This is a genomic window from bacterium, from assembly GCA_036504735.1.
GTDB lineage: Bacteria > Electryoneota > RPQS01 > RPQS01 > RPQS01 > DASXUQ01.
On record DASXUQ010000019.1, the window covers coordinates 57,672 to 173,014 of the forward strand.

Genomic DNA, 115,343 nt, shown 5'->3' on the forward strand with positions numbered 1-115,343 from the left:
TGCCTTCTACGACGGCACACTCCGGGTGATGGACAGCGAAGGCAAAATTCAAACAGAGTTTGAAGCCGCTGAATACGACCGGCACCTCGCCGAAGCCGCGTTGGACTGGTCCTATATGAAACCGGTTTATCTGCGCCGGGGAACTGAACGTGTGGCATACAGGGTGAACACGCTGGGCCGCATCAACTGCGCCGACCGCATGGCCACTCCGCTGGCCGACCAGGAACTGCAGAACTTCTGTCAGCAGTTCGGCAGACCGTGCCACAACACCCTGATGCACATTTATGCCCGCGTCATTGAGCTGGTATCTGCGTGTGAACGGGCGAAGATGATCGTGGACGACAGGGCGATCTGGGGCGAAACGCGCGTGCCCATTCGCTTCAAGGGAGGACGGGGTGTAGGTCACATTGAAGCTGCCCGCGGTTCGCTGTTCCATGACTATGAGATCGATGAGCAGGGGATCGTGCGGCGGGCAAACCTTATTGTGGCCACGCAGCAGAATTACCACGCCATTAACCGCTCCATCGCCCAGGCCGCCGAGAGCCACGTGCTCCATAGGAATGGCGATGCCCTGCTGAACGCGGTGGAATTTGCGATTCGCTGCTACGATCCGTGCCTGTCCTGTGCGACGCATGCGGTCGGTCATATGCCGCTGGATATCGAGATCCGGCGGAACGGCGACATCGTGCGCAACATAAGGAGGTAACGGAATGGTTCAAATCGCTATTCATGACACCGCCTGCCGGGGCTGCCGCGAGTGCGTGGACCTCTGTCCTACGGACGTGCTGGTGTTTGACGAACAGACGCGCCGCGCCCGAGTCGGTGAGGCGGACGACTGCATCGCCTGTCTGAGCTGCGCGTACGCCTGCCCATCCGGCGCGTTCAGCCACGCCGATTATCACGTGGTCAAGAATTTCTACCGGGATCTCGACTTCTGCCGCACGATGGAGAAATACCTATGACCGGCCCCGCTCCCGCCGCCCCCAGTGCTGAAGATCATGAAAAGGCCATGGCCGAAGTCTCGTTTCTCCTTGGCATGTTCGCGGCTACAATCGACGATTTGATGGGAGGCGCCACCAGCTCGGTGAGCCGCATCGCGGGACGGCACATGGCCCGCAAGCTCCCGATTCATCTGGAGGCTCATGATCTCGAAAGCGTGCTTCAGGCCGTCACCCATCATTTCCGGGGTGGCTTTGACATTACGTGCGCTTGCCGTGAAGGATCGGCGGACCTGACCATTGCCCAGTGCGCCATTCGCGACGTATGCCATAACCGCGGTCTTAAGCCGGGCGGCCCCTTGTGTACATTATTCCACAGCTATTTCGACGGAGTGATCAACGAACTCCACTACCGTCCGACAAAGTCCGAAATCCGCTCGGCCGGCGATGTGTGCACAGCGCATATGGTGCATCGATGAGTGAAACGGGCGGCGGTTTGATTGTGTGCGTGGGAAACAGTCTGGCCGGCGATGACCGCGCCGGATGCGCGGTCCACGATATGCTTTCGCGTGCAAACCTGCCCGGCAGTGTCACCCTGCTTCGGCTGGATTTGGCCGGGTTGGGGCTCCTGGACCATTTGAAAGGCCAGCACCTCCTCTTGATCGTGGACGCCGTTCAGCTGGGAAAACCGCCCGGTACGGTTCATGTGCTGGATTGGGATGAGATTCCCCCCTCTTCCGGAGCGGTATCGATTCACGGCATTGGAATCCGTGAGGCCATGGGAATTGCCGGAGAACTATTCGCCGATCAGTTGCCGCAATGCACGCGACTGATCGGAATTGAAGGACGCAGCTTCAGCGAATTGGGGGCGGAGATGACTGCGCCGGTCGCAGCGGCCATTCCGCGAGCCGTCGAGGAAATTGAGAAGCAACTTAAGCTGGCTGGCTTACACGACGAGGCCTTATGAGCAAACCCGAACATCCCAAAGACTCCGAGCGCAATTCCTCCAAATGTCCGCCACGGCCGCCAAAGGAGGGAGCTACACATCCTGCCCCGAGTGGTGAGTTGGACCCGCGCATGCTGGCTTCGCTGCCGGTGGCGCTGTGCGGCACGAATCGCGCGGGCACGATTGTGTTCTGGAGTACAGCCATGCGCGCCCTCACGGCACAGGACACCCACGATGTTCTCGGGCAGCCCTTGTGCTCTGTGGTCAACAACGCAGATGCGCTGGAGGTTCTCGAACAGGCTCTGGACAGCGGGCAGGTGGCGACCACCGAGACCTTTGCGCTTTCCAACCGGGAATCGGGGCAGTCGACCGATGTAAAAGTCACGGTAACACCCGTCGTTGCCGAGGACGGCGGTACGCTGGGCTGCTGGCTGGAAGTGCGCCGCCATCAGACAGGGCTCTCCAGTTCCGACACGCGCGAGGCTGCGGCGGAGATTCTGCGGCTGGCCGAGGAGATGATGAACGGCGAACTCTCCGCACGGGGGCGGGAAGCCGACTTCAGCGGCGCCGCCGCCGAAGTGATTTGCGCGGTGAACCAGATGCTGGACGCGCTAATCACTCCGCTGCGGGTTGCGGCCGAATCGATCCGCCAGATGGCTCACGGCTCTATTCCGGACTTCATCATCACCGAATACAAGGGTGAGTTTAACGAAATCAAGCGCAACCTGAACACGTTTCTGGCGGTGCTCTACGGGATGCACCACGAAACCCAGAATTTGATCCGTGCGATCAAAGAGGGCAAGCTGGACACGCGCGGCAACGATTGGGACTTCGAAGGGAACTGGAAGGCACTGATCGCGGGGGTCAACGACGTGCTTGACGCCACCATCAATCCGGTGCAGGAAGCCAGCGGTGTCCTGAGCAAGCTGTCGACCTACGATTTAACGGCCCGTATGAGCGGCAAGTATCGCGGCGATCACGCTCGCATCAAGAAGGTGCTGAACACGTCGCTGCACTCCCTGTGTGAAGCCTTCCTGCAGGTTTCCGGAGCGGTCTCCAAGGTGTCCGCCGCCGCGCAAGAGATTTCCCGCAGCAGCGACGCCGTGGCGGCGGGCGCCTCCGAACAGGCATCATCGCTCCGCGAGATTTCGGGCAGCATGACCCAGATTGCGCAACACTCCAAGCAGACCGCCGAGAATACGAAGCAGGCGCGGGAAATCACCGTGACGGCTCAGCAATCAGTGGAGGACGGGCGGTCGGGCATGATGGAACTGCTTGACGCCGTCGGACAGATCCGCGCCGCAGCGGAGAATACACAGACGATTCTGCAGGAGATCAACGCCATTTCATCGCAGACGGACGAGCTGGCCAAGAATGCCGCCCGCGAGGCCGCGCGGGTCGGAGCCTCGGCACGGGGTTTTGCAGTGGTGGCGGAGGAAGTGCGGAAGTTGTCGAAACGATCCAAAGATGTTGCCGTGAATATTGAACAGATTGCGGAGGTCACTGTCGGCGCGGGAGACGGCGAGGCCGGTGCGGAATTGTCTCAAGACGGCATGGAGAAGGTGGTGAAGGAACTCCACACCATGGCGCTGCAAACGAATTACCTTGCGCTGAACGCGGCGGTGGAGGCGGCCTATGTAGACCAGGCAGGCGCGGGGTTTGAAGCCGTCACGGCCAAAGTGCAGGATCTTGCCGGGCGGTCCAAGGAGTCGGCGGTGAAAACCGAAGGGCTCTTAAATGACTCCGTCGCGCTCTCCCGCAACGGCGAGGAACTGTCGCGCAGCGTCAATTCCGAACTGGTCTCGATCATTGACTCGGTGGGGCGCGTGACGGAACTGGTGAACAAGATTTCCGGAGCCAGTGACCGGCAGGCCGCGGAAGTAGACGGCGTGAACCAGATGATCGCCCAGATCAACCGGGTGACGCAGGAAAACAGCGAGAGTGCCAACCGCAGCACACAGGCTGCCGCCGAGCTGACCAGCCAAACCGAGACGCTCTCCGAGTCGGTGCACCGGTTCAAACTGCCAACGGGGTGCGTGGCGCCATAGCAGAATCACGGTACGCGTTCAGGCATGGAAAATCCGATGATGATCTCATCGGCTTTTCTGATTTTCGGAGACGCGGCAAGTATCGCCGTCCTGTTGGCCGGAGACACGCGATGGAGCGGAGACGCCCGTGACGGCCCTTTTGGGGATCGGCGATCCTGTTCCACAGGTTAGAGAAGCGGAGATGTCTTGGAATTGCTATATTGCGGGAAAGTGGTTATTCCTACTCAAAGACTGAACAAATGATCATGACGGAATGCCTGCAACCTCGCCGACGTCTAATGGGCGGAGGGAGGAACGAAGCGGTCAGTGATCACATTGGGCGCATCGGCCGTGTCATCCGAGATCCTTACGTACGTTGTTGGAGAGTCCTCTGCTACGGGTAGAACAGACAAGCGATTATGGCTCCAAGCCCGGCAGTCAGAGTGATGCGGGATCGGATGCAGACCTCATCGGACGCACCCTAAGCGGCGATGAGTCGGCCTTTCGCGTGCTTGTTGAACGCTATCAGGCGCAAGTGGCGGCGACCGTGATTGGAATATTGGGGTCCGGAACAGAGGCGGAGGACGCAGGCCAGGAGACGTTTATCCGCCTGTTCCGGTCACTCAGCAGGATTCGCGGCGAATCGTCACTGGGGACGTATGTGACGCGGATTGCCATTAATCTGAGTCTGGATGCGGCGCGGAGGCGGCACAGGCGACGATTCTGGCTGCGAATCGATGACGAAGATGAAGCGCTGCCGGAAGCGTTAATCGTGGAAAGCGGTCAGAATGCCGAGAGCAACGAACGGCGGGAGCGAGTGCAGCGGGCGGTGCGGGCACTCGATCCCAAGCACCGCGCGGTGGTGGTGCTGCGCATGATTCGCGGCTTCTCGACGAAAGAGACAGCGGTGTTGCTGGGAATTCCCGCAGGGACAGTATTGTCACGACTGCCCGGGCACAAGAGAAGCTGCGGCCTATGCTGCAGTCCCTGATGGACGATGAACGGATTGACGGAGGAGAGCGGATTGAAATCAAAGGTTAACATTTCGGAGAAGGCGCGGAACGCCGGCGAGGAGCGCAGGCTTTGGATGCTGCTGGCCGGGAGTGCGGGAACGTTTGATACGTACTTTCCGGCGCGGGTGATGGCACGGCTCCACTCCCGGCAACCGGAGGACGAATGGATTGCCGGGCTGCTTGTCGCCTTCCGCCGGGTGGCGCTGGTGGCAACGATTCTCACAGGTTTGCTGGTCAGCTACAATATCGTCACGCAATGGGAAGCACGGCGGGATTTGAATGCGGTGGAAATTACTCTGGCGATACCTCCGGCCACGATTCAAAGCTCCCTTGACCACATGGACTTCGGCTTATGAAACTGGAACCCAAACCTGCGCTAGTGGTGATCGGTACGCTGTTGATCGGCATGGCACTCGGCGCGCTGCTGCTTTCGGTGGTGATGCGGTTCCGGATGGAGCGTCTGCACCACATGATGGGGCATGGCGGCTTTCAGCAGAGTTTAATCGAAGCCATCGGGCCGATGAACGATACGCAGCGCACGGCGGTTGAAGAAGAAATCCGGCAGTCTTCGGTGCGGATCGACTCCACGATGAACGCAAGCCGCGGGCAAATCGACGCGATGATCGATTCGATGAATGTGCGCCTCGATTCGCTGCTGACGCCGGAGCAAAGAACGCGGCTGCACCAGGAGATAGGCCGCCGCCCGCACGGGCGTGGTGGTCCCCCTTTCGGCGGGCCCCGTTTCGGAGGTCTTCCCCCACCCGATGGCCGCCACAACGGTTCGCCGCATGAGCATGACGAACGATAGCGTTGTCAGGTTGAAATGATCATAGAATTTCCAGCGTGAAAATGAACCGAAACATGAGAGTCCCGGTAGCAGCCGCACTGGCGCTGCTGGCGATACTGAGTATTATGGTATTGACCGGCTGCAAAGGCGAACGCATTGCGGCCACGTGGCGGAGCGATAGTATTCGGGTTGACGGACGGTCCGGCGACTGGGACAAGTACCCGCGCACCGTGTTCAAGAATCCCCACCTCGCCCTGGCGGCATGCAACGATTCGCAACGCGTCTTCCTGCTGTTCCACGTCAATGATCCGGATCTGGTGCTGGCTGCCCAGCGCCGTGGAGCGACCGTGTGGTTCTCCACCGGCGGCCAGAAGAAGACGTTCGGCGTCACCCTCAGGGGAAACGGTCCCGACTGGCGCGGTGAACGGCCACCGAATAGAGGAAACGACGATGCGATGCCGCCGGACTCCGAGCCAACAGATTTCGCGCCGCCGGCGCTGCCGGGTCTGGCTGTGCTGTACGGAACAGAGCGGAAGCGAATTCCCGTTCGTGATCAGGACGTGGGAATGCCCGCGGGAGAATCATCTCAGGAAGGCGGTGGAATCACCTTCGAATTCTCGGTGCCTTTGGCCGGCGCGGAGGCCCAATACGGCATTGACGCTTTCCCGGGATCGGTGATCATGGTAGGCGTGGAGATGAGCGGCAGAGGCGCCGGTAACATGGGGCGGCACATGCGGGACAGGCAGAACGGTGGTGAAGGCCGTGGTCCCGGCGGCATGGGCGGACCGGAAGGCGAACCGCCAGGGGAAGGCATGGGCGGCGAAATGCCCGCCAGAGGTCAAGGCGGCAGGCCGGGAATGCGCGGTCAACATAAGGGCGGCAACGAACAGGAATCTGCGTCTCCCCAGGAGATCTGGTTCGAACTGTCACTGGCCAAGCCAGCCGTGGCAATGCAATAAGTGAACATAGTGTCACGACCCTATTCAAACAACGGAATTCAAGCCATGGGATATTTCAGGCGAGACGAGTTGGACGCCTATGCGGACACAGCGCAGCGTAGCGACCGTATGGGTCCACCCAAGGCTGAGGATCTTTGTCCCGGAGTCACAGCCTATGTGTCACATCACCGCGCGGATCACGTCGCGGCGGCCGGTCTGAGGGCGCTCCTGATGGCACAGGGAGTGACGGTGCGCACGGAGGCGGTGCCGGATGGACTCGATCCCACGGCGACCGACCAGTGCAAGCAGGGAATTCGGGACTGCACGGTTTTCCTGCTGCTGGTTTCACATCACTCGCTCCAGTCGTTGTGGCTGCCGTGGGAACTGGGTCTGGCCGAGAGCCTGAAGCCGGCGATGGCCATTGCGCTTGTGCCCTTGGAGGAGGTCACCGGAACGGCGGCCTGCGAAGCTTTGCTCCGGCGTTACCACACCTTGCGCCCGGACGAACATCAGGCCGCCGTACTTTTTTCTCCTATGGGCTTTGTGGCGGAACTCTCGGACTGGTTGCGCGGCAGGCAAAGAGATTTTGGAGCCAGTGCATCCCGGCTCAGCACCGTCCAGACTGCCCAGCGCGAGGTTCATCCCTTCCACCAGCGCGGGTGCGGGGGATTGTGAGGCAAGTTAATACTCTGGAATTTAATTGAAGCCCGTGAGTCCGTAGCTTACGGGCTTCTATTTAGGCCGACATTGAACAGATGGGCCGATCCCGCCTGCTGCGGGATGAGATTTTGTCCGGCAAAATTCGTATCTTATTGCTCTTCATTTTCCGCCACGCCAATCCGGTCAAGAGCAACCCAACACGATAGACTCATGCATCTCATTAGACGAGTTCTTTTCCTTCTCAGCTTCGCCTCCGCAGTCAGCGCACTGTGGGCGGAAGACAGTTCGCTGGGCAATATTCAGGGAGTGGTGATTGACGAAGCCACACGGCTTCCCCTGCAATTTGTGAATGTCACACTGCGAAAGAGCGGGGACAGCACCGCCGTTACGGGACAGATCACCGACTCGGCAGGGGTCTTTGCCATGCATGGAGTTCCGGCAGGGGAATACTATGTGACTCAGCAGATGATCGGTTACCGGCCACGCAAGAGCCCTGCCTTCCGGATCAGTCCGGATCGATTGACCGTGAACTTGGGAAAGATTGCCCTTGCTACCAGCGAAATTCAGATGGATGAGGTGCAAATTTCGGCGGAGAAGATGCTGTTCACGACGTCGATCGACCGCAAGATCTACAATGTGGAGCGGGATTTGACGGGGAAGTCGGGATCGGTCAGTGAACTGCTGCAGCATGTGCCGTCGGTGCAGGTGGATATTGACGGAAATGTGAGTCTGCGCGGCTCGTCGAATGTCATGTTTATGGTGAACGGACGCCCGTCGCCGCTGGTCAACCGGAACAGTTCAACCGTGCTGGAGCAGATGCCTGCCAATTCCATCGAGCGCATCGAGGTGCTCACCAATCCCAGCGCGGAGTTCAAACCGGATGCCGCCGCAGGAATCATCAATATTGTGATGAAGAAGAACACGACCGCCGGCATGAACGGCAGCGTGGCGGGCAATATGGGAGACAGCGAACGGTACAATTCGAATCTCAGTTTGAACTACAATCCCGGAAAGTACAATCTGTACGGGAGCTATGGGATTCGCCGCAACAACCGGAATCGCACCACCACGGATGACCGCCAGCAGGCGGACACGAGCTTTGCCTTCTTGAGCCAGAGGACCAGCGGACATGCCCGGCCCTTAATGCAGACGGCGTCGGGCGGATGGGATTATCAGGCCGGCAAGCACGACCAGTTCGGACTCTCCGGCAGTTACTTCGGGAGCGGCGTTGACCGTACGGAGAATGCCGACAACATCTTATCTGACGCGAACCGGACCTTGACCAGCAGCTATGTCCGCAACCGGAATCAGGATCAGTCGTACAAGGAAGCCGAGGTGACCGGGTTCTACGAGCACGGTTTTGCCAAGGAAGAGCACAGCCTGCGGTTCGAATTCACGTCATCCTATGCACCGGAGCGGGAAGACAACCAGTTCACCAATATCTATCGCACGCCGGCCATATCGAACACCTTCGACAAGTCCCGCCTGAAGGAGACCGAAAGCAATCACCAGGTGTCGGTAGACTATGCGAATCCCCTTTCGGAAACAACCTCGCTGAAGGCCGGATATTCGGCGGAAATTCAAACCGGTGATTTCGACAACCACATCGAGAACTTCGACGCAGCGCAGCAGGTCTACGTCGTGGATACCGCCAAAACCAACCGGTTTCGCAGCCACCAGATAACGCATGCGCTTTACAGCACGTGGCGGCAGTCTTTCGGAAAGCTCGGCGTACTGGCGGGATTGCGCGGAGAATACGTGGATCTCACGTCCAATCTGGTAACGCTGGATTCTTCAATCTCCCAGTCTTATGCCAACGTCTACCCTTCTCTGCATCTGTCCTATGGAGTGAGCAAACCCGTCGAACTGCAATTGAGCTACAGCAAGCGGACCCGCAGGCCGGACATTGACGATCTGAATCCGTTTCCCGAATATTCCGATCCGCGCAACGTGCGCTCGGGCAATCCGAAACTGCGGCCCGAGTATGTCCATTCCTTGGAACTGGGCTGCCAATACCGTCAAGGGGAAATCAGCGTGACACCGGCCCTGTTCTACCGTTACACCTACAACCGCTTCACGTGGGTGACAAGAGCGCTGAACGACAGCGTGCTGCTGACGACCCACGACAACCTCTCGAATGATCAGGCCGGCGGCCTTGAGGTGAATGTAACCGCCGGCGTGGCGAAGGTGGTGTCGTTGCATGGCACGGCGAGCGTGTACGAAAATCAGATTGACGCCTCCAACCTGACGGGCGGGCGAAGAACCGTGAACACATGGAGCAGCAATCTGACCATGGACATTAATGCAACGGAGACCACTCGGCTGCAGTTAAGTTCCAACTACCGCTCCTCGATGCTGACCGCGCAGGGGCACATGTCTCCAAGCTACACACTGAACGCGGGCTTCAGACAGCAGTTTTACAACGGCAAGCTATCGTTACTGGTTACCGTCACGGATATTTTCCATACCATGAAGCGCGAGTTTACCGTGGACACGGCAACGCTGCACGAGACCGCCGTCACAACCTTCGACTCCCGCGTCATCTATGCGGGTTTGACCTTCCGGTTCGGAAAGGCACCGAAGAAGTCGCGTGACGAGCAGATCAGGTACGACTCGGGAGAATAGAAGAACTTCAGGCGCGGGAGAAAGGACACCTTGCGCAGCGCGAGAGCGCACAGAATAAAAGGCAGGGGGCCGACCCAGTACTTCTGAGTCGGCCCCCTGTTTCATTTTCCACCGGACCGTTGTACATAGCAGACGCCCATGCCTCCCTTCTCTATATGCCGCCCGTTGAACACATGAGCCGGGCGATTGATGTGTCTTTATAGTTTTCAATAGGATATGTTAATCAGACTCTTTTAGGAGTGGAAAGGAAATCGTTGACATACTCTCGGTAATGCTGTAACTTAATAACTTAAGCGTGGGCTGCCGACAATTTTGATCGGCCCGTAAGTTGTAAAATACAGGAAATGTTGCCACCAACATTGAGGAGTCAGCTATGAGACGACTTGTTAAGGTTTGGGTGTGGGCACTGGCATTGTTGACGCTGGCCGGCGCGGTAGTGGTGATGGGCGCCACCGGAAGTCGAAGCGTTACCCACCAGACCGAGACCGGGAGGCCGGTTAATCCTGCGCTGAGCGAAGCTTTCGCCAGGATGCAGGAGAAAGTTCACCGTGGAATCCCGCTGAATGATCAGGACAAGCAATTGACGGCCGAGATGATGGCCGCAACATCCGGGCGCGAGTCACGGCGTCCGCTGGATAACCAGGGCGGGCCGGATGCGTTCGGTTACATGTTTGTGGATAATCAGGGCGGCGACACGGCGACATACTCCTGGATCGAATTACGGGGAGACGATAACGCAACGTGGCTGAACGCCGCGGATTTCACCAGCGTCGACGACGGCATGACGAATGCCCCTGTGGAAATCGGCTTCAACTTCCCCTTCTACGGCCAGACCTATTCGCAGTGCTCTTTCGGAACGAACGGCGATGTGCAGTTCGCCACGAGCTATGCGTATGAATACACCCAGTGCCTGCCCCGCATGCAGTCGGGTGCAATGGTAACGGCCTTCGCCACGGACTTGCATTTGTTGAATGGCGGCATCCCGACCGGCGACGGTGTGGTAGGTTACAAGAATTTCGGCACCTATTTCGTCGTGGAATGGGATTCGGTTGGGTTCTACAATACGGGCATCTGCCCGAATGGCTCTTTGAAGTTTCAGGCCATTCTGTACAACTCGGGGCGGATCAAATTCCAGTATAATCAGTTGATCGTCCCGACGGGATGTTTCGGCACGTACGCTCCGAATATCGGTATCCAGCAGAACGGCACAACGGGCACCAGCCTGGTGTACGCCTGCGGTCAGGCCGGGATCTTCCCGGTGGACGGCCAAGCCACGTGGTTTGTGCTGCCCAACGGTGTGCCACGGCCTGTGACCAATTTGCAAAGCGCCGTGAATGGACATGACGTCACGCTGACGTGGGTGGATCCGACGCAGGACACCAACGGCAACCCGATGGCCGTAGACAGCGTGCAGATCTGGATGGGCGCTCCCGGACAGGGTACTCGCGTCGGCGTGGTCAGCCCCGGTGTTCAGACGTTTGTACACTCCAACGCGCCGGACGGCAACCTCGTGTATTATGTTCGCGCCGCCAACGAAGGCTGGTTCAGCCCCTCGGTCACAGCGAACGCCATGGTGGGGACTCCGACGTACAGTCAGGATTTTGAAATCGACAACGGCGCATGGGTTGCGGACAACGGCTGGGCCTGGGGAACGCCGACGTTTGCTCAGGCTCCCGCGCCGCACAGTGGCACCAATGTGTGGGGTACCGTCCTGGATGGACCGGTTCCTGCCAATGCATGCTACCATCTCGACTTGGATCTCGGTTTGGAAGTGATCAGTCCCGCAGCTACGTTGGAATTTTGGGGATGGTGGAGCATGTATCCGGCCAACGGGTATGACGCCTGCCATTTCGAAGTCAGCGTGGATGGCGGCACAACGTGGGAGCTGATCACCCCGGTGGACGGCTATACGGGAATGATATGGAATAATCAGACCTGTATTCCGAATCAGAATGCGTGGAGCAACACCAGCAACGGCTGGCGGCATATCGTTCTGCCTATCGGTGCCTACCTCGGCCAGACTCCGATGTACCGTTTCACCTTCGGGTCCGTGTCCTGGAGCAGCACCTATGCCGGTTTCTACATCGACGACATGATGATCTGGGGACTTCACCCGGCGCAGCAGGCCAACATTGCAGGAACCATTACCCTGAATGGCGGCACAGGCAACGTGACTCAGGCGCTGGTAGCGACCGACGGATTGGGAAGCCCGACGGCTCACCCCGCGGCGAACGGAACCTACACACTGACCAACGCTCAGGTCGGACACCGCCGCATTGTGGCCAGCCTGGCCGGTTATGTTCCCGATACCCTGCTGGTCCTGCTGGACAGCACGGGCTACACCGGCGCGAACATCACGCTGCGCCGCGTGGCTCCGCCTGCTCCGACAGGTTTGACAGGCACCGTCCGTACCACCGCTCGCATAGACAGCCTGCATTGGGACGTGTCTCCCGATGTGCTGGTGGACGGCTACAAACTCTATCGCCGCCCGGACGGGACCCCGACGTGGCAATATCGCCGTACTGTCACTGGACGCGCGACGCAGTGGGTACTGGATACGCTGGAAACGGAGGGCGTTTATCAGTACGTGATTACCGCGATTGACAACGACGTTACCGATCCTCCCGTAGAATCGGACTATTCGAACACGATCACCAAGGCTTTCGGACATCAGCCGCCGGCCCTGCTGACGGCCAATGGCAATTTCGATAACCGGATTCACCTCTCATGGGTTGCGCCCGGTGCGCCGCTCGAGCGGGAAGTGTATTACGACAACGGCGTCAACTCGCCGGCCGTGTTCGATATCCGCTGGCTCGGTCAGGTGTCTTTCGGCTACTTCGTGTCCCACTTCCAGACGAACAATGGACCGGCCACGATTACCCGGATCAAGATCTACTACACCCACAATGCGACCCTCGGAGATCCCATCGAAGTGGCGGTGTTTGCCGACACCGGCGATGGAACACCGACCTTCACTCCGCTGGGTCTGATCTCCACTCAGCAGGAAGAGCCGTTCGACTCTTTCCGCACCTTTATCGTGGATCCTCCGGTGACGATTCCCAGTGGATCGTTCTTTGTGGGAACACGCCAGGTTACGGCCAATGGCATCTGTATTGGCGGTGATCAGGTCGATCCCATGATCAACAACACGTTCTTCTGCGCGCCGGATGTGTTCAGTTGGTATACCTTCGAGTGGGAAGGGTTGATGGCCATTCCGATGATTCGAGCGCTGGTCGTTGGTGATATCGGCGATGGCTTGGCGTCGGAGACCGAGCTGGCACCGTCGCCTTCGCGGATCACGGCGCCGGTTCCCGCGTTCCTCGCGCATCCTTCCAAGACCATGCAGGCGCTCAGCGGTTCGGTCCCGGGCAAGAAGTCGATGACGCAACCGGCGGTCGCCCTGTGCGGTGCGCCCGGTTATCGCGGCATGCAGATGGGTGACATGGCCGACCGCCGGCGCACGAGCTTGCCTTATCGCGCACCCTACATGGAAGCCGCGGGAAGCGTCAATCCGGGACGCCACGGTCACTCGCTGGACGACGTGGTGCGATTCGTAATCTACCGGGACAATGCCGTGCGCGATTCGGTTGGGCCGAACGTGACTCAATATGACGACGCGACCCCGCCGCTGCAGGAGAACGTTCCGCATACCTACTGGGTCAAAGCCCGCTGGGATGACAACGCCTTGTCGGTGAACTCGGACACGGTTACGGCGCGATGCAACATGGCGCCGGGCGCACCGACCAATGTCACGGTGACGCCGGTCGGTCTGTCTCAGATGCATGTGACGTGGACGGATCCAACGATAAACGCCGACGGAACACCCTGCACCGATTTGGACAGCCTGCGTGTTTATCGCGACGGAACGTATATCGGACACGTCCTGCATGGTGTACAGACCTACACCGATACTCCGCCTGATCCCATGATGATCTACTCATGGACGGTCAAGGCGATTGACGAAGTACCCAATGAAGGAGCCGGCGCGAGCGCCAGCGGTTCGGTGGTCAGCCCGTGGCATACGGTGGAACTGCAGTGGGTGGACATCACCACGAACGGCACCGTGGCCGCGCAGAGTGACGACATCGTGACCGGTCCGTACGATCTGGGATTCAATTTCCCCTATTACGGCCAGACCTACACATCGGTGATGGTGGGTTCCAATGGCTACATCACCTTCGGTGACCAAACGGTGACGCTCGGGGCTCCGTGCCCGCCCAATGTCGGCGTGCCCAACGGTGTGGTGTTTGCTTTTGCAGCGGATCTTTGGCCGACCGCAGGCCAGTGCAAGTACTATGCGGACGCCGCCAACCAACGGTTCATCGTGAGTTGGGACCATTGCCCGCCGTGCTGTTCCGACAACAGTCCGTACCGTACTTTCCAGATTATTCTCGATTCGAACGGTGGCGTCACGCTGCAATATGGTCAGATGGATAACAACAGCGGCGTGGTGGGTTTGGAAAACGCGGATGGATCCGATGGTGTCAGCCTGTGGTGCAATAATACCGGGCCGTTTACGCCGGGCAATAATGCCGTTCAGTTCTGGGGCGGTCCGCGCCAGGCGATTGACGGCACGATCCGCCATCTGGGCGGTTCCAATCCGTTCCTCGAAAATGCCCACGTGTGGGTGACCGGTTTGCCCGATACGATGCTGACCGATGCCAATGGCCATTATCAGATGCCGGTGGATCCGGGCACGTACACGGTGCATTTCCAGCACGCGACGCATTGTGATTCGGTGCGGGCTAACGTGGTGGTGGAACCCAATGTGAACTCTACCATCAATATGTCGCTGCGTTCGCCGAATGCCACGCTCTCGGCCAGTTCGCTGACGTTTGTGGTGCGCCGCTTCCAGACGGTCCCGCAATCGTTCACGATCACAAATACTGCGGGCAACTGTCCGTTGAGCTATGAGGTACTCGATAGCGTGGCATGGCTGACGAGCGATCCGGCAAGTGGCACGGTGAATCCGAATGAGACAACCACCATTACGGTCACTGCCGCTCCGGGAACCTTGCAGCCGAACGAGTACCACACCACCATGCGGGTGCTGTGCAACGCGCCGGGCAGTCCGTTCCTGCTTCAGGTGGATATGAACGTGCTGTCGGTGGACCAGATCCCCGGCCTGCTGCCGACGGAGTTTGCCCTGCACGCCAACTATCCGAATCCCTTCAACCCGACGACGCTGCTGCCCTTCGACGTGCCGCAGAACAGTCAGGTGGCTATCATCGTCTACAATGTGATGGGGCAGGAAGTGGCCACGCTGGTCAACGGCAAGTACGCCGCGGGCCGCTATCAGGTCAGCTTCGATGCCGGAAACCTTCCCTCGGGTCTTTACCTTGTGAAGATGACCGCCGGAAACTACACCGCCATGAACAAGATGATGATGCTGAAGTAAGAACGCTACCCCCATCTAACTTCCCCCACCCAGTGGGGGAAGGACTGGGTTAGTAGTGTAGGTGAAGGAAGACGAAAAAGAAGAGGGCGATCCACGAGGGTCGCCCTCTTCTTTTTTTAGTTTTGGAAAGGAGGTACGGAACCGAATGCTTACCTTTCGAGTCTTATAGGGGCTGTTGATATGCATCGCTAATCCTCCGGCAAATACGGCATAATTAAGTCACATAGAGTAGTAGCCCGTGTTAATCGGCATCTTAAAAGAAACCGCTATCCATGAGCGCCGGGTGAGCATCGTGCCCGACGGAGCCGCTGCGCTGATTGCGAAGGGAATAGAGGTTGTTATCGAATCCGGCGCGGGGGAAAGTGCGTACTACCCCGACCGGGCTTATCAGGACAAAGGCGCACGTATCGCCGCCACTCGGGAAACGGTGCTGGCGGCGGATGTGCTGGCCACGGTAAATTTGCCGGGAGTGCCACTTGCAGATCGGCGCGCAATTATTGAACGGCTTCACCCGCAGCAGATTATGATGGGGCTCTTGAATCCGCTGGGTGATCCAAAGCTGATGGATGCACTGGCGGCGCGCAACGTCACCGCCTTTGCCCTTGAACTGGTGCCACGGATTACGCGCGCACAGAGTATGGATGCGCTCTCGTCGATGGCTACGGTAGCCGGATATTCGGCGGTGCTGATTGCCGCGCGGACTCTGCCGCGATTCTTCCCGATGCTGATGACCGCCGCGGGCACGGTGACTCCGGCGCGGGTGTTCGTCATCGGCGCGGGCGTCGCCGGATTGCAGGCGATTGCCACGGCACGGCGGCTGGGCGCGGTCGTACATGCCTATGACGTGCGGCCTGCCGTCAAGCAGGAAGTGCAAAGCCTCGGCGCGAAGTTCGTCGAACTGGACCTGGAAACGCGCGCCGCGGCGGACAGCGGCGGCTATGCCCGTGCGATGGATGAACGTTTCTATGCCAGACAGCGGGAACTGATGAGCCGAGTATTGGCCCATAGCGACGTAGTGATCTCCACGGCGGCTGTTCCGGGAAAGAAGGCTCCGGTGCTGATCACGCGGCAGATGGTGAGCCTTATGCCGCCGGGTTCGGTGATTGTGGATCTGGCCGCGGAGCAGGGCGGCAACTGCGAAGCTACGAAGCCGGGGGGCACGGTCGTCGAGCGGGACGTGACGATTCTTGGGCCGCAGAATCTGCCCTCTTCCCTTCCCTACCACGCCAGCCAGATGTACTCGAAGAACATCACGTCCTTTCTGCTGTATGTACAGAAGGAACTGCCTGAGGAAGGCACTGGCGAGCGTCTGGTCTTGGCGGAGGATGAGATTATCCACGACACACTGGTGATGCACGGCGGTCGGATAGTGAACGCGAGAGTCCGCGAGGCGTTGGGCAATTCCGCCCTGCCTGCAGAAGAAAGGCAAACGGTGTAATGGAAACTCTGGTTACGGCGATTACGGTGTTTGTACTCGCGACGTTTGTAGGTTTTGAAATCATCCACCGGGTACCGCCACTGCTGCATACGCCACTGGTCTCGGGCACGAATGCGATTTCCGGCATCACTGTCGTCGGAGCAATCGTGACGGCGGGGACAGGACACGACACGATCACGGCGGTTCTGGGGTTTGTGGCCGTGGCTTTCGCGACGATTAATGTGGTCGGTGGGTACGTGGTGACGCACCGCATGCTGAAATCCTTCAAGAAGAGCCGTGAACGGTGAATCTCAGTATTGTCAACTTCGCCTACCTGGTGTCCGCCGTACTCTTTATCCTCGGACTGAAGATGATGGCGCATCCCAGCACAGCGGCGCGTGGAAACCTCTACAGCGCCGTGGGCATGCTCATCGCCATTGTGTTTACCCTGTGGGGCTGGGAGATCCTCAGTTATGAGCTGATCCTGATTGGAATTCTGATCGGGTCCACCATCGGGGTCGTCCTTGCGCTGCGGATCAAGATGACGGCGATGCCGCAGATGGTCGCGTTCCTGCACGGTTTTGGCGGTGCGGCGTCCACACTTGTGGCCGGAAGCGAACTGATTCGGACACAAGGCGATCCGGTGGCGCTCAGTAATCAATTTACCATATCTGTCGCGGCTACCGGTCTGATCGGCACGGTAACGTTCTGGGGCAGCCTTGTGGCTTTCGGGAAACTCCAGGAGTTTGTTCTGCGAGGCGATCCCATTCACTTCCCCGGGCAACAGCCGCTGAATGTGGCCTTGCTGATGGTATGCGTCGCCATTGGCGCCATGCTCGTTCTGAATCCTCAGCCCAATCTGTATTGGCTGCTGGTAGCCGTGGCCTCCGTGCTGGGGATCCTCGTGGTGCTTCCGGTGGGGGGCGCGGATATGCCCGTTGCCATCTGCGTCTTGAACTCTTCGTCCGGTCTGGCAGGCTGCGCCACTGGTTTTGCGATCCACAACAATGCCTTGATTATATCGGGAGCGCTGGTGGGCTCATCCGGCATGATCCTGGCGGACATCATGTGCAAGGCGATGAACCGCTCTCTGATAAGCGTGCTGTTGGGGACTTTGGGGCCAACGGCAGGATCCCCCACGGCGGATGCGGTGTATGACGGGAAGATCAAGAGCGCTTCCCCCGACGAGATCGCCATGCTCTTCGAAGCGGCGCAGCGCGTGGTGATTGTCCCCGGCTACGGTATGGCCGTCTCGCAGGCACAGCATGCGGTGAAGGAACTCGAGCAATTGCTCGAATCCCACGGCGTAGAGGTGGAGTACGCGATTCATCCCGTGGCCGGAAGAATGCCCGGCCACATGAACGTGCTGCTGGCGGAAGCGAATGTTCCCTATGACAAGCTGCGTGAGATGGACGATATCAATCCCACGATGGGAACGGCGGACATCGCGCTGATTATCGGAGCCAACGATGTGGTCAATCCCATGGCGCGCACCGATCCGAAAAGCGTGATCGGCGGAATGCCGATTATCGACGCGGATAAGGCACACACGGTGGTGGTAATTAAGCGCAGTCTCAGCCCGGGCTTCGCTGGGATTCCCAATCCGCTGTTTGCCGCACCGAATACGCTGATGTTTTTCGCCGACGGCAAGAAGGCTATTTCCGATCTGATTCACGCCATCAAGGAAAGCCAATAGGCATCCTCTGACGTTCTGCAAGCGAGTGCAGTGAAACCCTGACACACATAGTGTGGTCAGGGTTTTTCTTTAGGGCAGATCGGAATCTTTGCCGGCAGACCCCTTTGGCGCGAGGGCGATTACCTCTTTGGAAGTCCGCTAACGCAGGATCATTTAGAGAAACAGCTTTTCCGGATTTGAACACGCTGTTTTTACTATGTTATGCAATCTTATCTATAATTTTATGTTTATTAAGGCATTATTAAGAAGCACCTTGCTTTTCGCCGAAGGCACATTAAATTGATATTGTAGATATGCAAGTCGACAAGTCGTGACTGGAGTTCAATCGAAAGGGACCCTCTATGCAAAGATCTTTAGTTGTTTTGCTACTGGGAGCGTTGAGCTTGCAGCTTAGTTTTGCCACACCGTCTCAGAGCCAGAGTGCTGGCGACAATGAAACGCAACGATTACAGGCGCAGATTACTTCTCTGCGTCAGCAAATGCAGATCGCATCATCTGCCTGCCGCGGCGAACAGGTCATCCGGGAATTGCAGAGCCGGATTGACAGGCTGACCGCGCAATGGACGGCAGCACGCGGACGCGGTGGCGAAGGGCTCGATCAGGGCGGTCAAACGTGCACCGATGCGCGTGTGATCAGTGTCATTCCATTCTGCGACACCGGTTCAACCACCACCGCTCTCAACGTGTTCTCGCCGCCATCGTCCTGCGGTGGCAGCAACGCTCCGGACGCAGTCTACAGTTACACGCCGGAGGCTACTACGTCGGCGTCGGTGTCCCTGTGCGGCTCGGATTTCAATACAATCCTCCATATCTGGAACGGCTGCCCGGGGCAACCGGGATCCCAGCCCGTCGCCTGCAACGATGACGGCGCCGCCTGTCCGCCTGCGAGCTGTTTGCCCGCGGTGGATTTTCTGGCGGGCAATACCTACTACATCGTCGTCGACGGCAGCGGAACAGAGCACGGCAACTACCGCTTGAGCATTGGCGGATCGGGCACATGCCCGGTGAATCCGTGTCCCTGTCCCTGGACCTGTCCGCCGAATGCGCTGCTCGAGCCGGAGCCTTGCCCCAACACCGGTCCGGACGTCAATGCCGGATGCCATGGCTATCCGGTGCTGTTCACACCGATCTCCTGCGGACAGACCTACTGCGGTACCGCGCCGTGGACGCCCTCGCGGCAGGACTTCGACGCCTATTCCGTGACATTGACGCAGCGCGACAGTTTACGCTGGTGCGTGTATTCCAAATTCGCGCCGAGCATCAGCGTCTACCAGTATTTCGCCGCCGGTTGAAGCCCCACACTGATCCAGACCGTAGGTCTGGCTTGTGACACGACCTGCGTCGCCGGTTGCTTCGACGCCGGTACGTATTACATTTTGATTACCCCCTCCGGCCCTGCGGCCGGTGTGCCCTGCAGCGACGCGAACTACAGCGTCTCCCTGCAATGCCAGCCTTGCCTTCCCTGCCCCGAGTGTCCACCGACCGCCATTCGCGAAAACGAACCCTGCCCCAACTATCCGGACAACTTCAATAGTGGCTGCGCCAGCGACGGTTCGGTACACGTGACGCCGATCCAGTGCAACGAGGATATCTGCGGCACGCTCTGGACCGTAGCTGCACAGAGCGCCTACGACCGGGATGTGTACCAGATTACGACTACAGCGTACGACAGCATCACATGGAATGTGGTGTCGAACGTGATGACCGAGGTGCAGATTCTGGAACCGCTGGGGTGCTCCGGAGTGATTACCCACGCGCAGTTGTATACGGCCAAGTGTGTCCCGCTGTTTGTCGGCAAGTGCCTGCCGCCGGGAACATACTGGCTGACGGTATCCACACTACAGCAGATTAACGTCCCGTGCGAACCCTATACGGCCAGCGTGCGCTGCATTCCCTGTCAGCCGGCGTGTGCGATCTGCCCGCCAACGGCGATCCACGAGAATGAACCGTGTCCCGGGTACAATTTGAATTTCAACGACGGCTGCAATCATTCGCCGGTGCATGTGTCGCACATTGCCTGCGGAGACACCATTTGCGGCACGTCCAATTTCTATGATCTCCCCGATCCTGATTTCTTTGAATTCACCATCACACAGCGGGATACCGTCCGCTGGTGCGTGACGGCGATGTTCGATGTGGCCGCGGCGATCTACACGCCCGATCCGGTTTGCGCCAACATGATCAGCCATGCCAGCGGAAATGCCCCGCCGTGTACGCCGCTCTGCGTGGCGGCTTGTCTTCCGCCGGGCACCTACTGGGCGGTTGTGCGGCCAACCGTTTCCATGGGAAGTCCGGTCTGTCAGCCCTATGTAGCATCCTTGCACTGCGCTCCGTGTCCATCGGGCAATGTGTGCAATTATGCCAGCTTCGACTTTGATCCGACCAATGACAGTTGCCGGTACAACAACATTCAGCTTTCTTGCGGCGACACTGTCTGTGGCAACATCATCACACCGAACGACCGCGACTGGTATGTGCTCGACATTCCCAATGGCACACCCTGCTCGCAGGTTACCATAAACGTCTTCGGGAATGATACGCCCGGCATGTTCCCCTATGGGCAAGGACTCGATCCGGGGGTTGGCCTGTACAGCGGCGACTGCATCACGCAGTTTGGAGTGGACAATAATGGCGGCGTGGGCAATGACGCCCAACTGGTGTCGGCCTGTCTGCGTCCCGGAATGTACCATATTCAGGTCGGAGGCTTTGGAGGAACACATGGGCCGTACATTCTTGCGCTGACCTGCACGCCGTGTCCGTGTCCTCCGCCTTGCCCGTATCCTGATCGCGAGTCGGAGCCGTTGAATAACACCTGCCACTCGGGTAACCCGCAGCTCTCGTGCCCGGATACCGTGTGCGGTGACATTCACCAGAGCAATGGCGTGGCAGATGTGGACTGGTACAACCTGACCATTCCCTCCCCGGGATGCACCCGGGTGACCATTAATGTGTTCGGCAACGACACCCCGGGACAGTACCCGTATTTGCAGGGGCTGAATCCGGCAGTGGCGCTGTTCGACGCGAGCTGCGGCATACAACTGGCCTTCGATGACTCCTCCGGCGTGGGCAACGATGCCCGGCTGGTGTCGGCCTGCCTGAATCCGGGCGTGTACAACATCCGGGTCACCGGCGTCGGCACCGAAGGACCGTATGTGTTGGCCACATCGTGTGCGCCATGCATCTGTCCCAATATCTGCCCGTTCCCCAATCTGGACTTCGATCCGGCCAATGATGTGTGCGCTCAGGCCAACGTCACGTTAGCCTGTGGCGATACGCTCTGCGGCGATATTCTGCCGCCGAATGCGGCGGGTCTGTCCGACGTCGACTGGTACATTGTGCAGATTCCGGGGCACGACTGCGGGATCATTCAAGTGGATGTCTATGGCAATGACACTCCGGGATGGTATCCGTTCGGCGGCGGTCTGAATCCGAAGGTCTGGCTCTATGCGGCAGACTGCACGACACTGCTGGCGTTCGATGACAGTTCCGGTGTGGGCAATGATGCCAGTCTGACTACTTCCTGCCTGCCGGCCGGTTCATACCGGATCAAGGTGGAAGGAGTCAGCGGCAGCCACGGGCCGTATGTGCTGGCAACACTCTGCGCGAGCTGCATCTGCGGGTGCAGCGTGACGTGTCCGACCGGCTATGTGGCGGAAGGTGAAGCCTGTCCGAATTTGGGACCGGACACCTACAACGGCGGCTGCTCGATGATTCCGCCTTCCTTCAGCACCATCACCTGCGGCAGCCGCATCTGCGGCACGTCGTTCGCGATGGGCGGCATCAAAGACAGTGATTGGTACCGGTTCAACCTGACGACACCGCGCCGCATTCTATGGGTTGTGCGGGCAGGCTTCCCGTTCGAGATGGGCATCTACAGCCCGGTGAATGTGTGCGACAGTCTGCTTACGGTGCGCTACAATACCGGACAGAGTTGCCAGACGCGCTTCATCTTCACTCCATGTCTGCCCATCGGCACATACTACTTCAAGATTGCGCCCACGGTGACCAACGGAGTACCGTGTTCCAATTATTACACGTCGCTTTCCTGCGGCCACTGTATAGTCCACGCGGTCACGATTGATCTGTTCAACCAGAATGTGCGCTTGACCTGGGCCGCCGACGAAACTATGCCCGTCTACAACATTTACCGCAGCAGTTCACTGTTGGCCGATCCAAGCCCCGCAAACCTGATTGGCTCCACCTCAGACAGCACATTCCTCGATCCCGTGCGGTTGCCGGACGGCGGTCCGAAGGCCTTCTATACGGTCACCATGCAGGATCCACCGGATAGCTTAGGCACTACCCCCTAAGCGATACCACGTTTGAAAGACATGTACAGGCTCTTCAGTGATGGGGAGCCTGTGCTCTATTGGGGGGTACTATGGGTACTTTGCCTCCCGAAAAAGCCTTGGGCCGCTTTTTTTGGCACAACCACCGGACGACTGTGAAAGCGTATGTGCATTCTTACGTATGCATTTAGCTCATCCTGCGGATCGGGGCCTGTATGGCTAAAGAAATCCGCGATTGTGCCGATAATCTCAGTAATACATTAATATTCAAGTGATAAAACGCTACTTTGTTCTCATGTGAACTGTAATAAATTGGCAGGCCGATTTATAACTGGCCTCTCATCGATCTTTTGATCGAGGTCTTGCTTTTCGAAGCAAGCTTGGCTACATTGGGACGTGGGGGTGAACGTCTGATGTTTGGACGGGGAGGTACGACGGTCGGACCATTGCAGGAGGTCGTGTGTCTCATTCAATCTCGGAAATTTTGTACCAGTGGATGAACAAGAGGCGGATCGAATCGGAAGTAGCCCGCGAGATGGATGTTCCGGTTGCAACCCTATCCGCCAAGCTCTCTCCAAAGCGGCCTCAGGCAAAATTGGCGGCAGATGAACTGCTCCCCCTGTTTGAAGCTATTCGCCGCATCGGGTACGGAAGTGAGTTGCGGGGAGTTGTCTATCGCTTTCTGCGTGATTTGCGCGGCGATGAGCAGGAAGCAGTAGCAGAGGAGAAGAATCTTGTTCCGCAAATTCTGACCCTTGTGAAGTGCCTGGGGATGATGAGCGAGTGCGCCAACGGGATTCACAGCAGCACCAATGTGGCGGAATTGGACAAGATGCGGATCATGCTGCGCACGGAAGTTCTTCCGGTAGTGCTGCAAATGGAGAGCATCCTCGCTTCGCGCGTTGAAACATTGCGTCCACCGCATAAGCTCCCGCTGCCACAACGTAAACCGGATTTGGCGCCGTCCGTCAATCGGTCTTAGGTGGAATAGCCGGCCAAGGAATCATCCATCGACTTGTGGAGACTCAGAACATGTGTCTGGGGCAGGAGTTCACATGGCAAAAGTTTTCTTTCGGATCGCACCCAAAAGCCCTCAGGAGTCTGAGGGCTTTTTCTTTGGAACTCCTTGCGATAAATTACGCGAGCAATTATGAAGATAGAGTTAACACTGTGTTTGAATTCCTTATGGCAGTCACACTGAATAACCTGAGGATATGTTTTGCCTGACCTCAGTCCTGCAGACCTGGCCGAGCGGATGCTGAAAGCCGCCGAGGAAGTGCTCAATGATAAGCATCCCGACGCTCATGTGTATGCTCAAGGCGCTTTCCAGATGCTGGCCGAAGCCATATTCGATATTCATACGAAGACGATGCTGGGGCGGATCACCCCCGAGCACGCGCGGGTTATGCTGCGCATTGGCCGGAACACAGCTCTGGCGGTCCTGCTGGCCGTAAAAGGGCTGTCGCACGGGGCAGCCGAAGCCACCGTGAGCGCTGCCCTGGCGACTGTGCGTGCCGATGTAAATGAAGCCATCGGCTGGCGGCTCCTGTAATCTGCCGCCGTGTTTATTTATCAAATTATGAATATCGAGTCACGCAAGAGAGGCATTGGGCCTCTTTTTTTGCATAAAAGCCGACCTCGAGCATCAACTGTGGAATGGGGATTATAGAGATTACGGCCCGGACGGCAACTTAGGCTCAGGATATTCGCTACACGGCGGACTGTTTTTGTTGCGCTTGTCGGCGCACACACCCTACTGTACCCCCGTTTCTCGTCGATGGCTATTCCCCTCGAGCGGTCAGAGTGTTCGTGAACGAAATCGCGGCTTGCGCGTAAAAAGCATCTGTGGGCAGGATTCCCACGCAACTCCGCTCCGAATCTGGAGCATAGAATATCACCCAGAACAGGCGAGCCCCTACGTATGTCCAAAATCGCGCACGAACCGTATTTTGTCGTCAGCCGCTCAGGAATCCATGGCAAGGGAGCATTTGCCATGCGGCGCATCCGCAAAGGCACCCGCATTGTCGAATATGTCGGAGAGCGCGTTCCGCACTCTGTGGGCGACCAGCGCTATCCTGATGTCGGACAAAGGCACTATCACACCTTTCTGTTTGCCGTGGATGACGAGATCTGTATTGATGCCGGACGACAGGGCAATGATGCCCGATTCATCAACCATTCCTGCGATCCAAACTGTCAGGCCGTGGATGATGGCGGCAGGATCTTTATCGAGGCCCTGCGCAATATCCAGCCGGGAGCGGAATTGACCTATGACTATTCCCTCGTTGGCCCGAGGCCTCGCACCAAGGCTGATAAGGCCCGCTACGCATGCTTCTGCGGTTCAGAGAACTGCCGGGGCACCATGCTGGCCCCTTTCCCAGCGAGGAATGGCCACGTGCCGCGCTGAAAGCAGCTGCTACAATCAGGTAAGCTCCTCAAATTTCTGAGGAGCTTTTCTTTTTGAACGTTTGCGCAATTGAAGTTTGCGACTTTACTTCTTCAACGAAAGGAACTAAATTACCGTCACAAGTTTAAAGAGATGAACGGTTTCAACCGCATTCTCCAAGCCACCTACTCAAATTTTATCTTAGTTTCCTGCAATCGCCGCGGATGGAGCGCATAATGACCAGACTGCACGCACTTCTCCTGACTGTCTTCGTAGCCGCTGCGGCGGCTTTCGGCCAGTTCGGACAGAACAAAGTTCAGTACGAGTCCTTTCACTGGCGGTACATATCGTCGGAGCATTTCGATGTGTACTTCCCCGAAGGCAACGACCGCATCGCGGAGTTCACGGCAGAGACCGCCGAGAACTCTCTCAAGCTGATCGAGCACAGTTTCAACTACCAACTCGAAGGGCGCGTGACGATTGTAACCTATCAATCGCACAACGCCTTTGAGCAGACCAATGTCTCGGGGGAGATCCCTGAAGAGTCGGTGGGCGGCTTCACCGAGTTCCTGAAGAATCGCATGGTGTTTCCCTTCACCGGAAATTATGAAGACTTCCGGCACGTCATCCATCATGAGTTGACTCACGCCGTGAATATGCGCATGTTCTACGGCACGGGATTTCAGTCGATTCTGATGGGGGCCATTACCTCGGATATCCCACTGTGGTTCACGGAAGGCCTGGCGGAATATGAATCCCGCTTCGGATGGGATATCGAAGCGGACATGTTTTTGCGCGACGCCACCATCACCGGCTATCTGCCGCCGATGAATGGGCTGGGCGGCTACATGGCCTATAAAGGCGGCCAGTCCGTCTTCTACTATGTCGACCGCAAATACGGCTGGCAGAAGGTCAGCGAATTCATCCGCGAGGTCAAGAAGTCCCGCAGTGTAGAGCGAGCGGTCAAGGCGACGCTGTCGCTGGACATGAAGGACTTCAACCGCGAATGGCAAAACTGGCTTAAGCAGACTTACTGGCCGCAAGTGGCGGACCTGCGCGCTCCGGCGGATTTTTCCGAACGGCTGACCAATCATGAGGATTGGGGCAACTTCGTCAACACCGGCGCGGGGATCTCGCCCGATGGAACGCAGATTGCTTTTGTGTCGGACCGCACGGATTACTTCGATGTGTGGAGCCTGGACATCGAGTCGGGCAAGCTGAAGCGGCTGCTCAGCGGCGCGCGCAGCCCCGGGTTTGAAGAGTTGAAATGGCTGGACACGCGGGTCTCCTGGTCGCCGGACGGCAAGCTGGTGACCTTCGCCTCCAAATCCGGCGCGCGCGACGCGATCAATATTCTGGACGTGCGCAAACGCAAGATCAAGCGGCGCTTGCGTCTCGATTTCGACGGCATTTTCAATCCCACCTTCTCGCCCGACGGAACCAAGATCGCTTTCAGCGGCATGCGTCAGGGAGAGTCCGACGTCTATTACTATGATCTGGTCACCGGCAAGGTGGTGCAGGTCACGGCGGATATTTTCTCGGATGATGACCCTGTCTGGAGTCCCGATGGCAAGCGGATTGTCTTCTCTTCGGATCGCGGGGATTCGCTGCGGGTCAGCGGGTATCCGGCCACGATGAACATGTGGAAAGAGGATTACCATCTGAGTCATCTGTACGGCGTCACCCTTGGCAGCGACGTTGCGACGAAGATCACGTCATCTCCTTACAACGAGCGCACGGCCACGTTTACATCCGATGGGAAGTTCCTGATTTACGTTTCGGACGCAAACGGCATCGACAATCTCTACCGTCTGAACCTGGCCACCGATTCGGCGGAGGCGATTACCAACTGCCTGACCGGATGCCTGCGGCCGAGCTGCTCGATGCAGACTCAGCGGCTGGTGTTCACCTCCCTGAGCAAGGGCGGCTACGACATCTTCATGATCAAGAATCCGCAGGACCTGGCGGCGCAGAAGCTGAAGCCTACCAACTTCCGCGCGACGGGAACTCCGGAACTCCCGCAGGCCGACACGACGCACACGCAGGGCGACTCGGCGCGGGTCAGCGAGTCCCGCTATGGCGGCAACTACCAGCACTATGTGTTCGGCCAGTCGATGCCTGCGGAGACGACCGCCGTCAGGGTGGACACGGCCACGACGCGCAGCTCCGGCGGCGGCTTCTACAGCAAGAAATACAAAACGAAATTCACGCCGGACTTTTTCTTCGCCAATGCGGGTTACAGCTCGTTCTTCGGCGCGCAGGGTTCCGGGCAGTTGCTGTTCTCGGATGTGCTGGGCAATCATATGATCGGCGTTACCACCGATCTGTACTATGATTTCCAGAATCTCAAGAATACCAATTTTTCGGTGATCTACCTGTATCTGCCGCACCGCATCAATTACGCCGCGGGGATTTTCCGCAACGTCTACTATCTGAACAGCGGCAACTGGCAGGACCAGGTCAATGTGATGCAGCTTGCCGCGGCGTATCCGTTCTCGAGGTTTACGCGGGCGGAACTCAATCTGAACGGATTTATCATCGATCGCGGTCTCTGGACAGACGCCGCCCAGGACTGGCTGGGCTTTGAGCATAAACGCGTGCTGCTCCCCGAGCTGGCCTATGTGCACGACACGGCGCTCTGGGGTTACACCGGTCCGGTCAACGGCTCACGGTACCGGGTCTCCATTTCCTACAGTCCGCCGCTGGGAAAGAATACCCCGGATAATCAGCGGTACGCCGACTTCTATGTGGCGATGGCCGATTTTCGCAACTATCTGCGTGTCGCGCGGGACTTCAGCCTTGCGTCCCGCGTGACGGCGGGTCTGACGGGCGGTCCGGACGCGCCGAACTTTTACGTCGGCGGCACCGACAACTGGATCAACCGCCGTTATCTGAACGACCGGATTCCATCCGGCATCAACAACTTCTATTTCTCGGATATCATTACTCCCTTCCGCGGCGCGGACTTCTTCGAAGCGCGCGGCACCGGCAAGCGGTTCTTCCTCACCAATCAGGAATTCCGCTTCCCGCTCATCCAAACGCTGCAAATGCGTTTTCCGCTGCAGATCGGGCTCTATGACATCCGGGGCGCGATGTTTACGGATATCGGCGCCGCATGGAACGACAACGAGTTCAAGCTCACGAAAGTGGACAGTGCCGGAAAGCGGCGGCTGTTCGATCCCCGCGTGGCATTCGGTTTCGGCGTGCGGGCCAACCTCGGCATCTTCGTGCTGAGCTGGGATACCGGCTGGCTGACGGACTTCGTGAATACCGGGAAACCGCGCTACTATGTTTCCATCGGACCGGAATTCTAAACCGCATCCTGTTTTTGCAAACGAAAGCGGGCCCTTCACAATGAAGAGCCCGCTTTTGGTTTTGGATGACGTTTCATCCGTCTGGGTCAGGGACTACTTGTGCAGAGATTCCACAATGGACGCAATCCAGTCGAGCTGGTCTTCGGTCAGAGCGGTACCGCTGGGCAGACAAAGCCCTTGGTCAAACAACTGCTCGGACACGGCGCCGCCCACGCTGCGGCAACCGGCGAATACCGGCTGTAAATGGAGCGGTTTCCAAAGGGGCCGGGATTCGATATTGTACGTTTCGAGCGCGAGCCGGATCTCTTCGGCGCTGACGCCAAACCGGTGCGGATCGACCTGAATGCAGGTCAACCAGTGGTTGCTCGCGCCAAAGTCCGCTTCAGGCATAAACCGGACTCCGGGCAGCGACTCCAGCCGCGCGCGGTACCATGCGAAAATCTCTCGCTTACGCGCCAGTCGCTGGGGCAGCACGCGCAGTTGCCCGCGCACGATGCCGGCCACAACGTTGCTCATGCGGTAGTTGTAACCGATCTCTTCATGCTGATAATACGGCGCGGGCATGCGTGCCTGTGTGGACAGGTTGCGCACTTTGGTGATCAGCTCCTCATTGGCCGACACCAGCAGGCCGCCGCCCGAGCCGGTGATAATCTTATTGCCGTTGAAGGAGAAGACTCCCGCGTAGCCGAAATTGCCCGTCCGGACGCCACGATACGTCGCCCCCAACGCCTCGGCGGCATCTTCCAGCACAGGAACCGCATAGCTGTTGCACACGTCGAGGATCGGATCCCAGTCGGCGCTTTGCCCATAGAGATCCACCACAATCACGGCCCTCGGCAGGCGGTTGATCCGGGCGCAACGCTTCAACTCAGCGGCAAGCAGATTCGCGTCCATGTTCCACGTGCGCGCATCGGCGTCGATGAAAACCGGCGCGGCTCCTTCATAGATGATCGGATTGGCGCTGGCGCAAAAGGTCAGCGAGGAGCAGAACACTTCTTCGCCCGGCTTCAGATCGAGCATTCGCAGCGCAAGATGCAGGGCGGCGGTTCCCGTGCTCAGCGCCGCGGCGTGGAGCGAGCCGTTCTGGCGCGCGAATTCCTTCTCCAGTTCATTGACATGCGGACCGATGGGCGCAATCCAGTTGCTGTCGAAGGCCTCCTGTACGAATGCACGTTCAAAGCCTTCCTCCGACATGTGCGGTGGCGACAGATAGATGCGCTCGTGCGACTCTTGTGCCGCAGCAGGCATTGGGCGGCTTACCTTTCGGGCCATAACTTCACTCACAATCCGTCTCCTCTATTCCGAGTTCAATCTGTTTCAAGCACTATTGGTCTGATGGGAAGTGCCGTTTCCGGCGCGGGCCGAGCTATCGATTCGAGGTACGGTCCGGACAGGAATTCCCGAGGCTTCAAGGATACCTCTCCCAGAATGTGGCGATAAATTTCGAAAACCTCACGACCCGTGCGCTGGACGTTGAACATGGCGCGCACGAGGTTTCTGCCGCGTGCCGCCAACGTTTGTCCTGTCAGCGGATCGGCAATAGCGCGTGAAATGGCAGCGGCGAGTGCCTGTGGATCACGCGGCGGAACAAGCCAGCCAGTCTTCTCGTTGACGATGACTTCCGGCAGACCGCCGACCCGGCTGGCAATGACCGGAATTCCGGCCAGCAGAGGTTCGATGACCCCACCGCAATTCTCTGAAATGGGCACGTGTACCGCCAGATCGAACCCGCGCCATGCGTCGTGCGCAATGCCGTAGGGCAATTCGCCAAGGAAGCGAATACGGTCTCCAGCAACCTCGTGCGCCAGTTTGCGCAGTCGGTGTTCATAGCGCGCCGCGCCGCCCCACGCCCCGCCGGCAAACACTCCCAGCACACGCGGATGCCTTTTGATCACCAGCCCCAGCGCAGCGATAATATCCTCGTGCGCCTTCAGACCGATCCGCTGCCCCAGAAAGCGCTTGGGCGGATACATCCAACTGATGTTGCCGACAATAAAATCTTCGGGCCTGGCGCACGCCAGATCCCGCACCGTTATGCCGCACGGCGGAGTGTTTGACGGCAACTCGTCGCCGTAATAGGACAGATAGACGCGGTCCGCAGGAACTCCCGCGCGGCGGTAATGCTCGCCGATGCAGCGGCTGGAACCAATCCAGTAATCGGCGGCGCCCGCCGAACGAATTTCGAGATTGCGGTACAGCGCGTGTTCAAGATGCAGCGGCCCGGCCACGTGGTAAAGGCGGGGAATGAAATGCTGCTTGCCAAGCGCCCAACGCAAAGCGAGCGTCGTGCCCACGAAATGACTGTGAATCAGGTCGGGCTGCACAGCGGCAACAAGGTCTCTGACGCGCGCGAGTGTTTTAGGCAACTGCAAAGGATCGCGCACTGGCAGATTAAGATCGGCCTCATGCACGATGGCGCCTGAATCCTGCCAGTAGGGAGCGCAGCGGCCACTCAGGCGCGGCAGGGCGGCGTGAACCTCGACGCCGAAGTTGCACAGAACCCGCGCCAGCTTTGCTGCCCAAGCGGCGCCGTCCGAAGTTTTGACCACATGCAGAACTTTCACTATACACCCGCTTTCGCAGCGGCGCTACCGCGCCGGATTGCCCGAGCAGGAACTCCCACCGCCGTAGTGTCATCCGCCACGTCGTCGATCACCACCGCGCCGCCGCCGATCATACAACGGCAACCGATGGTCCGCCCTTCAATAATACTGCTGCCGATGCCCACCCAGCTTCCTTCCCCGACCGAAACATTTCCTGCAAGGCGCGCGCCGGGAGATACGTGCACGGCTTCGCCGATGCGGCCATCATGATCCACGGAACAGCAGGTATTCAGAATGCACAGCGATCCGATGACCGTAGCCGGATTGACCACTACGCCGGCCATGATCACGGTACCCTGTCCTATCATCACCTCGCGCCCGATGACTGCCGCAGGATGAACCAGAGCAGGCAGCGCGAAGCCGGCGGCAATCAGCCGCCGGCCAATGCGTTGCCGAACGGTGTTGGAACCGATGGCCACAAAGATACGATCACGCTTTGGGTCAAGCGATGTGAGAATCTCCGCACCGCCCAGCACCGGATAGCCCATTACGCATGAGCCCGTTGCCACGGGGTTGTCGTCGAGCATACCGCGAATGTCGAAGCCACCCATCTTCTCGGCGACATCGATGACGACCTTCGCATGGCCGCTGCTTCCATAGATGAACAAGGGTGTGCTCATGCGGCGCTGATCCTTCGGTCGTCGCCGTTGCCTCGAAACTCCGGCATGGTGGCCGCGCCTTCTGCATGAATGCCCCGGCGGAACAGCACCGCGCCAAACGTGCGGACCAGAATGGTCAGATCGAGCCTCAAGGACAGATGGTCCACATACCAGACATCGAGCGCGAACTTGCCCTGCCATGATAGTGCGTTCCGGCCATGAATCTGCGCCCAGCCGGTGATACCCGGAAGCACCTCGTGGCGCCGCTTCTGGTCATGGTCATAACGGGACAAATAGGCCATCAGCAAGGGCCTCGGACCGATCAGGCTCATGGATCCGGCGATGACATTCAGCAATTCCGGCAACTCATCGAGGCTGGTACTGCGCAGAAACGTGCCCCAGCGCGACAGACGCCGGTCATCCGGCAACAGATTGCCGGCCGCATCGCGCGCAATCGACATCGTGCGGAACTTGATAAGACGGAAGGCTCGCCCGCCTCTTCCGGGGCGTTCCTGAGTGAACAACACGGGCGCGCCCAGCGCTGCCCACGTGCCCAGAGCAATCAGGACAAGCAATGGGAAAAGCAGAACCAGCGCAGGTACCGCCACGCACAGATCCAGCAGCCGTTTTCCAAAGGCACGGTACATGGCTTAGGCCGTCACCTCTGTTGGACGCGCCTGTCGGATGCTCTGGACAAGGCTCATATCATAAATATAGCGGCAGAAGCTCACTTTCCGTTCCATCATGATCTCCGTGCGGAAATCGGCAGCCCGTTTCAGGTTGCGCGCGGACATGCGGTTGCGGCGGGCTGAATCGGCGGACACCTCTATGATCTTATCCGCCAGAGCCTTCGGATCATTAGGCGGCACCAGATCCTCCGGCGCAAGCAATTCGGGAATCCCATCCACATCCGAGCCAATGCACGGCAGAGCCCGGGCCATCGCCTCCATCATCGCTCGCGGCAGTCCTTCGGCGCGGGAAGGCAGCACGAACACGTCGGCCTCATCGAGCAGACGCGTCAACGCCGCCGGATCACCGACGTGTCCCAGAAAGCGAATGTGACCGGACAATCCATACCGCGCGGCCTGAGCCTCGAGTGCCGGGCGGCAGGCGCCGTCTCCGGCAAAAGCAAGGGATACGTTCAGACCGCGCTGATGACAGAGGTGAACGGCATCGATCAACACATCCGGAGCTTTATAGAGTTGCGCCAGAGTGCCGATGAAGATCAATTTGAACGTGTCACCTCTTTGGATCCCGTTGCGCGGGGCGGATGCATACGCCTGCGCCGGCAATTCCACATCCGAATAGTGAGTCGTAAAGACCTGCGGCGAGGGCGGATAGCGCCGCTGCAAGGCTGCCGCCGTAACATACATCGTCGCCGATGCGTTCTGACAGCACGACCGCAGACTCCGCGCGTGCCATTGGCGGAAGAAAGCGCGCATGGGATGCTTCACCGATCCCGCCGTAAATACGTCATACGGATCGCCGACCACCTCCAGCGCATACGGCTTGCCCTGTTTCTGCAACTCTTTTGCACCCAGGTAGCCCATAGTGCCGGGCACGCGGAACAGGTAGGCGTCGCATTTGGAAATCGCTTCCTTCATGATACGCTGCACGGCATGCGATTTCCGGAGATAATCTTCCGGGCCGCGAAAATCGGGCAGCGGTTCAAACCGGACGCCGGGACCTTCCGCCAGACTTTCCGCCGGGTACATCTCCGCGACCTGCTTCATGCGGGCCACGACCAGCACTTCATCGAAGACGGCAAGGTAATCCACCCACCACGCGTAGTTCGCAACCGCCGTCGCATAGACGCGGCCATCGGGGCAGCGGACAAAGTGCATTTCATTTCCGTGCAGCAGTCTCATGATTTGCCAGTCCTCGAAGATGATGGAATGTAGAAGTAAGAGAGTCCGCGCCGTCCGGTGGCGCGATGCGGCGCCAGACGGACCAGATAGTCGACGACATACGCTGCGATCAGCGGCTGCAGGATCAGCATCGCTTCGCCGGGAAAGTAGAAGATGGTCGCGCGTGTGGCAAAAATGAACAGCGGCGCGCTGATGACGTAGATCACAAGCCGCAGGCCGCTGCGAGTACGGCCATTGTACAGCCAGACCACTATGCCCGCCATGATGGCGTACCACAGTGCGACCCCCGGCAATCCGAAGTTGATGTAGCCGTCGCCGGCAAGAGTGAAACCGTATCCGCCGACCATCGCCTGCCAGTCGGGCAGGAACTGCTGGTGAAACCATGTCAGCGAATTGCGGGCTTCCACCAGCACGCCGGGAAAAAACTTGTGCTCGAACACCCACCACACGGTGTGGCCGTAAAAGTAGTGCCACCACTGCTGATTACTGAGCAAAATGTCGATGTTGCGTCCCGCCGCGATGAACTCCCCATACAGAAAGGAGAGCATCATTCCCTGCTCGCCAAAGGCACTGAAATCCGACATATCCCGCGAAAACACGTTGCGCAGGTTGTGCAGGACCGAAATCATCGGACCGACAATCACCACTCCCGCGCCATAAAGCAACAGTTTGCCGGGACGGTAGTAATGGTAAACCAGGAACAGCGACACCGCGCAAAAATTGAGAAAGATGTCCCGCTCGCCAAGGGCAAGGGTTGCAAACAGCGTGAAGGCTCCCGTCAGAGTGAACAGTGGCCAATGAAACGGTCCGCCCGCGTCCTGCCGCTTGACCATCCAGAACCCGTAAAACATCAGCAGCCACATCGGCACATAATCCAGGCCGGGCAGCGCACCGGTGACGTAGAAGTCAATCTTGTTTGAGAATCCGGATCCAAAATAGGCGACACACAGTTTGAGCAGCCAGAGCAGCATCACCGTATAGCCAAGGCAGATCGTGACCAGCGTCAGATCCAGCGGTCTGGGCGGTGCGCCGCCATCCCGTACTGTTTTGGTGCGGCACATGCCGAGGAACATCAGTTCGCTCACCGCAAGGCAGATCCACCCGATCCACACGATCATCAGCGGATGCTCGATGTGCTCGTAACCCGTCAGGTGCAGCACAATGACGTTGTAATGATAGACATAAATGAACGGCGGGAGCCAGACGGCAGGGTGCGTGATATCGAACCGCACCGCCTTCATCGCGGCAATAACAAAGAGCCCCACCAGCACCAGATCCAGCGTCATGCTGGGGCTGACCGCCAGGACAATGGTGATCCCCGCTGCCGCCAGAACCATTCTGGGAAAGGGACGCACGCGCGGTTTCATGTCCGCACCGGAACGCGACGCGATGTGACCTGTGCGGTTCGCAGCGGGCCCAACGCGGAAAGGTATACCCGGGCCAGATTCACCTTCGCATTCTCCAGATGGAAAGGGCTCGCCGCAATTTCGGCCAGCGCCTGCGCCGGTTCCGGTTTGTCCCGCCGCCGCCACGAAAGCATTTCAGCGGCCCATTCGGCGGCGCTCTGCGAAAGCGACAGCCTGCTCACCAGCGGCTTCACCACTCCCGCCTCCGGGGTGATCACATCGGAAATGATTACCGGCAACCCGGCCGCTTGCGCTTCTACCAGCACAAGGGGCAGCCCCTCGTGCAGCGACGGCAGCGCGAACACGTCCATCGCACCCAGCATCAGGCGCGGAACATCGGAACGCGATCCGGCGAAAACGATTCGGTGCCGATAGGGCGAATGCGCCGCCTTCTGTTGAATCTCCGTCCGCCGCGGTCCGTCGCCCACCAGCAGAAACCACGCGTTCTCATCTTGCCGCAGAGTCTCCTCGGCCATCGCGATCACAAAGGGATGGTTTTTTTGATGGTCAAAGCGGCCCACATGTCCAATCACAAAGGCATCTTCCGGGATTCCAAACTCAACGCGCACCGACGCTCTGTCTACGCTCTGCCGGAACGGGCTCAAATCCGTGCTGGGATAATGCACACGCCAGCGCGGGTCGGCCAGCCAATTCTCTCCAAATAGCGCCGCCGCGGCAGGGGATGAGCAGGCCAGGCCTGCCGTGGCATATTTTCGGACCCAATGCTCCATCACGCCGAAATACAATCGCCGCGTCAGGCGGTTCGGCGTGTCCATGCCGGACGAGCTGTTGTGGCTGTGGGCGATCCGCCCGGGAATGCCGCAGTGAGCGGCCAGCCGCAGTACGTAGCCGCTGAAGTGATGGACGGCGCTGTGCACAATGTCATACGGTCCATGTTCGGCGGCAATGCGGCGGAAGTTGGCGGCGTACACCAGCGGCTGATGCGGGTGCATGCAGGGAATCACCTGCGAGCCCAGTGCGCGAATCTCTTCGTCAAAGGCGCAGGGCTTTTCGGTATGAACCAGAAAATCCATCCGGAAGTGCGAGCGGTCCATGCCGCGCAGCATGTGCATCAGCCACATTTCCGCGCCGCCCCGGCCCATGCCGCCCACCACATGCAGGATGCGCAGCGGTCTACGCATATCAGGCATGAGAGGCCTCCTCACCGGCGCCAGTCAACCCGGCGACACTCTTCACCGCATGCCGCAGGGCAAGTGCGCTAAACACAATCAGGCATCCTTTCGCAATCACATAGGCGATGGCCGCACCCATCAGGCCCGACACAGGAACCAGCAAAAAACAGGCGGCCGTCAGCACCAGAGACTCTCCAATCAAGAGCGGCATCTGCACTCGAAAGCACTTGGCCGCGGTTAGTCCGTAACCGATGAATCCCGCCACGTTGGAAAGCGCCGCGCCCGCCATCAGCCAGACGAACACCGAGGAGTATTCGGCATACTCGGGCCGGTAGATCAGCGTCAGGATGAAGTGGCCGCAGCCAAGAGCCACGGCGACTCCAGCGGCGCCCATTCCAATGCCCATCAGCAGCAAACGGCGATTCAGAAGGTTGAATAACGGCATTTGCCGCTGCATGAAATACGCCGCCAGCCGTGGCGTTGCCGATTGACCGAGAGCATTGATTACGGTGCTTTCGGCAATCTGCAAATACGCCAGCGCCGCAAAAATACCCAACTCCCATTGCCCAAGACGCTGCTCGACGGCATAACGCGGTATGTTGGCATTCAGCGAATTGAGCATCATCACCACGCCGAGCGGCAAAGCCAGCCACGCAAGCCGGCGCAGGACCGCCCCATTCCAGAGCGGTTTGCCGTCTACTCGCGCGCCATTCGCTTTCAGAATCATCCTGCCGCTGCGCATATCATACAGGACAAGCACGCCAAGCCATACGACGGCCATGGCCGCAACGCCGATTGCGACGCTGCGGGTAACATAGGTGCCGGCCGCCAGCGCCGCGAGGGACAGCGGACCCTTGATCATCATCGATTTGGCAATGCGGTCCATGCGCTCGTGCTTCTGCATCAAGCCATAGTAGACGTCACTGATGGACTCGAAACTCTTAGCCAGCCCTACCGCCGCCACAACCAGCGCGGCTTGTCTGCCGAAACCGCTGATCAGAATCACACCGGCGATGCATAGGACCGCCAGACCGAGCATCAGCAACCGCAACGCAAGGAAATGGCCGAAGCGGTACTGATCTTCGACGTCGGTGGCCTGCACGGAACGCAGTTGCAGATTTGCAAAGAGCAGAACAGGAGCCGTGACCGCCAGACCCAGCGCGAACTGCCCTACCCATTCGGGAGTTCCCAATTTGGCCAGTGCCACCAGCATTCCCCACTGGCACCCGGCGTAGACGACATTCCCGGAAAGCGTCCACGCAAAATTCGCGCGGAGGCTTAAGCGCGCAGCCGGACGCTCCAGCGGCAGCGCGGCATTCCCTGTAAGCGGTGCGGCCATCGCGTCACCCGTGAACGGCAGCGGACTTCACACCCGCCAGGCGGTCCATCACCGCACGCAGCGGACGCGGCATATGGTTCAGAAACCGCAAATAGACAAACGTAAGGCCAAAGCCTATGGCCAGCGCGGAAAGCACAATCATCGCTCGCGAGGGCCCGGAGCGCTTTTCGGGCGGTGCCGCATAGTCCAGCACATTGAGCACCGGCTGGTTTTCGGCTTCGCTGATCTTCGCCAGCTCGAGTTGCTTGGTCAGTTCCACATAAATGGCATTGTCGATTTCCACCTGACGCATCAGCCGGCCCTCATCCAGCATCAGCCGGGGCGCAATCATCGTGTTACGGTTGCTTTCCTTGAACTGACGGAGCTGATCTTCCGCCATGTGCAGGGAATCGGAAACCTCGCCGATGCGGGTCTCGATCATCTTCCGCTGCATATTCTGGCTGGTGGCCATGCGATAGCGGAAGAAGCTGTCCATCTCCTTCAGCATCTGATTCAACACCGCGGCCGCGAGATCCCGGTCATGCAGGGTCAATTCAAACATCACCAACTGCGTGCGCGGATGCTTGGAACCTGCAAAGGACAGGCGCAGATCCTCAAGGATCTTCCAATCCGGAGTGCCCGAAGAAGTGCGCAGGGCATCCCGAATCGTTTCATCCTTGTAGACGGCATTCAAGACGTGGCCGAGCACACTCTCGCTTTTGGCAATGTCCACATAGAGTTCAATCATCTTCGAATCGCCCGAAGATCCGAGCATCTGCGCGGCGGCCATGGGCAACGCCGACAACAGGCTTGACAGGCCGGTACGGGAATTCTCCGGCGGCAGAATTGTGGCTCGCGCCGTATAATGAGCAGGCATCAGCAGTGCCGCCGCAATGCCCAGAACCAGAAACAAGCTGAGCATCCGCGCGAAGGCCTTACGCCAGTCCCAAAGGAACCGGAACCAGGACGCCACGACATCGGCGACGGTCAACTCGGCGGGATTGTCCCCTGCGGTTACTGCTTTCAGCGCCTGCTGCGCCGCGCTCAGACGTGAGAGCGCATCATTGAGTTCGGATTGGTCGTTCATTTGATTTGCTTGACAAGCACCATGACGGTGGCGGCGCTGGCGGTGATGGCAAAGGAATCCTTGATAATGGCAGCCCAGTCGGTCGGCGTGCCCTTGATTTCCGGCGGTTTGTCATAGATCGTGATCACCGCCCCATCCAAAGGCTTAGGATGACTCCAGAAGGTGCATTCGTAGGTGCGCCCCGATGGCTGCTGCACGAGCATCTTGCCCGCGGCCTCGGTTTTTCCGCCCGCCATTTGAACATAATCCGTAGCTTTCCATCCCGGCACATACTTGAAATAGCCCGGGTTCATCACGGCCCCTTTTACTTCCACCACGTTGGGACGTGTGGGAATATAGATGCTGTCTCCGGGCTGGAGAATGACGTTTTCGCGCTTCCGGCCATGAATAAGGAGATCCTCGAAATTGAGGAACAGCCGCTGGCCGTTGCGGATGAGTTGCCCGCCGCCGGCGTAGCCATTGGGTTTCAGGCCATTGGCCCGCTTTATGATGTCCCGCAAAGTTTCATTGCGATTGCGCAGGGTATACGAACCCGGCAACTGCACCTCACCGGCGACGCACACATTCCCCAAGGGCGCACAATCCGGATTGCTGCGCACAAAAATGCGGTCTCCCGGTTCGAGCAGGAAGCGGTTGGCGCCGGTCTCTCCCCGTAGAATCGCCGATGACGCGCTCTCCAGGTCGTCCGGGTCGATCGCGGTATCCACCAGCGGAACCCGCAGGATATTGGCCAGCGAATCCCCCTTGAGTCCCATAGGTGGCGTCCGGGCAACTTCCGCTTCCAACAGCATGGCATCCTCGCGGAACCCGCCGCTTTCCCGCAGCAGGTCGCTCAAGGACATCCCCTTCTTCCATTCGTACAGACCCGGATTGTTGACGGCGCCGTATGCCCATACTTCGCGACGCAGCACTTCGGTCACCGCCGCGTCATAGATGACGATCTCATCCTTCGTCTGCAGCTTGACATTCACGGCGGCCTTGCGCTGCCAGACATCCCGCACGCTGAAGGGAACCAGCTTGCGAGTGCGGCCATCCGGCTCAAGGCGCACAATGTCGCCGCGCTGCATGAACGTCTGCGCCTGCCACAGACTGTCCTGCAATCCCGCATAGTTGAACAGCAGGGAATACAGATCAAGGCTGTCGGACATGGAGTACACGCCCGGCTTCTTGACATGGCCGCGCAGCGTCACCGTCGCGGAATCCACAAGGTCGTGCATCGAGAAGATGTGGACCTGATCCCGCTTCTGCAGCGTCAGATCGAAGGCCGGATCTCCGGACAGCGCGGCCTTGGGATTGACCTCCAGATGCTCGCTGGTCAAATTGTCGTAGGTGCGGGTAATTTCCGCCCGGTCCGTTACGGCCCACGGAGTCAGTCCGTCCGCCGCCGCAATGAGCTGCGAGAGGGTTTTGATGTGGCTGAGTTCGAAGCGTCCGGGCCGGTAGACGCCCCCGCCGGTAATCTCGACAAAATTTTCCACCTTGTCGAGAATCGGGAAAATCATCACGAGGTCGCCATCCGCGAGCAGTTGCGCGCTGACGTCGGCGGTGAGATCTATGTCCACCAATTTCTTATCGGACTCTCCCCGCACGCGCTGGGACATCGGCACAATCCGCTGAATCTGCGCGCGAAAGGTGTAGGCGGTCGGCTTCAGTTTCCCGGCAAAGGACACCAGATCCTGAATCGTCTCACCTTCCTTCAGCTCGTAAACTCCCGGGCGGTTGACTTCACCGCTGATGCCGACCGTCTTGCCGCGCGGCGGCACAAACACGATATCGTTGTGCAGCAGGTGGCGGTCATCGGTCGAGAGTCCCTTGACCAGATAATCATAGAGGTCGATATTCGCCGTTACATGTCCGTCGCGCAGGATGCGTACGTCGCGCAGGCTGCCCGTAAGCTTGGGGCCGCCAATCGTGTACATGGCGTTGAAGGCCGTTGCATAGCTCGACAAGGTGTAGGAGCCGGGCCGCTCGATTTCGCCCATGATGTAGATCTGACTGCCGCGCAGATTCGACATCGTCACATCAAGAAAAACCGTGGGCGGATTGCCCGCCAGACCGGCGTAAAATTTCGAGAGATAGTTGCGAAGCTGATCCTTGAGATCCTTCAGCTCGGTTCCGGCGACGAAGACCTGCCCCACGCTGGGGATCAGAATATCGCCTTCCTTGCTGACTTCGAGCTGGTACTGGTACTCGACTTCACCCCAGAGCGTGAGCATCAACGCATCGCCTGAACTCACCAGATAGCCGGGATCCACGGGGCCGACTTCCGCGGGAGTTGCAAGATCCTTGCCCGCGCGGAAAATGTCGTAACCGAAATAGTTCAGGCCCTCCCATTGGGCATCGGCAGGCTGTGGCACGGGCACGGCTGGGACCTTGGCGACCGTATCAGCCGGAGTCGCGCCGGATTTTGTCGAAACGGATGGCACTGTCTCCAAACCTGTCCGCTGGGCGCGGTTTTCCGGATATCCGGTGGGAGTCACGGGAGTGCCGGTGGTTCGCACCGAGTCATGCCGTGCCAGCGCCTTCTGAATATCTTCTTCGGAAACCCCCATGGCGCGAGCGCGGCCAATGGCTGCCGCGGTATCGGACGGATCAATCCCGTAGGCGCGCAGCAAGTCGGGCGACAGATTGCCATTCTTGGCCATCTCGCGAATCTGTGCCACTCGCGGATCGCCGGTCTGCGCTCCGGCCTGAATGGTGAAAAGTGCCATGCTGAAAAACAAGAGCATCGTGAGCGGGGTCTTGCCTCGCCCCAGCGGCCATGCTGAAATCATGTGAGAGTTCCTTCGGTCCTGATACATCGGAGTGCGGTTGCGACGTGTGACATCGCATTCGTCACAGCAACTTTTTGCAAACCCCGTGCCCATCCGGCCTCACTGCGGCACAGCAGCGGCAACGGACGAACGCGGGGTCTTTAGCACTAAGGTTCGTATTGATTTAGCAGGTCACTTGCCACAGCAAGTTATGAGACTTTGTGATCTATTACGCAGGAAGGGGATAGGTCAGGCAGGTCAGTTTTCGCAGGTAGGCAAAAGTGGCTATGAGGAGCTACCGCAGGCTCTGTTATACTCGATGCTATAACAGAGTGTAGAACAGGCGGGGATCTTACCAGGGGTTCCAGCGCAACTCTGCCATGCCAAGGCTGCGGGTCTCGCTGCGTTTTCCACCTGCCATGAAACGGGTGTCGGACGACGTAACGCTGGCCGAAGCGGCGACGTACAGATCGTGGATCATTTCTACGCGGCCTTGCAGCCCCACGGTACGGAAGGTCTCTTTATCGCCATCGAGGAAATGCACGTGCTGTGCGTCTCCCGGCCCCCAGGGTCGGCGGGGATCGCCACCTACGTTGGTGCCGGAGGCCGGATTGGCTCCGTGACGCCGCCATTGTGTCCAGACTTCCAATTGCACAGGCCGCGATACGGTCCACGCCAGTGATGCGGTCAGCACGTCGGAGTTGGGACCGGTGGATGCGCCCAGCACGGATCCGTAATGCTGGTAGGAGTTGATGGCAAATTTGTGGGAGTAGACATAGGGCTCGATGCGGGTATACTCGCACACCAGCCGCGTGTTGGATAGACCTGCCGGATCATACCACTCTGCCCCGCCCTGAAAGCCGAGTTTATTGCCGAAGAAGCCCTCGCCGAGGTGTGTCGTACTGACATCATCGATCAGCAAATCCCCGTGCAGCAGGACGTCACGCAGGGGACGCCACTTCAGATCAAAACCCATCAACGCGTTGTCGCGGTCATCGGCGTAATGCTCCGCCGAACGCAGGAACATCATCGGATTCACGTAGTCCAGATCGAAGCTGCGTTCGCCATAGACCACGGCTTCGTAAATGCCCACCTGCAGCCATCGGGAAACGTTGACCTGCAGCCGGTGGGCCGCCAGAAACTTTTCCGCATAGTCGCGGCGTACAATTCCCTCTGCGGTGGTATCGGTGCCCACCACCACCGGCGGCCGTTGCTGCAGTTTTGCCTGCAAAGCGGTCAGCTCCACCGGACCGAGTGTGAACCTGCCGCGGAACTGGGTGTATGACGTCGGCTGGTCGGAGAGGATCAACGACTCAAAACGGCCGGATCCCCAGTGATTGCGGGCCTTGCCGAAGAACAGCGCGGCGTGTGGCACTTCGTAACTTATGCCCGCGTCGGCTTCATCGTAGTCAAAACCGCTGGGGCGCACATCATAGCGATAAGGAAAATCCGTCCGGTCGGCGAGTTTTGCGTCACCCCGCACATGAGCGTCCGTGGCGCGCACGGAAAAACCGAAATGGCGCAGCACACCGTGCACTTCAAAGCCGCTGGCCCATACCGACATCGCTCCGTTCGAATCCGCGCTGAGACGGTGGAACTCCTGCCGCGCTTCGAATACTGGATTGCCCGCGACCCGCCATGCCGGCCCGCGCAGCTCCGCCAGATCATGGCCGTTGCGGTAGAACGCCAGAGGCCCGGAGCCGTTCCCATCGGCATCGTCTCCGGTACTGTCCGCCAGTTGAGACAAATACTCCCCGGCCTCCCGCTTTTCAAGTCCGTTCAAAGCCTCCCAGTGCCCGCGCAGCAGCGTCAGGCGGCGCACCACATCCTCACGCGTGTAAGGCATGGTTTGCGGCAGCGGGCTCTCAAACAGGCCGCGTGCTTCCATGCGCAGCAGGAAATCGTAGACCGGATGCTTGGGCGGCACATCCACGGCGGTTGCCGTCTGCCAGAGCACCGGACACAAAAAGAGCGCGAGCACGATTGCGCGCGTCCACGCTCTTGAGTCATTCGGGTTCAACATGTTCACAGTGATGGCCTATACTTGCAGCGGTGCCGCGGCAACGGGTGTCTCCGAGACCACTCGAAGAGAAGTCTCCAAAACCCGTGCGGGACTGTTTTCCGGAAACTGCGGCTGGTATTCCGGCGCAAACTGTTTGATGGAGAGCATGAGCTGGGTCTGATCCAGATCGCAGGCTCGCTCCACAAAACCGTTCACCCGCGACAGAAAGGCCGCGTCCCCTACGTTCTTCGGCTGAATCACAAACAGGTTCGGAATCTGCGTTGCCGATTCATCCCCTTCGAAGTACAGGCTTTCATGCAGCTTTTCGCCGGGTCGCAGCCCCGTGTAGACAATCTTGATATCCTTCTCCTTGTCGGCACAGGCAAGGTTGATCATCGATTGTGCCAACTCGGCGATGCGGATGGGCTTGCCCATGTCCAGCACGTACAAATTGCCGCGCTGGCCGATGGCCGACACTTGCAGCACCAACTCCACGGCTTCGGGAATCAGCATGAAATAGCGCGTAATGTCCGGATGAGTGACTGTTACGGGACCCCCGTGGGCGATCTGCTCGGCGAATTTGGGAATGACACTCCCCGAACTGCCCAGCACGTTGCCGAAGCGCACAGCCGTGAAACTCGTGGAGCTGATGCGATTGTGTGCCAGCACCATCAGTTCACAGATGCGTTTGGTCGCGCCCATGACGTTGGTCGGACGCACGGCCTTGTCCGAAGAAATCAGGATAAAGCGCTGCACGCCGAACTGCCCGGCCAGCTCGGCCAGGGTCTGGGTGCACCGCAGATTATTCACCACCGCCGCCCAGGGATGCGCTTCCATCAGGGGCACGTGTTTGTAGGCCGCCGCGTGAAAGACAAAATCGGGCCGGTACTGCGAGAAGATCCGGCGCATCATCGCCTTGTTGCCGCCGTCCGCCACAAGACACGTGAGTTGCAGATTCGGGAAATCCTTGCGCAGTTCGTCGTCAATCAAGTAGGTGTTGAACTCGCAACTGTCCACCACCACCAGTTGCTTTGGCTTGTGTCGCGCAATCTGTTTGCACAGTTCGCGTCCGATGCTGCCGCCGCCGCCGACCACCATCACCGGATGGTCCTGCAGCATATCACGCACGATGGTTTCATCGAGCTGCACGCGCTCGCGGCGCAGCAGGTCGCTGATCTCTACCTTGCGGATCTGATCTATGGACACAAGGCCATTGGCCACTCGGGTGACTCCCGGCAGCGTGCGGATCTGAACTCGATGCCCCGCCTGACTGCGAACTTTGTCGAGAAGGGTTCGAAAGCTCACGCCCGACAGCGAAGGAATCGCGACAAAGATCGAGTTGATCTGGTGCTCTTCAACCAGCCGCCCGATATCGTCGCCTGTCCCCAGCACTCGCCGTCCGTGAATGGTCAGCCCCTGCTTGGCCATGCGGTCGTCCACAAAGCCCACCACCTCGATATGAATGTCCGCCGCCTGATTAATGCTGCGCAGCATAAGTTCGCCGGCGTTTCCGGCGCCATAGATCAAAATCTTCTGATCCGGTTCCTCGGAACGCTGACGCAAAGCCCTCAGCACGTGAATGCGCCGCGCCAATAGCCGCGCTCCGGCGCACAGAAAGTTGGCCAGAAACCAGTCCAGCACAATCACCGAACGCGGCAGGTGGGGCAGATCGAGAAGCTGCTGCGCTAAGGACGTCACAATCAAACTGACGGTCGTCACCGAGGCCAGCTTGAAGATGGTATGCAGGCTGGTATAGCGCCACATCGCCGAATACAATCCGAGGAGCGTCAGACCGATGACTTGCAGTCCAACCGCCATCAGGATGATTTCGTATTCCCGGGTAACATAGAAGAGAACGGTACTCGTGGAAAAGCGGAGCGCAAAGCTGGCGACAATGGCAGCGGTGCAGGCCGTCACATCCACAAGAACCTTGCCCAATCGCGTCAAAGACGTGTCCATAAAGTCGTGCGGGAGAGAGGAGTTCATCGCGAATTCTTGGCTAACTTTGGAAATAGGAGGACGGGTTCGATCCATCAGTTGCTCGTGTAAAACACCTTCGGATATGTATCGGCAATCCAAGTGTCGCAGGTCAATGCAACGTATTCGCAAAATGCGTTCCGTTCAACTTCGCCTGTTTCTATTGCATATTGCCTGCAATTCGACGGAATATCTTTCCGCCTTCGCGGGCAGGGAGCGCAATCTGCCGGACGAAATGCCACATGAGATGCCGCAGAATTCGCGGCGGCGGTTTCGGACATGTGTTCGAACGGCCACCTCCCCGCAAAGCATTGCATGACGTCGCACATCGGCGTGGAGGCATCGCGTTTTAATCCTGCAACTTCGCCGGATCGTGTGTCCCGCATGTCCGGCAGCGCGTGTCCCGAAGGGACAGCTTCACGCCTGACGATTTCCGGCAGGTTGGGATCCGAGTTGTATTTATCTCCGTAAACGGAATGTGCTCTGCTATGGTGTCTGTCACGTCGAGTTGGACAGTGATTCTGATTTGCAGAAGCCGCACTACAGTTAGTATATTGAGGCTGTGTTTCAAAGCGGCCCGAAGTAATGACACGGAGGAATTCATGATCGGTCAGATGCTATTAATTGTCGGCCTGCTGGGTGCGTGGTCAAGTGACGGTGTGCGCGACGGTTTTCATGTTGCACAAGCAGGACAACGTACCTTCTGGCCCAAGACCCACGGACACATCGTCAATTACGCCAATTATCATGATTTCGTGACCTATGAAACCGTCGGCGTCGCGATGGCCGGAGCCGGTGCATATCTTTGGGGAAAGGAAAACCCGGAATGGTGGCGCGTGGCGGGGGTGACCGTCGGCACCAGCCTCGTCGGGTGGATGGGCCGCGAGTGGCTGATCAAGTATGTGCCTACGGGGAGACCCTTTCTCAAGAGCGTCCCCTGGCACTCATCAATTTTTGGAAATGTCCATGACAGGTCTACTGCGTTTCAAATCGGAGGGGGGGTGCTGGGAGCGGGATTAACCACCGCGGCCCTCGTCTGGCCAAAGCACAAAGGCAAATGGGACGTCAAAGTCATACCCACAACCAATGGAGTAGATCTCGCCCTGAACTTCTAAAGATTTGTTCCGCGACAATCCGCGCCTGCCTCACAAATCATCGAAGCTTGAACCCAATCAACAGAGCCACCCGCAAGGTGGCTCCTCTTTTGTTGTCCCCGCCCCTGCGCCATGCTATGCTCAGTGAATCTCTATTTATCAACAATGCCCATCTTCTGTTGGTGATGATCGGCGATGAACCGCTATAAGTTTTCCACAATTGTGATCCTTTCCGGCGCTGCCGAGTTAAATCAAGTGAAGAGAAACGCGTTGTTCACGCTGCATCGCGGCGAAACTTGCCGGAACCCTGCCAATGACAATTTCCCTGCCCGCCTTTCGCACATGGAAACCGGATCTGCACAGGCTATGTGCCTTTGCCGTTTTTGTAATCGCGCTGATTGTGTATCGAATCACCATGGCGCCCAGCGTCTCCTTCTGGGATGTGGGCGAGTTCGTGACCGTGTCCACCATTTTGGGAGTATCACATCCGCCCGGCGCGCCGCTCTTCATTCTATGGATGCACCTTCTCTCCCTGCTGCCACTCTCCACAGACATTGCGGTGCGCTGCTCCTATCTGGCCACAGTAACGGGCGCGTTTGTGGTAACGTTCGCCTATCTGATTATCGTCCGCCTGCTTCACCACCTCCACGGGCCGGATGAGTCCATACCGCATCGCATTGCCCTCTGTGCCGGCGGCGTCATTGGGGCGTTGTCTCTGGCATGGTCTTACTCTATGTGGTTCAACTCGGTGGAAGCGATTCTCTTTACGCCGAGCCTGTTTTGCACGACGCTCTGTGTCTGGCTGGCATTGGTGTGGTATGAGAAGGCCGATGAACCGGACAGCGCTCGTTATCTGCTGTTGATTGCCCTGATTGTCGGTCTGGCCATTGGCGTACATTTACTGTCCGTGCTGTCCATTCCCGCCATGGTGCTGATTATCTACTTTCGACTGCGCCGGCCAACGGCGGGGTCTTTCATCGGCTGGCTGATCCTCGCCATGCTGATCACCCTTGTGGTCTACCCGGGTGTGGTCAAGTACCTGCCGGCCCTTGCCAGCCGCATCAGCCTGGTCATGCCGCTGGTAGTCCTCGCCGCACTGGCCTACGGTTTCAACTGGGCCCGGCGAAAGGGACACGGATTGACCGGCGTCGTCATGGCCGCCGCCCTTCTGATTCTGGTCGGCTGCTCCACGTACGCCTATGTTTTTATCCGCGCCGAAAGAAATCCGGCAGTGAACGAAAACAATCCCAGCAATCCCGCCCGTTTCTTTTCCTATATGAACCGCGAGCAGTACGGCAGCCGCCCCATCTTTCCGCGCATCTGGAACAACGACCCGGCCTATCACAGCGCCGGCGATTTTTTCTGGCGCTATCAGGTCAACAAGATGTACTTTCGGTATCTCTGGTGGCAGTTCATTGGCCGGGAAGGCGCGCCCGAACGCGAGTATCAGGATGCGGGGGTGTCTCCCCAATACTCGGTGCTGGGACTATTGGCAGACCAACCCAGCGGCGTTCTGCGGCTGCTGGCCCTGCTGACCTGCGCGCCCTTCATGCTGGGACTGCTGGGCTTTGTCCACCAGTACATGAAGGACAAACCCGGCTGGGTGATTGTCTTCACCCTATTCTTTATGACCGGGCTGGCGATTGTGCTCTATTTGAATCAGGAGGACCCCCAGCCCCGCGAACGGGACTACTCGTATGTCGGCTCCTTCTTTGCGTTTGCCCTCTGGATCGGCATCGGCTCCATGGCCGCGATTGAATGGTTCGTCCGCAAGACGCAGGCGGCGAACCGTCCCGTGCTTTCCGCCGCGCTCTTCTCCGTTCTGCTGCTGATGCTCAGCCCGGTCATGCTGCTGGGGAAAAATTATCACATGGATTCCCGCCGCGGCAATTACGTAGCCGAAGATTACACCTACAACATGCTGAACTCCTGTGCGCCCAACGCGATTCTGATCACCAATGGCGATAATGACACGTTTCCGGTATGGTACATGCAGGAGGTCAAACAGGTGCGGCGCGACGTGCGGATTGTCAATTTGAGTCTGGTCAACACAGGCTGGTACATCAAGCAGCTTCGGGACAATCAGCCGCGCGTACCCATCTCCTTCAGCGACAACTACATTGACCGTTATTTCGACGCCGAGGACGTCCAGGCCCTGTTATCCCGCTACTGGCCGCCCGACAAGCAGAAAGTGGAACTGACAACTCCGCAGGGAAAGATGCAATGGGTGATGCCCGCCACCATGTATGTTCCCATCCGGGATCAACCCTCCGAAGAGCGAACGTCCAATTTCCTGCGCGTACAGGACATCATGATGCTGGACATCCTGCGGAGCAATTTCGATCCTGCCAAGACACCCGTGCCCAAACCGTTCTACTTTGCGGTAACGGTGCCCTCCTCCAGCATGATCGGTCTGAAAGACTTTCTCAGTATGGATGGACTGGTGTTCCGGCTGGATCCCAAAGGGGATTCCCCTCTCGATCCTGATATGCTGAAGCGGAACGTGCTGGAGGTCTATGACCGGCACATGCGAGGCATCAATGACCCGCGCGTACACTACGACGATAATGTGGACCGCCTGCTGTCCAACTACCGCTCTGCCTTTCTCCAACTGGCATATTACTACATGACTCAGCCTGACAGCATGGTTGTACCTGCCGTTGATAGAGGCTCGAACCTTGAAGGGCGCTTAACTGGCTTCGACAGGCTCGGCAATTCGCAAAAGGCGCTCACATTGCTCGAAGAGATGGAGCGCCGGATCCCCGAAGATGTCCGCCCCAGCTACAGTCCTGAATTGGAAGTCCAAATCGGGAAAATGTATGAGGAACTGGGCCGAACCGGAGAATTGCGCCTGCGGCTGGACCGCCTTGTCCGTCAGAAAGACCTGCCGCCTGAGACCCAGGCGTTAGTGGCCGCGACCTATTACACCGTGCTGAACGATACCGCGCGGGGCACAGCTATGCTGGACAGTATTGTCAGCCGAAATCCTACGCGGGATGTGCTGTATGCTGTCGGTGTGCAGTTGGCTTCTGCTCGCGCCTATGAGCCCGCCACGCGCTATCTGGAGCGTGCCTTGGAGTACAATGCGGATGACGGCGAAGTTGTGGGCGCTCTGCTGCAGGTCTATGCGGCGTCCGGAGCGCTGCCGAAGGCTCGCACATTCTTGGAAAGCTGGATGTCGCGTCACCCTTCCGACAAGGGCGCGAAATCGCGTCTCGATGCCCTGTTAGCGGATAGCGCCAGCCATCCCGTTCCTGCCAAGTAGCCCATTGAAAGGGCTGATAATCAAAAGGGAGGCTTAAGACGACTTTCAGGTCATAATTCGCCTCCCCGCAGGAACTTGGGAATTCGCTTGCAAAACTGAAAGGGCCATTTCCCTTCTTAACTGACACTCATAACAGGAAGTTTTATAAGATCCTAATATATAGGACTTTTTGTGTCTGTTTTGTAACATCGTGATGTTTTTAACTTTCATGATGTTATTCTAAACTCTTGACACTAAGATCCCGAATTCGTATATATTCCACGAGCCGTCACGTGAATGGTTTTTACCCTCGAGGTAGTGCCGTGGACGAAGTTCGGTGGCTATACTGCTCATGGCGCTTGCACGCCGGAGAGGTTTTGAAGCGGGAAGACTGAAGCCTTGCCAGATCGTAAATGGCGAGGTTTTTTTGTGCTCCCAATTTCACCTCGCAACTCTTGTGTTTAACGTACATTAACCATAAAAAATCGAATCTGCCGCAATCTTTTTTAAGGTAGTCCATGCCTCCACAGCTTTCGCGTTTGATGATTGCCTTTGGACTCCTTGTTGTGCTGTTCATTGTGGTTCGATGGGTAGCACAGCCGGACTCCTTTTACCAGTACGGGCATTACCGCGGTAAGGCCCTGTCCGAGTTGGCATCGGCTCCCGTGAAATTCATTCCCCGTGCAACCTGCGCGGAATGCCACGAGGACCAGGCCAAGCAAAATGCCGCCGGCCCGCATGTGCACATCTCGTGTCAGAGTTGCCATGGTCCGGGAAGTGATCACGTGGACAACCCCACAGCGGAGAACATTATCCTCCCGGTTGTCGGTCAGACGTGTGTGCGTTGTCACGCTCAAAATGCGGCGCGCCCCGCCAGCTTTCCGCAAATCGATGTTAAGGACCATGCGGGAAAGAAACAGTGCACCGATTGTCATGTTACTCACAACCCGCAGGAATTCCGGGAAGAAGATAAGAAGGCTGACCATGCCGAATAATGATCATCAGGACCTCATCCTTCCCGAAGGCTGCGATACCTGTGCCGCCAAGACCGGGAGTGGCAAAACGCGGCGTGACTTCCTGAAGCTCCTCGGCCAGGCCACCGTTGTGCTTACCGCCGCTCGCTTCGGCGCAAGCGCCGCCGGGGCCACCGAGACGCCACCCGCCGAGGCGCACGTGGCAGAACAATGGGACCTGCATAAATGGGGCATGGCCGTCGATGTGGAGAAATGCATCGGCTGTGGCCGCTGCGTCGTCGCCTGCAAAGCGGAGAATAGCGTACCTAAGGAGCCCACCTATTTCCGCACGTGGGTGGAGCGATACCGGGAGTATGAGGACGACGTCGTGGTGGATTCTCCCAACGGCGGCTATGACGGCTTCCCCGCAGATGACGGTGGCCGCACACCGGATCGTGCGTTCTTCGTGCCCAAGCTCTGCAACCATTGCGACAAGGCGCCGTGTGTGCAAGTATGCCCGGTGGGCGCAACCTTTAAGACACCGGACGGCGCGGTGCTGGTGGATGCGTCGTATTGCATTGGCTGCCGCTACTGCATTCAAGCCTGCCCTTACGGCGCGCGCTATCTGAATCCGGTCACCCAGACCGCGGACAAGTGCACGCTCTGTTATCACCGCATTCATAAAGGATTGAAACCTGCCTGTGTGGAGAACTGCCCGACCGGCGCCCGCATCTTCGGCGACCTGAAAGATCCGAACGACCCGTTGCGCAAGTACCTGCATGACCACAAGGTGTTCGTCCTCAAGCAGCAGCTCAACACGTATCCCAAGGTGTTTTATTACGGCATCGACAAGGAGGTGCGCTGATGACGGAGACACTTGCCGTAATTCAACATGCCGCTGAAGGTGTGGTCGGCTACATCTATCCCAATGAGTCCGAACTCCACTGGAGCATTCTCATTGTCCTCTACCCCTATCTGACCGGACTTGTAGCCGGTGCCTTCATCCTTGCGTCTCTCGAGCGGGTCTTCAGTGTCAGCGCGGTGCGGCCCACGTACCGCCTGGCCCTGATCACCGCGCTCTCCTTTCTGATTGCCGCGCCCTTGCCGCTGCTGGCGCATCTCTCCAAGCCGTGGCGCTTCTGGGAGGTGTTGGTCACACCCCATGTCACCTCCGCGATGGCGATGTTCGGCTTCGTGTATATGTGGTATCTGCTGGTGGTGCTGATCCTCGAGATCTGGTTTGAGTACCGGCGGGACTTTGTGGTGTGGTCCAATGCCGGGTCGGGGGGCAAACGCAGACTCTACGGGTGGCTGACGCTGGGAGTGCGCGATGTCTCCGAGCCGGTCGTTCGCTTCGATGAGACCGCGATTCGCGTCATCTCCGTCATCGGCATCCCCTCCGCCTTCCTGCTGCATGGCTATGTGGGGTTCATCTTTGGGTCCATCAAGGCCAACCCGTGGTGGTCCAGCGTGCTCATGCCGGTCATCTTCCTCTTCTCCGCCATCGTCTCGGGCATTGCGCTGGTGATGCTGATCTTCCTCGTCTCGAATGTTTTGCGCAAAATAACACCCGACATGGAGTGCATTGACACTCTGGGCCGCTATCTGTTCTATGCCTTCATTGTAGACTTTGCGCTGGAAGGGCTCGACGTGATTCAGCGCACGTATGCATCTGAAGAGTCCTTCGATGTACTTTATGCGCTGGTCCACGGCCGCCTATTCGAAACCCACATCATCTTCCAGATATTGCTGGGCACACTGATACCGATTGCCTTGCTGGGCATCATTCAGGTCACGCGGGTTTCGAAGCCCATTCGTCTCGCAATCTATTGGTTCGTGGGCTTTCTCGTGCAAGTCGGTATCTTCTTCATGCGCTGGAACGTGGTGATCGGCGGCCAGCTTTTCTCCAAAAGCTTCCGCGGCTTTACAATTTACAAACTCGGGCTCATCGGACGGGAAGGCGGACTGGCCGCTCTTCTGCTGTTCCTGCTTCCCTTTGCAATCTTGATGTTTCTGATTTGGCTCCTGCCCCCTTGGCAGGAAACTCACCGGCCAACAACAAATATTCCCTCAAGTGTAAGAGACGCTCAAGCGATTATCGAGAGCTGACTTCCCACTTGCGCGGAAAAGGAGGTGGCTATGGAAGAACCTTTTTCCTGGCAGCGATTTGACAGTATTGCCAAAGTCCTCGGGTCTCTGGGCTACCTGGCGGCGGTGTTCGGTCCACTGACCGGCATTGCCATGCTGGTCCTGGGGTCAACCGCCGTCCGCCTCGCTGGTATCGTGGTGATCGGAGCCAGTGTTCTGATCGCGGCATATCACATCAGCTTCTCTCTGCTTATGAACGCCGTTCACGACATTACCCGGCATCTTGAACTGCACGAGCATGAGCAGGTCGAAACTCCGACTGCGGGTCACGTCGTGCACTGAGCGCTGACGGCCCGCCAAAACAGGCGCGCTTCTCCTCGTCCAACACAGGAGGATCTCCCGGCCACAAGCAGGCTTCCCACCGCAGGAGAGCCTGCTCTTTTTTGCTCCCACCTGTGCCGCAGAGCTTGCGCGGAGAAAATAACGGTTCAGCAAGTTACACTGATGTGTAACCACTTCTCCCAACTCCAGCAGGACGTCATGCTATCCCATGCCTTATGGTTTGAGGACCGCCACACCGGAAAGATCATGGAAGAGACGGTCCCGCCTCTGGCAGCGGACATGTGTCTCGTAAAGGCACAGTTTTCCGCCATCAGCAGCGGCACCGAACGCACGGTCTTTTCCGGGGATGTGCCTCCGGTGCTGCATGAGGAGATGCGTTGCCCCTATATGGGCGGCAGTTTTTCTTTTCCCGTCAAGTACGGTTACTCGCTGGTAGGAGAGGTCGTAGCCGGGCCGGAATCCCTCCTCTACAAACGCGTGCATGTGTTGCATCCGCATCAGACGCTGGCTGCGGTGCGTTGCGAGGATCTGCTGGTGCTTCCGGAAAATCTCCCTCCTGCCCGGGCGACCTTGATCAGCAATCTGGAAACGGCGATCACCGCGGTATGGGATTCGGGCGTGCATGTCGGAGACCGCGCGCTTGTGGCAGGATTCGGCATCATCGGGTCACTGGTGGCGCGGCTGCTCTCTGGCATCCCCGGCACGGAAGTTTACGTCACCGACAGCGATCCGCACAAGACCGGTCTGGCAACCCGTATGGGTTTCGCGCTCTATGAACCCCTTCAGCATCCCGATCTGGATGTGGCCTTCAACGCCAGCGCCACTGCCGAAGGCCTTCAGTCTGCCATCGACAGCCTCGGTACAGAAGGGCGGGTGATCGAACTCAGTTGGTACGGCACACACGATGTGCACCTGTGGCTGGGCGACACCTTCCACAGCCGCCGCAAGGCTATTCTGTGCTCGCAGGTCTCCACCATTCCCGCTGCCATGAGAACCCGCTGGAGCCGCCAGCGCCGCCGGGAACTGGCCGCGCGGTTGCTTTGTGATCCGGTTTTCGATCAGCACATCAGCCATGTGGTGCGTTTCGAAGAACTGCCTGAAGTCTTCGACCGTCTCCTGACCATGCCGTCGGACTGCTTGTCTATCCTCGTGGAATATCCCCAGAGAGGTGACTGATGTACAGTGTCTGTGTCCGCGACCGGATGTTCATCGCGCACTCACTCAAAGGTGACGTCTTCGGACCCGCAAGCAATCTGCACGGCGCAACCTACGTGGTGGACGCCGAATTCTTCAGTCCGCAGCTTAATGAAGATAATGTGGTAGTCGAAATCGGCCATGCCGGCCAGGCGCTGCGTGATGTATTGGCCCGCATGAACTATCACTGCCTCGATGATCTGCCTGAATTCAAGGGAATAAATACCACAACGGAATGTCTGGCCCGCTATGTCCACGACGAACTGCTCCGACGGGTGTCCGTGAAGTTCAAGGGCTCTTGCAAGATTACCCTGCATGAATCCGACCTCGGCTCTGCCAGTTACACCGCGCCCGTTGCCTGAGAGCGGCTTGGCCTTTGTGCTGCCCGGGCACAATGACCTGCCGACCGGCGGCAATCTGTTCAACCGGCATCTCCTCGCGGCGTTGCGTGCGCGCGGGCTGAGCATCCGGGAAGTGGATTCGGCTGCGTTCGCCGCTCATCCACCGTCCAAAACCGCGTTTGTAGACAGTTTGCTGCTCGATGCGCTGCATGACTATCTTCCTGTGGCTCCCCCCTCCCCATCGCTGTTCCTGATTCTCCACCTTCTGCCCAGTATGCTGCACGACTTGCCCAAGCCCGTGCGGCTCAGGCTTCTGGATCGTGAGCGGTTTGTCCTTACGCGGCTCAATGGTGTGCTCGTGACCAGCGACTTCAGCAGAGACTACTTGACTCGCGTTCACCATTTTACGAAACCCATTCTCGTCGTTCGGCCTGCATTGGTCATAACCCCCGGCGGTGCACGGGCAAGCCGGGAGGGCTTTCACGGCTTGATAGTTTCCAATCTCGTTCGCAGCAAAGGATTGCGGGAGTTCCTCGGGGCATTTGGAGAAGAGCTGTTGCCGCGTGATAAACTGGAGTTGGTCATTGCCGGACGCGCCGACATGGAGCCGGACTACGCACAGTCGTGCCTGAGGCTGATCCGTGAACGGCCATCACTGAGCAGTCGCGTACGCCACGCTGGTGCTATGCAGCCAGAGCAATTGCAGATGCTCTATTCGCAAAGCACCGTGTTCATCTCCGCTGCCCCAATGGAGACCTACGGCATGGCCCTTGCCGAGGCGCGCGCATTTGGCCTGCCCATCCTGGCCTGCAACGGCGGCAATGTTCGCGCACATGTAGACCACGGCATAAACGGCTGGCTATGGGATTCCCCTCAGGAATTGGCGCAAGCCTGCGTGCGGTTATCGCGCCGGCAAGAAGAGCTGCAATGGCTTGCCGCGGGCGCACTGTCAAGGATTCCGCAGGACCACTACACATGGGATAATGCGGCCACGTCCTTTATCACCCAACTGCGCGCTGCGCAAACATAAGAGAGGCGAACGTCACCGTTCGCCTCCGCTGCTTTTATCTCTCACTGTGTGCCGCTATTTCAGCGCGTCCATCATGTTGTCTACAATAGTGTCGTAGTCGCGGTTGAAGTGATGCCCGCCCTTGAGAATTACCGCCTGCGCCGCGTCCGGAGGCAGGTCATTGCACAACGAATCCGAATCCTTTTCATCGCAAATGGCCAGCACGCGCATGCCTTTAAGCTTTTGCACCTCCGGCAGCGTGAGCCAGCGCGTTTTGCCTTCCACGTGCATCCAGTAGGTGACATGGAACTCAAAGTCCGCATTATGGGATGGGCCGATCAGCGACACCAGTGCCACGCGGCTGCGTAAATCCTCCGGCAGGCGGCTGACCATGAACGGCATCACGTCCGCGCCGAAGGAGTAGCCGGCCGTCACCACCCGGGTCTTGTGCCATGTGGCCATGTAGTAGCGCATGATCCGCGCCAGATCCGTCGAGGACTCTTCGGGGCTGCGCTTCTTCCAGAAGTATTTCAGCGCATTCACACCCACCACCGGAATTCCGCGCTTGGCAAACTCATCCGATACTCCCTGATCGAATCCCGACCAGCCGCCATCACCCGACAGCATAATAGCCATCGTGCTGCCGCTGGTATCGGTTGCCAGAGTCTCCACCAGCGGCAGATTCTTCAGGCTGTCACTGCTGACCGCCGCGGGAATGGCCGGTGCCGTACTCGCCTGCGCGGCGCTCAAGTCTCTGAAAGCCTGAAGGTACTGCGGCATCCAATTCTTCTCTACGGAAAAGCCGTGCCCGACGTGCTCCAAGGTAACGATCTTCGAGTGCGGCACCGAATTGACAAACTTTTGCGTGGCCGGATAATCGCACACCTGGTCAATCACACCCTCCAGCACGTACCACGGGTGCGAGAGTTTGGGAGCCGGAAGCAAATTGTAACCGTTGCCCTTGGGCAACGGCTCCCATTCAAGGCCTTCGCCCTTGCACAGCGGTTTGTTGATTTCGATATCCGGGCAAAATCCGAGACTAAGCGCACCGCCGAATGTGTTCGCCGGCGCCTGAGCCAGCAGCCCATACACCAGCGTTGCTCCCGAAGAATAGCCGATGAGCAGCGGCGTGCGATAGGTTTCCAGTCCGTAATTCTTCTGCACAAATTGGCTGAGCGCTTCGAAGTCTGCGGCGGGATACAGGCATGGGGCATCGGAGGCCTGAAGCTGCTTGAAGTAGTGCCGGATGTCGATGCCGATGACCATCGCCCCTTCCAGCTTGACAAGTTGCGCCGCCATGTCCACGACGCCAAGATTCCATCCGCCGTCACCCGAGACAAACAGCACCACGTCCTTCGGCGGATTGTCTTCGCGATAAATATGCACCGTTCCGAAGCGGCCAAAACTCAAGGTGTCGGTAGTCATGGCCTGAACGGCACCCAGACACAGCAACAGCAGAACCGCGCACGCAGACAGGTATTTCATTTTGAAACGACTCCTTTAATGCCCCCTGAAATCAGGGATGCCAGATTGGTGACCACGATGGGCAGAGCCAATCCGCCCGGCGAGGCCAGGTAGCGTGGCCGCCAGACCGGCCTGAACTTTTCTTTGTAGCGGCGCAGACCCTTGAAGTTGTAGAAATTCTCGCCGTGCCGGAACACAAACGCTCCCGCTTTGGCCCACAACGGCGTCAACGCATGGTCCCCCAGGCCGGAAAGCGGCGCCATGCCCAGATTGAACCAGCGATACCCTTCGTTCTTGCCCCACAGCATCAGGGAGATCAGCAGAAAGTCCATGGCACTGGGCGGCGCCTCCAGGGTCTGGCGCATCAGGTCAACCGAAATCTCGTCGTGATCCGATCCGAGTAAAACGTTAGCAAAGGCGACAATGTTTCCCTCAACCCGCACGACGGCTACCGGAAACAGCTTGAGGTAGGTTTCATCGAAAACCCCGAGCGAAAATCCCTTTTCCCGCGTGTTCTTCGCCGCCAACCAGGAATCGGAGACCTTTTTCAGTTCCGGCAGCAAATCCGGCACCGCCGCGACTGGAAACACTTCGAATGCGCAACCCTCGTCCTGACCATTCTGGTACGTGTGCCGCAAATTCTTGTTCGTCCGTCCTTCAAGCGCAAATTCGGCCAAGGGGACGCGCGCCTCTTCGCCGAGTTTAGTAAAGGTCAGACCCAAATCAATATAGAGCGGCAGAGTGTCCTGGCTGACTTGGTAGAAAGCCGGCCAGCCGTCGTTGCGTTCGACCATCTCGCGGAATTGCCACGCCAGTTCCGCGGCTTCGTCGGTCGGTCCCACCGGATCTCCCAGCACCACCCAGCTTCGCCCTTCCACCTGATACATCAGAAATGCCGTCTTGCTCTCATTGAACAGCAGCGACTTATCTCCCATGAGGGCAAGCCATGCCGTGGTTGAAGGAGACTTCTCCGCGATCTGCCGGGCTGTCTCCAACTCCTCCGGCGTGGGCCGAGCAGGCTCACCCGGCGCGGTGCGCATCAAGCGGGCCAGAGCAAACAACACGAGGACAATCATGGCACCCACCTCAGCGCGCAAGGCTCCCTGCGCGGTCGGCCTGAGCGCAAACTGCCACCAGAGGAAGGTCGTATATCCCGAATGACGATAGGAAAAGAACGTCAGCCAGACCGATCCGATCAGAATGGCTCCCACCAGCACGAGCCAGCCCGGAGTGAATCTCTGACTGGTCAGCGATGACTTTCGATAGAAGTAACGCCGGCACGGGAGGAGAGCCAGCAGCATCACCAGCAGGATCGTCGCTTCTTCATAGTCCAAACCCTTCAGCAGGGAAAAGACAATTCCGGCGGCGAGCAGCGCAAGGGTCAGCACATAGGAGATATCCAACCGCCGCTGAATTCCCCGCGCCAGCACCAGCAAGCCTGCGCCCACAACGCTGCTGAAGAAATGCGAGAACTGAATCACGGGCAGAGGCAGAAAATCCCGCAGCCACGACAATCTCCCATGCACCGGAGGAGTGGCGCCGGAAAACAGCAGCACCGCACCGCCCACGAATGTCGCCCAGCCGAGAATCTGTGGCACAATTCCCGGAAGCCATTGACCCACCTTACGCGCAACCCACTTCACCCGCTCAACATGCACCAGAAATTCATTGACGCCCGCAAACAGCACCGCCGCCGACAAGGGAATCAGATAGTAAATCACGCGGTACAGAACAAGCGTCGCCAGCAAATTCGTGGCGGGAATAGCGGGCGAGAGTGTGTGAACCAGAATGGTCTCGAAGACGCCCAGTCCACCGGGAACATGGCTGATGACTCCCGCCGTTTGACCGATCACAAACACCGCAAAGAAGGCCGGATAGGTAATGTGAGCATCGGCGGGCAGCAAGGCATAAAGCACCGCGCCCGCACACAGCCAGTCGCAGCATCCTACGGCAACCTGTGCCAGCCCCAACCGCAACGGTGGCATGGGAATCTTCTCGCCGCGAATCCGTAGCGGCTTCACCCGCAACCCGCCGATGGTCAGATAACCACCAACCACCAGCAGTAGCAGAACGCCAATTCCCAGCACGCCCCCCACGGGAAACCCGAGAATATCGGAGACCGCAGCAGGATGCGTCAACAACGTTGCACCCGAAACCGTGAACAGACCTACCCAATAAGTCAGTACGGCAAATCCCACCAGTTTGCTGACCTCAAAGGCCGACAGTCCCCACGATGTATAGAACCGGAATCGCAGCGGCGCACCGGTCAGCAAGGTATAGCCCACTGTATTGCTGAAGGCATAGCTGACAAACCCAGCCAGACTGGTACGCGCAATCGGCAGCGGATGTCGAATGTACCGCGTACCAAGCAGGTCATAGAGCGTGAGAAAGAAGTAGCTAAGCACCATGAACAAAATGGCCAGCCACCGGGATCCGTACGGGATTTCCTGAAGCTGCGCCATGATATCATGATAATGAACCGTCTTCAGTTCATGGTCCAGCACCCAGATGGCCAGAGCAAACAGCAGGACACTGAATACGGGGCCAAGACGGCTAAGTAGTCGTCTAAGCGTCATGCCTGAAACCGTCCTTGCCACCACTTGCCATGTCGGAAGTTACCACTTTTGCACTCAATCCCTACGCAATTCACCGGCTGACCATGACAAGATAGTGTAAAACCAATAGATTGTCAACACCAAACACGGCATTGCGCGGCTGATGTGACACATCGGCTTACCTGGCAACCAAAACACCTGATCTTACCCCTTCAACGAGCGATGAAGCGCTTTAGCTCCACAGATTCTGTCTGTTGCCGACCGGAAACTTCCGCGCGGAAAACCTTGCTGAAACTCCTGCACGTGAAATCGTGTATAAAATTGATGACGGTTCCGATCAAAATGGAAGCAACCAGAGGGAGTACCTCCGCTCATGAAGGCTATAGCCATAACGCCCTCTGTCGCCGGAGTCAAGCTGGTGGAACGCGACGAGCCGCGCGTGGAGGCGGAGGATGACATCAAGATCAAGGTGCTTCGCGTAGGAATCTGTGGCACGGATCGCGAAGAAGACGCGGGAGGACGCGCCCAAGCGCCTTCCGGCCAGCAGGATCTGGTGATCGGCCACGAAATGTTCGGTTTGGTGGAAGAGACAGGCGGCGCCGTTACCAGAGTTCAGAAGGGCGACTATGCCGTCTTCACCGTGCGTCGCGGGTGTGGCAACTGCCTTCCTTGCCTCATGAACCGCCCGGACATGTGCCGCACGGGTAAATACACGGAACGCGGCATCTGGGGACAGGATGGCTATCAGACCGAACATGTCGTCGACAAGGAACAGTACATTGTGCGCGTGCCGCGAGACCTTGAGTCCGTGGGTGTGTTGCTCGAACCACTCTCGGTTTCCGAAAAGGCCATTGATGAAGCCGTGCGTGTGCAATCCGCGCGTCTTCCCGATTTTCAATCGACCCCACTCTGGCTGTTCGGCAAGCGCTGCCTTGTCGCCGGGCTCGGCCCCATCGGTCTCCTGGCGGCCATGACGCTGCGATTGCGCGGCGCGATAGTCTACGGCTTGGATGTCGTCGACAGTTCCACCACACGCCCTCAATGGCTCACCGCCATCGGCGGCCAATACGTCAATGGCAAAACGATTACCCCGGCACAGCTTGGAAATACGACCGGCGGTATGGACCTGATTCTCGAAGCTACGGGCGTGCCGCTGGTAGAATTGAATCTGCTGGATGCTCTCGGCGACAATGGAGTCTATGTGCTGACCGGAATTCCCGGCGGAGACCGGCCGCTGCAAATCGACGGCGCGGAGATTATCCGCCGCCTCGTCCTGAAGAATCAGGTGATGCTGGGCAGCGTCAATGCCGCGCGGGACCATTTCCAGATGGCCGTAGAGGATTTACAATCCGCCATGCGCTCCTGGCAGAGTCTCGTCCAGGCCCTGATCACCCACCGGTACACGCCCGGACAAAGTACGCAGGCCTTCGAGAGCCACGAGGCTGATGAAATCAAGACCGTAATCGAGTGGTCAGAAACCTCTTAGTCCCACTTCAGGAGGACATTATCCATGTCCGACGGCATTTCGCTTGCCCCCGGCTGGCCGGGCATCACGCCCCGCTGGACGTCCAGCAACAAATCGGGCGTCGGGACATCGCTCAGCCCGTTCAGCCACGTCACCTTTACCCTCAGCCACGGCATTCTGAACGAAATTTACTATCCGCAAAGCGACCTCGCCTGCACCCGCGACATGGGTCTGCTGATTGTCGACGGTCAGAACTACTTTTCCGAAGAGAAGCGCCATTGCTCCTTCACGGTGAATCTGATGCGCGAGGGAGTCCCTGCCTATCATCTGGTCAATACCAGTCTGGACGGGGAATATGTCATCGAGAAAGAATGCATCGGCGACCCTTGGCGCGACGTCGTTTTGCAACACATCCGTTTTCGCCCGCTGCGCCGCGCCATCAAGGACTTCACTCTGCTGGCCTTGCTTGCACCCCATATCGCCAACCGTGGCATGGGTAACACCGCGTGGGTTGGCGATTACAAAGGGACACCCATGCTGTTTGCCGAGCGCAATGAAATCGCGCTGGCCATGGCCTGCTCTCTGCCCTTCACCAAAAGATCCGTAGGCTTTGTCGGATATTCCGACGGCTGGCAGGACGCGGATCAGCATAAAAAAATGACGTGGGAATACCAGCGCGCCGAAGACGGTAATGTCGCCATGACCGGCGAAATCGTTCCTGATGCATGTGACGGCGAGTTTACCATTGCCATCGGTTTCGGGCGAAACCACACCGAGGCCGCCTTGCGCGCCCTGTCCTCCATCCAATCCGACTTCGACAACCTCCGCGACATTTACGTCCGCCAGTGGGAAGACTGGTTCAACTCCCATGAGCAGACCGGCAGTCGCGCCGGCAAAGAGGAGATGAGCAAACTTAGCCTCGCGGTGTCGCGTATACACTCGGATAAGATCGCCTGCGGCGCATCCATTGCCAGTCTTTCCGTTCCCTGGGGGCAGAACCGCGGCGATGACGATCTGGGCGGCTACCACCTCGTATGGGTGCGTGACCTGATTGAAACCGTGTGCGGCATGCTGGCAGCGGGCGTGCGCGAAGATGTCCGGCTGGCCCTCGAGTATCTGCGCGCAACTCAGGAAAAGGACGGTTTCTGGCCGCAGAACATGTGGCTGGATGGCCGCTCTTTTTGGACGGGCATCCAAATGGATGAGATCGGGCTGCCCATTCTGCTGTTGGAACTCGCTCGCCGGGAACACGCGATCCGCGAGGAAGATGTCGAGGCCTACCTGCAGATGGTGCACCACGCGGCATCCTTCATTGTGCGCAACGGGCCGGTGACGCAACAGGACCGCTGGGAAGAGGACGCGGGCTATTCGCCCTCCACGCTGGCCGTGGAAATTGCCGCGCTGCTGGTGGCCGCCGAGTATCTGGAAAGAATGAACCGCCCGGATGACGCGAAATATCTGCGCGAAACCGCCGATTGCTGGAACCAGAATATCGAACGCTGGTGTTACGTCAAAAACACAGGCTTTGCGCAAAAGGTCGGCGTAGACGGCTATTACGTGCGCATCGCGCCGCCGGATGTGGGGGAGGCCGCGTCGCCGCATTCGGGATACGTCCCGATCAAAAACCGCCCGCCCGGACAGAGTATGATTCCAGCAGAAGACATCGTCAGCACCGACGCGCTGGCGCTCGTACGGTTTGGATTGCGTGACGCCCATGACCCACGCATTGTCAATACGGTCAAGGTGATTGATCACCTGCTGAAAGTCAACACGCAGAACGGCCCGTGCTGGTACCGGTATAACGGAGATGGCTACGGCGAACACGAGGACGGCAGCGCCTTCGACGGCACGGGGACGGGGCGGTTGTGGCCGCTCCTGACCGGTGAGCGCGGCCACTATGAACTGGAGGCGGGCAATGTGGAGGAAGCGACCCGCTTGCTCGACGCTATGGAAAAGTTCACCAGCGATGTCGGGCTGATTCCCGAGCAGATCTGGGACACGGATGACCTTCCCGAACGGGAACTCTTCTTCGGCAGACCATCAGGGTCCGCCATGCCCCTCGTCTGGGCCCATTCCGAGCATATTCGGCTCACCCGTTCGATCAGCGACGGCACAACGTTCGACATGCCGGCACACACTGTCGACCGCTATCGCCGCCACCAGACCAAAGCGAGTTTTGCCTGCTGGCGATTCAACAACAAGTTGCGCACCATGAATCCCGGCCTCAAGCTTCGCGTCGAACTGCTGGCTTCCGCCCGCGTGCGCTGGTCTCTCGATGACTGGGCCACCACGTCCGAGACGGACACGACCGCCACATCCCTTGGCATTCACTACTGCGATCTTCCTGCCGACGCGCTCCAGGAAGGGCAAATGGTGCGCTTTACCATCTACTGGCAGGAACCCGCCAAGTGGGAGGAGCGCAATTACGATATAAAGATTGAGCAGGACGGCTGAACGCCGCCAGGCCTCCCCTTTCAAAAATAAAGCGGGCCTCCTTGAAGGTGGCCCGCTTTCGCGCATCCATCCCGCTTTCCCTGCTCATCACTTTTTCTTGTCGCGCTCGATAACCGAACGGTCATAGTCTACGTGCAGCGTGATGCCGCTCCAATCCAGCTTGCCATGACTCCCGGCGCGGACTTGCAGCGGCTCCGTTGGTTTCCCCCGCACATATCCCTTCGCCAGCGTCACAGGATCCACATCCACCACGTAATCTCCCGGCATCAAGCTGCCCAGATAGAAAGATCCATCGATATAGGTAATGGACTCCTGTTTGGTCGCGCCGGTGCTGTCCCGGGCAATAACCCGAACGCCGCCTAATCCGCGTGACTTGCTTGCATCCAGCATGTCGGTGCCATAGATGAAGCCCGAGATGGAACCCGGCTCCACAATCCCCAGCGACACGGGGGTCAGCGTTCCCGGTTCAATCGCCGCCCATTGAGCCCCATTGGTCGCGCTGTAGGTGGCAGCCAGGGCGCGGGGGTCGAGACACACACGAACGCGCCGCCGCGCGCTGGTGGCGTTGATAACAAACTCTCCGTGATCTCCGGTGGTCACATGCCGCCCGCCTTCCGCCAGCACTTGAATATCGGGAACTCCGGGCTCATCCGCGTCTTGGCGGCCATTGCCGTTGGCATCAAGAAACACAATGCCCTTCACGCCGCCGTTCCCCGGGCTTAAGCGTGAGTGCGGAATGACCCACGGGCGCCCTCCCACAAAACTGATAATCGGTTGAAGCTGCAAACCGACCGAGAACATCCACGCATTGCGCTGGTAGCGCACCATGGCCGAGACGCGGCTGAAGCCGCTGCTCTCGAAGTAATACTCCGGCTGCACCTGAAAGTAGGGCTTCCGCACGTCCCATTCATATCCGCCGTCCAATCGCCACTGCCAGTGATTCTTCCCCGCGGCGCGCAGGATATGCGTCACCGAGGAGCGCTGCCGGTAGGGCGAAGCGTCGTGGCCGATCGTCAGGCGGCCATTGTCCATCAATGGACATCCCGCGGCCACGTTCCATCCTCGTTGAAAGGCGGTCGCGGAATAGGGCAGCGCCAACCCGCGCCGCAGATCGGTGATGGAGCCTTCATCCAGTTTGTCCCCCACGGACACCTGCCCCAGCAGATCCACAAACCGCAGCAGCGTGGAACTCACACCGACCGTCGCGATGTTCCACGGCCCGCCGTCAAAGACGGTGCCTGTGGACGACACCGAAGGCCGCTGCCACGCATTCAGCCTGTCGAGGCCGATCCGCATGGTCGAGCGCGGCACAATCCGTGGCACATTGAAATCCACGTGCTGCCAGGACTCCCAGCGGGTCGCGTTGGCCCGGTGGCGAATATTGTCCTGCACCTGGCCGTGCATGGCGTTCAAGGACAACCCACCCCACAGCACGCGCCCCGCCATCACATAGCCCTGCCGGTCCTGCACGGCAGGATTGGTGCCATCGAAGAAGCCCGGATCGAAGCGGAACACCTCAGGCTGGAACTTCAGGGCATCGGAGACATGCATGTTCAGCCGGACACGCGCGCCGACAGCGGAATCCCCTGCCGCGGGATTGCGCACATCCTTGGTTCCGTAGAGCCTGTCGTAATCCGTGCGGCTGGCCGCCACATCCGCCGTCAGCAGGTGCTTTCTGAAAAGCAGCACCCGGTTTTCCACGCCGGCATGATAGCTCGAGGAAGGAAAAGGCTCCGTCAGCGTGACATGCAGCGTGTCCACACTGTTCCGCAGGTAGGGCAGGCTGAACAGGCTTTCGTAAGCCCCCGATACTCCCACACTCCAGTACGGCGTCAAGCCATACATGACGCGTCCGCCATAGAACCGCCCCTGCAACGCCCAGAAGTCCTGCGTGGTGAAGCGGCGTGACCCCACACCCAGAATCACGGCGGTCTGGCCCTTCTGCAACAGAGATCCCGCGCCGACCATCTCTTCGGTGTGCTCGGTGATCTTACCGTCGGGTTCGGTGACCACCGTGCGCGTATTGTTGAGCAGGTCGCGCGCAAGGTTGATTCCCCGGAACTGGTAAATGCCATCCCCTGCCGCGCCGCGCGGTTCTGTAACCTTCTGCTCGTCGATGAACCGGTCACCGACGTACAGTTCCACCTTGCTGCCCAGCGGAGCCGTTCCCCGGATGTCCGTCTGGGATAAATAGCGTTCCGTACGGCCAAAATTACTGCGGTCATCGTCGCGGCTCGAAGAATCCAGTCCGGCCAGACCGTTCAACTCCCATCCCGTCAGCCGCAGGTGTGGGAAGACCAGATCGCTCATTCCCAGGTCTACATCACCTACGGTGCTTTCGAAATCGCCGAGGCGATGCGTCAGCGTGAACTCATCGAGGCTGACCTGCGATTTGAAATCCGTGTTCCCTTGCCGCAGCCGCACTCCCCACCGTCCGCCGGCCAGCCGTCCGCGCCCTTCAAGGGTCTTCTGCATCAACAGATCACCGGAAGACATGCGGTTCATCACCAGGCTCGGCTGAATAAAATGGATCGACGGATCACCCAGTTTCCACGGACCCGAGGGCGGCTGGATTTCCGGCAGCTCCACGCCCACCATTTGCATCGACGTCCGGCCGCCGGTCTTGCGCCGCCGCGCCCCCGCATTGTCGCGCCAAACCGGATAGCTCCGCTGAGTCGTTCCGCTGTACTCGTAGCGCGATTCATCCCACTGCAACTGGACGTCGAAGATGCTGTCGATCGTCGCTTCAGCCAGATAGAAGTCCAATTGCCCGGTGACGTCAGACACCCCGTGCCGCACAGCCACCGCCTTGGTTTCGCCCGAGCAGCGAATGACCTTTGCCGCGGCAGTCAGCCAGCAGTCCCGCCCTTGAGCGTCGCGGAAAAACAGCGTGTCCCCGACCTCTTTGCTCCACAGGCCGGTTGCCGTTAGCAGCCGCCGCAGAGGTATTCCCCTCGTGGTGTCGTTGGCGATGACAATATCGAGATCCGTCAGCACAAGTTTTTCGTAGGGCTTCTGGCCGCGGATCTTCAGGCTGGCAATCGAGGTCTCGATCTTCTCGCTTCCTTCGCCGAACAGGCACGGTGCCCAGAGCGCAAGCGTCAGGCACAGCACGGCCAGCCCGCCGAGCGCGTTCCATTGCGCGCGCCCTGCGGCTGGCCGGTGGATCGGAAAGATCACCTTACCTCTTCTGAGGCGGGTCGGGATACGTGTCCGGGACATCGAAGTGATACGCCCCCGTGAGCTTGCTGCCATCCACTTCGGACGTATACGTCACCATGTATTCATACTGCCCGGGCGGCAGTGTGCGTGGCAGCACCGTTTTCAGAAGCCGCTCGGAGTGCGGCAATACCGACAGGCGGTCCGTATCTCCGCTGTTGACCACGGCTCCACTTGCGTCGCGCACTTCGTACTTACCCTTCTGCGCAATCCGCCCCGTTCCACTGTTCTCCACCTTTGCGACGACCATGACGCCGCTGGGCGTCACAACGCTTCGCATGGAGTCCGGATCAAGGCTCCACTGATACGTTGGCCGGCCCTTATCCGCCATGATCGGCACAACCACAATGGCAATCGCTTTGATCCTGCTCTGAGCATCCAGCGAGTCTTGATGGGAGGGCAGCGGCAGAAACTCCAATCCGCCCCAGTAGGTTCCGTCGGGAACCGTATCCGGCGCCATGATCGCATAGCGCACCTGCCGCTCGGAGTTGGGCTCCAGCGTAAATTCGCGGGGGGTGATCTTCATCCACGGGGCCAGCGACGTCGAGTCCATCGGCACCAGCGAAAGATCCCCTGCCACGGTCAATTTGAAGTGCACCGGAAAGACGCGCAAGCGCACGGAGCGGGCATCGGTGCTGCTGATCGTAAAGGATCCCGAGGCGCGGCCATTTTCGAACTTCGCTTCGATAACGGCGGGCGACACACGCAGTACGGCAAACAGCGGCGTGGCCGCAAGGCAGAACAGTACCGCGAACAGGGCGCGGCGCGGAAACATCCATCGGCTGAACGGCACGAAAAATTCCTCCAAGTATGGGACAGCCGGGAGGTGCAAACCTCTCCGGCTGACATAAAACCCTCACATTGTATCTCTATGCACCCTGGTCGGCACGGACAACTCAGCATGAGAGATTACAACCGGGGTGCGGGCCGCTGCCCGTGAACAGCGGCCCGCACGTGGGATTAAAACACGTGAACGGACGCGTACAGGCAGACAAAGCCCGAGTATTCGCCTGTGGGCATTTCGGGGTTCGCCTGGTTCCACGCGACGGTCACAAACACATCCTGCGAGAAGATGCCCATCTGGCTGGACTCGAAGGGGATGTAGTTCGTCTGCATTCCGAGGAAGCCGTCATAGTTGAACGGCGTCTCGTAGATACCGACATTGCTGCCGCCCTGAAGCGGGGAGGCATCCGTCGGCTCAATCAACGCGCCTGTGGTCAGCCACAGGGGGATCGGGGTTACGGTCGGGTCCGTGGGATCATCGCCCTTGTAAAGGGCCGTTGCCGCCGCGCTGAGGTTGACGGCTTCCGAATTCGCATCGACGCGGAAAGTAATTTCGCCCGGGAAGATACCAGTCTGGATCGAGCCCAGGTTGACATTGGCCGTCACCACCGACACTGCGATGTTGGAGACGACTGCGACATACACATGACCCCAAGCTGCACTGGTGGTGTCCGCAAAGGCGGAACCCGTGATCAGCATCAGGCCAACGGCGATAAAGGTTACGAAGCGAGCCAGCATGAGAATGCCTCCTTAAATTATCACTTCTTCAATTTTTCGATCGGATGTCCGTGCCGACCGGTGTGCATACAAACACGCCTTGCTTGAATTATCGAATGGTTACTAATCGCGGTTACTAAAGCCAGCGCCCCGCCGCATCGCCGTCCTCACCTGAAGAACCTACTTTGACGCGGGGTTATCCGCATGAAGGCGGAATTTGATGTCCTGCAAATAGTTTCCGGCAACCGTGACCCGGTCGGTCGCCACGCGAAGCTGGAAGGGAATCTCCACCTCCGCCAGCGTGAATGCCGGTGGCGCACTGCCATGGGCGGCAACCACCGCTCCCGAACGGAAAGGAACATAATCCGGCGCCATACTCTGCCAATCCTGCCCCGGCTCTACGCGCCATGTGAGCCGGTCGCGTTCGAGGCGAAAGCCGCCCCGCGTATACAAGTCCCCCCCCCATATCATTTCGAGTGCCCAGGCGCAGTTACTTCGCACGCGCAGGTACATCGGTTCGCTTTCCGCGGGCTCCCCCGGATGCTCCACCGGCACAACCCAGTCGCTGCTGATCAGTTCGATCTCCACCCGCGGCTGAACAGTGAACTCCGTCACCAGCAGAATTCCCGATCCCATCGACGTGCTGTCGCGCGCTTGCAGCTCCACCCGCACCGTAAAACAGTAGATTCCGGGAGGATCCGCTTCATCCAGATATTCGGCAATCCGCGACTGCGCAACCTGCCAGTCATAGCTGATAACCTGCTCGTCACTTTCCCCCGGACCGTAATCAAGACGGACAGGAATATAGCCGCAGAGCTGGGACAAATCCGGGAAAAGTTGCTGCACCCGTTCGAGGGGCAATTCCAAATTATCCGAGAGCCGCCGCGGCGGCTGCACCAGCGTCACGTATAAGGACCAAGGATTCGCACTGCTGATCCGTACCGTTGTCGTCCCCGGATTCAACTGGTTGCTTCCCGGGTTTTGCGCGGAAAAACTCCCCAGTGAAACCAGGCGCGGTTCGATAGTCAAGCTCCCCTGAGCCCAGCCTAATCCCGTCACGCAGAGCACGGTCAAACCGGTTGCAAGTCCGGGGAAGAAACGTGATAACCCGTTTCGAATAAGTCACCCCCGTCGTGAGCATACCGGAAAATCGTTCAATCCTTCCATCAAATCACTATGTTCCAATACCTTCGCTCCAGATTCACCCTGCCGTCCACTGCTCGACACGGCGATCTGTTCATCCTCTGTCAAACCACGCGCCGCTGGAACACCCGACAAAGACAAACATAAAGCGGAATTTATAAGAGGCGGTCTGATATTCCCTAAGCATTTTCGCTCTCGCAAATATAGCTACTGATGACAATCTTGTCAATGTAAATTACCGAATTATGCCGCTCTTCTTGTTTTCAATCTAACAAGTCTAAATTACTCCTTCATGTCCACACCGTCTTCTGTTTACCGTATTGGAGGCGGAGAACAACTCGGATCAACTCGTGCCTCCACCCCCTGTAACAATAATGACCCCCGGATGCACGGACACCCGGGGGCATTTCGCACTGGCTCGCTTCAAGTCAGCGCGTACCGGCTTCGCCGGTCTAATCCTTGTCACTTCTATATTTCCGAAAAGTTTCGGTTCATTCTCCGGGACGTTCGCCCAAAACAAAACAATAAACGTCTAAATAGTAAATACTTAGCGCGCACTCAATGCTCGCGAGTCTGGCCACCTTCGAGCCTTCTCCGGGTCAGTTGCCTTGCAAGTTTGTCTCCGCCCCATCATCTTCTGCTCCACAGCGAAAGCGGTTGCGTTGATGCCGTTTCCCGCTTATATTGCCCAAGGTTTCAATTAGAATGTTCACTTTAAGCAAATACCTTATGCAAACTATAACAAAACTAATCCAAATTTTCAAGTCGCCGCCGACAATTATTCTATTATCCTTCCTCCTTGTCGAGGTGTTCAATCATAGTGCTGCCGCCCAGCCCGGCCCATTGCAGTCCTACGATGTTCAAATTCAGGCTGGCAACCTGACGGTCCCGCGCTACACGCCGTTTGCCATGTCGTACTATCCCTATTATAACGGCCAGCGCAATGACAGCGTTACTTATAGTATCGGCAATCAAATCACATCCGGCGGTGTGGCAACAGCCGACCGCATCATTGACGTCACCGTCGGCGGAACCTACGCCTATCGGGACACTACGGGCCGTTGGGCAGGCTTTCTGGTCTCACTGCGCAATGGGCGAGGTTTCCTCTATATGAACCGCCACGAGGCGCGTACAGTGACGTTGGAAGGCTTTCCCTTCGATACCGTAACCTATATCCTCCCTATGCCCCGGGAGAATACCCGCATCGTTGCCGCACGCATGAACGGCAACCATCCTATCAACCGTGTCGGGCTGACCGCCAGCGGATTTCACTGGTCGCAGAACATGCGGCAGGGCGGCGATATCATCCTTGACCTGACCACGCGGCAAATCGCCCGCCGTGATTCGACCAGCGGCTGGATCGGCACCCTCGACAGCATGCGCGTGGGACATCCGGTGCTGATTCAGGTCAACTATCCGGCCACATTCGACTGGACCTATAACCCAACGCGGGAGTAATGATCATGAAACTCTACCGCGTCCTACTCTTCTGTCTGCCTCTTGGCTTGACAATGCCTGCTTCGGCGCAGGACACGTTCATCTACATGACGCTGCACAATCTCGGCTGCCGTCAGGCCAATGATACCTACAGCGGCTACATTCCCAACTATGGCTTTGCCGAAGGCGATCTGGTGCAGGTGATCCTCGCCGGCCCCAACGGGCACATCGATCCGCCCGATCCGACCGGACTTCCCGGCGGCGATGATCAGCTCGCGGTGAATCCCGGGCTCCCCTTTGCCATGAATCCCGCATCCTTCACCCACTCCGCCAACACCTTCTACTCGCCCGAGGCTATTCTTATCGAGAGCTTCGGCAACGGATCAGAACCTGCCTTGCACACCGGTTCCAGGTTCTATGTGCGGGTCTGGAACGGCCCTTCACCCGACGCGTCTTCCATGTACTATAATTCAGCGCAACTCACCCAGGACTTTCCCGTGGGAACCGAAAGCTGCCCGATGGACAGCGCGGTGCGGACGCTGCGCAATACGCCGATTTTGCCCGTGCTCATCAGTTATGCGGTCACGCTGGACGGCGGACACCCCTTCGACGGTGGCCCGCCCGCGCCGCAACTGCTCGCGGTCTATGATCCCGCGCAACCCCGGATCCAGTGGCGTCCTGTCCCTACGGCCACATCGTATCGCGTCGAATCGAGCATTGATTTTGCAAATTGGAACTTGGAGGTGATTACCCCCGACACCACATTCCTGACGACTGTTCCCGTGTTGCCGGGACACCGCTTTTACCGGGTCTTTGCCATACAGTAACGGCTACCGGGACATCGTTTGAATAGGGCATTGGCGAGAGGAGAGCTTGACTTTCCCTCTCCAATGCCCTATCTTGTCTCCCAACACGCCCCACCCACCACATTCCCTGCTATGCAAAACTGCCCTTGGGCCGAAAACCTGCCGGTTTCCATCACCGTCTGTGACCGGGAAGGCAAAATCCTCGACATGAACGAAAAGGCCGTCAACACCTTTGCCAAAGATGGCGGCCGCATGCTGATCGGCCAGAATGCGCTCGATTGCCATCCCGAACCGTCGCGCACGGTGTTTCAAACAATGCTCGCCGAGCATACCTCACACATCTACACTATCGAAAAAAACGGCGTCAAGAAGCTTATCTATCAGGTGCCATGGCAGGAAGAGGGAGAGTTTGCCGGCATCGTCGAGTTTGCCTTCGAGATTCCGTTCTCCATGCCCCATTTCGTCCGCCAGCCGTAATCGGTCTCCCCATGTCTCTTCTTCAAGCAACCGCGACCATTCAGGATCTGTCCACCGATGGCCGCGGCGTCGTCCGCATCGAGAACGTCGTCTACTTTGTTCCGCGCGGAATGCCGGGCGATGAACTGCTGCTCGAACTCCTGCCGCAAAGCAAACCGCCTTCCGCGAATATCGTCTCCATCATCACGCCGTCACCTCTGCGCCGGCCGCATCCCTGCCCCCATGCGGATACGTGCCAGGGGTCCGTTTGGGGATGTCTCGACGATTCCGCGCAGCTTTCCCACAAGCGCGATCTGGTCGAGCGGACTCTGCGCAAGGCGGCGGGCGGCATCACGGTGTTGCCTACAGTAGCCGGCCCTCTTCCCTGGAAATACCGTAACCGCATCTCGTTGAATGTCTGGCGGCGCGGCGATGCGCTCGAAGTCGGCTTCCGCACCGAGTCCCGTCAGGAAAGCGGCATACCAATCCGCACCTGTTACCTGCCCGTTGAAGCGGTTTCCGAATGTCTGCCCGCGCTCACCCGTTCCCTTGCCGGTCTGCCGTCACCACTGGTTCCCCTCCCGCGCCGAATCCAGATCCATCAGACCGCAGCCGGAGCCGGACTGCTGGTCATGATTCCCGGCACGGTGACTCCCGACATCACGCGTTTCTGGTCACAACAGCTCGCTCCTTGCGCGCCGGGCGGACTCTGGTTTGCCGAGTCTTCCCTCGCGGGCATCGTCCGCTACGACAAACCCATCACCCACACCGAGCAAGCGCTGCCCATGCAGACCGAATGGCTGGGGCAAACGGTTGACGTACATCCCGCCGCCTTCTGTCAGGCCAATGCCGCCGCCGCAAATCGTGTGGGAGAGCGGTTGCAACAGTTCAGCCGTGAGCAGCACTATGAGCGCGTCTGGGACCTGTACGGCGGCTTCGGCGCCCTCGGCATGGCCGCCGCCGGACCGGAGCGTCCCCTGTACGTGCTCGAACTCTCCCGCCTTTCCGAAAAGACTATGCAACAACTGGCCGGGCAGCAGGGCATCAGCCGCGTTCAATTTATCCCCGGAGACCTGCTGCGCACGTTCCCCTCGCGCGTTTCCGGAATTCGCGAACAGGACCTGATTGTTCTCGATCCTCCCCGCAGCGGCGCCCATCCGGAGATTCTCGCGCAGATCAACCGTTCTAAAGCACGGCGGCTGGCCTACCTTTCCTGCAATCCCGCCCGCCTTGGCCGTGACCTGACGCTCCTGGCGCAAGGAGGCTTTGTCCCCGTCGAAATTCAACCCTACGACTTCTTTCCCCAGACTCCCGCTACTGAAGTCCTCACCCTCCTCTCCCGTTCCTGATCTCCAAATAGAAGAAGACGGACCCTTGCCCGTCTTCTTCGTTGCCTCCCAAACGAATCTCCTCTTTATCTATTGCACCGGCTGTCCTTGCGGGCGCATGCGCCGCTCCGGTTGCCTGCGCCGCGACAGGCTCTCCGCCACGTACACGGCGGTCTTCTCCGCGGCCTTGCGCCACGTGAACCGCTGGGCCTGAGCCTTGCCTCGTTGGGACAGATCCTCGCGCAGCGCTGGATTCTGCACAATGCTCAGCATCGCCCGCGCGATCTCTTCACTGTTCTCCGCCGCGATCATCAGAGCCGCATCGCCGCAGATCTCCACCTGTGCCGAATTGTTTCCGGCGATGACCGGCAGTCCTGACTGCATCGCATCCAGCAGACTCCGCGCCGACCCTTCCCACAAACTGGGATTCAGCAAGGCCTGAGCCTCACCACGCAACGCGGCAGCATCACTCCTCGTTGTGAATGCGAGCGCCTGAGATGGCAGCGCACAATCCTGAGCCGCCGCGAGAATGGCCTTTCGGCCCATGTCGGTGATTTCTCCGGCTATGACCAGCCGCACGTCTTCGTTCGTCACGTGCCGTGCCGCAGACAGGGCGAACAACGATCCTGCCAGATTCTCTCTATAGGCCGCGTTGCCGATCGACAGAAAGAACTTCTTTCCGCCGAGCCCCAGCCGCTGCATCACCTGCTCCGAACGACTCCGCTCCGGCTGTTGCCGGTTGACCGGCGCGCCGTGCACAATCCGCAGTCTGCCGTGGGGAATCTCCAGATAAGCTTGAAGATCCTGCGCCGTGCTCTGCGACGGACAGAGGAACAGATCGCACCGCTCCTTCAGCAGCCTGAGCAGGTGCAGGTAATGTCCCTTGTAATCCGGCGCACTCTTCAGATAGGCATCCGCAAACCGCAGAGGAACCAGATCCTCGAAAGCGGCCGCAACCAGTGGCGAAGTGACCAGCAACGAGCCCAGCATTTTGTCCGCCTGCGCATCCATCGGGTCGCACAGGTACATGCAATCCAGATCCCGTGACGCCCACTGCTGGGCAGGAAGATAGCCGCCGCGCGCATGCTGTGCCAGTTGCGCAACGGCGGGCGACAGCGGCGACGCGCCGTTACCAAACACCGTGAAATTCCAGTGGAGCCGGGCCGCCATCCACTCATTCACCACATGCCACGCATACAATTGCCCGTCGGTCATGGCATGGTCTGCCGTATCGAGGGCGCTGGCATCAATGCCGACATTCAGCGATTCACGCAGGGTCAGGCGATGGGCCGCAAGCTCGACGGCGCGCGCGCGAATCACGGCGCGCGGGGCCGGCTCATCGGTGCGGATATCCAGCAGATAGAAATCATTTTCCGGCGAGGTATCCAGCTCATAGCTGGTACAACCCGCTTCCGCCAGCAGCCGGTCCACAGTCTCGCGGTTCACCAGCCAGCGGTGCTCCACGTTGTGCACCAGCGCCGGATCGTAATTTGGCTTGTCCGCATTCGGGACCGTGACCAGCACGCGCCTGCCCACCCGCGCGCACTCGCGCAGGGCGCACACCGCATCTTCGAACTCCACGTGCTCCAGAATCTCCGGCGCCAGCACCGTATCGAACTCGTGCCTGGCAAACGGCAGCCCCTTCACCACGTCGCCGTACTGAAAGTGCACCGATGGCCGCAGCGCCTGTGCCACCGCCAGCCGTCCGCGATTAATGTCCACCGCCGCACTGCCGCCCACAGACTCGCTCACATAGCCATTGGCCGGACCGATCTCCAGAATCCGCCCTTGTGCTCTGCTCTTCAGCCATTGGACACGCTCCCGCTGCAGCGGTTCGTTGTAGATGTCATCCGGATGCGAGCGGTAGTAATGCATCATGTTCACGTCGCTCTGCGGTGGCGCGTTCAAAACGGCCCGATAGACGTCGAGAACCCTGCGGCCAACCCTATCCCAGCGCGCAGTCGCTTCAAATTCGCGGACGTTGCGCAGGAGCGTACGCGCGATAAACGGATTCGTGAGCGTCTCGTGGATCGCCAGCGTCAGATGATGCAGATCCGTCGTCTTATATGTCAGAGCGGGCGCGAAATCGAAGGTGGGAACGGAGGAGCTGACCACAGGCCGGCCACTGGCCAGCGCAATCATGGCTGCTCCCGAACTCTCGAAACGCCGCGCGCGATAATTCATGACAATCACGTCCGACGCCCGCAGCCGCCGCGCAATCTCCTCATCGCTCAGATAGGTTCCCGCAAAATGCACCGCCGCCGTCAGTCCCAGGTCGGCGGCTTTCTGCTTGCAGGCATTCAAATAGTCTTGCGAGTCCGGATTGGCTGGATGGGGTCCTCCCAGCACATGCAGGTCCGCGCCCAACGTTGCATGCACCGGTTTCATCGCCTCAATCAGTTCGAGCACTCCCTTGTGCGGCTCCACAAAGCCAAAGGTGCTGACCACCTTCTTTGCCGGATCCCATTGCAGATCCAGTTTGCTTTCGAACAGATCCCGGCTTTCCACCGCGGGCATGCCATGCGGAATCACATCCATCCGTCCCGGTGTGCCGCCCGTCGCAATCAGTTCCAATTCGTTCTGGGCATGGTGTACCAGCGCGCGATCGGCCAGCCGCACTAACTCCCCCATGGCATCGACGGTGCATTCGGTGGAATGGAACGTCACGACGACGCGCACTCCCATCGCCCGCACGGCCCGTAACACGCTGGGCAGCCAGCCATCCAGCGCAAACATTCCGCCGTGGTTCACGTGCAGCAGCGTGATTCCCAGCCTGTGAATCTGCGCCACCAGTTCATCGCCGCCATTCGCCTCGCGCGTCCAGCAACGGACAACATGGCTTGCATCCGCGCCGCGCAGCGGCACGTTCTTCTCGGAAAGAATCACCGGCTCTGTGCCCTGCGCCTGCATCGCTGCCACAAGGAATTCGGCATATGTCGCCAGGCCGCAATGCTGATTGTAGGTCGTCAACAGCGCCACGCGCAGGGATTCGGCAGGTACGCTTTTCACAGGTTGATCTCCGTCTGTAACAGGCTTCGGACAGGACACACTCTCGGCTTCCTTCGCCGGGCTTTCGGATGGAGGCGGCTCCCTCAGAAAGCCGTCCTCCCGCAGATACTTTTCGTCATCCCGCACCAGCTTGCCGCCCCATCGCTTCAGAAACAGACGGTAGTTGCCGCCGCTTTTGTCGTGCCCCTTCACCGTGCGCGATTCATAGTGGTAAATGCGGCTTGCGGGGCAATAGAACACTTTTCTCCCCGCCTCCCGCACCTTCATGCACAGATCAATGTCCTCGCAGGAATTCAGATAGGCCTCGTCGAAACCACCGAGTTGCTCGAACAGGCCTTTCTCAATCAGCATGCAGCTTCCCGCCACAAACTGGAATTCACGCGGCGTGTTCACCGCCGGATGATCAGAAGGCAATTCGTTGTTGTAGATGCTGCGTACCATGTTGTCCGCGCCGCAAATGATCCCCGCCTGCTGCACCATGCCGCTTTCGGGGAAGATCTGCAAATTGCCCACCAGCCCAATGGACGGATCCTTCTTCTGGCAGTCGAGCATCGCCGAAAGCCAGTGCGGCAGCACCGTCGTGTCATTATTCAGGAACACCAGGTGTTTGCCGCGCGCCGCCTTTGCCCCCGCGTTGCAGCCCTTGGCGAACCCGAGATTTTCCCCGCAGGATACCGTGCGCACAATCGACGGCAGCTCCGCCAAATACTGAGCGGTATCATCTGTTGAGCCGTTGTCCACCACCACCACTTCAAACGGCACAGCCTCCTTCACCGTGAACAGTGACGTAATACACTGCCGCGTGTAATTCAGGTTGTTGAACACCGGAATGATCACCGACACTTCAGGCACAGGCTCGATCCGTTTCGGTGCCTGCGCAAGCGGCGCATCCTTCAGAGTTCCGGTAAAGATAAACTGCTGTGCGGTGAGTTCATTCAGATCCGCCGGTGATACGGCGCGCAGCAGCAGCGGCCCGACGCGCACGTCCGTGGCAGCCTCCGGCAGAGTTTGCATTTCCTGCTCAAAGAGCGGATCGCGCACAATCTCCACAACCTTGGCCTCAATTCCCGCCTGCTCGAACAGCGCCTGCATGTCTTTCAGCGCAAAGAACCGTAGATGGGTCTTGTCCAGAATTCCCCACTCTTCATAGCTCCACGACCCTTCCAGCACCTTCTTCATCACGCCAAGATTGCGGATGTTCGGGATGCTGGCCACGATGCTGCCGGAAGGCTTCAGATACTGCGTCAGCTTCTTGAGGGCGAGCCACGGATTGACCAGATGCTCCAGCACATCGCCGAGCAGCAGACAGTCAAAGGATGCCTTCTCCAGCGGCAACTCCATCGTCTCGAGGTCACCGACCACTACCGACGACAGATGCTGCCTTGCCACCGCCGCCGCCGCCTCGTGAATCTCGATCCCCACCACCTCGATCCCGCGTTCCGCCCGCAGCAGCCCGCCCGTCATGCCATGCCCGCACCCCACATCGAGCACCCGCTTCGCGGTTACTGGAACCAGGTCGCACAGATTCTTCCGCGCGTTGGCATAGTAGTAGTCCGGCTTGAACTCCTGCTTGGTTGCCGCATTCTGCAGCGTTCTGGCCACGGTGCTATTATCGCTTTTCGACTTTTCGCTTTTCGCTTTTCCCCACGGCCTCTCGTGCCATTCCGCAAGAACCTGATGCGGCTGGTCAAGCAGATGGTCATAGTCCCCACGGGCAAATTCCTTTGGGTCGCGCGTGCGGTAATAGTCGTAGCGCCGCGCCCGGACTTCCGGATACATATACCCAAGGTGAATGATCTTTACGTCAATGTCGGTCTCCCGGCCGCGAATCCCCGCCGGCAGCCGCGTGCAGTGTCCGTTCTCGCGGAACGTGGTCGGCTCATAGTGCAGCGCGTAGACGTCCTGCCCCTTCAGACGGAACATCCGCGCCTGGAGGAGCTGGTTGTAAACGCCATCCGTGCGATAGTGTTCCAGATCATTCCACATAAACAGGCTCTCGATCTTGAACACTCCCACATCCGGCGGGCAGGTGCGCACGGCGTCGAAGATCCGCTGCGCCGCACTCTCCTCCAGCATCTCGTCGCCGTCGAGGTTCAATATCCAGTCCGGCTGCTGCCCGATGGCCATCTGCAGCGCCAGCATCTTGTCACGGCGCTGATCCCGTGTCGCCTCGTCCAGTCGCCTGTAGTCCACCACCGCTGGGTGCGCCGCGCAGATTTCCGGCGTATGGTCGCTCGAGCCGTCATCCAGCACGACAATGCCGTCTGCCACGCGGGCAACGCTGTCAAATACTTCCTTGATCCAGCGCTCCTCATTGCGGATGCGCATCGTGCAGATAATTCGCGGGTGCCGCGTCGCCGTCCGGTTGCGGCATACCGCCTTGAGCTGCTTGCGTTCCGGCTGCAGCACAACGTCCACCTCTTCGAAGAAGTCTCCGAGCAAACTTTCCAGCGTCTCGGCATGGAAGAACCGCAAATGCATCACGTCATAGTATGCCAGCCCGTCCGGCACTTGCACCAGCAGGGCTCCGCCCGGTTTGAGGACCCGCGCCAGATCTTTCAGAATTGGGGTGGGATGAGCGATATGCTCCAGCACATGATTGCAGAACACGGAATCGAACGACTGATCTTCGAACGGCAGCCGGTTTCCGGCGCCCAGCACAAAACGCAGACGGTTCTGCACCGCCTGCGGCTCTTTTGCCAGATGATCTTTCGCAGTGTCCAGCGCTATCTGCGAAATGTCGTAGCCGACCACCTCGCGCCCGTGGCGCGCCATCAGAATATCGATCTCACCCGTGCCGCATCCGAAGTCCAGAATGCGCCCTTGCAACTCGGTGGACTCGCAGGCTTCCTTGGTGCAGAAGTGATTCTCCCAGAAGGCCAGCGTCAGAGCTTCCGGCTGTACCTTCATCCGGCGGCGGAACGCTTCATCGTTCAGTTGACGCGTCTGCTGAAAATCGCGCATCCCCTTCGTAATCGTCGTCTTGGCGCTGACCTTGATGTTTTCAAAGCAGAGCACGGTGTTCTTGAACCACGGCAGCGTGCTGGTGCTGCGCAGATACAGAGCGGTGTCCTTGTCGAACCGCCAGACTCCGTCACGCTCAATCCGCCGAATAATCTCCTCTAGCGGTCGCTCATTGTAATGTCCCAGTCCGCCCTGCCCCGGTATCGCCCAGCTCACAATCAGGTAATCGGTCGCCGTCTTCAGCAGGTTGGTGATATAGACTTCCTGGAACTCCGCCGGAATATGTTCTCCGACTTCGAGGCTGACGACGCAGGACCGCGTGCCGATGTCAATCGGCTTGGACAGATCCAGCACACCGCACAGCCCCTCGGTAATCTGCGGTGTGTTGGGGTTGCCGTCATAGCCTGAGCAATCGAGGCCGCCGTCTTTCAGGTGTTGCACATAGTAGCCCGCGCCGCAGCCCAGATCCACCACAGTCTTGAAGTTCCGCTTGCGGCAGAAATCCACGATGGATGCGGCCAGTGTCTGGTCGTAGACCCGGTGACGGTCCGCACCTTGCCATATTCCGGTCTTGGGATCAATATTCATAGTGCGTAACTCGCATAGACGGGTTCATGACGTGCCGCAGGCTCGTAGGTTAGCCTGCGAACACGCCTGTAGGTTACAAACGGCAGAAGCAGAGAAATCTGTTCCCTTTACACTCGTATGCGCCAGGAGGTCGGCGCGACAAACTCAGCGGTCGGAAGACATTCATTCACCGCCTTCACCAGTCCGGGACTGTTTTCCTTATTGTAATCGTGGCCGGCAAGAATCCCCCCGGGCTTGACCTTCGGCCGCCACGCGATGATGTCCTTCTTCACGTTCTCATAGTCATGAGCGGCGTCGATAAACACGAAGTCCAGTGAACGGTCCGGATAAAGCTTGACCGCCTCCAGCGACGGCAACTTGATCGGTGTGAGGGCATGCAGCACCGGCCACACGTTGGCCAGAAAATTCGGATACATGGTTCCATATTTGACCAGATTCGGATCTGTGCTTTCACTGCCTTGACGCGGCCACGTGCCTTCCCACGTGTCAATCGCGTCGAACGTGATGGCTTTCCCCGAATTGATAATCTCCACCGCCATAAACGCGGCGCTCCGGCCATACCAGGAGCCGATCTCCACAAAATGAGCCGGGCCGTCGAATTCGGCCACTGCTTCCAGATAGATGTTTTCGAAATCGAAAAATCCGGGAATCTGCTGGAAAATATGCGGCATGTTCACTCGAGTTTCCGGGCGACTGATAATGGCGTTGCTCGCGGTCTCCCGGACAGGCGCGGGCGGTCTCTTCAGGACCAGCATGGACGTTCTCCCGATGACAAGTGGTTGGGACTATCGCCTTGTCTTTTTGCAAGAAATACACCAGCCGCCTCAATTTTTGTAAGACTTTAATAATAATAGACTGCCATGTCCAGTTCCAGCCATCTACGGGCAAGAACTTGCCGCATCAGAGCACAAAAAAGCCGCCTTGTCCGAAGACAAGGCGGCTTTGAGTAGCCGTTCAGAAATTCTGTCAGTCTTTGCGCAGATTCTCGGGATTCAAGCCCACAAAGGCTTCGTGGACGAACTTGCCATCCTTGCGGATCAGCACGTCGTCGAACCAGATCTCGCCGCCGCCCTTCTCCGGGCGCTGGATCAGCACCAGATCCCAGTGAATTGCGCTGCGGTTGCCGTTGTCCGCTTCGTTCTCGTAGGCATTGCCCGGCGTAAAATGGAAGGAACCGGAGATCTTCTCGTCAAAGAGAATATCATCCATCGCTTCTTCCACGTAGGGATGGAAGCCCAGCGCAAATTCGCCGATGTAGCGCGCGCCTTCGTCCGTATCCAGAATATTGTTCAGCCGCTTAGAATCGTTGGCCGTCGCCTCGACAATCTTGCCCTTCTTAAAGGTGAATTTCACGTTCTCGAAGGTGAAACCACGATTGGAAGACGGCGCATTGTACTGAATCACGCCTTCAATCGAATCCCGCACCGGAGCCGTAAAGATCTCCAGATCGGGAATATTGAAATGGCCGTCGCATTTCTTGGCCGGAATACCCTTGATCGAGAACTTCAGATCCGTGCCCGGGCCCTTGATATGCACACGGTCGGTCTTCATCATGTACTCGACGACGGGATCCATCGCCTTGGAGGCTTTGGCCCAGTCCACCTTGGTGCAAACCTTGTAAAAGAAATCTTCGAAGGATTCCATCGACATCTTGGCCATCTGCGCCATCTGCGGCGACGGGAAGCGCAGCACCACCCACTTGGTGTGGGCGACGCGCTGATCGAGATGCACCGGCTGCAGCCATAGGCGCTCGTACAGGCCCATGTTGTCGCCGGGCACATCGGACAATTCCTTGGCGTTGAAAATGCCGCGCACACCGATGTACGCCTGCATCTTCTTCATGCGGTAGAGTTCGCAGTCGGCAATCAGCTTCATGCGTTCTTCGGTCGCATTCATGTACAGTTTGCGCTGCACCAGTTGCGATTTCATTTCGATCACGGGCACACCGCCCGCATCGCAGATCTCCTGCACCAGCACGGCAACAAATTCATCCGGAACATCGCTCGCTTCGACGAGGACATGATCGCCGGGCTTTACGAACGTGGAGTAACGCACTAAAACACGCGCTAAATCTGAATAACGTGGATCTGCCATGGATTATCCTTACAGTTTCCCTGACCAGTTGCAACACCTTGGCTGCGCAGCACAACCCTGAAAACGGTGCTCAATATACCACTTCTGTCTGACATTTTCAACAGTTAACGCCCGGCCCCGCATAAACCTCGCGCAGTTGATCAGCAATGCCATCAGCTTTGTGTCAAAAACTGCTGTCCTGCACCGCATTTCCGCCGCCGATAATCCGCGCAATATTCCCCGCGCGGCGGTTGACATAGCTGCCGCCGGTCCGGTAGCGCAGCGGAGAGGGAATAATCGCCGCCAGTTGACAGCATTGGTACAGGGAAAGCTGGCGCGCCGAAATGTTGAAGTAGTGCCGCGCGGCCTCCTCAATCCCGAAGACTCCCGGACCGAACTCAATGCTGTTCAAATACAGTTCGAGAATCCTGTCCTTGGGCAGCAGCAACTCCATGAACGCCGTAATCACCGCCTCGCGGCCTTTGCGCCAGTAGCTGCGGCTGGGCGACAGATACAAATTTTTAGCAAGCTGCTGGGTAATCGTGCTGCCGCCGCGTTTGATGCGTTCCTTCTTTTCATTCAGTTCGTGGGCCTTGCGCATCGCGTCCCAGTCGAAGCCGTGGTGCTGGTAAAAGCCGTCATCCTCGGCAGCCACCACTGCGGCCTTCATGGGCGGTGAGATGGCCTTGAGCGGAATCCACGTATGGTGAATCTGGAGGTCCTTGCCCTGCGCTTTTGCCTCCCGCACGCGCATCCGCATCCATGCCGTGGTTTTCGGATCATGCCAGCGCAGCAAGAGCACCTGCACAAAGGTGGTGACCAATGTGGCGATAATTACATAGACAGTCAGAAGCAGGATTTTGCGGAAAAGGGGCACGAATGGAAGTGAAATTTGTGGACGGGAGCCCGCCAATTAGACGGGGAGGATGAACTACAATTTAGTGAATCAGACGGAAATTTCAAATATCTGCCAATAGACGGTCTGCCCATGCGGTGCCGGACGCCATTCCGGTGACGTGCCAGCCCGCTGCACGGCGGCAGAGAATCTCTCACGGCAAGCTTGTATTTGGGCTGGGCAGGCATTACATTCTTGGAGTCGATATTTGAAGGAGGTCAAACGGTCGTGAAAAGGGTATTGTGTTGCACCTTACTGGTCTTGACTCTCACTATCCCGATGGAATCGGCTCGGGCGGAAGATCGGGACAGTGTCCTCGCCTTTCAGCGTATGGAGGAATCGCACGAGCATGCCTTCAGCTACCTTCTGCCTTTCGGCTGGATCTCCCATGGCGGTGTGGTGCGCAGAGATCCTCTGGCGCCGTCGGTCAATCCCATGTATGCCGCGCCGCAAATGGATTTCACCTTAGAGCGTGACAGTGTGGGCAGCGCCATGATCCGTTGGATGCCCAACATTGTCTACTACGATACGCGTCGGGCACGCATCTCCGGTTCACAGCTCTTCCCACCGGGCAGCACCTATCAGGGAATGCTGGTCTACCCCAAGATGAACGCCGCCAAGTACGTGATGGACCTCGCGCTCCGCGTCGCTCATCCAACGGCGGTGAACATCCGAATCCTTGATCGGCAATCCCTCGGAAAACTGTCCCGGGCACACAACAGGCTGGTGCGCGGCGGGCCGGAGAAGCTGACATACAGCTATGACGCGGCCACACTACTGCTCACCTATGATGAAGGCGGCGTGACCTACAAAGAGCGCTGGCTGGCCGTAATTGAAGACCGGGGAGAGATGGGCGGCGGGCAATGGGGCAACAAGGAGACCGTGTTCTATCGTGCTCCTGTTGCGGAGTTCGATGGTCTCGTTTCCGTCTTTGAAGTCGCGTTCGCTTCCATCAGCGGCAACCCGGACTGGGCGGCCACGGAGATGCAGACGGATTCGGCACAGGCGGATGTCGCATTGCAGACAAGACGGAATCTGGACGATCCGAGCCATCGCATGACCATGCACCAGCGGCAGATTTCGGATCTGGTCCACTCCGCCCTCTTCAGTGCCCCCGGCGAGCATCTGCGGTACCTTAATCCCTTTACCGGCGCTCCGGAGCGCGGGGCTTCGGCGTGGCGATACCGCTGGGTAAACCCGATGTCGGACGTGCTGTTCAGCAACGATTCCAGCTACGTGCCGGATGTCGACGTCCGCTTCGCCGGCCGTCAGTTCAAGCGCTGCGAATCGTCGCCCGACTCTGTCCACACGTCAAGGCCTGTTCCAGCCTCCTTGCAAAGCAAATAGATAGTGATTTGGGCGGAAACAGGAGAGGGCGACATGCAAATGTCGCCCTCTCGTCATTCTGTCTGTCGGAATCTACTTGACCAGCAGCAATTTCTGAGTCAGATTCACCGATCCTGCCTGAAGCTGTGCAATGTAAATTCCCGAAGGCAAACTGCCCGCATCGAAGGCGATCTGGTGCCTTCCCGCCGCATACGGCGCATCGGCCAGGGTCCGCACCAGCTTGCCGGTCAGATCAAACACCTTCACGCTCACCCGCTGTGCTTCGGGCAGGCTCAAGTCCAGCGTGGTTGTCGGGTTGAAAGGGTTGGGATATGCCGCCAAGGCATAGTCATGAATCAGTGCCGAACGGCCTGCACTGGCGCTGCGCACCAAATCCCGGTGCAGTGTGCGCTCGCCGGATATGCTGACATCGGCCAAGTAATACCAGTACGTTCGGCCCGGCTCCACCGTGTTATCCTGGTAGCTGTAGGTCTGTTCCGTCGCCGAATTCCCTTGACTGGCAAGCTGCGCAATCTTCGCATAATTGCCGTCAGCGCTTTCCGCGCGGTAGATCTCGAAATACTGGTTGCCGTGCTCCGAAGCCGTAACCAGGCGAAGCTGCACGGCTTCTTCGACAGGTTCCGCCGTGAAGGCCGTGAGTTCAACCGGCCAGGGGCCATCCACCACACCCGTGCTGTCGCCCACACGCCAATGCACTTCATCATTGCAGAGCGCATTGGTCAGGACAAAGGTCGCCAGTGAATTACCCACCATGGCAAACGGAGAAGAGAAGATGATCGAATCACCGTGCGACGTCACACTCCAGTTTGCCAGTTGCGCATCGCCCGTCACGGAGCCAACGGTTCCATGGCACACCGGCGAGAAAGAAAATCGCCGAATGATACCGCCGACATGATTCAACTGGTAGTGCCACTCATGCGGGCTGGTGGAAATCAGGGATACATAACCGCGGTTTGGTCCCTCAATCGGGGCCACGCCCGCGCGAATCAGAAAGTTGCCGCCAGCGGGAGTAAATGCTCCGTTGTGTCCGGCAGTGCCAATGGCATAGCGATCGGACTGGGGGGCAAAATTGAGGAGAAATTGCCAACCCTGATTCTGGGGACCACCCACCTGCGGCCCCATGACCACGAAGAAGTCCTCACTTGCTCCAAACGCCAGCGGTGCGGGCAGATCAAAATCATTCCATACAGGAAACTGCAGGTCGTTTCCGAAATGCACGACGCTGCCGGGCATACGGAACGCCTGCATCAGCAATCCCGGATTTCCGTTGTTGTTGGCATACACGTAAACGGAACATGGGTTGGCCACGTTGTTCGGGTTGTTGGCCACAAAATACAGGCTGCGCAGTTCCAGATTGTACGGTGCCGTAAAGCGAATGCGCGTCCACAAATTCGGGCTGGTGTAAAATGCCTGAACCTCACCGTTGTCATAAAACAAGGAGTCCGGTTGCGGACTGTCCAGAGACGGCCGTGCGTGCGATACCGTCGGTGTGGCTGTGATTCGGCACAGGCCATTATTCTCCGTGGCGGCACAGGTCAGTACTGTTAATAAAACAGCAAGTACGAGAGGCACAAAAGTGATCCATAACTTCTTCATGGTGAACCTCCGGCTAAGTTGGTGGTGCAGGAATGCTTTCAAGCTTCCCATTTTGGAAGATAACCGGAAACCTCAAGTTCGCAAGCCGGATTCGCCTTTGGCGTAATATTTCCGGGATATTTAGTGCAAGCGCTAATTATATGAAGTATACCCATAGCATACCTGATAATCCTGTAAGAGCGACCCCGGACCGGTTCACAACCGGCCCGGGGTCGAAGCAGCAAACGATAAGTACGGAGCTTAACCGACTTTTTCTACGGGGAGATAGATTTCCGTCAGCAGGTCCTCCGGCTTGGCGACACTGGGGTCCTTCTTGTAAATTTCGAAGGGCGGCAGCGAGCGCAGCCGGTAGCCGTTTTGCGGCGCCCATTGGCCGCACAGATAGGAATAGGTCTCGCCGAGGCGTTCATAAGGACCCTTGTGCATGGTAATCGCATAGTCTCCGCCGCCCAGTTCCTGTACTCCGAAATCGCCTTCCGGTTCAACTTCCTGTTGCACCACCAGACAGGCATCGTAGCGCACCTTGTCCGGCGGCGTGATCTCCGGGTCATCATGGCTGATACCGATCAGCACCGGCTGGCTGCGCATCAGGCCCTTGCGTCCTGCCCAACTGCACAGTTTGCCCCACGCCTGTCCGGCGGATTGCGTGTATGGACCATTGACGCGCACAAAGACGACTTTCATGGGCGGTACATTTCTGACGTTCACATCCATCTCAAGAACTCCTTTGCGGATAGGTTCAAAATCCTGCAACACTGTCTGAGGATGGTAACCGATTCCTGACGGCAAGCTTTGAATTTTCGCTGCACAGTCCTTGCGGAACTCCGTGGGCGGCATGCCGAAGCGCATGCGGAAAGCGCGGATGAACGCATCGAGAGTCTCATAGCCGGCCTCAAAGGCAATCGCCGTGACCTGTTCCTCGCTTTGCTTAAGCCGCTGGGCGGCGCGTTCGAGCCGTAGACGGCGGCAGTGTTCCATGACGCCTTCGCCCAGCATCCCGCGGAACACACGGTGAAAGTGGAACGGCGAGAAATTGGCGATGGACGCCAGATCATCCAGCGATACGGCTTCGTCGAGATGGTTCTGGATATGCACCAGCACGCGCAGCATGCGCTCTTTGTAATCTTGTTCGGTGTTTGTTTTCATTCGGCAGGTGTGTTGTGTGTCATCCTCGGGAGACAAGATAGCAAAGCCGCCTGCGTTTCGCCCGTCCGTTCTTGCTGATTTCTTAAGGACCATGACTAAGGATGGCTCGGCAATGAACGAGCTTCAAGGGAAAGCGGGGTAAGTGCTGCAGGCAGGATGAGTGGAGGCGGGACAGGATGAATCCCCTCCTCCCCCGGTGAAACGAAGGAAGGAAAAAGAAAGGGCTGACCCTTGCGGGGTCAGCCCTTGACGTCTAACCGTCAGAACGATTTAGTAGCGTTCGCGGCGGGCGGGACGGTCGGTCTTCGGCTTGGCTTCATTGACAACCAAGCGGCGGCCGGCGGTTTCCGTCTCATTCAAAGCGCCAATGGCGTTGCGCGCTTCGTCATCGTTCGGCATTTCGACAAAGCCGAAACCTTTGCTGCGACCACTCATGCGATCCATGACGACGCTGGCGCGGTCAACCTTGCCATGCGCTTCGAACATGTTGCGAAGATCGTCTTCGGTGGTGGAGTAGGACAAGTTGCCTACGTAAATGTTAACCATGATCCAATCCTTCTCGACTTGGGGGACAGTACCCCCGATAATGCCACCTGTTTACCTATCGCCAAGCCGAAAAAGGACCTGAAAACCAAAACCTTCTCGTGACAGAGGCCTGCGAAGAGCCCCGAGGGGGGCAACTGTTTTCAGTGAAACCGGAGCAAAATCTCCGGGTCCACATGAGAACTAAATATACTCGAAAAAAGGCCGAGATGCAATAAAAAACTTAGAGACAGAAAGGGCATGATTCGTTATGATCATGCCGCATAATTTACGTATATAACTCCAATCGAGCTATATTTCATCGAACGCAGGAGGCTGGCGCAAGATTATGCGCTACGACGCCTCCCGCCTGTGGGCCGTCCGCGTTGTGCTCCTGTTTGCCCCCACAGCCGCCAAACTACCCGCAGAGGGCGAGGAACATCCTGTCCTGATCGGGGGTGAGACGCGAGGATTGGGCGGGCGGCGTCGCCGGCGCAGCACGGCGTGATCGGTCCCGCCACTCCTCGATGATCATGCAGGGCTGGTCCAGCAGATGATCATAATAGCCCTGTGCGGCGTGGCGCGGATCCTGTTTGCAGTACCAGGCATGTTTGCGGGCACGATCCTCGCGATCCATGTAACCGAGATGCTTGATGCGGACGTCCGCCTCCACGGCGCGGCCACGAAGGTTGGGGGGCACGCTCTCGCAATGAAGATTTCCGCCATAACCCGACGGTGCGAATGACAGGGAATCGGCATTCTGTCCGGCCACGGAGAACAGCCGATGGTGGACGATACGACGGTAGATGCCGTCTGCGCGATAGTGCTGCAGATCATTCCACATGTAGAGGAAGCCGACGTCCAGCGTGGATACGCCGGGCGGACAGGAGCGGATCGCGGCGAAGATCCGCTGCGCAGCGCCATCCTCCAGAATTTCGTCGCCGTCCATGCAGAGGACCCAATCCGGATGATGACTGAGCGCCATTTTCAACAGGAGATTCTTGTCGCGGACTTCGTCGAGTTGGGGATTCCTTCCGTAACGATATTCGATGACCGCCGGATGAGCGCGACAGATGGCGGGAGTGCTGTCCGAGGAGCCGTCATCGTAGATCACGATTCCATCGGCCACGAGCGCGATCTGATCCAGCACGTCCTTCAGCCAGCGCTCTTCATTCTTGATGCGCATCTGGCAAATGATGCGGGGATAACGCCTGGCCTCCGGATTAGAGCAGCGCACGCTCAGTTGCCGGTTTCCGTCAAGAATGCTAAGTTGCAGGTCATCGAAATAGTTTGCCAGCAGCGAGGTCAGGCTGTCCTCGGAGAAATGGTGAACGTGCGTCGGATCGTCGAAGGCATGACCCAGAGGAGTCATCGCCAGCAGGGTACCGCCCGGCTTCAGCACCCGCGCGATCTCTTTTAAGAGTGGCGTGGGGTGAGCAATATGTTCCAGCACATGAGAGAGCAGCACCGAATCGAATTCCCTGTCGGCAAACGGCAGAGGACCGGGGGTGCCAAGGACGGTGCGCATCGCCCGCTGCAGGGCAGGCGATTCGTGGCGCAGATGCTCTTCGGCAATGCGCAGTCCGGCCGGAGAGAGATCGTAGGCGGTCACATCGAAACCGGAGCGGGCCAGATGAATGTCGATCTCTCCCGTACCGCAGCCGACATCCAGCACTCGCCGCCCCAGCATCCCCGGGCATCGCGCTTCGAGTGTGCAGGGATGGCGGGTCCAAAAATCGAGTGTCAGCGCCTCGGGATGCTGTAGGGCGCGCGTGCGGAACACGGTATCATACACATCGGCGACGCTGCAGCCGTCGTGCGGCGACCAAAGGTCGCGCCGGAAATCCGTGATGAATTGCGGCGCAGATTCCTGCCGGTTTTCAAATGTAAAAGCCATGTGGCCCTGCCATGTGAGATTTCTGGTAGTGATCCGGTCCTGAACCGTCCGCACCAGGAATTGGCAAGGCCTGTACCTCTACCCCGCTTCGTGTTTTAGCACAAGATGAGAAATCACACTGCCCCCTATGGTGTGGGAGAATCTCAACCGCAGGTTTCCGTTATCCCGCCGTAGGCTCCGTGCTTCCGCGCAGCGCGGCGGATACTGTCTTAACAGGAAAATGTTTTTATACCAAACGAACCCCCTTACCTCAAGAAAATGCTGAAAATCTGAAAGACTGAAAGGCTGAAATGATGAAGAAAGACGGGGTTCATAAGGCTGAATATTGCGATGAATGGTTTGTGTGCTCTGTTCCGCCGTGCGAACAGGTTTTCACAGCGGGGATGACTATGAAGATACTATGAGAATGGCCGAAAGACAACGGGAGAATGCGGAGAGTGTTGCTTCAGAATCTTTGTGGGGTTAGGCAGGGAGACAAGCGGATCGGGCAGGGCGGAATGAGTGATTCTGTTTGGCTTGGATCCGTGCGGAAAATGACGAGAGTTGAAGGAGAGTCAGCAGTGGGCGAGGCAAGCCTCTCTTTCAAACGCTGAAACGCTGAAAAGCCGAAATGCTGAAATGAAGACGAAACGCCGTGCTGCCGCCGTCTATTCCGGGTATTTGAAGCGCCAATACCACCCGTAGCTACTTCCGGCGGCCTCCGGCCGCCTCTTATTCTGAATGTTTGAAGCGCCGACGAATGGCGAAGATGAAGAGGGTTACGAGAGTGGCGGTGAGGGCGGTTTGTACAATCGCTACCGTCGAAACCACGAGCCGCGCAAAGCTCCCCGCACCGCTGGTGTCCACCTCTCGCGAGAACCATGAACGATCCAGACTTACCACGCGCATTGCTGCCACAAGGCTGTCCCATGCCGTGCGCAAGTCCCAATTGCGAGGCAAGACAAAGAAATCGCCATACATGAACCCGCCATAGACCCAAGCGCACACAACGAGTAGTACTCCAGCAATCCATGCAGGACGCCAGATGCTGCCCCCGAAGTTGGAAGCGGCTTTGTAGAGTTGTAGAAGCCACCTGGATCTCCAGAGCTTAACTACTTGCTTGGCTGCCATGAGACGGGCCTCGAAAATACCTCGTTCGAAGTCGTTGGCTCCAGGATGATCGAGGTCGCCACGGTAACGGATGGTCAATTGCTGGTAGGTGACGGCTATGTCATTCCAGTTACTTGACCGTTTATCACCCTTAGGGTGTGCTCGCTCGAGCAATTCGTCTCCGGATACGCGTCTACTCTTATAGATCGGCCATTGGACGTTACGAAACTTTATGAGCCGACAATCAGTGCCTGTCAAAAACAGACGTTGCGCTGGCCCAGCGCTATGTTCAACTGAAGTATTACATACTGTCAAGCCACATTGGTCATGAAGAGGGAGGTCGCGCAAATCAAGAATCGAATCTTCGCTCGGCACGAATTCGAGATTTTCGAACACCAGAGCGCCTTGCGTAAGACGATTTCCATCGAGATCATAAGTCTTCCCACTGCCCGGCCAAGTTAGCTTAACACTGCCGAGAATCTTGGTTCTGACAAATTTCGCATCATGACGGAACCGAGCGTGCGCAACATCAAGAAAGTTGCTCAATTGGATATCAATAAAGTGGGCATCATTCTCGAATGATACATCCTGAAACGATACTCCTTTCTCGAAAACAGTCTCTTGAAATAATGCCAGCTCTGTGAAACGTGCCTTGTCAAATTTAGCTCTTACTTGGAAATGTGTTCCTTTGAAACTTACCTTGCAAAAGAACTTTGTGCGTTCAAAATCAGCGCCATCCACAAATACAGCAGCGTCGAATTTGACGTCGCGGTAGATTTCGATTCCTCGAAACAGGACGGTCCATTCCGTGCCCACGAACACCCACCCGTTGAAGTCGAACTTGTTCTGCGTCTTGAGCCATGCTGCGATTTCGGTCTGCGCATAAGCTCGAAACTTGGACGCAGCCTTCTTCTCGCAGTGAAAGATGCACTTGTCCGTTTGCGGGAAGTTGGAGTTCTGGTAGATGGGGCGGTGGCAGCCCTCGTAGGCACAGGTTTGTTCGGGCATGGGGATATGCGTTTGATTAAGGTTCTTGGGTGATGGTTGGAAGAAGACTGTCCGGTCTGAGCCTCGAAGCTGAGGTCCTTCAGCGCTACGCGCTTCAGGATGACAAGGTGTTTTGGGGTGCGCTTGCGGTGTGTGCATTTCGGTCCCCGAGAGATCCTGCACCCCGAAGACGGGTTGCAGGATGACAATGTTTGGGGGTTTGCCGCTGGGGTTTGGCAGGCGACGCCGTCGGTCCTTACACACAATCGTTCACGCAAAGACAACGTAAAGACGAAGCTGAGGTCCTTCAGCGCTGCGCGCTTCAGGTTGAAGACTCCGGTGGAGTCCACGGACTCTAACGAGATGACAAGGTTGCGGGGTACGCGATTATCTGCAAATGTAGGTCCCCGAGAGATCCTGCAACCCGAAGACGGGTTGCAGGATGACAAGGCTTGGGTGGCGGCGCGGACATGGCGAGCCTTGGCCATGCAACCAATCATCAGCGGTATGCCGACATGAAGATGAACCCGAGGTTCTTCCGCGCGGAGACACGCGTCAGAATGACAAGGATGCGAGATTGGCGCTGGGGTTTGGGATTCCGTTCCGAAGACGGAACGGAATGACACGTGTGGGAGGGTTCGGTGTACAAACGGGGCGGCATTGCTGCCGCCCCGTTAACAGGTCAATCGTTAAAGGTCACTTCGCCGGTTGGGGGATGGGGATGGTACGGTCGATCTTGGGACCGGCGGCGCGGACTTCGGGGGGACAGCCTTCCTGGAACTTCTTGAAGTTCTCGATGAAGCGGCTGGCCAGATCGCGATAGGCGGCATCGTACTCGGCCTTGTTCGGCCAGGCCTTGGAAGGATACAGCACATCGTTCGGCACATCGGGACAGGTCTTGGGAACATGGAAGCCGAACACCGGATCGATGTAGTATTCCACGTCCTTCAACTTGCCGTCGAGGGCCGCGTTCAGCAGGTTGCGCGTGTGGCGGATGGAGATACGCTTGCCCACGCCATACTTGCCGCCTACCCAGCCGGTGTTCACCAGCCAGCAGTCGACCTCGTGCTTCAGAATCTTGTTCTTCAGCAGTTCGGCATACTTGTACGGCGGCAGCACCATGAACGGCGCACCGTAGCAGGTGGAGAAGGTGATTTCCGGCTCGTCGGACAGACCGACTTCGGTGCCGGCGATCTTGGCCGTGTAGCCGCTGATGAAGTGGTACATGGCCTGCTCCACCGTCAGCTTGGCGATGGGAGGCATCACGCCCGACGCGTCGCACGTGAGCATGATGATATTCTTCGGATGGCCGCCGAGCTTCTCGGGAACGGAATTGTCGATGTTCGACAGCGGATAGGACGCGCGCGTGTTCTCGGTGATGGCTTCATCATCGAGGTCGATGTTGCGCGTGACAGGATCATAGATCACATTTTCCAGCACCGAGCCGAACTTGCGCGTACAGGCGTAAATTTCGGGTTCGGCGGTGGCGGACAGGCCGATCACCTTGGCGTAGCAGCCGTTTTCATAGTTGAACACGCCTTCGTCGCTCCAGCCGTGCTCATCGTCGCCGATAAGGTAGCGGTTGGGATCGGCTGACAGCGTGGTCTTGCCGGTGCCGGACAGGCCGAAGAAGATCGCCGTGCTCTTGTCCTTGCCCATGTTGGCGGAGCAGTGCATGGACATGACGCCCTGCATCGGCATCAGGTAGTTCATAATGGTGAACACGGCCTTCTTGATTTCGCCCGCGTACGCCGTGTTGCCGATGATACAGATCTTCTGGTCGAAGTTGAGCAGGATGAACGTGTTGCCGGGAGTCATGTCAATCTGCGGGAACGCCTTGAAAGACGGCACGCTGATGACGGTGAACTCGGGAACGAAGCGCTGATACTCTTCGCGCGTCGGACAGGGAATGAGCATCGTGCGGGCAAACATGCTGTGCCACGCCAGCTCGGTAATCACCCGCGTGGGCAGGCGGTAGTTGGGATCGGCTCCGGCGTAGCAGTCCTGCACGAACAGATCGCGGCCCTGCAAAAAGCCCAGCAGACGGTCGTAGACTTCGTTGAACTTGTCGGGATTGAAGGGACGGTTATATTCACCCCACCAGACGTGGGAGCCGGTGGTCTCTTCCTTCACCACGAACTTGTCATTGGCGCTGCGCGCGGTGTGCTTGCCGGTGTTGACGATGATCGGACCGTTGTAGGAGATCTGCGCTTCACGGCGGAAGACGATTTCTTCATACAACGCTTCAACCGGCAGATTCCAGTACACCTGATGCAGATTCGTCAGGCCAATAGTATCGAGGCCGAGAAAGGCCTTCTGCACCAGCGCCTCTTTTTGCGCCGGCGACTTGATGTCTAAGATATTGTTCATAACCAGTCCCTCACCATCTTGCGGTCGCCGATGAAGATTTCATTGGGCGATTGCGGGTCGAGCACCCACTTGATGCGTTCGATGCCTTCCTTGATGTCCTTCACCGAGCCGCAGTAAGACAGGCGCAAATGGCCTTCCATGCCGAACTCCTTGCCGGGAACCGTGACGACGCGCGCCTTGTCGAGCAGCATCTTGCAGAGTTTCAGCGAGTCGGGCTGCCAGGCGGAAAAATCGGGCAGACAGTAATAGGTTCCATCGGGAGCGCTGAGATGCACGCCGCGGAACGCCTTCAACTCATTGACCATCACATTGCGGTTGTTCTCGAGCATCATGCGCAGGCTCTCGGTCACCGACTGCACGCCGAGGAGTGCACCTTCCGCCGCCGCCTGCTGCACAAGGGACGCCGTGGTGGTCGTCTGCCCCTGCACATTGATCATGATCTCGACCATCTTGCGCGGCGCAACCGTCCAGCCGATGCGGAAGCCGGTCATGCCGTAGAGCTTGGAGACACCGTTGATCGACACGATGTGGGTGTTCTCCAGATCCTTGGTCGTATACTGGTAGGGGTTCGCCCACTTCTTTCCGGAAAAAACCAGCTTGTGGTAGATGTCGTCCGAAATATAGAAGATCCCCTTCTCCTCACAGAACTCCACCAACTCCTGAGTGAATTTCTCGGAGTAGATCGCGCCCGAGGGATTGTTCGGGCTGTTGACGATGATGGCCTTGGTGTAGGAGGTGACGACCTTCTTGATGTCCTCCATGCGGGGATAGAAGCTGCCGTCTTCCGGGGTGACGATGACGGGGACGCCGTAGAGCATCTTGATCATTTCCGGATAGCTCACCCAGTAAGGGGCGAGGACGATGACTTCATCCTGCGGATTGAGGATGGTATACAGCAGGTTGTACAAGGCCTGCTTGGCGCCCGAGGAGACGATGACGTTCTCAGGAGCCGGCACCCGGTCATAGTTCTCTTCCGTGTAGCGGATAATGGCTTTACGGAGGGAAGGAGTGCCTTCGGTGGGAGTGTACTTAATATCGCCGGCCGTGAGTTTGGCCGCACTGGCCAAAATGGCAGCGATGGGGGCTTTGTTTTTGGGTTCTCCCGCGCCCAGATGAATGACGGCCTCGCCCTTCTCCCGCAGGATGCGCGCTTCTTCGTTCAGCGCCAGCGTGGGAGACGGGGCAATAGCCCGGGCAAGTGTGCTTAAGCTCATATGCGAACCAACTTTAGGACAGTAGGCGAATTCGGTCTTTGAGAAGAAAATAACGAATATTTACGATATAGTCAAGACGTTGCACTCTGCTGACTATAGATATTTCATTGTAAACTATAAGTTTAAGAAAGTTAGGTGAGATAAAGGCAGCCTCCCGAAGGGTTTGGAAGGACCCACAAAAGGCGCGACGAACTGTGTTCGATGAGTGGGCATGAATCGCAGCGCTCGCGAAAAGTCTGGATGCAATCTGCTCACATCATCATCAATCGCGGGGAAAGGCGCAGGAAGAGTTCAACCGAGTATGGTGCTTGTCCATAGACCGGGCGCAGATCATCGGGAACGGAAAAGATGCCGCCTTGCGCTCCGGCCATAAACGTGAGGTCGCTCCCGTGGAAGATATCCCGCGCCAGCCCGAGTGTCAAGGCACCGACACCGAATTTCTGTCCGGGAAACTGCGGCAGGCCCAGCTCGTGCGCAGACTTTTCTACCCATTCGCTGCGGCCAAAGATGGCGTAGGATGCCAGCCGCAGATCGGACTCGAGCAGAGCCGAATGCTGGGGAGTGGTGTTGTCGAGGGATGCTGCCGCCGCCGGATTGGCAATCTTGTTCATCCCCCACACCGCGGACACAGTGAAGCTGTTGACATCCTGAAAGGACACGGCATAGATGGCCGATGCGGTGGCACGATACTGATTGATGTCCGGTTCCAGCTCCTCGGGGCTTTTAAGGTAACCGCCGGAGACCTGCAATGCCCAGCGTTCGGTGGGGTTGCAGGATAGGCGCGCGCTGTAGGAATCGAAGCGCGGTTTGTCGAAATCCGCGCGGATTTCATTGGGCTCGCGGCCCGTGAAAATCGAACCGTCCAGCTTGAAGGTCCGGTAGCGGAAGCCCACCGTACCCACACCGAAGGTAATATGGGTGGCATCCTGCCAATGGTGGCCGAGGGGTGCATCTATCATGTGCTGTGCCGAGGGCCGGTGCATGAACGCCGGCGGACCGAGGGCGGGTTCTCCCGGATAGCCGACGTAGACGAAATAGCCTGTGTTTCTGTTCAGCGCGTGTCCGTAGATCACCGACAGTTCACTGAAGAGATCGTGCGGGTGCTGGCGGTCGATCAGCGGATGTCCATCCACGGATTCTCCCGTCTGAAACAGCAGCGGGTAGCCGCTCTTGCCTTCGGTCAGCGGATCCAGCGACCACATGCCGCGCAGCGTGATCTGCTTATGCAGGGCAAAGGGATGGTTGGCGGAGAACATGAACCAGTTCGGGCCGTCGAACTTGTCCGCACCGCGATGCCCCGTGCGCGCCACATCCTGATCGGTGTAGCGCGCGGTCAGCTCCCCGTGAGCCATATAGCCCCAGTTGTAGTTGCCCCACATGATCGCGTACATGGGTGTGGCATCCGGCAGCCAGCTTGTGCCGGAGCCGTCGCGCGTCATAGGCAGATCGGGCAGAACCACGCTGTTCATGTGCGCCAGGCGCAGGATTCCGGTCTTCAACATCGATCCCATGTCCATGTCCTGGGCAAAGGACGGCACGCAGACGCAGAGCAGGGCCGCGGTCAAGAATAGCTTTTTCATTTACCCTCGCAATCTTTCTACAGCCAGATCCAAATCTTCATGGGCGCCATACAGCACGACCAGATCACCGGCTTCAAGCAGCAACTCCTCGAAAGGCGGATCCGCCGGCGCACCATTCCGCAGAACGCTCAGGATGACGGGCGTGTTGCTACCGGCCAGCGCCAGATCTCCCAGCCGCCGTCCGATGACGCGGGAGCCGGTGAGAATCGGCACCGCCTCCACCAGGCGCATCAGCAGCAACTCGCGGACATGCTCCATCACCGGAGTATTTGTCCGCACGCGCATCACACTGTAGTGCTCGCCGCGCACCAGTTCGATCTGCGCGGCGATAATACGAGGCGGTACGCGGTAATGGAGCAGCAGATCGGAGAAGATGCGGAGCGACGTTTCGAAGTCCTGCGGCACCACCACGTCAGCGCCGATCTTCTCAAGCTCTTCTACATCGGCAATGGAGCGCGTACGGACGATCAGGTAACAGTCCGGGTTGAGTTCCCGGATCAGAGCCACGGCGCGGCGTGTGGCTGCCGGATCGGAGATCGCCAGCACCACGCCGTCGAATTCAACCAGCCTGATTTGGCGCAGCACTTCGGTGCGAGTGACGTCACCGTAGTGGATCAGTTCCCCTTCCGCTCGTGCGGCGCGCACCATGACGGCATTGGATTCGAGGATCTCATAATGAATACCGGCGGCGAGCAGGACACGGGACACATTGCGGCCATTGACGCCGTAGCCGACAATCAGCACGGCGGTATCGGGCCGTTTCACGCCCTCTTCGGTCTGTTCGGCCATGTCCGCATTCTTCGAGGCTCCCCGCCAGACGAAACGCGGCGCCCACTGCATGATAAGCGGTGTGGCCGTCAGGGTCAGACCTGTCGCCGCAATCAGATACTGGTAGGCGTCATCGGAGAGCAGACTCGATGCCATGGCAGTGGCCAGCAGCAGGAAGGCCAGTTCTCCGATCTGGGCAATGTAAAGTCCGCCTTGCAACGCGATGCGCGGCGAGAGCTTCAGCGGAACGGCGAGAATCACCACCACCAGTGTCTTGACAGCAAAAATCCCCACCGACAGGGCCAGCACCGACAAGGGATGCGCCACCACAAACCGAATATCCAGCAGCATGCCGACCGAGACGAAGAACAGGCTGGAAAAGAGCGTTCCGAAGGGTGCGACTTCGGCGTGGATTTGAGGATAGTATTCCGTTTCGGAGAGAATCACTCCGGCGGCAAACGCGCCGATGGCCAGCGACAATCCCGCCAGCGCGGTCAGCCACGCGGTCCCCAGCAAGACCAGCACGGTGAAAAGCAGCACCACTTCCGGGACATTGGTCGCCAGCAGGCGATGCATGGTGGCGGGCAGCAGGTAGCGCGCTGCGAGGTAAAGCACAACCCCCAGGACCATCACCTTCCCGACGATCAACGCCATCTCCGCCCCACCCACCGCGCCGCCCAGCAACCGCAACACGACGAGCATGGGCACAAGGCTGAAGTCCTGCACAAGGCAGATGGTCACCACGATTCGGCCAAGTTGGCTTTCCAACTCCCCACTGTCGGAGAGACCTTTGAGCACGATGGCTGAAGAGGATGTGGAGATGGCGAAGCCTGCCACAAGTGCCGCGGCGCTGGAGAGTCCAAGCAGCCGTCCTGCCGCAAAGCCGATGAGCACGGTGCCCGCAATCTGTCCCGCGGCGAGGGCGTACATTCGCCATGAGGTTTTGACCAGCCGCGAGAGGGAGACCTCCATGCCGATGCTGAAGAGCAGCAGGATCACACCAATCTGCGCGGCGGTGTGTACCTGCGCCGCATGCACCAAACTAAGTCCGGAAGGGCCAATCAGAATTCCGGTCAGCACGAAACCTGCAATGGGCGGCAACGAGAAACGGCGCGACAGAAACAGAATCAGCAGCGCCGCCACCAGAATCACCAGCAGGTCTGCCAGCATCGGGATGTTTTCATGCATACGCGATCTCTCCACGCCCCGATGTTGGTTAAGTGCCTTCCATTATGTTCCGGGTATCAGACGTCCTCCACCATCACGATCCGCACCACCGGCGAAAGCGCCCGGGCTTTGTGCCGGTGGGATTCGCAGACGGGAATCAGATAGGCTTCACCCGGTTGATAGGTATACGTCCTTTCGGGGAATGTCAGTTCCAGAGTGCCTTCCAGCACCATGCCGATGTGACCCTTAATACACCAATCCGCCTCAACAAAGTCCGGTGTGACCTCCATGAGGCGGATCTGCCTGTTATCCTGCGTACAACTTTCTGTCACGGCTTCCGTTGCTGAGTCAGATCCAGCGCAAAGTGATGACTGGTGATGTTCATGCCCTTCATGTGGTAAAAGCGGTGGGCGCGGTAGCGGCCCGGATTGGCTCCGGAATCGAGGTGAAGCTGCTGGCAGTTTTGCCGACGGGCAAAGTCCACCAGCCAGTCGAACAGTTGATTGGCATATCCCCCACCCTGCACTGCTTCATCGGCAACCAGATCATCCACATACAGAATCTTCCCCCATGCCAGGAATTCTCCGATACGGAATCCGGCCACGGCGCGCACAATGCCTTCGCTCTCATTAACTGCCAGCACATATCCGAACCGCTCCTGCTGCCGCATGACCTGCTGAACGAAGCCTTCCTCATCGAGGTGCGGGCGCAATTGCTGCATCACGGGAAAGGCGCGGCGGATCTGTGCTTCGGTGATGGCGATGGAGATGGGCATGAGGAATGATTGGAGGTTAATACAAAAAGGGAAGCGGGCCGGTCTTAGACCGGCCCCTACAAGCCGCCTGTGGCGCTTTTAATTATCGGCTTTGCGCAAGGGGTTAATTCGTATGTAGTCGCGTTTTGCCAGCAATTCTGCCTGATCGCGGATGATGCGATCATTCATGCCACGCTGCCATACCGGCTGATCGAGAAGCAGGTTCATCTCGTGCATTCGCCGTGACGCAAACGATTTGAAGGCTCGCACGATTTCGGACACCGAGGCGGGCGTCGGCGATTCGGCAGGGTCATCTGGTAGGGGCCGGTCTAAGACCGGCCCGCGCGAATCAAGAATGAGAATCATGTGAACATGATCCGGCATGATCACAAATTCATCCAACCTGAGATTCGGATAATGGTGTGGCAGTTCCTGCAAGCACATTCGCGCAATGAGCCCTGCAGCGCTCAACGTCACCTTTCCGTTCAGAATCGACCCGAATATCTCCGTTCGGTTCCATGTGCATATCGTGATGGAGTACATTCCGGGCAAGGCGTAATCGTAGCCTTGCAGCCGAGTGCGCTTGCGTTTGGGAAAAGGCTTGTAATCGCTCATGGTGATGCATTGTTTTGCGAAGGCGGGCCGGTCTAAGACCGGCCCCTACAAACCGAATCGCAATATGCTCTTATACCCGATTCAAAAACCTCTCAATCCTCCCGCAGGCTTCCTTGATGGCCTCTTCCGAAGTCGCAAAGGAAAGCCGGATGGCGCGGTCGTCACCGAAAACCGCGCCGGCCATGGTGGCGACGTATTCTTCCTCGAGCAGTTGCCGGGCGACGGACAGGGAGCCGGGATAGGGTTTATTGGCGGCGCGCCAGACGCCGTCGATGCGGGGGAAGACATAGAACGCGCCTTCGGGCTTGGGGCATTCCACGTGCGGCCATTTCTCGATCAGCGAGAACAGCAGATCGCGGCGTTTCTCGAAGACCCGGCGCATCTCCTCGCGGTCGGTCTGGTCGTTGGAGACGGCCTCGATGGCCGCATGCTGGGCAATGGCGCTGGGAGAAGACGTCATCTGCGATTGCAGCTTGGCCGCCGCCGCCACGATGTCCTTCGGCCCGCAGCCATAGCCCAGCCGCCAGCCGGTCATGGCATAGGTCTTGGACAGGCTGCTGACATACAGCGTGCGGTCATAGAGTTCGGGAATGTGCGCCGGGGAAGCCTGCTCGCGGCCATCATACAGCAGATGCTCATAGACCTCATCGGACAAAATCCAAGCATTGGATTTGAGCATCACCGGGGCCAGGGCCATCAATTCTTCCATCGAGTAGGCCGTGGAGCCGGGATTGGATGGCGTGATCAGCACGATCATCTTGGTGCGCGGCGTAATGGCTTTTTCAAGCTGCGCGGGGGACATCAGATAGCGGTCTTTAGGCTCGGTGGGGATGATCACGGGAATGCCATCAGCCAGCTTAATCAGTTCGGGGTAGGCCAGAAAATACGGCGCGGGCAATATCACCTCATCACCGGGATTGATGCAGGCCAGCATGAAATTGGTGATGACATGCTTGCCGCCGTTGGAGCAGAGGATCTGCTCGGGCGTGTACTCCAGCTTCTGGTCGCGGGCCAGCTTGGCGGAAATGGCCTTGCGCAGCGCCAGCGTTCCGCGCCCTTCGGTGTAACGGGTGATGCCGTGATCTATAGCAAATTTTCCGGCCACGCGGATGCGCGGCGGGGTATCGAAATCCGGCTCGCCAACCGACAGGGAGAGCACAGGCTTGCCTTCTGCTTTGAGGGCGGCGGCACGGGCGACGGTTTCGAGGGTTAGGGCGGGGGTGATTTTCTTGGTACGGGTTGCAGGCGGGTGAAGCATTTTGTTGTCTCCGATTAATAGGATCAAATTTACGGATATTGGATGAATTAGGAAAGGGCTGATCGTCTCGAGAGTGCAACTCCTTTATATCTATGACAATTATCATGATAGGTTGTTTCGAAGGACGGCGCAGCACAAGCTGTAGGATTACCAATGGTAAACCCAGAATAGTCGCAATGCTCGCCAGTAACTGAAGCAGTTCGACCACGTGGTTACTTTCTTGTGATTGAACGCCTGTCACTGTTGAGCGTAGCACATTCCATGCCTATCAAATATAGTTAACACATTTACCGTAATGGGCTATCTGCGCAACGCCCAGAATTTTGTAATCCATGCGAATCTGTAATTTGAATTGCACTAATGAATTTCAATATTTTTCGATTTTATCGAAACAACTTTTCGTGTTCGAGCCCACAAACGTATATACACTGCAATGCCAAAAAAACCGAATGGGCAATTAGTTACACTTTTCACTTCCTGTGTGTAATCTCGTGCAGTTGCTTCTCGCTGTGAAATTGCTATCATATGGTAAAACACCAGCGCAATTTCAGCATTTAACATGAAAACTATTATAATATCTTTGATTTTCATCATTACGTTAACTGCTTCTGCTCAGACGGATGCTTTGGATCAGGCGTTAGGGTTGATCGGCGAGACCCGGGCGGGCTTTCGGGTGGATGGGGAAATCATGCTCACCCGCACCGGAAGCCACGGTAAACTGCCGATTTTCGATCAGTGGTTTGCCCATCCGCTGCGGATTCCTTTTTATGAGCGGCACATCCGCAACACCCTGCTGGACTCCCAAGGCAACCTGCATCCGCTGTTCAACACATGCGCGTCGCTGATTGGCATCGGCACCCGGCGTGACCTGATTGCTCCTGCACCGCTCGGCAAGTATGCGTTACGCGCGCAGGAGACCGATGCTCTGCGGAAAGCGATTCTGGCGCTGGATGCCAATGCGAGCAACCTGGCTGTGGAGAAAATTCCAGCCCACATCCAGCAACTTGCCGCGATGCTGCTCTTTGCCACCGCCGATGCCATCGAGTGGCGCAACATGGCACTGAAGGATCTTCCCAAAGACAAACTGCCGGGGCTATATCAGGCGCTGACCGAGCCGCTGGAACGGCCCGCCAAAGATACGCTGCATCCTGCAGAGGACTTTCCGCAGGGAATCCGGGCCTTCGACGAGCAGATGGATTTGCTGGATAGAATCGACCTCAAACTGCTGGCGGCGGGGATGGATGATCTGTCGGCGGTGGTGGATTCGGCGTGTGCGGCGCTGAAGGCTGACAGCAGTCAGACCTCCTTCGAATTCCGCTGCACCACGCGCTATGGAACGATCCTGCTCGCTCGCACGGGAGATGAAGTCTACAGCGCGGACCGCTCCTATCTGCTGATTCTCGATCTGCGCGGCAACGACACCTACCGCGCGGGCGGCGCGACCACAGATGACGCCCATCCGGTAAGCATTTTGATTGACGCCACGGGCAATGACGTGTACGACGCCGCCAACGGCAAACCCGCCTTTGGAGCGGGAGTCTTGGGATATGGCATTGTGGCAGATTTGGCGGGAAATGACCGCTACACCACTTCCGGATTCTATGCCGAAGGCTGCGGCATGGCGGGAGTGGGACTGCTGCGGGATGATGGCGGCAATGATGTTTACAGCGCCCTGGGAGAAGCCCAAGGGTTCGGCGGTTGGGGTGTCGGGATTCTTACCGACAGGGCGGGAGATGATTCGCTGCTGGTGTACAATGATGCTCAGGGCTGCGGGATTCCGCGCGGCATGGGATTGCTTTTAGATCTTGCCGGAGATGATCATTACCTTGCCAATGACAGCGATATTCAGTTTCCCAGTCCGCAGTCGGACAAGCACAACTCCAGCATGGTTCAAGGGGCGGGCTACGGCCTGCGGCGGGACTATGTGGATGGGAACTCTCAGGCGGGCGGCGTGGGTATGCTGCTGGATGCGGCAGGCAATGATCAGTACTCCGGCGGCGTGTTTTCGCAAGCGGTGGGCTACTGGTATGCCATCGGGATTCTCGATGACCGCGCGGGGAATGACAGCTACAGCGATACCTGGTACGGCCAGTCGGCTACCGCGCATATGGGGATCAGCTATTTGAATGACGGCGGCGGCAATGACGTCTACACGTCCCTGATGACCATGAGCGCAGGCGCGGCGCACGACTTTTCGGCCAGCCTGTTTGTGGATGAAAGCGGCGACGACCAGTACCACCAGCAGGCGAACTGTCTTGGCCGCAGTCTCAACAACAGCGTGGCCCTGTTCGTGGATATGGCGGGCAACGACCACTACGAAGGCACAGATGCCTTCGGCACCAGCCGCAGCGATTTTGAGAAGGGCCTGCGCGCCGAAGTCAGCGCCACCGCCATCTTCCTCGACCTGGACGGCACCGACACGTATCCCGCCTCCGGCCCGAAAAATGACACCAACTGGCTGCAAAGCACTCCCACCCCCATTCCGCTGTTGCGCGGCGTAGGAGTGGACGCGAAAGGGCTGGTGGTGAAATGGGACTAATTGGGCAGCGGGTTTAGTGCAGGAGTTATGCTTGAGCAGAGAAGGCAGGCTTGCGCCTGCCTTCTCTGTCATTTCCTGAAAGGGTGAACTTACTTCAGCAGTGTAATGGGCCGGGTCTGGACCTTGTTGGCAGTCTCCAGACGGACGAAATACTGCCCGGAGGCGGCGGGCAGACCCGCAGCGGTGATGCCTTGCCAGGCAATGACATGGCTGCCCGCGGCGTAGTTTCCGTCGGCCAGTGTGGCTACCGTCCGGCCCAGCACATCATAAACCCGCAGTGTGACGCGGCTCTGTGCGGGCAAATCGAAGGGAACCTGCGTGGTCATGTTGAAGGGATTCGGGTAGTTGGGCAGCAAAGCAACATCATGCGGGAGAACGGCGGCGGTTCCCGAACCTCCGGACAGGAAGGCGCCGGAGCAGTCATAGATACCGAGATTGCTCATGCCGGCAACGAGGACGAAATTCCCGTTGGCGGCCACGCCGTTGGCCGAGCCGGGAGTGCCATAGTAACCGGTAAGCAGCGGAGTGGCGGGATCGGCGATGTCATAGGCCAGCAGTCCGCTCCCATTCGTCGTCAGCAAGACATGATTTCCGGCCACGGAGATCGCGCGGAAATTATCGCCCATCCCGCTGGGGAGCGAAACGGCGGATACCGGCTGCCACGTGTCCATCTGGGAAATGGCGAAGATCTTCAGCATGGCATCCTCCAGCTCGAAGAGATAGCCGGGGCTGGTCGTCAAGGCGCGGCTGGCTTGCGACATGGAGTAAGTGTTCGCCAGCACCGGCGCGGCAGGATCCGTAAGATCCAGCACCAACATCGAGTATTGAGCGCTGTAACCGGTCTCGACAAATGCATAATGGTCTCCGGTCGTAATCAGCGCGTTGCACATGACATGGCCGTAGAAGCCCACCTCCTGCACCGCGCGGGGATCGGCAATGTCATAAATCCGCAGACCGCCGCCTTCCAGGGCATAGAGGTAATGCTCATAGACCGCCGCTCGAGCCCCCGCGCACGCAACGGTGTCCACGCAGATGGGATGAACCGGATCCGAGAAGTCATACACGCGCATGCTTTCAGTCTCGGGGCTCAGCGTGAAACCGGCGTTGCCGCTGACGAGGAAATTGCACCACTCGCTCGGCAATTCGACATAGCCCCGCTCCACCGGCTGCTGGAAATTGGCAACGTCGAAGACCTGAACCCGCACTTCCGAACGGGCATACGCCAGGCCTGCGGAATAGATGACGTCCTTGAAATTGCCGATAGGATTGAAGCTCCTGGTTTCATGCAGGTTTGCCGGATCGGAGATGTCCGCCGTGCGCAGGCCATACCAGCCATCGGCAACATAGGCATTGTCACCGTCAAGCACAAAACCGACGATGTCGGTCGGCGGGCTGTAGATGCTGAGCACCTGTGGCGCGACCGGGTCAGACACATCAATGGCCGCGAGCGGACAGTCAATCGGTCCGTAATGCAGGTAGACCAGATTGCCGCGCAGTTCAAGATTGAATGCGTAGCTCAGTGAATCGATGTGGGCGACAAGTTGCCGTTCGGTCAGATCCAGCACGCGGAATCCGGCTTCTCCGCAGGCCAGATAGGCGTGATCATCTTTGACGCGGATGCCGACGATGTGGCCGTCTCCCAGATAGAAGTTCATAGAGTCGAGCCACTGCGGAGCGGAAAGATTGCTGATGTCGTACACCAGAACTCCGTTGGAGACGACATACAGGCGATCTCCGACCATATCGGCATCGAGGGCCCATGCATCCGCCTCCTGCTGCCAGATGATCTGCGGCTCCGTCGGTTGGCTGATATCCACGATGTGCAGACCGGACAGACTGGTGCAGACCAGCAGATAGTGGTCCACAATGCGGAACGAGTACTTCGATCCGTAAATGGGCAGGGATGCGACCTCATGCGGCTGAGCCGGGTCGGACACATCTATTACATAGACGCCGTACATGTCGTTTCCGGCGAGGTAGAGATAATTTCCGGACGCGACAATTCGGCGCGCCTGATAAATGTCCTCGCTGGACATGGTTGCGGCGACCACCGGCGCATCCGTGTCATATTCACGGAGAATGCGCAGGCCATCGCCGCCGCACAAAACAAATTCGTAGCCGTTGGTCAGGGCAACGTCGCTTACCGCGTCGTGCCAATTGGAATGATACTGGACAACCGGTTGAATGTTGAAGTTGTCCTGCGCCCTTGCTCCGCAGATAGTTAAGGCAAGCAAGGAGACCAGAATGATGAGTAGATAAGACTTCCCGTGCATGGTTGCTCCCTTCGTGATGTGAGCCGTTTTCGAAACGACTCCGGAGATAGCTAAACCGGCGGTAAGTTCACCGCCTGATGTATGTTAGGACCCAGGATTCTCGACCTAAATATCCATTATTCCTCAATAATGCTCTGGATAACTAAATATATAGTATAGTTTCTGTAAAAGCAATACCACGCGGCGAGACTGACTAAATTGTCTCGACATTCTCCAAACTGGACAACATACTCTATATCCATCGCAATTGTCCATTGGCAAGTTGGAGAGCACCAGAAGGCCAACCGGTTAGGGTTGGCCTTCTGCATATCTGACATTGCTGAAGCGAGCCTATTTCAGTTTATCGAGAATGTTTTTGGCACTCAGGCAGGCCGCGCCCTCTTCGCGCGCCACCTGTTTGTAGAAGTCGCACGCCATGCAGTTGTCCATTTTCAGGGCGAAAGAGCCTTGGACTTTGCCGCCGCACAACGTTCCGGTAAGGGCCCAGCAGGCCCTGCCACCGTTCTTGCCGCCATTCAAACCTTGTGTCCGCGCTTCGGATGCGGCGGGACAGAGACCGAGTTCGGCGACTTTCGCGCCGCCTGTTTCCCGTCCACACTTTTTGAATTCCCAACAGTTCTGTTTCGCCATAGTCACTCCTTACAGTCTCTGGCGTGTGAGTGAGGTCTACTACCTATCAAGCCGCGTCATGCGGCGCGTTCCTTTCAAAAGAGTCAAAATGGACTCGAGACTGAATTCCGCTGCCAAAACAGCGTCCAGCCGGCACCGTATGCCGGTACTTTGCATAAAGGATGCCACGGTCCACATTATCTGAGTCAGCGGAAGTGTCGTGAAATAATTCTCTTGACTTTTACGGCAAAGGTTATTAAATAGCATTATCTTGCGCGTTTATGTTCTCTGCTCGTATCCTGCCTTCCGCACAAGTCCACATCTTGAAGCGAACGTCGGATGTTCGCAACCACCCCGGCATTTTTTGTTTCTGATAATTCAGTAATTGCACTTCACCCGTGCATCCAATCCCTGGAGTCCATCCATGAACATTTTCGAAGAATCCTGCGAGTACCATCGCCGAGGGCGGCCTGGCAAGATCGAGATCGCGCTGACGAAACCGTGCCAGACTCAGCATGACCTCTCTTTGGCTTACAGCCCCGGCGTCGCCGGTCCATGCCTGGAGATCGAAAAAGATCCCTCGCTGGCGAATGTCTATACCATGAAGGGCAACCTCGTGGCCGTGGTCTCCAACGGCACTGCCGTGCTGGGCCTCGGCGACATCGGCGCACTGGCGGGCAAGCCGGTGATGGAAGGCAAAGGCGTGCTCTTCAAGAGATTCGCCGACGTCGATGTGTTCGATATCGAAGTCAATTCGCATAACCCCGACGAGATCATCAAATTCTGCCAGCTTCTCGAACCTACGGTCGGCGGCATCAACCTCGAAGATATCAAGGCCCCCGAGTGCTTCTACATTGAAGAGACGCTGAAGGCCACGATGAATATTCCCGTGTTCCACGATGACCAGCACGGCACAGCAATTATCTCCGGCGCGGCGCTGATCAATGCGATGGAACTGGTCGGCAAGGACATCAAGAAGATCCGCGTGGTTTTTTCCGGCGCGGGAGCATCGGGCATTGCCTGCGCCAAGATGTGGGAGACGCTGGGTGTGCAGCGCGAGAACTTCCTGATGATCGACACCAAGGGTGTGCTCTGGGAAGGACGCGAAGACCTTGACCCCAAGCATCCCAAGTACAACAAGTACAAGGCGCATTTCGCGCAGAAAACCAATCTGCGTACCCTCGAACAGGCGATGAAGGAAGCGGATGTGTTCTGCGGCGTGTCGGTCAAGGATCAGGTGACCAAGGACATGGTGCGCTCGATGGCCAAGGATCCGATTGTGTTCGCCATGGCCAACCCCGATCCGGAAATCACCTACCCCGATGCCAAGGATGCGCGCGGCGATGTGATTATGGCTACGGGCCGCAGCGACTATCCGAATCAGGTGAACAACGTGCTGGGCTTCCCGTTCATTTTCCGCGGCGCATTGGACGTGCAGGCCAGCCAGATCAACGAGACCATGAAGATGGCGGCGGCGCAGTCCCTCGCGCGGCTGGCCAAGGAAGACGTGCCGGACTATGTGTGCGCGGCCTACAAGATGGACCGCATCCAGTTCGGGCGGGAGTATCTGATTCCGAAACCGGTGGATCACCGCGTCCTGCTGTGGGAAGCCGTCGCCGTGGCTAAAGCCGCCTGCGAGACCGGTGTTGCCCGCAAGCCGATTACGGACTTTAACGCCTACCGCGATTCGCTCGAAGCGCGTCTCGGACAGGGCCGCGAAGTCACCCGTTTCTTCATCAACAGCGCCAAGCGCGCGCCAAAGCGTATCGTCTTCTCCGAGGGCGAGAACCAGAAGATTATGCGCGCGGCGGAGATGATCGTCGCCGAGGGCATCGGCACGCCGATCCTCATCGGGCACAAAGATTCCATCGTCAAGCGCAAGGAACAGCTCGGCCTGTCGCTGCAGGGCTGCGAGATCTTCGATCCGGAGCAGATGACGGAAGACGATGTGGCCGCATGGGCGGATGAAGTCTTCCAGCACCGCCAGCGCCACGGCATCACCCGCCACGAGGCGCGCAAACTGCTGCGCCATTACAACTATGTGGCGGCCATGATGGTCCGGCAGGGCAAGGCCGACGCCTTTGTCGCCGGCGTCAACCAGCACTATCCGGATACGATCCGCCCCGCGCTGCAACTGCTGCCCAAGAAGCCCGGCGTGAAGAATGTCTCGGCCATGTTCGCGCTGATTTTCAAAGACAAGACCGTCTTCCTCGCGGACACGGCGGTGAATGTGGATCCGATCTCAGCCGAAGGCCTGGCGGAGATTGCCATTCTCTCGGCGGACACGGTGAAGAACCGTTTCCACACCGAGCCCCGCGTGGCGATGCTCAGCTTCTCCAATTTCGGCAGTGTGAATCATCCCGAAGCCAAGAAGGTTGCTGAAGCGGTGGAGATCGTCCACAGCCTGCGGCCGGATATTGTGATCGACGGCGAAATGCAGGCGGATACCGCTGTGATGGAACCGTTCATCGCCAACACCTATCCCTTCTCCCGTCTGAAGGGCGGCGCGGCCAACACGCTCATCTTCCCCGACATGACCAGCGGCAACATTGCCTACAAACTGCTGGCGCGTCTGGGCAAAGCCGAGATGATCGGCCCGATCCTGATGGGCATGGACAAGAGCGTCCACGTCCTCCAGCGCGATTGCGACGTGCAGGACATCGTGCAGATGGCGGCCTTTGCGGCGGTGGACGCGAAGTAAGTTCAAGACCGTCACTACCTTAAGGGGCGGCGCGCGAGGGCCGCCCTTTTTTGTATGCGCGACGCCGCGGAAACTGCAGTGTCGCTGGTATTTGCTTGACTCTTCACGCAGTTGTCAATATATTTGAATCAAGTGACAGAAAACGCAATTTTGACTCGACAAGGAGGTACAAATGGGGAAAAGAGCAGCAGTTATCGCGTGGATCGCGACGATTTGGGCAGTGAGTGCCGGTGTCGCTCAGACTTGGGAGCAGCGGACGATCGGCAATGTGACCAGCTACGGAGAGATTTGCTTTGTAGACAGCCTGCATGGTTGGGCGCTGGTGAACGCGGGCACAGCGGGGATAGCACGGACGGTAGACGGCGGTGAGACTTGGACTGTCTATACCGATGACGACTTACAATTTCACACGCACTTCACCTTTGCGGACACGCTGAACGGTTGGGCAGTGGGAATCGCCGGCCAAATCGCTCACACCTCAGACGGTGGAATTACGTGGGCCGCGCAGACCAGCGGTGCGAATCAGTTCTTGAACGATCTCACATTCCTGAATCCGGATACGGGCTGGGTGGTCGGCGATTTCCAGACTATCCTGCGCACCACAAACGGTGGAGTGACCTGGCAACCTCAACATGACAGCGCCTCAGGTGCGCCATACGGGGTGGATTTTGTAGATGCCGGCACGGGATGGACAGCGGGCATGCATGGCGTCGTAATGCACACCACCAACAGCGGGGCAACGTGGGTGACTCAGTTGCAAGAGCCTCAATCCTACGCCATGTTCAGTGCGCTGTGCGCCGCGAGTAGCTCCAACGCGTGGGCCGTTGCTGGCGAAGGCAGCATCTGGCACACGAGCGATGGAGGGGCCTCATGGCAGACCCAGAGTAGTGGCACGACGGAGATTCTGATGGATGTCGCGTTCACCGACGCGAACACTGGGTGGGTTGTCGGGTGGAACGGCACACTTCTGCACACGACGGATGGCGGTGCGACATGGAGCACCCAAGACCCCGGCGTTACGGAAACGCTGCACGGGATCTCTTTCCCTGATGCGAACCACGGGTGGATTAGCGCGGGCCATTCGCTGCTACGATATTCCCCGCCGCTAACGACGCCGACCCCGACAATCCTAAGTCCGTCGAGCACGTACCTATCTCCTGCTTTTCCCAATCCCTTCAACCCTTCCACCACCCTGCGGTTTGGATTGCCGAGAGAATCTACCATATCGCTGGACGTGTTTGATCTGCTGGGCCGCAAGACCGCGTCACTTTACTCCGGAATGCTGTCGGCAGGCCAGCACGAAATGCTCTGGAATTGTCCGGCGTGTCCGTCAGGAATCTACTTGGCGCGGATGCAGGCGGGAGGACAGGTGCTGGAACAGAAATTGATGCTGCTCAAGTAACAGGGACAAGCATGAGAACATTAGGTCTCGCCGCGTTGGGGCTGCTGGTTATAGTTGCGGTGTGCGCGGCGCAGGGCTGGCAGTGGCAGAACCCACAGCCGCAGGCAAACGAACTGAAGGCGGTGGCCTTTTCCGGCGCAACGCACGGCTGGGCCGTGGGACTGCTGGGGACCATCGTCCACACCACGAACGCCGGAGTCTCGTGGACGTTGCAGTCCAGCGGAACGAACGACACGCTGAACGGCATCGCCTGCACCGATGCCCAGCACGCCTGGGTTGTGGGAAACCGCGGCTTGATTCTGCACACCACCAACGGCGGCGCAACGTGGCTGGTGCAGTCGTTCGGCGGGGATGATCTGTACGGTGTCTGCTTTACCGACGCAAACACCGGCTGGGCCGTGGGGGATGTTTCCCCCGGCGAGCAGGCAGGCATTCTGCACACGACCGACGGCGGCGAGCACTGGCTGCGACAAAGCGTGGCGGCGGGAAATCAGCTCCGCGCGGTGAGCTTTACGAACAGTACCAACGGCTGGGCGGTGGGCAGCCGCACGGATAACTCCACCGGAGCGATCCTGCACACGACCGATGGCGGCATGACCTGGACGTCGCCATCCAACGGATATCCTTCTGGTCTGCGCGGTGTGGCCTTCAGCGGACTTCTCTCGGGCTGGGTCGTCGGTGACGGCGGCACCATCCTTCACACCTCCGACGGCGGAGCATCATGGATGCCGCAAGACAGCCGGACCACCAACGATTTCTTCGGCGTGGCCTTCATAGACAGCACCACCGGCTGGGCGGTAGGTGGTTTGCGCGGAATACGCAGCACTGTCCACCGGACAACAAACGGCGGCGAACAATGGGTTCCGCAGAACAGCCAGGTGTTGTCCAATAGCCTTGCCGGTATCGTCATTACGGACCATTCAACGGGCTGGGCGGTGGGTGTCGGCGGGGTGATCGTACATACCACGGACGGCGGTGAGGTGTGGGCAAATCAGGTGCAGGGAACACCCGCGTGGTTTTCCAAAGTGGTCTTCGCCAGTCGAAACCTTGGCTGGGCCATCAGCTTTGGTGGGATCTATCGGACATCCGATGGCGGCGCCACATGGGCCAACCAGATCAGCGGCATCAGCACGTATCTCAGCGGGATCTGCTTTCTCGATGCCAGCACGGGCTGGGTGGTGGGAAATCAGGGCACGATTCTGCACACAAGCGACGGTGGAATAACATGGGTCCCGCAAAACAGTGGCACGGATCGCTGGGTCGAGGCCATTGCCTTTGCTGACCGAAATAACGGCTGGGCGGTCGGAAGCGGAATTCGACTGCGCACGACTGATGGCGGAGACCATTGGACCGAACAGACCTCTGTGGTGTTCGCGCCCGCCAACCAGATGATCTTCTCGGATGCTCAAACGGGATGGATCACTTCAGGCGTCAGTATCTATCGCACTGTCGACGGCGGAATGACTTGGACGTGCCACTATGATTATGGTTGGTATGAAGCTCAGGATATCACGTTCACCGATTCCCAAACGGGATGGGCCGTAGGCGGCAACGGTCGGATTTTGCACACGAGCGACCGGGGCGAAACGTGGCACGTGCAGGTCAGCGGTGTCACAGCCGCTCTCAATGCCGTGGCGTTCGTCGATTCCACCACCGGCTGGGCGGCGGGCGCTCACGGGACGTTGTTGTGCACCACAGATGGCGGCGAGTCCTGGGTTCGGCAAAACAGCGGAACAGCCAATAACATCACCGGGCTGGCTGCGAGTGTCGGAGAATGCTGGGCCGTGGGAGACTATGGCACGATTCTGCATTTTGCCGCGCCGTCTTCGGCCTCCGGTGCGCGGACCAGCCGGATTCCAGACGGAATCTACCTTTCCCCCGCGTACCCCAATCCCTTCAACCCTTCCACGACGCTCAGATTTGGTACTCCGCGAGCTTCACAGGTGACCCTCGATGTCTTTGACCTTCTGGGCCGCAGGACCGCGACGCTCTACTCCGGTCTGCTACCCGCAGGCGAACATGAAGTGGTGTGGGCTTGTCCGGCATGTCCATCAGGAATGTACGTTGCAAGGATGAAGGCCGGAGACTGGGTGCTGGAACGGAAGATGCTGCTCCTGAAGTAGACGGAGCGGACTTCCGTCTGGCACTACAAAACATCGGTTCCGAGGAGAGCCCGGCCAATGCCGGGCTTTCACATTTCCGGCATTTGAACATAAGATCCGAGAGTGGTTATTTGCACCGTGGAGGTTGAATACTTGGGAATAAATTGCTATGATAGTAGTTCCCTATCGAAGAATCCCGATATGCCGGTAGGAAATCACCTGCGACTCGCAGCCATAGACACCTTAGCCTTCGGAGAGTAGCCGCATGAGCGTCGTTCAAGAACCGATTCCTGTTCGTAAACAGACTGATAAAGCTCCATCCGAGCTTACCGTTCGCGCCATTCTCTCCGGACTGGTGGTCGGCTCGCTGATCGGCGCGTCCAATGTGTGCATCGGCCTCAAAATCGGCTGGACGTTTGGTGCGTCCATCACCGCCGCCGTGATTTCGTTTGCCCTCTTCCGTTCGCTGGCCGGAGTGCTGAAGACACCGTACGGGCCTCAGGAAAATCTGATTACCGCCACCACCGGAAGCGCCGCGGGAACGATGGCGTCGGCGGGTGGTTTTGTAGCCTGCATTCCGGCGCTTGAACTGTATTTCCGCAATAACCCCGGAACGGGCAACCCGCTGACGTACGGCCAGCTCGTGCTGTGGGCAATTTCCATTGCCTTTCTCGGCGTCTTCTTCGCGGTGCCGCTGCGCAAGCAGATGGTGGTCCGCGAAAAGCTGCGGTACCCTTCCGGGACCGCCGCCGCCGAGACCATCAAGGCCATGTACTCCTCCGGCGCCGAAGCGCTGAAGAAGGCCAAGGTGCTGCTCTATGCCGGAATTTTCGCCGCGGCGCTTAAGCTGCTGTTCAGCATCAAGCCGCTGGGCCTCGGGCATTTTTCGGATTTTTCCCTCGATGATATCGGCCTGGCGCACGTCGGCATCCTCGGCGTAGCCCTGGCATCGGTGAGAATGGGCATCAGCCTGTCGCCCATGATGATCGGCGCGGGCGTACTGGTGGGCCCCAAGGTCGGCTGGTCGCTGTTTGCCGGCGGCGTGCTGGCGTGGGGCATCGGAGCGCCGGTGCTGTTCGATCAGAACATCGTGGTGGTCAATGAACCGGGACTTTACAATGCGGCCTTCCGCTGGCTGCTCTGGCCCGGTGTGGCCTGCATGGTGGCGGCGGGCTTTTCCAGCCTGGCGCTGCAATACAAGGTGATCGGCAAGACCTTCACCTCCTTCAAGAAGCTGATGCAGGGACGCGGACAAGGCAGTTCCGAAGTGGACCTCGACGACGCGCCGGATCCGTTTCCCATCAAGTGGTGGGTCGTCGGCATGACGCTGGCCACAACCCTGACCACCACGTTCGCGCACCTCTATTTCGGAATTCCCATCTGGATGGGCATTCTGGCGGTCGCGCTGTCCTTCATGATTGCCAGCATTGCCGTACGGGCAACGGGCGAGACGGACATTAATCCCGTGGGGGCGATGGGCAAGATTACGCAGGTGGTGTACGGCGCGCTGGACCCGGGCAAGATTCCCACCAACCTGATGGCGGCGGGTATTACCGCGGCGGGAGCCAGCCAAGCCGGAGACCTGATGCATGACCTCAAGGCGGGTTACCTGCTGAAAGTCTCCATCCGGCGGCAGGTCATCGCACAGCTTATCGGCGTGGTGGTCGGCGTGTTCACCGCGGCGGGCGTCTATCGCCTGTTGACCGCGGCGTACCAGATTCCCGGCGACGATTTCACCGGCCCGGCGGTTATGGCCTGGCATGCCATGGCGCAGCTTCTGGCGCAAGGTCTGAAGTCCCTGCCGGCCCACGCGATGACCGCAGCGGCCATCGGCGCGGCCTTTGGCTTCGCCCTGCCGTTTCTGGCCCGCATCAAGGCCATCAGCAAGTGGCTGCCTTCGCCCATCGCGCTGGGCATCGCCTTCATGGTCACCCCTTACTCGTCCCTGTCCATGTGGCTGGGCGCGTTTCTGACATTCTTGTACAGCCGCAAGCATGCGGACCAGGTGGACCGCTACGGCGCATCTCTGGCGTCCGGTCTGATTGCCGGGGAGGGCCTGATGATGGTTGTGATTGCGATTCTGCTGATTCTGAAGGTGAGCTGGGTGTAGAACTTTTCGCCGCGGGCCATGCCGCCGCAACTTGGGAGATTTTGCTGTGATCCGCTTTTCGCGTCCCGTCCTCGTTCTGATCTGCATTGTCCTCTGCTCGACCGTCATTTTCGCCGCGCATCGCAAAGTCAGCAAGCGGGGACGGCGCGGCGGCAAAATCACACATCTGGCTCCCATTGGCCTGCTGGTTGAAGCCCAGGCCGCCCGCGACAGTCTTTCGCGCAAATCGCTGCCTCTCGTGGACAAGGTGCGCACCTCCCTGCGGATCGGGCAATTCGGCGAGTATGACAGCGCGTTCGTGCAACTCGAGCGCGCCGATTCCCTGACCGCGACGCAGCTTCGCGCGCAGTGGCTCTTGCAGCAGTACCGTTTTCCCGACGCGCGCGCCGCGCTGTCCAGGCTTGCCAAGTTCCCGCCTTCTCCCGAAACCGATTGGCTGAGCTACCGCTGGCTGTTTCTCACCGAAGACTTGCAGACTGTGGATTCCCTGACGGCA

General features: G+C 58.4%; 81 protein-coding genes (2 of these 81 cut by a window edge). 43 read left to right on the forward strand and 38 right to left on the reverse strand.

Going from position 1 to position 115,343, the window contains the following annotated elements; translation table 11 throughout:
• The 21 genes from VGL38_14820 to VGL38_14920 all read left to right on the forward strand — a co-directional run.
• Positions 1-706, forward strand: partial view of a Ni/Fe hydrogenase subunit alpha gene (locus tag VGL38_14820; GenBank protein ID HEY3296701.1) — the final stretch only. Its footprint begins 707 nt before the window's first position; 706 of the gene's 1,413 nt are visible here — the last part of the coding sequence; its start codon lies off the left edge, out of view; it ends in the stop codon at positions 704-706.
• A 4-nt stretch (positions 707-710) separates the two neighbouring features.
• A complete protein-coding gene (locus tag VGL38_14825; protein HEY3296702.1) occupies positions 711-962 on the forward strand; it encodes a 4Fe-4S dicluster domain-containing protein in 252 nt (83 codons plus the stop codon).
• Complete coding sequence (locus tag VGL38_14830; GenBank protein ID HEY3296703.1) at positions 959-1,417, forward strand: hypothetical protein; 459 nt, start codon at positions 959-961, stop codon at positions 1,415-1,417. The genes VGL38_14825 and VGL38_14830 overlap by 4 nt, the downstream gene beginning before the upstream one ends.
• Positions 1,414-1,905, forward strand: coding sequence for a hydrogenase maturation protease (locus tag VGL38_14835; protein ID HEY3296704.1), 492 nt, complete (start codon positions 1,414-1,416; stop codon positions 1,903-1,905). Before VGL38_14830 ends, VGL38_14835 begins: the two co-directional genes overlap by 4 nt.
• Positions 1,902-3,932 (forward strand): methyl-accepting chemotaxis protein, encoded by a 2,031-nt coding sequence (locus tag VGL38_14840; GenBank protein HEY3296705.1) that lies wholly within the window; start codon positions 1,902-1,904, stop codon positions 3,930-3,932. Before VGL38_14835 ends, VGL38_14840 begins: the two co-directional genes overlap by 4 nt.
• A 355-nt stretch (positions 3,933-4,287) precedes the next feature.
• The gene (locus VGL38_14845) at positions 4,288-4,902 is read left to right on the forward strand and encodes an RNA polymerase sigma factor (GenBank protein ID HEY3296706.1); all 615 of its coding nucleotides are present in this window, start codon (positions 4,288-4,290) and stop codon (positions 4,900-4,902) included.
• Between the two features lie 33 nt (positions 4,903-4,935).
• Positions 4,936-5,280, forward strand: a complete 345-nt coding sequence (locus tag VGL38_14850) for a hypothetical protein (protein HEY3296707.1) — start codon at positions 4,936-4,938, stop codon at positions 5,278-5,280.
• A complete protein-coding gene (locus tag VGL38_14855) occupies positions 5,277-5,732 on the forward strand; it encodes a hypothetical protein (GenBank protein ID HEY3296708.1) in 456 nt (151 codons plus the stop codon). Before VGL38_14850 ends, VGL38_14855 begins: the two co-directional genes overlap by 4 nt.
• 53 nt (positions 5,733-5,785) lie before the next feature.
• Entirely contained in the window at positions 5,786-6,670 is an 885-nt protein-coding gene (locus VGL38_14860) for a hypothetical protein (protein HEY3296709.1), read from the forward strand.
• Between the two features lie 45 nt (positions 6,671-6,715).
• Positions 6,716-7,324 carry a toll/interleukin-1 receptor domain-containing protein gene (locus tag VGL38_14865; protein ID HEY3296710.1) on the forward strand — a complete coding sequence of 203 codons (609 nt, stop codon included), beginning with the start codon at positions 6,716-6,718 and terminating at the stop codon, positions 7,322-7,324.
• A gap of 195 nt (positions 7,325-7,519) precedes the next feature.
• A complete protein-coding gene (locus VGL38_14870) occupies positions 7,520-9,934 on the forward strand; it encodes an outer membrane beta-barrel family protein (GenBank protein HEY3296711.1) in 2,415 nt (804 codons plus the stop codon).
• Between the two features lie 373 nt (positions 9,935-10,307).
• Complete coding sequence (locus tag VGL38_14875) at positions 10,308-15,332, forward strand: carboxypeptidase regulatory-like domain-containing protein (GenBank protein HEY3296712.1); 5,025 nt, start codon at positions 10,308-10,310, stop codon at positions 15,330-15,332.
• A gap of 238 nt (positions 15,333-15,570) precedes the next feature.
• Positions 15,571-16,770, forward strand: coding sequence for a Re/Si-specific NAD(P)(+) transhydrogenase subunit alpha (locus VGL38_14880; protein HEY3296713.1), 1,200 nt, complete (start codon positions 15,571-15,573; stop codon positions 16,768-16,770).
• Positions 16,770-17,057, forward strand: a complete 288-nt coding sequence (locus tag VGL38_14885; protein HEY3296714.1) for an NAD(P) transhydrogenase subunit alpha — start codon at positions 16,770-16,772, stop codon at positions 17,055-17,057. Before VGL38_14880 ends, VGL38_14885 begins: the two co-directional genes overlap by 1 nt.
• Complete coding sequence (locus VGL38_14890; protein ID HEY3296715.1) at positions 17,054-18,445, forward strand: NAD(P)(+) transhydrogenase (Re/Si-specific) subunit beta; 1,392 nt, start codon at positions 17,054-17,056, stop codon at positions 18,443-18,445. Before VGL38_14885 ends, VGL38_14890 begins: the two co-directional genes overlap by 4 nt.
• Positions 18,446-18,828: 383 nt before the next feature.
• Complete coding sequence (locus tag VGL38_14895) at positions 18,829-19,737, forward strand: hypothetical protein (GenBank protein ID HEY3296716.1); 909 nt, start codon at positions 18,829-18,831, stop codon at positions 19,735-19,737.
• Between the two features lie 114 nt (positions 19,738-19,851).
• Complete coding sequence (locus tag VGL38_14900; protein ID HEY3296717.1) at positions 19,852-22,755, forward strand: hypothetical protein; 2,904 nt, start codon at positions 19,852-19,854, stop codon at positions 22,753-22,755.
• A 439-nt stretch (positions 22,756-23,194) separates the two neighbouring features.
• Entirely contained in the window at positions 23,195-23,716 is a 522-nt protein-coding gene (locus tag VGL38_14905; protein HEY3296718.1) for a hypothetical protein, read from the forward strand.
• Positions 23,717-23,953: 237 nt separating this feature from the next.
• On the forward strand, positions 23,954-24,286 hold the full coding sequence (locus tag VGL38_14910) for a hypothetical protein (GenBank protein HEY3296719.1): 333 nt from the start codon (positions 23,954-23,956) through the stop codon (positions 24,284-24,286).
• 369 nt (positions 24,287-24,655) lie between these two features.
• Entirely contained in the window at positions 24,656-25,141 is a 486-nt protein-coding gene (locus tag VGL38_14915) for an SET domain-containing protein-lysine N-methyltransferase (GenBank protein ID HEY3296720.1), read from the forward strand.
• 215 nt (positions 25,142-25,356) lie between these two features.
• Positions 25,357-28,434, forward strand: coding sequence for a hypothetical protein (locus tag VGL38_14920; protein HEY3296721.1), 3,078 nt, complete (start codon positions 25,357-25,359; stop codon positions 28,432-28,434).
• A gap of 93 nt (positions 28,435-28,527) precedes the next feature.
• Here the strand turns inward: VGL38_14920 and VGL38_14925 are convergent, their stop codons facing one another.
• The 12 genes from VGL38_14925 to VGL38_14980 all read right to left on the reverse strand — a co-directional run bounded on the left by VGL38_14925 (position 28,528) and on the right by VGL38_14980 (position 45,189).
• Positions 28,528-29,718 (reverse strand): DegT/DnrJ/EryC1/StrS family aminotransferase, encoded by a 1,191-nt coding sequence (locus VGL38_14925; protein HEY3296722.1) that lies wholly within the window; start codon positions 29,716-29,718, stop codon positions 28,528-28,530.
• 23 nt (positions 29,719-29,741) lie between these two features.
• Complete coding sequence (locus VGL38_14930) at positions 29,742-30,998, reverse strand: glycosyltransferase family 4 protein (GenBank protein ID HEY3296723.1); 1,257 nt, start codon at positions 30,996-30,998, stop codon at positions 29,742-29,744.
• On the reverse strand, positions 30,998-31,657 hold the full coding sequence (locus VGL38_14935; GenBank protein HEY3296724.1) for an acetyltransferase: 660 nt from the start codon (positions 31,655-31,657) through the stop codon (positions 30,998-31,000). Before VGL38_14935 ends, VGL38_14930 begins: the two co-directional genes overlap by 1 nt.
• Positions 31,654-32,283 carry a sugar transferase gene (locus VGL38_14940; protein ID HEY3296725.1) on the reverse strand — a complete coding sequence of 210 codons (630 nt, stop codon included), beginning with the start codon at positions 32,281-32,283 and terminating at the stop codon, positions 31,654-31,656. The genes VGL38_14935 and VGL38_14940 overlap by 4 nt, the downstream gene beginning before the upstream one ends.
• Positions 32,284-32,286: 3 nt before the next feature.
• Entirely contained in the window at positions 32,287-33,504 is a 1,218-nt protein-coding gene (locus tag VGL38_14945) for a glycosyltransferase family 4 protein (protein HEY3296726.1), read from the reverse strand.
• A complete protein-coding gene (locus VGL38_14950; GenBank protein ID HEY3296727.1) occupies positions 33,501-34,871 on the reverse strand; it encodes an O-antigen polymerase in 1,371 nt (456 codons plus the stop codon). The genes VGL38_14945 and VGL38_14950 overlap by 4 nt, the downstream gene beginning before the upstream one ends.
• Positions 34,868-36,061, reverse strand: a complete 1,194-nt coding sequence (locus tag VGL38_14955) for a glycosyltransferase (protein HEY3296728.1) — start codon at positions 36,059-36,061, stop codon at positions 34,868-34,870. Before VGL38_14955 ends, VGL38_14950 begins: the two co-directional genes overlap by 4 nt.
• A complete protein-coding gene (locus VGL38_14960) occupies positions 36,054-37,382 on the reverse strand; it encodes a lipopolysaccharide biosynthesis protein (protein ID HEY3296729.1) in 1,329 nt (442 codons plus the stop codon). The genes VGL38_14955 and VGL38_14960 overlap by 8 nt, the downstream gene beginning before the upstream one ends.
• A 4-nt stretch (positions 37,383-37,386) precedes the next feature.
• The gene (locus VGL38_14965) at positions 37,387-38,448 is read right to left on the reverse strand and encodes a GNVR domain-containing protein (protein ID HEY3296730.1); all 1,062 of its coding nucleotides are present in this window, start codon (positions 38,446-38,448) and stop codon (positions 37,387-37,389) included.
• Positions 38,445-41,222, reverse strand: a complete 2,778-nt coding sequence (locus tag VGL38_14970) for an SLBB domain-containing protein (protein HEY3296731.1) — start codon at positions 41,220-41,222, stop codon at positions 38,445-38,447. Before VGL38_14970 ends, VGL38_14965 begins: the two co-directional genes overlap by 4 nt.
• 331 nt (positions 41,223-41,553) lie before the next feature.
• On the reverse strand, positions 41,554-43,182 hold the full coding sequence (locus VGL38_14975; protein HEY3296732.1) for a capsule assembly Wzi family protein: 1,629 nt from the start codon (positions 43,180-43,182) through the stop codon (positions 41,554-41,556).
• Between the two features lie 57 nt (positions 43,183-43,239).
• The gene (locus VGL38_14980; GenBank protein ID HEY3296733.1) at positions 43,240-45,189 is read right to left on the reverse strand and encodes a nucleoside-diphosphate sugar epimerase/dehydratase; all 1,950 of its coding nucleotides are present in this window, start codon (positions 45,187-45,189) and stop codon (positions 43,240-43,242) included.
• Between the two features lie 593 nt (positions 45,190-45,782).
• Here VGL38_14980 and VGL38_14985 point away from each other — a divergent pair.
• From VGL38_14985 to VGL38_15025, 9 genes are all read left to right on the forward strand, one after another.
• Positions 45,783-46,295, forward strand: a complete 513-nt coding sequence (locus VGL38_14985) for a hypothetical protein (GenBank protein HEY3296734.1) — start codon at positions 45,783-45,785, stop codon at positions 46,293-46,295.
• Between the two features lie 292 nt (positions 46,296-46,587).
• Positions 46,588-49,539 carry a DUF2723 domain-containing protein gene (locus VGL38_14990; GenBank protein HEY3296735.1) on the forward strand — a complete coding sequence of 984 codons (2,952 nt, stop codon included), beginning with the start codon at positions 46,588-46,590 and terminating at the stop codon, positions 49,537-49,539.
• Positions 49,540-50,036: 497 nt separating this feature from the next.
• Positions 50,037-50,513 (forward strand): hypothetical protein, encoded by a 477-nt coding sequence (locus VGL38_14995; GenBank protein ID HEY3296736.1) that lies wholly within the window; start codon positions 50,037-50,039, stop codon positions 50,511-50,513.
• Positions 50,503-51,336: a 4Fe-4S dicluster domain-containing protein gene (locus tag VGL38_15000; protein ID HEY3296737.1), complete on the forward strand. Its 834-nt coding sequence runs from the start codon at positions 50,503-50,505 to the stop codon at positions 51,334-51,336. Before VGL38_14995 ends, VGL38_15000 begins: the two co-directional genes overlap by 11 nt.
• Positions 51,336-52,580, forward strand: a complete 1,245-nt coding sequence (nrfD, locus tag VGL38_15005; protein ID HEY3296738.1) for an NrfD/PsrC family molybdoenzyme membrane anchor subunit — start codon at positions 51,336-51,338, stop codon at positions 52,578-52,580. Before VGL38_15000 ends, nrfD begins: the two co-directional genes overlap by 1 nt.
• A gap of 30 nt (positions 52,581-52,610) precedes the next feature.
• Positions 52,611-52,901, forward strand: coding sequence for a hypothetical protein (locus VGL38_15010; protein ID HEY3296739.1), 291 nt, complete (start codon positions 52,611-52,613; stop codon positions 52,899-52,901).
• Positions 52,902-53,063: 162 nt separating this feature from the next.
• Positions 53,064-54,077 (forward strand): zinc-binding alcohol dehydrogenase, encoded by a 1,014-nt coding sequence (locus VGL38_15015; protein ID HEY3296740.1) that lies wholly within the window; start codon positions 53,064-53,066, stop codon positions 54,075-54,077.
• Complete coding sequence (locus VGL38_15020; protein ID HEY3296741.1) at positions 54,077-54,457, forward strand: 6-carboxytetrahydropterin synthase; 381 nt, start codon at positions 54,077-54,079, stop codon at positions 54,455-54,457. The genes VGL38_15015 and VGL38_15020 overlap by 1 nt, the downstream gene beginning before the upstream one ends.
• Entirely contained in the window at positions 54,411-55,466 is a 1,056-nt protein-coding gene (locus VGL38_15025) for a glycosyltransferase family 4 protein (protein HEY3296742.1), read from the forward strand. The genes VGL38_15020 and VGL38_15025 overlap by 47 nt, the downstream gene beginning before the upstream one ends.
• Positions 55,467-55,520: 54 nt before the next feature.
• Here the strand turns inward: VGL38_15025 and VGL38_15030 are convergent, their stop codons facing one another.
• On the reverse strand, positions 55,521-56,930 hold the full coding sequence (locus VGL38_15030; GenBank protein ID HEY3296743.1) for an AcvB/VirJ family lysyl-phosphatidylglycerol hydrolase: 1,410 nt from the start codon (positions 56,928-56,930) through the stop codon (positions 55,521-55,523).
• Positions 56,927-59,485 (reverse strand): bifunctional lysylphosphatidylglycerol flippase/synthetase MprF, encoded by a 2,559-nt coding sequence (gene mprF, locus VGL38_15035; protein ID HEY3296744.1) that lies wholly within the window; start codon positions 59,483-59,485, stop codon positions 56,927-56,929. The genes VGL38_15030 and mprF overlap by 4 nt, the downstream gene beginning before the upstream one ends.
• Before the next feature lie 352 nt (positions 59,486-59,837).
• Here mprF and VGL38_15040 point away from each other — a divergent pair, with 352 nt between their 5' ends.
• Complete coding sequence (locus tag VGL38_15040; GenBank protein HEY3296745.1) at positions 59,838-60,950, forward strand: glucose 1-dehydrogenase; 1,113 nt, start codon at positions 59,838-59,840, stop codon at positions 60,948-60,950.
• Between the two features lie 24 nt (positions 60,951-60,974).
• On the forward strand, positions 60,975-63,383 hold the full coding sequence (locus VGL38_15045; GenBank protein HEY3296746.1) for a glycoside hydrolase family 15 protein: 2,409 nt from the start codon (positions 60,975-60,977) through the stop codon (positions 63,381-63,383).
• A gap of 87 nt (positions 63,384-63,470) precedes the next feature.
• Here VGL38_15045 and VGL38_15050 read toward each other — a convergent pair whose 3' ends face one another.
• The 4 genes from VGL38_15050 to VGL38_15065 form a co-directional block, all read right to left on the reverse strand.
• Positions 63,471-66,563, reverse strand: a complete 3,093-nt coding sequence (locus VGL38_15050; protein HEY3296747.1) for a hypothetical protein — start codon at positions 66,561-66,563, stop codon at positions 63,471-63,473.
• 1 nt (position 66,564) lies between these two features.
• Positions 66,565-67,395, reverse strand: coding sequence for a hypothetical protein (locus VGL38_15055; GenBank protein HEY3296748.1), 831 nt, complete (start codon positions 67,393-67,395; stop codon positions 66,565-66,567).
• 167 nt (positions 67,396-67,562) lie between these two features.
• Positions 67,563-68,123, reverse strand: coding sequence for a hypothetical protein (locus VGL38_15060; protein HEY3296749.1), 561 nt, complete (start codon positions 68,121-68,123; stop codon positions 67,563-67,565).
• Positions 68,124-68,282: 159 nt separating this feature from the next.
• Positions 68,283-69,176 (reverse strand): hypothetical protein, encoded by an 894-nt coding sequence (locus VGL38_15065; protein HEY3296750.1) that lies wholly within the window; start codon positions 69,174-69,176, stop codon positions 68,283-68,285.
• A gap of 798 nt (positions 69,177-69,974) precedes the next feature.
• Between VGL38_15065 and VGL38_15070 the strand changes: the two genes are divergently transcribed.
• The 4 genes from VGL38_15070 (at position 69,975) to VGL38_15085 (ending at position 73,293) form a co-directional block, all read left to right on the forward strand.
• Positions 69,975-70,703 (forward strand): hypothetical protein, encoded by a 729-nt coding sequence (locus VGL38_15070; protein HEY3296751.1) that lies wholly within the window; start codon positions 69,975-69,977, stop codon positions 70,701-70,703.
• Positions 70,704-70,708: 5 nt separating this feature from the next.
• The gene (locus tag VGL38_15075; GenBank protein ID HEY3296752.1) at positions 70,709-71,509 is read left to right on the forward strand and encodes a hypothetical protein; all 801 of its coding nucleotides are present in this window, start codon (positions 70,709-70,711) and stop codon (positions 71,507-71,509) included.
• Between the two features lie 111 nt (positions 71,510-71,620).
• Entirely contained in the window at positions 71,621-71,965 is a 345-nt protein-coding gene (locus tag VGL38_15080) for a diguanylate cyclase (GenBank protein HEY3296753.1), read from the forward strand.
• An 11-nt stretch (positions 71,966-71,976) separates the two neighbouring features.
• On the forward strand, positions 71,977-73,293 hold the full coding sequence (locus tag VGL38_15085) for a hypothetical protein (protein HEY3296754.1): 1,317 nt from the start codon (positions 71,977-71,979) through the stop codon (positions 73,291-73,293).
• A 69-nt stretch (positions 73,294-73,362) separates the two neighbouring features.
• On the opposite strand, the gene VGL38_15090 is transcribed toward VGL38_15085, so the two are convergent.
• From VGL38_15090 to mtgA, 4 genes are all read right to left on the reverse strand, one after another.
• Complete coding sequence (locus tag VGL38_15090; protein HEY3296755.1) at positions 73,363-79,833, reverse strand: methyltransferase domain-containing protein; 6,471 nt, start codon at positions 79,831-79,833, stop codon at positions 73,363-73,365.
• Between the two features lie 107 nt (positions 79,834-79,940).
• Positions 79,941-80,588, reverse strand: a complete 648-nt coding sequence (locus VGL38_15095) for a class I SAM-dependent methyltransferase (GenBank protein ID HEY3296756.1) — start codon at positions 80,586-80,588, stop codon at positions 79,941-79,943.
• Positions 80,589-80,799: 211 nt separating this feature from the next.
• Complete coding sequence (locus VGL38_15100) at positions 80,800-81,927, reverse strand: aminopeptidase (protein HEY3296757.1); 1,128 nt, start codon at positions 81,925-81,927, stop codon at positions 80,800-80,802.
• 163 nt (positions 81,928-82,090) lie between these two features.
• Complete coding sequence (gene mtgA / locus VGL38_15105) at positions 82,091-82,783, reverse strand: monofunctional biosynthetic peptidoglycan transglycosylase (protein HEY3296758.1); 693 nt, start codon at positions 82,781-82,783, stop codon at positions 82,091-82,093.
• Between the two features lie 279 nt (positions 82,784-83,062).
• Here mtgA and VGL38_15110 point away from each other — a divergent pair, with 279 nt between their 5' ends.
• Positions 83,063-84,148 carry a hypothetical protein gene (locus VGL38_15110; protein ID HEY3296759.1) on the forward strand — a complete coding sequence of 362 codons (1,086 nt, stop codon included), beginning with the start codon at positions 83,063-83,065 and terminating at the stop codon, positions 84,146-84,148.
• Between the two features lie 72 nt (positions 84,149-84,220).
• Here VGL38_15110 and VGL38_15115 read toward each other — a convergent pair whose 3' ends face one another.
• From VGL38_15115 to VGL38_15180, 14 genes are all read right to left on the reverse strand, one after another.
• Entirely contained in the window at positions 84,221-85,744 is a 1,524-nt protein-coding gene (locus VGL38_15115) for a T9SS type A sorting domain-containing protein (protein HEY3296760.1), read from the reverse strand.
• A 240-nt stretch (positions 85,745-85,984) separates the two neighbouring features.
• A complete protein-coding gene (locus VGL38_15120) occupies positions 85,985-86,890 on the reverse strand; it encodes an AraC family transcriptional regulator (GenBank protein HEY3296761.1) in 906 nt (301 codons plus the stop codon).
• A gap of 270 nt (positions 86,891-87,160) precedes the next feature.
• The gene (locus VGL38_15125) at positions 87,161-87,436 is read right to left on the reverse strand and encodes an RNA-binding protein (protein HEY3296762.1); all 276 of its coding nucleotides are present in this window, start codon (positions 87,434-87,436) and stop codon (positions 87,161-87,163) included.
• 394 nt (positions 87,437-87,830) lie between these two features.
• Positions 87,831-89,309 (reverse strand): methyltransferase domain-containing protein, encoded by a 1,479-nt coding sequence (locus VGL38_15130; protein ID HEY3296763.1) that lies wholly within the window; start codon positions 89,307-89,309, stop codon positions 87,831-87,833.
• Between the two features lie 711 nt (positions 89,310-90,020).
• Positions 90,021-91,406: a pentapeptide repeat-containing protein gene (locus VGL38_15135; GenBank protein ID HEY3296764.1), complete on the reverse strand. Its 1,386-nt coding sequence runs from the start codon at positions 91,404-91,406 to the stop codon at positions 90,021-90,023.
• A gap of 675 nt (positions 91,407-92,081) precedes the next feature.
• The gene (gene pckA / locus VGL38_15140) at positions 92,082-93,755 is read right to left on the reverse strand and encodes a phosphoenolpyruvate carboxykinase (ATP) (protein ID HEY3296765.1); all 1,674 of its coding nucleotides are present in this window, start codon (positions 93,753-93,755) and stop codon (positions 92,082-92,084) included.
• Positions 93,752-94,969 carry a pyridoxal phosphate-dependent aminotransferase gene (locus tag VGL38_15145; protein HEY3296766.1) on the reverse strand — a complete coding sequence of 406 codons (1,218 nt, stop codon included), beginning with the start codon at positions 94,967-94,969 and terminating at the stop codon, positions 93,752-93,754. Before VGL38_15145 ends, pckA begins: the two co-directional genes overlap by 4 nt.
• 251 nt (positions 94,970-95,220) lie before the next feature.
• Complete coding sequence (locus VGL38_15150; protein HEY3296767.1) at positions 95,221-96,549, reverse strand: hypothetical protein; 1,329 nt, start codon at positions 96,547-96,549, stop codon at positions 95,221-95,223.
• Complete coding sequence (locus VGL38_15155) at positions 96,550-98,505, reverse strand: cation:proton antiporter (protein ID HEY3296768.1); 1,956 nt, start codon at positions 98,503-98,505, stop codon at positions 96,550-96,552.
• Positions 98,506-98,561: 56 nt separating this feature from the next.
• Positions 98,562-98,816: a cupin domain-containing protein gene (locus tag VGL38_15160; protein ID HEY3296769.1), complete on the reverse strand. Its 255-nt coding sequence runs from the start codon at positions 98,814-98,816 to the stop codon at positions 98,562-98,564.
• Entirely contained in the window at positions 98,813-99,259 is a 447-nt protein-coding gene (locus VGL38_15165) for a GNAT family N-acetyltransferase (GenBank protein ID HEY3296770.1), read from the reverse strand. The genes VGL38_15160 and VGL38_15165 overlap by 4 nt, the downstream gene beginning before the upstream one ends.
• A gap of 78 nt (positions 99,260-99,337) precedes the next feature.
• Positions 99,338-99,853, reverse strand: coding sequence for a transposase (locus VGL38_15170; GenBank protein ID HEY3296771.1), 516 nt, complete (start codon positions 99,851-99,853; stop codon positions 99,338-99,340).
• 70 nt (positions 99,854-99,923) lie between these two features.
• A complete protein-coding gene (locus VGL38_15175; GenBank protein ID HEY3296772.1) occupies positions 99,924-101,111 on the reverse strand; it encodes a pyridoxal phosphate-dependent aminotransferase in 1,188 nt (395 codons plus the stop codon).
• A gap of 357 nt (positions 101,112-101,468) precedes the next feature.
• Entirely contained in the window at positions 101,469-101,705 is a 237-nt protein-coding gene (locus tag VGL38_15180) for a hypothetical protein (protein HEY3296773.1), read from the reverse strand.
• A gap of 31 nt (positions 101,706-101,736) precedes the next feature.
• Between VGL38_15180 and VGL38_15185 the strand changes: the two genes are divergently transcribed.
• Positions 101,737-103,650 (forward strand): hypothetical protein, encoded by a 1,914-nt coding sequence (locus VGL38_15185; protein HEY3296774.1) that lies wholly within the window; start codon positions 101,737-101,739, stop codon positions 103,648-103,650.
• 89 nt (positions 103,651-103,739) lie between these two features.
• Here VGL38_15185 and VGL38_15190 read toward each other — a convergent pair whose 3' ends face one another.
• Both VGL38_15190 and VGL38_15195 read right to left on the reverse strand, forming a co-directional pair.
• Positions 103,740-105,923, reverse strand: a complete 2,184-nt coding sequence (locus tag VGL38_15190; GenBank protein HEY3296775.1) for a FlgD immunoglobulin-like domain containing protein — start codon at positions 105,921-105,923, stop codon at positions 103,740-103,742.
• A 330-nt stretch (positions 105,924-106,253) separates the two neighbouring features.
• Complete coding sequence (locus tag VGL38_15195) at positions 106,254-106,553, reverse strand: hypothetical protein (GenBank protein ID HEY3296776.1); 300 nt, start codon at positions 106,551-106,553, stop codon at positions 106,254-106,256.
• A gap of 403 nt (positions 106,554-106,956) precedes the next feature.
• Here VGL38_15195 and VGL38_15200 point away from each other — a divergent pair, with 403 nt between their 5' ends.
• From VGL38_15200 to VGL38_15220, 5 genes are all read left to right on the forward strand, one after another.
• On the forward strand, positions 106,957-109,233 hold the full coding sequence (locus VGL38_15200; protein HEY3296777.1) for an NADP-dependent malic enzyme: 2,277 nt from the start codon (positions 106,957-106,959) through the stop codon (positions 109,231-109,233).
• 172 nt (positions 109,234-109,405) lie between these two features.
• Positions 109,406-110,635 (forward strand): YCF48-related protein, encoded by a 1,230-nt coding sequence (locus tag VGL38_15205; protein ID HEY3296778.1) that lies wholly within the window; start codon positions 109,406-109,408, stop codon positions 110,633-110,635.
• A gap of 11 nt (positions 110,636-110,646) precedes the next feature.
• On the forward strand, positions 110,647-112,758 hold the full coding sequence (locus VGL38_15210) for a YCF48-related protein (protein HEY3296779.1): 2,112 nt from the start codon (positions 110,647-110,649) through the stop codon (positions 112,756-112,758).
• 244 nt (positions 112,759-113,002) lie between these two features.
• Positions 113,003-114,847 (forward strand): OPT family oligopeptide transporter, encoded by a 1,845-nt coding sequence (locus VGL38_15215; protein ID HEY3296780.1) that lies wholly within the window; start codon positions 113,003-113,005, stop codon positions 114,845-114,847.
• Positions 114,848-114,893: 46 nt separating this feature from the next.
• Positions 114,894-115,343, forward strand: the 5' end (the start) of a protein-coding gene (locus VGL38_15220) for a tetratricopeptide repeat protein (protein HEY3296781.1). 2,400 nt of this gene lie beyond the right edge of the window; only the first 450 of its 2,850 coding nucleotides appear in the window; the start codon lies at positions 114,894-114,896; its stop codon lies beyond the right edge, outside the window.

Bases quoted from the DNA above. Each gene is read 5' to 3' on its own strand.
- VGL38_15190 (HEY3296775.1), bottom strand. From the start codon at position 105,923: ATGCACGGGAAGTCTTATCTACTCATCATTCTGGTCTCCTTGCTTGCC.
- VGL38_14970 (HEY3296731.1), bottom strand. From the start codon at position 41,222: ATGATTTCAGCATGGCCGCTGGGGCGAGGCAAGACCCCGCTCACGATG.
- VGL38_14980 (HEY3296733.1), bottom strand. From the start codon at position 45,189: ATGAACTCCTCTCTCCCGCACGACTTTATGGACACGTCTTTGACGCGA.
- VGL38_14965 (HEY3296730.1), bottom strand. From the start codon at position 38,448: ATGAACGACCAATCCGAACTCAATGATGCGCTCTCACGTCTGAGCGCG.
- VGL38_15120 (HEY3296761.1), bottom strand. From the start codon at position 86,890: ATGAAAACAAACACCGAACAAGATTACAAAGAGCGCATGCTGCGCGTG.
- VGL38_15025 (HEY3296742.1), top strand. From the start codon at position 54,411: ATGAATCCGACCTCGGCTCTGCCAGTTACACCGCGCCCGTTGCCTGAG.
- VGL38_15150 (HEY3296767.1), bottom strand. From the start codon at position 96,549: ATGAAAAAGCTATTCTTGACCGCGGCCCTGCTCTGCGTCTGCGTGCCG.
- VGL38_15040 (HEY3296745.1), top strand. From the start codon at position 59,838: ATGAAGGCTATAGCCATAACGCCCTCTGTCGCCGGAGTCAAGCTGGTG.
- VGL38_14985 (HEY3296734.1), top strand. From the start codon at position 45,783: ATGATCGGTCAGATGCTATTAATTGTCGGCCTGCTGGGTGCGTGGTCA.
- VGL38_14915 (HEY3296720.1), top strand. From the start codon at position 24,656: ATGTCCAAAATCGCGCACGAACCGTATTTTGTCGTCAGCCGCTCAGGA.
- VGL38_14990 (HEY3296735.1), top strand. From the start codon at position 46,588: ATGACAATTTCCCTGCCCGCCTTTCGCACATGGAAACCGGATCTGCAC.
- VGL38_14945 (HEY3296726.1), bottom strand. From the start codon at position 33,504: ATGAGACTGCTGCACGGAAATGAAATGCACTTTGTCCGCTGCCCCGAT.
- VGL38_15155 (HEY3296768.1), bottom strand. From the start codon at position 98,505: ATGCATGAAAACATCCCGATGCTGGCAGACCTGCTGGTGATTCTGGTG.
- VGL38_15030 (HEY3296743.1), bottom strand. From the start codon at position 56,930: ATGAAATACCTGTCTGCGTGCGCGGTTCTGCTGTTGCTGTGTCTGGGT.
- VGL38_14955 (HEY3296728.1), bottom strand. From the start codon at position 36,061: ATGCCTGATATGCGTAGACCGCTGCGCATCCTGCATGTGGTGGGCGGC.
- VGL38_14950 (HEY3296727.1), bottom strand. From the start codon at position 34,871: ATGAAACCGCGCGTGCGTCCCTTTCCCAGAATGGTTCTGGCGGCAGCG.
- VGL38_14935 (HEY3296724.1), bottom strand. From the start codon at position 31,657: ATGAGCACACCCTTGTTCATCTATGGAAGCAGCGGCCATGCGAAGGTC.
- VGL38_15145 (HEY3296766.1), bottom strand. From the start codon at position 94,969: ATGAGCTTAAGCACACTTGCCCGGGCTATTGCCCCGTCTCCCACGCTG.
- VGL38_14870 (HEY3296711.1), top strand. From the start codon at position 7,520: ATGCATCTCATTAGACGAGTTCTTTTCCTTCTCAGCTTCGCCTCCGCA.
- VGL38_15180 (HEY3296773.1), bottom strand. From the start codon at position 101,705: ATGATGAAAATCAAAGATATTATAATAGTTTTCATGTTAAATGCTGAA.
- VGL38_14875 (HEY3296712.1), top strand. From the start codon at position 10,308: ATGAGACGACTTGTTAAGGTTTGGGTGTGGGCACTGGCATTGTTGACG.
- VGL38_15210 (HEY3296779.1), top strand. From the start codon at position 110,647: ATGAGAACATTAGGTCTCGCCGCGTTGGGGCTGCTGGTTATAGTTGCG.
- nrfD (HEY3296738.1), top strand. From the start codon at position 51,336: ATGACGGAGACACTTGCCGTAATTCAACATGCCGCTGAAGGTGTGGTC.
- VGL38_15215 (HEY3296780.1), top strand. From the start codon at position 113,003: ATGAGCGTCGTTCAAGAACCGATTCCTGTTCGTAAACAGACTGATAAA.
- VGL38_15200 (HEY3296777.1), top strand. From the start codon at position 106,957: ATGAACATTTTCGAAGAATCCTGCGAGTACCATCGCCGAGGGCGGCCT.
- VGL38_15205 (HEY3296778.1), top strand. From the start codon at position 109,406: ATGGGGAAAAGAGCAGCAGTTATCGCGTGGATCGCGACGATTTGGGCA.
- VGL38_14885 (HEY3296714.1), top strand. From the start codon at position 16,770: ATGGAAACTCTGGTTACGGCGATTACGGTGTTTGTACTCGCGACGTTT.
- VGL38_15060 (HEY3296749.1), bottom strand. From the start codon at position 68,123: ATGCTGGCTCGCTTCGTAACCTTTATCGCCGTTGGCCTGATGCTGATC.
- VGL38_14960 (HEY3296729.1), bottom strand. From the start codon at position 37,382: ATGGCCGCACCGCTTACAGGGAATGCCGCGCTGCCGCTGGAGCGTCCG.
- pckA (HEY3296765.1), bottom strand. From the start codon at position 93,755: ATGAACAATATCTTAGACATCAAGTCGCCGGCGCAAAAAGAGGCGCTG.
- VGL38_14995 (HEY3296736.1), top strand. From the start codon at position 50,037: ATGCCTCCACAGCTTTCGCGTTTGATGATTGCCTTTGGACTCCTTGTT.
- VGL38_14830 (HEY3296703.1), top strand. From the start codon at position 959: ATGACCGGCCCCGCTCCCGCCGCCCCCAGTGCTGAAGATCATGAAAAG.
- VGL38_15075 (HEY3296752.1), top strand. From the start codon at position 70,709: ATGAAACTCTACCGCGTCCTACTCTTCTGTCTGCCTCTTGGCTTGACA.
- VGL38_15130 (HEY3296763.1), bottom strand. From the start codon at position 89,309: ATGGCTTTTACATTTGAAAACCGGCAGGAATCTGCGCCGCAATTCATC.
- VGL38_15115 (HEY3296760.1), bottom strand. From the start codon at position 85,744: ATGAAGAAGTTATGGATCACTTTTGTGCCTCTCGTACTTGCTGTTTTA.
- VGL38_15090 (HEY3296755.1), bottom strand. From the start codon at position 79,833: ATGAATATTGATCCCAAGACCGGAATATGGCAAGGTGCGGACCGTCAC.
- VGL38_15045 (HEY3296746.1), top strand. From the start codon at position 60,975: ATGTCCGACGGCATTTCGCTTGCCCCCGGCTGGCCGGGCATCACGCCC.
- VGL38_15085 (HEY3296754.1), top strand. From the start codon at position 71,977: ATGTCTCTTCTTCAAGCAACCGCGACCATTCAGGATCTGTCCACCGAT.
- VGL38_14855 (HEY3296708.1), top strand. From the start codon at position 5,277: ATGAAACTGGAACCCAAACCTGCGCTAGTGGTGATCGGTACGCTGTTG.
- VGL38_15020 (HEY3296741.1), top strand. From the start codon at position 54,077: ATGTACAGTGTCTGTGTCCGCGACCGGATGTTCATCGCGCACTCACTC.
- VGL38_15000 (HEY3296737.1), top strand. From the start codon at position 50,503: ATGCCGAATAATGATCATCAGGACCTCATCCTTCCCGAAGGCTGCGAT.
- VGL38_15095 (HEY3296756.1), bottom strand. From the start codon at position 80,588: ATGCTGGTCCTGAAGAGACCGCCCGCGCCTGTCCGGGAGACCGCGAGC.
- VGL38_15165 (HEY3296770.1), bottom strand. From the start codon at position 99,259: ATGCCCATCTCCATCGCCATCACCGAAGCACAGATCCGCCGCGCCTTT.
- VGL38_14825 (HEY3296702.1), top strand. From the start codon at position 711: ATGGTTCAAATCGCTATTCATGACACCGCCTGCCGGGGCTGCCGCGAG.
- VGL38_14840 (HEY3296705.1), top strand. From the start codon at position 1,902: ATGAGCAAACCCGAACATCCCAAAGACTCCGAGCGCAATTCCTCCAAA.
- VGL38_15010 (HEY3296739.1), top strand. From the start codon at position 52,611: ATGGAAGAACCTTTTTCCTGGCAGCGATTTGACAGTATTGCCAAAGTC.
- VGL38_15125 (HEY3296762.1), bottom strand. From the start codon at position 87,436: ATGGTTAACATTTACGTAGGCAACTTGTCCTACTCCACCACCGAAGAC.
- mprF (HEY3296744.1), bottom strand. From the start codon at position 59,485: ATGACGCTTAGACGACTACTTAGCCGTCTTGGCCCCGTATTCAGTGTC.
- VGL38_15170 (HEY3296771.1), bottom strand. From the start codon at position 99,853: ATGAGCGATTACAAGCCTTTTCCCAAACGCAAGCGCACTCGGCTGCAA.
- VGL38_15195 (HEY3296776.1), bottom strand. From the start codon at position 106,553: ATGGCGAAACAGAACTGTTGGGAATTCAAAAAGTGTGGACGGGAAACA.
- VGL38_15135 (HEY3296764.1), bottom strand. From the start codon at position 91,406: ATGCCCGAACAAACCTGTGCCTACGAGGGCTGCCACCGCCCCATCTAC.
- VGL38_14860 (HEY3296709.1), top strand. From the start codon at position 5,786: ATGAGAGTCCCGGTAGCAGCCGCACTGGCGCTGCTGGCGATACTGAGT.
- VGL38_14835 (HEY3296704.1), top strand. From the start codon at position 1,414: ATGAGTGAAACGGGCGGCGGTTTGATTGTGTGCGTGGGAAACAGTCTG.
- VGL38_15175 (HEY3296772.1), bottom strand. From the start codon at position 101,111: ATGCTTCACCCGCCTGCAACCCGTACCAAGAAAATCACCCCCGCCCTA.
- VGL38_15015 (HEY3296740.1), top strand. From the start codon at position 53,064: ATGTGTAACCACTTCTCCCAACTCCAGCAGGACGTCATGCTATCCCAT.
- VGL38_14940 (HEY3296725.1), bottom strand. From the start codon at position 32,283: ATGTACCGTGCCTTTGGAAAACGGCTGCTGGATCTGTGCGTGGCGGTA.
- VGL38_15080 (HEY3296753.1), top strand. From the start codon at position 71,621: ATGCAAAACTGCCCTTGGGCCGAAAACCTGCCGGTTTCCATCACCGTC.
- VGL38_15070 (HEY3296751.1), top strand. From the start codon at position 69,975: ATGCAAACTATAACAAAACTAATCCAAATTTTCAAGTCGCCGCCGACA.
- VGL38_14920 (HEY3296721.1), top strand. From the start codon at position 25,357: ATGACCAGACTGCACGCACTTCTCCTGACTGTCTTCGTAGCCGCTGCG.
- VGL38_15100 (HEY3296757.1), bottom strand. From the start codon at position 81,927: ATGGCAGATCCACGTTATTCAGATTTAGCGCGTGTTTTAGTGCGTTAC.
- VGL38_14865 (HEY3296710.1), top strand. From the start codon at position 6,716: ATGGGATATTTCAGGCGAGACGAGTTGGACGCCTATGCGGACACAGCG.